Annotated in this window: 106 protein-coding genes and 6 pseudogenes (2 of these 112 running past the window's edge); 59 read left to right on the top strand and 53 right to left on the bottom strand. The window is 70.2% G+C overall.

Annotation, left to right across the window (positions count from 1 at the left end; genetic code table 11):
- The 4 genes from K415_RS0101730 to msrA form a co-directional block, all read right to left on the bottom strand.
- A protein-coding gene (locus K415_RS0101730; RefSeq protein ID WP_024285391.1) for a sensor histidine kinase crosses the window boundary here: on the bottom strand, positions 1-1,321 show its 5' portion. 80 nt of this gene lie to the left of the window's left edge; 1,321 of the gene's 1,401 nt are visible here — the first part of the coding sequence; its start codon is at positions 1,319-1,321; the stop codon falls past the left edge of the window.
- Between the two features lie 160 nt (positions 1,322-1,481).
- The gene (locus K415_RS0101725) at positions 1,482-2,333 is read right to left on the bottom strand and encodes an ABC transporter permease (RefSeq protein ID WP_024285390.1); all 852 of its coding nucleotides are present in this window, start codon (positions 2,331-2,333) and stop codon (positions 1,482-1,484) included.
- The gene (locus K415_RS0101720) at positions 2,330-3,313 is read right to left on the bottom strand and encodes an ABC transporter ATP-binding protein (protein ID WP_024285389.1); all 984 of its coding nucleotides are present in this window, start codon (positions 3,311-3,313) and stop codon (positions 2,330-2,332) included. Before K415_RS0101720 ends, K415_RS0101725 begins: the two co-directional genes overlap by 4 nt.
- A gap of 176 nt (positions 3,314-3,489) precedes the next feature.
- The gene (gene msrA, locus K415_RS0101715) at positions 3,490-4,113 is read right to left on the bottom strand and encodes a peptide-methionine (S)-S-oxide reductase MsrA (RefSeq protein WP_051480732.1); all 624 of its coding nucleotides are present in this window, start codon (positions 4,111-4,113) and stop codon (positions 3,490-3,492) included.
- 114 nt (positions 4,114-4,227) lie between these two features.
- Between msrA and K415_RS0101710 the strand changes: the two genes are divergently transcribed.
- Genes K415_RS0101710 through ilvA form a run of 3 tightly spaced genes read left to right on the top strand, consistent with a single transcriptional unit; the run spans position 4,228 to position 7,900 of the window.
- Positions 4,228-5,442, top strand: a complete 1,215-nt coding sequence (locus K415_RS0101710) for a cystathionine gamma-synthase (protein WP_024285387.1) — start codon at positions 4,228-4,230, stop codon at positions 5,440-5,442.
- On the top strand, positions 5,439-6,671 hold the full coding sequence (locus K415_RS0101705) for an AI-2E family transporter (RefSeq protein WP_024285386.1): 1,233 nt from the start codon (positions 5,439-5,441) through the stop codon (positions 6,669-6,671). Before K415_RS0101710 ends, K415_RS0101705 begins: the two co-directional genes overlap by 4 nt.
- Positions 6,672-6,685: 14 nt before the next feature.
- Complete coding sequence (gene ilvA, locus K415_RS0101700; RefSeq protein ID WP_029662943.1) at positions 6,686-7,900, top strand: threonine ammonia-lyase; 1,215 nt, start codon at positions 6,686-6,688, stop codon at positions 7,898-7,900.
- A gap of 110 nt (positions 7,901-8,010) precedes the next feature.
- Here the strand turns inward: ilvA and greA are convergent, their stop codons facing one another.
- Together greA and K415_RS23755 are read right to left on the bottom strand one after the other, a co-directional pair.
- A complete protein-coding gene (gene greA, locus K415_RS0101695; RefSeq protein WP_024285384.1) occupies positions 8,011-8,499 on the bottom strand; it encodes a transcription elongation factor GreA in 489 nt (162 codons plus the stop codon).
- 289 nt (positions 8,500-8,788) lie between these two features.
- Positions 8,789-9,202 (bottom strand): DUF4307 domain-containing protein, encoded by a 414-nt coding sequence (locus tag K415_RS23755; protein ID WP_024285383.1) that lies wholly within the window; start codon positions 9,200-9,202, stop codon positions 8,789-8,791.
- Between the two features lie 156 nt (positions 9,203-9,358).
- Here K415_RS23755 and mca point away from each other — a divergent pair, with 156 nt between their 5' ends.
- Genes mca through K415_RS0101670 form a run of 3 tightly spaced genes read left to right on the top strand, consistent with a single transcriptional unit; the run spans position 9,359 to position 11,468 of the window.
- On the top strand, positions 9,359-10,273 hold the full coding sequence (gene mca, locus K415_RS0101680) for a mycothiol conjugate amidase Mca (protein ID WP_051480368.1): 915 nt from the start codon (positions 9,359-9,361) through the stop codon (positions 10,271-10,273).
- Positions 10,270-10,647, top strand: a complete 378-nt coding sequence (locus tag K415_RS0101675; protein ID WP_024285381.1) for a hypothetical protein — start codon at positions 10,270-10,272, stop codon at positions 10,645-10,647. The genes mca and K415_RS0101675 overlap by 4 nt, the downstream gene beginning before the upstream one ends.
- The gene (locus tag K415_RS0101670; RefSeq protein ID WP_024285380.1) at positions 10,644-11,468 is read left to right on the top strand and encodes a carbon-nitrogen hydrolase family protein; all 825 of its coding nucleotides are present in this window, start codon (positions 10,644-10,646) and stop codon (positions 11,466-11,468) included. Before K415_RS0101675 ends, K415_RS0101670 begins: the two co-directional genes overlap by 4 nt.
- Positions 11,469-11,615: 147 nt before the next feature.
- On the opposite strand, the gene K415_RS0101665 is transcribed toward K415_RS0101670, so the two are convergent.
- Positions 11,616-12,275, bottom strand: a complete 660-nt coding sequence (locus tag K415_RS0101665; RefSeq protein ID WP_024285379.1) for a hemolysin III family protein — start codon at positions 12,273-12,275, stop codon at positions 11,616-11,618.
- 192 nt (positions 12,276-12,467) lie between these two features.
- On the opposite strand from K415_RS0101665, the gene K415_RS0101660 reads away from it, so the two are divergent.
- The 4 genes from K415_RS0101660 to K415_RS0101645 all read left to right on the top strand — a co-directional run bounded on the left by K415_RS0101660 (position 12,468) and on the right by K415_RS0101645 (position 17,720).
- On the top strand, positions 12,468-13,229 hold the full coding sequence (locus K415_RS0101660) for an isoprenyl transferase (RefSeq protein ID WP_024285378.1): 762 nt from the start codon (positions 12,468-12,470) through the stop codon (positions 13,227-13,229).
- 255 nt (positions 13,230-13,484) lie between these two features.
- A complete protein-coding gene (locus K415_RS0101655; RefSeq protein WP_051480731.1) occupies positions 13,485-14,846 on the top strand; it encodes a PhoH family protein in 1,362 nt (453 codons plus the stop codon).
- A 252-nt stretch (positions 14,847-15,098) separates the two neighbouring features.
- Complete coding sequence (locus tag K415_RS0101650) at positions 15,099-17,198, top strand: methyl-accepting chemotaxis protein (RefSeq protein WP_024285376.1); 2,100 nt, start codon at positions 15,099-15,101, stop codon at positions 17,196-17,198.
- 102 nt (positions 17,199-17,300) lie between these two features.
- Entirely contained in the window at positions 17,301-17,720 is a 420-nt protein-coding gene (locus K415_RS0101645) for a protease inhibitor I42 family protein (protein WP_024285375.1), read from the top strand.
- Positions 17,721-17,798: 78 nt separating this feature from the next.
- Here K415_RS0101645 and K415_RS0101640 read toward each other — a convergent pair whose 3' ends face one another.
- The 6 genes and pseudogenes from K415_RS0101640 to xseA all read right to left on the bottom strand — a co-directional run bounded on the left by K415_RS0101640 (position 17,799) and on the right by xseA (position 23,611).
- Positions 17,799-19,265, bottom strand: a complete 1,467-nt coding sequence (locus tag K415_RS0101640; RefSeq protein ID WP_024285374.1) for an aspartate ammonia-lyase — start codon at positions 19,263-19,265, stop codon at positions 17,799-17,801.
- A 76-nt stretch (positions 19,266-19,341) separates the two neighbouring features.
- Positions 19,342-20,058 (bottom strand): carbonic anhydrase, encoded by a 717-nt coding sequence (locus K415_RS0101635; protein WP_024285373.1) that lies wholly within the window; start codon positions 20,056-20,058, stop codon positions 19,342-19,344.
- A 146-nt stretch (positions 20,059-20,204) separates the two neighbouring features.
- Positions 20,205-20,624 carry a DUF1761 domain-containing protein gene (locus K415_RS0101630; protein WP_024285372.1) on the bottom strand — a complete coding sequence of 140 codons (420 nt, stop codon included), beginning with the start codon at positions 20,622-20,624 and terminating at the stop codon, positions 20,205-20,207.
- Positions 20,625-20,664: 40 nt separating this feature from the next.
- Positions 20,665-21,723 carry a carbohydrate kinase gene (locus K415_RS0101625; protein ID WP_081784835.1) on the bottom strand — a complete coding sequence of 353 codons (1,059 nt, stop codon included), beginning with the start codon at positions 21,721-21,723 and terminating at the stop codon, positions 20,665-20,667.
- A 257-nt stretch (positions 21,724-21,980) separates the two neighbouring features.
- Positions 21,981-22,229: pseudogene (locus K415_RS21270) on the bottom strand (exodeoxyribonuclease VII small subunit); the annotation flags it as partial.
- Entirely contained in the window at positions 22,226-23,611 is a 1,386-nt protein-coding gene (xseA, locus tag K415_RS0101615) for an exodeoxyribonuclease VII large subunit (protein WP_155859553.1), read from the bottom strand. The gene xseA and the pseudogene K415_RS21270, both read right to left, overlap by 4 nt.
- Positions 23,612-24,005: 394 nt before the next feature.
- On the opposite strand from xseA, the pseudogene K415_RS0101610 reads away from it, so the two are divergent.
- Positions 24,006-25,010 (top strand): annotated as a pseudogene (locus K415_RS0101610) (4-hydroxy-3-methylbut-2-enyl diphosphate reductase); the annotation flags it as partial.
- A gap of 159 nt (positions 25,011-25,169) precedes the next feature.
- Here K415_RS0101610 and K415_RS0101605 read toward each other — a convergent pair.
- The 3 genes from K415_RS0101605 to K415_RS0101595 all read right to left on the bottom strand — a co-directional run bounded on the left by K415_RS0101605 (position 25,170) and on the right by K415_RS0101595 (position 29,125).
- Positions 25,170-26,558 carry a DNA recombination protein RmuC gene (locus K415_RS0101605; protein ID WP_024285367.1) on the bottom strand — a complete coding sequence of 463 codons (1,389 nt, stop codon included), beginning with the start codon at positions 26,556-26,558 and terminating at the stop codon, positions 25,170-25,172.
- A gap of 93 nt (positions 26,559-26,651) precedes the next feature.
- The gene (locus K415_RS24975) at positions 26,652-28,088 is read right to left on the bottom strand and encodes an HNH endonuclease signature motif containing protein (protein ID WP_304412749.1); all 1,437 of its coding nucleotides are present in this window, start codon (positions 28,086-28,088) and stop codon (positions 26,652-26,654) included.
- A 98-nt stretch (positions 28,089-28,186) separates the two neighbouring features.
- The gene (locus K415_RS0101595; RefSeq protein ID WP_024285365.1) at positions 28,187-29,125 is read right to left on the bottom strand and encodes an IS1595 family transposase; all 939 of its coding nucleotides are present in this window, start codon (positions 29,123-29,125) and stop codon (positions 28,187-28,189) included.
- Positions 29,126-29,424: 299 nt separating this feature from the next.
- Between K415_RS0101595 and ychF the strand changes: the two genes are divergently transcribed.
- The 3 genes from ychF to K415_RS0101580 are packed head-to-tail and all read left to right on the top strand — an operon-like array spanning position 29,425 to position 32,612.
- Positions 29,425-30,537 carry a redox-regulated ATPase YchF gene (ychF, locus tag K415_RS0101590; protein WP_024285364.1) on the top strand — a complete coding sequence of 371 codons (1,113 nt, stop codon included), beginning with the start codon at positions 29,425-29,427 and terminating at the stop codon, positions 30,535-30,537.
- 9 nt (positions 30,538-30,546) lie between these two features.
- The gene (locus K415_RS0101585) at positions 30,547-31,059 is read left to right on the top strand and encodes a DUF2199 domain-containing protein (RefSeq protein ID WP_155859323.1); all 513 of its coding nucleotides are present in this window, start codon (positions 30,547-30,549) and stop codon (positions 31,057-31,059) included.
- Positions 31,060-31,076: 17 nt separating this feature from the next.
- Entirely contained in the window at positions 31,077-32,612 is a 1,536-nt protein-coding gene (locus tag K415_RS0101580; RefSeq protein WP_231494796.1) for a HEPN domain-containing protein, read from the top strand.
- Between the two features lie 158 nt (positions 32,613-32,770).
- On the opposite strand, the gene K415_RS0101575 is transcribed toward K415_RS0101580, so the two are convergent.
- A complete protein-coding gene (locus K415_RS0101575) occupies positions 32,771-33,340 on the bottom strand; it encodes a hypothetical protein (protein WP_024285361.1) in 570 nt (189 codons plus the stop codon).
- 173 nt (positions 33,341-33,513) lie between these two features.
- Here K415_RS0101575 and K415_RS0101570 point away from each other — a divergent pair, with 173 nt between their 5' ends.
- A complete protein-coding gene (locus tag K415_RS0101570; RefSeq protein WP_024285360.1) occupies positions 33,514-34,896 on the top strand; it encodes an IS1380 family transposase in 1,383 nt (460 codons plus the stop codon).
- Positions 34,897-36,016: 1,120 nt separating this feature from the next.
- Here K415_RS0101570 and K415_RS0101555 read toward each other — a convergent pair.
- Positions 36,017-36,529 (bottom strand): hypothetical protein, encoded by a 513-nt coding sequence (locus K415_RS0101555; protein ID WP_024285359.1) that lies wholly within the window; start codon positions 36,527-36,529, stop codon positions 36,017-36,019.
- A 461-nt stretch (positions 36,530-36,990) separates the two neighbouring features.
- Here K415_RS0101555 and K415_RS0101550 point away from each other — a divergent pair, with 461 nt between their 5' ends.
- From K415_RS0101550 to K415_RS25070, 3 genes are all read left to right on the top strand, one after another.
- A complete protein-coding gene (locus K415_RS0101550) occupies positions 36,991-37,581 on the top strand; it encodes a hypothetical protein (protein WP_024285358.1) in 591 nt (196 codons plus the stop codon).
- Between the two features lie 573 nt (positions 37,582-38,154).
- Positions 38,155-39,318, top strand: a complete 1,164-nt coding sequence (locus K415_RS0101540; protein ID WP_231494959.1) for an IS30 family transposase — start codon at positions 38,155-38,157, stop codon at positions 39,316-39,318.
- Between the two features lie 625 nt (positions 39,319-39,943).
- Positions 39,944-40,570 carry a VanZ family protein gene (locus K415_RS25070; protein ID WP_081784833.1) on the top strand — a complete coding sequence of 209 codons (627 nt, stop codon included), beginning with the start codon at positions 39,944-39,946 and terminating at the stop codon, positions 40,568-40,570.
- Here K415_RS25070 and K415_RS23750 read toward each other — a convergent pair.
- Positions 40,518-40,898 carry a hypothetical protein gene (locus K415_RS23750; RefSeq protein ID WP_155859322.1) on the bottom strand — a complete coding sequence of 127 codons (381 nt, stop codon included), beginning with the start codon at positions 40,896-40,898 and terminating at the stop codon, positions 40,518-40,520. The two genes, K415_RS25070 and K415_RS23750, sit on opposite strands and share 53 nt — an antisense overlap.
- 351 nt (positions 40,899-41,249) lie before the next feature.
- Here K415_RS23750 and K415_RS24460 point away from each other — a divergent pair.
- From K415_RS24460 to K415_RS0101495, 6 genes and pseudogenes are all read left to right on the top strand, one after another.
- Positions 41,250-42,310 (top strand): annotated as a pseudogene (locus K415_RS24460) (DDE-type integrase/transposase/recombinase); the annotation flags it as partial.
- 7 nt (positions 42,311-42,317) lie between these two features.
- Positions 42,318-43,607 carry a DUF4214 domain-containing protein gene (locus K415_RS23225; protein ID WP_081784832.1) on the top strand — a complete coding sequence of 430 codons (1,290 nt, stop codon included), beginning with the start codon at positions 42,318-42,320 and terminating at the stop codon, positions 43,605-43,607.
- Positions 43,608-43,679: 72 nt separating this feature from the next.
- Positions 43,680-43,979, top strand: coding sequence for a hypothetical protein (locus tag K415_RS0101510; protein WP_024285351.1), 300 nt, complete (start codon positions 43,680-43,682; stop codon positions 43,977-43,979).
- Positions 43,976-45,634, top strand: a complete 1,659-nt coding sequence (locus K415_RS0101505; protein ID WP_155859320.1) for an alpha/beta hydrolase — start codon at positions 43,976-43,978, stop codon at positions 45,632-45,634. Before K415_RS0101510 ends, K415_RS0101505 begins: the two co-directional genes overlap by 4 nt.
- 155 nt (positions 45,635-45,789) lie before the next feature.
- Positions 45,790-46,197: a hypothetical protein gene (locus tag K415_RS0101500; protein ID WP_155859319.1), complete on the top strand. Its 408-nt coding sequence runs from the start codon at positions 45,790-45,792 to the stop codon at positions 46,195-46,197.
- A gap of 267 nt (positions 46,198-46,464) precedes the next feature.
- Entirely contained in the window at positions 46,465-46,923 is a 459-nt protein-coding gene (locus K415_RS0101495; protein WP_155859318.1) for a hypothetical protein, read from the top strand.
- A gap of 51 nt (positions 46,924-46,974) precedes the next feature.
- Here K415_RS0101495 and K415_RS0101490 read toward each other — a convergent pair whose 3' ends face one another.
- Positions 46,975-47,178, bottom strand: a complete 204-nt coding sequence (locus K415_RS0101490; RefSeq protein ID WP_024285347.1) for a hypothetical protein — start codon at positions 47,176-47,178, stop codon at positions 46,975-46,977.
- A gap of 116 nt (positions 47,179-47,294) precedes the next feature.
- On the opposite strand from K415_RS0101490, the gene K415_RS22400 reads away from it, so the two are divergent.
- The 4 genes from K415_RS22400 to K415_RS0101465 all read left to right on the top strand — a co-directional run bounded on the left by K415_RS22400 (position 47,295) and on the right by K415_RS0101465 (position 49,929).
- Entirely contained in the window at positions 47,295-48,386 is a 1,092-nt protein-coding gene (locus K415_RS22400) for a hypothetical protein (protein WP_024285346.1), read from the top strand.
- Between the two features lie 182 nt (positions 48,387-48,568).
- The gene (locus K415_RS0101480; protein ID WP_155859317.1) at positions 48,569-48,973 is read left to right on the top strand and encodes a hypothetical protein; all 405 of its coding nucleotides are present in this window, start codon (positions 48,569-48,571) and stop codon (positions 48,971-48,973) included.
- A gap of 242 nt (positions 48,974-49,215) precedes the next feature.
- Positions 49,216-49,527, top strand: a complete 312-nt coding sequence (locus tag K415_RS0101475; protein WP_024285344.1) for a hypothetical protein — start codon at positions 49,216-49,218, stop codon at positions 49,525-49,527.
- Between the two features lie 87 nt (positions 49,528-49,614).
- Positions 49,615-49,929 (top strand): hypothetical protein, encoded by a 315-nt coding sequence (locus K415_RS0101465; protein WP_024285343.1) that lies wholly within the window; start codon positions 49,615-49,617, stop codon positions 49,927-49,929.
- A gap of 66 nt (positions 49,930-49,995) precedes the next feature.
- Here the strand turns inward: K415_RS0101465 and K415_RS23745 are convergent, their stop codons facing one another.
- The 5 genes from K415_RS23745 to K415_RS24970 all read right to left on the bottom strand — a co-directional run bounded on the left by K415_RS23745 (position 49,996) and on the right by K415_RS24970 (position 58,665).
- Positions 49,996-50,172, bottom strand: a complete 177-nt coding sequence (locus tag K415_RS23745; protein ID WP_155859316.1) for a hypothetical protein — start codon at positions 50,170-50,172, stop codon at positions 49,996-49,998.
- A 156-nt stretch (positions 50,173-50,328) separates the two neighbouring features.
- Entirely contained in the window at positions 50,329-50,457 is a 129-nt protein-coding gene (locus K415_RS24860) for a hypothetical protein (RefSeq protein ID WP_255347113.1), read from the bottom strand.
- A gap of 167 nt (positions 50,458-50,624) precedes the next feature.
- On the bottom strand, positions 50,625-51,641 hold the full coding sequence (locus tag K415_RS21265) for a tyrosine-type recombinase/integrase (protein ID WP_024285342.1): 1,017 nt from the start codon (positions 51,639-51,641) through the stop codon (positions 50,625-50,627).
- A 701-nt stretch (positions 51,642-52,342) separates the two neighbouring features.
- Positions 52,343-52,789, bottom strand: coding sequence for a hypothetical protein (locus K415_RS22395; protein ID WP_024285341.1), 447 nt, complete (start codon positions 52,787-52,789; stop codon positions 52,343-52,345).
- Positions 52,790-52,809: 20 nt separating this feature from the next.
- Positions 52,810-58,665, bottom strand: coding sequence for an RHS repeat-associated core domain-containing protein (locus K415_RS24970; RefSeq protein ID WP_304412745.1), 5,856 nt, complete (start codon positions 58,663-58,665; stop codon positions 52,810-52,812).
- Between the two features lie 583 nt (positions 58,666-59,248).
- On the opposite strand from K415_RS24970, the gene K415_RS0101430 reads away from it, so the two are divergent.
- Complete coding sequence (locus K415_RS0101430) at positions 59,249-59,692, top strand: hypothetical protein (protein ID WP_024285339.1); 444 nt, start codon at positions 59,249-59,251, stop codon at positions 59,690-59,692.
- Between the two features lie 322 nt (positions 59,693-60,014).
- Here the strand turns inward: K415_RS0101430 and K415_RS21255 are convergent, their stop codons facing one another.
- Both K415_RS21255 and K415_RS0101420 read right to left on the bottom strand, forming a co-directional pair.
- On the bottom strand, positions 60,015-60,284 hold the full coding sequence (locus tag K415_RS21255; RefSeq protein ID WP_034660966.1) for a hypothetical protein: 270 nt from the start codon (positions 60,282-60,284) through the stop codon (positions 60,015-60,017).
- Positions 60,285-60,497: 213 nt separating this feature from the next.
- On the bottom strand, positions 60,498-61,577 hold the full coding sequence (locus tag K415_RS0101420; protein ID WP_024285337.1) for a GIY-YIG nuclease family protein: 1,080 nt from the start codon (positions 61,575-61,577) through the stop codon (positions 60,498-60,500).
- A 72-nt stretch (positions 61,578-61,649) separates the two neighbouring features.
- Here K415_RS0101420 and K415_RS0101415 point away from each other — a divergent pair, with 72 nt between their 5' ends.
- Positions 61,650-63,008 carry a hypothetical protein gene (locus tag K415_RS0101415; protein ID WP_024285336.1) on the top strand — a complete coding sequence of 453 codons (1,359 nt, stop codon included), beginning with the start codon at positions 61,650-61,652 and terminating at the stop codon, positions 63,006-63,008.
- 82 nt (positions 63,009-63,090) lie between these two features.
- On the opposite strand, the gene K415_RS0101410 is transcribed toward K415_RS0101415, so the two are convergent.
- Positions 63,091-63,717 (bottom strand): hypothetical protein, encoded by a 627-nt coding sequence (locus K415_RS0101410; protein ID WP_024285335.1) that lies wholly within the window; start codon positions 63,715-63,717, stop codon positions 63,091-63,093.
- Positions 63,718-63,752: 35 nt separating this feature from the next.
- Here K415_RS0101410 and K415_RS23740 point away from each other — a divergent pair, with 35 nt between their 5' ends.
- A complete protein-coding gene (locus K415_RS23740) occupies positions 63,753-63,911 on the top strand; it encodes a hypothetical protein (RefSeq protein WP_155859315.1) in 159 nt (52 codons plus the stop codon).
- A gap of 37 nt (positions 63,912-63,948) precedes the next feature.
- On the opposite strand, the gene K415_RS21250 is transcribed toward K415_RS23740, so the two are convergent.
- Complete coding sequence (locus K415_RS21250; RefSeq protein WP_051480366.1) at positions 63,949-64,293, bottom strand: hypothetical protein; 345 nt, start codon at positions 64,291-64,293, stop codon at positions 63,949-63,951.
- A gap of 88 nt (positions 64,294-64,381) precedes the next feature.
- On the opposite strand from K415_RS21250, the gene K415_RS0101395 reads away from it, so the two are divergent.
- The gene (locus K415_RS0101395) at positions 64,382-64,822 is read left to right on the top strand and encodes a hypothetical protein (RefSeq protein WP_024285333.1); all 441 of its coding nucleotides are present in this window, start codon (positions 64,382-64,384) and stop codon (positions 64,820-64,822) included.
- Between the two features lie 350 nt (positions 64,823-65,172).
- A complete protein-coding gene (locus K415_RS0101385) occupies positions 65,173-65,670 on the top strand; it encodes a hypothetical protein (protein ID WP_155859314.1) in 498 nt (165 codons plus the stop codon).
- Between the two features lie 328 nt (positions 65,671-65,998).
- Here K415_RS0101385 and K415_RS0101375 read toward each other — a convergent pair whose 3' ends face one another.
- The 5 genes from K415_RS0101375 to K415_RS0101350 all read right to left on the bottom strand — a co-directional run bounded on the left by K415_RS0101375 (position 65,999) and on the right by K415_RS0101350 (position 70,987).
- Positions 65,999-66,196 (bottom strand): hypothetical protein, encoded by a 198-nt coding sequence (locus tag K415_RS0101375; RefSeq protein WP_024285329.1) that lies wholly within the window; start codon positions 66,194-66,196, stop codon positions 65,999-66,001.
- A 43-nt stretch (positions 66,197-66,239) separates the two neighbouring features.
- Entirely contained in the window at positions 66,240-67,541 is a 1,302-nt protein-coding gene (locus K415_RS22390; RefSeq protein WP_051480365.1) for a M15 family metallopeptidase, read from the bottom strand.
- Position 67,542: 1 nt separating this feature from the next.
- Positions 67,543-69,960, bottom strand: a complete 2,418-nt coding sequence (locus K415_RS0101355) for a hypothetical protein (RefSeq protein WP_024285328.1) — start codon at positions 69,958-69,960, stop codon at positions 67,543-67,545.
- 41 nt (positions 69,961-70,001) lie between these two features.
- Entirely contained in the window at positions 70,002-70,211 is a 210-nt protein-coding gene (locus tag K415_RS23220; RefSeq protein ID WP_197024624.1) for a helix-turn-helix domain-containing protein, read from the bottom strand.
- A gap of 209 nt (positions 70,212-70,420) precedes the next feature.
- Complete coding sequence (locus K415_RS0101350; protein WP_034660962.1) at positions 70,421-70,987, bottom strand: hypothetical protein; 567 nt, start codon at positions 70,985-70,987, stop codon at positions 70,421-70,423.
- Positions 70,988-71,247: 260 nt separating this feature from the next.
- Between K415_RS0101350 and K415_RS0101345 the strand changes: the two genes are divergently transcribed.
- On the top strand, positions 71,248-71,883 hold the full coding sequence (locus K415_RS0101345) for a hypothetical protein (protein ID WP_024285326.1): 636 nt from the start codon (positions 71,248-71,250) through the stop codon (positions 71,881-71,883).
- A gap of 54 nt (positions 71,884-71,937) precedes the next feature.
- Here the strand turns inward: K415_RS0101345 and K415_RS0101340 are convergent, their stop codons facing one another.
- Positions 71,938-74,547, bottom strand: a complete 2,610-nt coding sequence (locus K415_RS0101340; protein WP_024285325.1) for a hypothetical protein — start codon at positions 74,545-74,547, stop codon at positions 71,938-71,940.
- 83 nt (positions 74,548-74,630) lie between these two features.
- Positions 74,631-75,620: a hypothetical protein gene (locus K415_RS0101335; RefSeq protein ID WP_024285324.1), complete on the bottom strand. Its 990-nt coding sequence runs from the start codon at positions 75,618-75,620 to the stop codon at positions 74,631-74,633.
- Between the two features lie 102 nt (positions 75,621-75,722).
- On the opposite strand from K415_RS0101335, the gene K415_RS0101330 reads away from it, so the two are divergent.
- Positions 75,723-76,001 carry an AlpA family transcriptional regulator gene (locus K415_RS0101330; protein WP_024285323.1) on the top strand — a complete coding sequence of 93 codons (279 nt, stop codon included), beginning with the start codon at positions 75,723-75,725 and terminating at the stop codon, positions 75,999-76,001.
- A 416-nt stretch (positions 76,002-76,417) separates the two neighbouring features.
- Here the strand turns inward: K415_RS0101330 and K415_RS0101325 are convergent, their stop codons facing one another.
- A complete protein-coding gene (locus K415_RS0101325; protein WP_024285322.1) occupies positions 76,418-76,786 on the bottom strand; it encodes a hypothetical protein in 369 nt (122 codons plus the stop codon).
- Positions 76,787-78,227: 1,441 nt separating this feature from the next.
- Between K415_RS0101325 and K415_RS0101320 the strand changes: the two genes are divergently transcribed.
- From K415_RS0101320 to K415_RS0101305, 4 genes are all read left to right on the top strand, one after another.
- Entirely contained in the window at positions 78,228-79,562 is a 1,335-nt protein-coding gene (locus K415_RS0101320) for a hypothetical protein (RefSeq protein ID WP_024285321.1), read from the top strand.
- 224 nt (positions 79,563-79,786) lie between these two features.
- Positions 79,787-80,158: a hypothetical protein gene (locus K415_RS0101315; protein ID WP_034660959.1), complete on the top strand. Its 372-nt coding sequence runs from the start codon at positions 79,787-79,789 to the stop codon at positions 80,156-80,158.
- A gap of 535 nt (positions 80,159-80,693) precedes the next feature.
- Positions 80,694-80,948, top strand: a complete 255-nt coding sequence (locus K415_RS0101310) for a hypothetical protein (protein WP_024285319.1) — start codon at positions 80,694-80,696, stop codon at positions 80,946-80,948.
- Between the two features lie 86 nt (positions 80,949-81,034).
- On the top strand, positions 81,035-82,510 hold the full coding sequence (locus K415_RS0101305) for a hypothetical protein (RefSeq protein ID WP_155859313.1): 1,476 nt from the start codon (positions 81,035-81,037) through the stop codon (positions 82,508-82,510).
- A 360-nt stretch (positions 82,511-82,870) separates the two neighbouring features.
- Here the strand turns inward: K415_RS0101305 and K415_RS0101300 are convergent, their stop codons facing one another.
- The 6 genes and pseudogenes from K415_RS0101300 to K415_RS0101280 all read right to left on the bottom strand — a co-directional run bounded on the left by K415_RS0101300 (position 82,871) and on the right by K415_RS0101280 (position 87,322).
- Positions 82,871-83,245, bottom strand: coding sequence for a hypothetical protein (locus tag K415_RS0101300; RefSeq protein WP_197024622.1), 375 nt, complete (start codon positions 83,243-83,245; stop codon positions 82,871-82,873).
- A gap of 1 nt (position 83,246) precedes the next feature.
- Positions 83,247-83,570, bottom strand: a complete 324-nt coding sequence (locus tag K415_RS24445) for a hypothetical protein (protein ID WP_024285316.1) — start codon at positions 83,568-83,570, stop codon at positions 83,247-83,249.
- Between the two features lie 233 nt (positions 83,571-83,803).
- A complete protein-coding gene (locus K415_RS0101290) occupies positions 83,804-84,343 on the bottom strand; it encodes a hypothetical protein (RefSeq protein WP_024285315.1) in 540 nt (179 codons plus the stop codon).
- Positions 84,344-84,769: 426 nt separating this feature from the next.
- Positions 84,770-85,702, bottom strand: a complete 933-nt coding sequence (locus K415_RS24440; RefSeq protein WP_231494795.1) for a recombinase family protein — start codon at positions 85,700-85,702, stop codon at positions 84,770-84,772.
- Positions 85,703-85,783: 81 nt separating this feature from the next.
- A pseudogene (locus tag K415_RS25065) lies at positions 85,784-86,239 on the bottom strand (recombinase family protein); the annotation flags it as partial.
- A 147-nt stretch (positions 86,240-86,386) separates the two neighbouring features.
- Positions 86,387-87,322 carry a YafY family protein gene (locus K415_RS0101280; protein ID WP_231494957.1) on the bottom strand — a complete coding sequence of 312 codons (936 nt, stop codon included), beginning with the start codon at positions 87,320-87,322 and terminating at the stop codon, positions 86,387-86,389.
- Positions 87,323-87,447: 125 nt separating this feature from the next.
- Here K415_RS0101280 and K415_RS0101275 point away from each other — a divergent pair, with 125 nt between their 5' ends.
- The gene (locus tag K415_RS0101275) at positions 87,448-87,813 is read left to right on the top strand and encodes a VOC family protein (RefSeq protein WP_024285312.1); all 366 of its coding nucleotides are present in this window, start codon (positions 87,448-87,450) and stop codon (positions 87,811-87,813) included.
- A 388-nt stretch (positions 87,814-88,201) separates the two neighbouring features.
- Positions 88,202-89,155: a hypothetical protein gene (locus K415_RS0101270; protein ID WP_155859312.1), complete on the top strand. Its 954-nt coding sequence runs from the start codon at positions 88,202-88,204 to the stop codon at positions 89,153-89,155.
- Here K415_RS0101270 and K415_RS23215 read toward each other — a convergent pair.
- The 3 genes and pseudogenes from K415_RS23215 to K415_RS0101260 form a co-directional block, all read right to left on the bottom strand.
- A pseudogene (locus tag K415_RS23215) lies at positions 89,107-89,544 on the bottom strand (GNAT family N-acetyltransferase); the annotation flags it as partial. The gene K415_RS0101270 and the pseudogene K415_RS23215 overlap by 49 nt on opposite strands.
- Positions 89,545-89,687: 143 nt before the next feature.
- A complete protein-coding gene (locus K415_RS0101265) occupies positions 89,688-90,197 on the bottom strand; it encodes a hypothetical protein (protein WP_024285310.1) in 510 nt (169 codons plus the stop codon).
- Positions 90,198-90,321: 124 nt separating this feature from the next.
- Positions 90,322-91,068 (bottom strand): hypothetical protein, encoded by a 747-nt coding sequence (locus K415_RS0101260; protein WP_024285309.1) that lies wholly within the window; start codon positions 91,066-91,068, stop codon positions 90,322-90,324.
- A 166-nt stretch (positions 91,069-91,234) separates the two neighbouring features.
- Between K415_RS0101260 and K415_RS0101255 the strand changes: the two genes are divergently transcribed.
- The 5 genes from K415_RS0101255 (at position 91,235) to K415_RS0101230 (ending at position 95,308) form a co-directional block, all read left to right on the top strand.
- Positions 91,235-92,026, top strand: a complete 792-nt coding sequence (locus K415_RS0101255; RefSeq protein WP_197024618.1) for a GNAT family N-acetyltransferase — start codon at positions 91,235-91,237, stop codon at positions 92,024-92,026.
- 56 nt (positions 92,027-92,082) lie between these two features.
- Positions 92,083-92,721, top strand: coding sequence for a DUF1345 domain-containing protein (locus K415_RS0101250; RefSeq protein WP_024285307.1), 639 nt, complete (start codon positions 92,083-92,085; stop codon positions 92,719-92,721).
- Between the two features lie 286 nt (positions 92,722-93,007).
- Positions 93,008-93,328 (top strand): PadR family transcriptional regulator, encoded by a 321-nt coding sequence (locus tag K415_RS0101240; RefSeq protein ID WP_024285306.1) that lies wholly within the window; start codon positions 93,008-93,010, stop codon positions 93,326-93,328.
- Entirely contained in the window at positions 93,325-94,098 is a 774-nt protein-coding gene (locus K415_RS0101235; RefSeq protein WP_034660955.1) for a hypothetical protein, read from the top strand. Before K415_RS0101240 ends, K415_RS0101235 begins: the two co-directional genes overlap by 4 nt.
- A gap of 391 nt (positions 94,099-94,489) precedes the next feature.
- On the top strand, positions 94,490-95,308 hold the full coding sequence (locus K415_RS0101230; RefSeq protein ID WP_024285304.1) for an oxaloacetate decarboxylase: 819 nt from the start codon (positions 94,490-94,492) through the stop codon (positions 95,306-95,308).
- Positions 95,309-95,609: 301 nt separating this feature from the next.
- Here the strand turns inward: K415_RS0101230 and K415_RS24435 are convergent, their stop codons facing one another.
- Positions 95,610-95,678, bottom strand: a complete 69-nt coding sequence (locus K415_RS24435; RefSeq protein WP_231494956.1) for an excalibur calcium-binding domain-containing protein — start codon at positions 95,676-95,678, stop codon at positions 95,610-95,612.
- A 230-nt stretch (positions 95,679-95,908) separates the two neighbouring features.
- On the opposite strand from K415_RS24435, the gene K415_RS23205 reads away from it, so the two are divergent.
- Positions 95,909-96,154, top strand: a complete 246-nt coding sequence (locus K415_RS23205) for a CPCC family cysteine-rich protein (protein WP_081784825.1) — start codon at positions 95,909-95,911, stop codon at positions 96,152-96,154.
- A gap of 240 nt (positions 96,155-96,394) precedes the next feature.
- Here the strand turns inward: K415_RS23205 and K415_RS0101225 are convergent, their stop codons facing one another.
- The 3 genes from K415_RS0101225 to K415_RS0101215 are packed head-to-tail and all read right to left on the bottom strand — an operon-like array spanning position 96,395 to position 97,911.
- Entirely contained in the window at positions 96,395-97,060 is a 666-nt protein-coding gene (locus tag K415_RS0101225) for a dihydrofolate reductase family protein (protein ID WP_024285303.1), read from the bottom strand.
- On the bottom strand, positions 97,060-97,566 hold the full coding sequence (locus K415_RS0101220; RefSeq protein ID WP_024285302.1) for an SRPBCC family protein: 507 nt from the start codon (positions 97,564-97,566) through the stop codon (positions 97,060-97,062). The genes K415_RS0101225 and K415_RS0101220 overlap by 1 nt, the downstream gene beginning before the upstream one ends.
- Positions 97,567-97,569: 3 nt before the next feature.
- The gene (locus K415_RS0101215; RefSeq protein WP_024285301.1) at positions 97,570-97,911 is read right to left on the bottom strand and encodes a metalloregulator ArsR/SmtB family transcription factor; all 342 of its coding nucleotides are present in this window, start codon (positions 97,909-97,911) and stop codon (positions 97,570-97,572) included.
- Positions 97,912-98,060: 149 nt separating this feature from the next.
- On the opposite strand from K415_RS0101215, the gene K415_RS0101210 reads away from it, so the two are divergent.
- Positions 98,061-98,363, top strand: coding sequence for a putative quinol monooxygenase (locus tag K415_RS0101210; protein WP_024285300.1), 303 nt, complete (start codon positions 98,061-98,063; stop codon positions 98,361-98,363).
- A gap of 150 nt (positions 98,364-98,513) precedes the next feature.
- Here the strand turns inward: K415_RS0101210 and K415_RS0101205 are convergent, their stop codons facing one another.
- Together K415_RS0101205 and K415_RS0101200 are read right to left on the bottom strand one after the other, a co-directional pair.
- Positions 98,514-99,041 (bottom strand): hypothetical protein, encoded by a 528-nt coding sequence (locus K415_RS0101205; protein WP_024285299.1) that lies wholly within the window; start codon positions 99,039-99,041, stop codon positions 98,514-98,516.
- A gap of 102 nt (positions 99,042-99,143) precedes the next feature.
- Entirely contained in the window at positions 99,144-99,824 is a 681-nt protein-coding gene (locus K415_RS0101200; protein ID WP_024285298.1) for a GNAT family N-acetyltransferase, read from the bottom strand.
- A gap of 126 nt (positions 99,825-99,950) precedes the next feature.
- On the opposite strand from K415_RS0101200, the gene K415_RS22385 reads away from it, so the two are divergent.
- From K415_RS22385 to K415_RS0101170, 6 genes and pseudogenes are all read left to right on the top strand, one after another.
- Positions 99,951-100,439, top strand: coding sequence for a nitroreductase/quinone reductase family protein (locus K415_RS22385; protein ID WP_024285297.1), 489 nt, complete (start codon positions 99,951-99,953; stop codon positions 100,437-100,439).
- A 134-nt stretch (positions 100,440-100,573) separates the two neighbouring features.
- Positions 100,574-100,726: pseudogene (locus K415_RS25060) on the top strand (GNAT family N-acetyltransferase); the annotation flags it as partial.
- A gap of 16 nt (positions 100,727-100,742) precedes the next feature.
- Positions 100,743-100,952: a hypothetical protein gene (locus K415_RS24430; RefSeq protein WP_024285296.1), complete on the top strand. Its 210-nt coding sequence runs from the start codon at positions 100,743-100,745 to the stop codon at positions 100,950-100,952.
- 393 nt (positions 100,953-101,345) lie between these two features.
- Entirely contained in the window at positions 101,346-103,178 is a 1,833-nt protein-coding gene (locus tag K415_RS0101180) for an ABC transporter family substrate-binding protein (protein WP_024285295.1), read from the top strand.
- Between the two features lie 182 nt (positions 103,179-103,360).
- Positions 103,361-104,896: an ABC transporter permease gene (locus K415_RS0101175; protein WP_024285294.1), complete on the top strand. Its 1,536-nt coding sequence runs from the start codon at positions 103,361-103,363 to the stop codon at positions 104,894-104,896.
- On the top strand, positions 104,893-105,972 hold the full coding sequence (locus tag K415_RS0101170; RefSeq protein WP_024285293.1) for an ABC transporter permease: 1,080 nt from the start codon (positions 104,893-104,895) through the stop codon (positions 105,970-105,972). Before K415_RS0101175 ends, K415_RS0101170 begins: the two co-directional genes overlap by 4 nt.
- Before the next feature lie 17 nt (positions 105,973-105,989).
- Here the strand turns inward: K415_RS0101170 and K415_RS22375 are convergent, their stop codons facing one another.
- Positions 105,990-106,535, bottom strand: coding sequence for a PH domain-containing protein (locus K415_RS22375; RefSeq protein WP_024285292.1), 546 nt, complete (start codon positions 106,533-106,535; stop codon positions 105,990-105,992).
- 88 nt (positions 106,536-106,623) lie between these two features.
- Here K415_RS22375 and K415_RS0101160 point away from each other — a divergent pair, with 88 nt between their 5' ends.
- The 5 genes from K415_RS0101160 to K415_RS22370 all read left to right on the top strand — a co-directional run.
- Entirely contained in the window at positions 106,624-108,417 is a 1,794-nt protein-coding gene (locus tag K415_RS0101160) for an ABC transporter ATP-binding protein (protein ID WP_024285291.1), read from the top strand.
- A gap of 153 nt (positions 108,418-108,570) precedes the next feature.
- Complete coding sequence (gene typA / locus K415_RS0101155) at positions 108,571-110,481, top strand: translational GTPase TypA (RefSeq protein WP_024285290.1); 1,911 nt, start codon at positions 108,571-108,573, stop codon at positions 110,479-110,481.
- A gap of 55 nt (positions 110,482-110,536) precedes the next feature.
- A complete protein-coding gene (locus tag K415_RS0101150; protein ID WP_024285289.1) occupies positions 110,537-111,484 on the top strand; it encodes a PIG-L family deacetylase in 948 nt (315 codons plus the stop codon).
- A gap of 57 nt (positions 111,485-111,541) precedes the next feature.
- Positions 111,542-111,913 (top strand): hypothetical protein, encoded by a 372-nt coding sequence (locus K415_RS0101145; protein WP_024285288.1) that lies wholly within the window; start codon positions 111,542-111,544, stop codon positions 111,911-111,913.
- 70 nt (positions 111,914-111,983) lie between these two features.
- A protein-coding gene (locus K415_RS22370; protein WP_024285287.1) for a VanW family protein crosses the window boundary here: on the top strand, positions 111,984-112,724 show its 5' portion. Its footprint extends 1,920 nt past the window's final position; only the first 741 of its 2,661 coding nucleotides appear in the window; the start codon lies at positions 111,984-111,986; its stop codon lies off the right edge, out of view.

Here is a 112,724-nt window from a genome sequence, read left to right as displayed (position 1 = left end):
CGTACACCGCGGCACGCTCCCGCATGCCGATCAGTCCCTGCCCGGTGCCACCGGACTCCGGTACCGGCACCGTCGGCCCGTCGTCGACGACCTCGATCTCGATCCGGGACGGGCCACGGCGGATCGAGACGTCGACCCGGCCGGTGCCCGGCGCGTAGCGCAGGGCGTTGGTCAGCGACTCCTGGATGACCCGGTAGACCGCGAGCTGGAGCCCGGCGTCGGCCGGCAGCGGCTCGGCCAGGCCGGTCGTGCGGACCGGCAGCCCGGCGGCGCGGAAGCGCTCGACGAGGTCCCCGAGGCCGGTGCTGCCGGGCTGCGGCTCGAAGGTCGCGTCCGGCTCGTGCAGGACGCCGAGCAGCCGCCGCATGTCGGCCAGCGCGGAGCGGCCGGTCTCGGCGAGCTGGTCGAGGGCGGCGCGCGACCGGTCCGGGGACTTCTCGAGCGCCGCACCGGCACCGTCGGCGAGGGCGATCATCACCGACAGTCCGTGCGCGACGACGTCGTGCATCTCCCGGGCGATCCGCGAACGCTCGGCCGCTCGTGCGATCTGGTCCTGCTGGTCGCGGTCCCGCGCGAGCGCGTTCGCGCGATCGACGAGGTCGGCGACGTGCAGCCGCCGGTTGCGGACGCTGGTCCCGATCGCCACGGCCAGCAGGGCGAGGACCAGCAGGGTGGCGATCTCCATGATGCGGACCTGGCTGTCGGGCAGCACCGGGACGGGCTCCGCGGAGGTGTCGGCGGGGGACCCGGCCACGGTCAGCCCCGTCACCATGGCGCTGGACGTCGTCCACAGCCACACGGCACCGGAGGTTGCGGTCATCGTGGCGGCGAAGGTGACCCAGGTCGTCACCGGCCGGCGGGAGGCCGCGACGGCGTAGAGCGTCAGGGCGATGCCGAGCCCGAAGTCGTTGACCCCGCCCACGACCGCAGTGCAGATGATGGCCAGCACGGCCATCGCGGTGGTGGCGGCGACCGGCCGTCTGCGCCGCCAGAAGAGCACGGCGGTGCCGACGAGCATCAGGATCAGGACCACGAGCAGACGGCGGCTGTCCGCCGGGTCGTCCTGTGCGGTTTCCTGGACGACGAGGCCAGGACTGACCAGGGCGGTGATCAGGGTCGGCAGGACGAACCACGCCATCACCAGCACGTCCATCGCGACCGGGCGCCGGACGAAGAAGCGCCGGACGGGGCCCAGCCTGCGCGTGCTCAGCTCGGTGAAGGGCAGCGTGACGGCGGCGAGCGGCCCCGCCGAAGCGCCGGGGAGCCCGCGGGGCAGGGCATCTGCCGCCGTGCTGCGGGGGTCGCCCGGACCATACGTCATGTGCCCACCCTGTCATCCAGGGGGCCGTCGCCGGGCACACGGAGGGCCGGGAGCTGAGTCTCGGCCGGCTCGCCGGGCTCCCGCGACGTCGTCCGCGGCCCGGCGGCGCACCGGGACGCCGGACCGGCCAGTCCCGGTCCGGCGTCCCCTCCGGTGATCCTCAGGCGTCGCGCCGACGCAGCAGGACAGCACCGGCGGTGAGCAGCACGACGACCCAGGCGACGAGCACGCCGTAGCCCTGCCACGGCGTCAGCGTCGCGCCGGTCGCCGCGGCGTCGAGCATCTCGAGGGTGGCGTCGTCGTACAGGAGGCGGCTGCCGGCTCCCATCGGCAGGAACGGTGCGACGACCTCGAAGAACCGCAGCGGGATCGCCGCGAAGACGTTCTCGACCACGAGCAGCAGACCGAGCACGATCGCCAGGGAGCCGGCCGAGTGCCGGACCAGCGAGCCGATCGCGAAGGCGAACACGGCGATCGTCGCGAGGTACAGCGGCGCCCCGAGCAGCAGGCGCAGGTCCCCGGCGGAGCCGAGGTCGAGCTCCAGCCCGAGCTGGTCGAGGAACGGCAGGGCGGCGACGTACGACAACGCGACAGCGACGAGTGAGACCACCGCGACGGTGACGGCCAGGATCAGTGCCTTGGCCCAGAGGGCGGGCAGTCGGCGCGGCACGGCGGCGAACGTCGACCGGATCATGCCGGTGCCGTACTCGCCGGTGATCGCCAGGATGCCGAGGACGGACACGGCGAGCTGGGCCAGGAACCAGCCACCGGTGACGATCGACGCGGCGCTCGTGGTGAAGAGCTCAGCGGGCTCCAGCTGGGTGGTTCCCCAGGCCTGGAGCACGGCGAGCCCGACCATGAGCACCGCGGTGATCGGCAGCGTCCAGGCGGTCGACCGGACGGAGCGGAACTTGATCCACTCCGAGGTCACCACGTGCGGGAACGTGACGTGCTGCGCCGCACGGCTCGATCGGCCGACGGCCATCGTGGGGTTGGCGGTCATGGTGGTCATCGCAGTGCACCTTCGGTCTGCAGCGCGGGTGCGCCGGTGGTCGGGTTCGTTCCGTGGTCGGTCGGGCCGCCGTTCAGCGGTGTCGAGTGGTACTCGACCTCCTCCGCCGTCAGCTGCATGTAGGCGTCCTCGAGGGAGCCGGTGACGGGGGTGAGCTCGTGCAGGACGATGCCCGCAGCGGACGCCGCCTCGCCGATCAGGGTGGCCGTGCTGCCGGTGATCTCCAGCAGGCCCTGCTCGACCGACGTGACTGTCACGCCCGGTCCGCGCATCAGCTGCTCGAGGGCGCCGACCCGCGGCGAGCGCACCCGGACGGTGGTCCCCGCGGCGCGGGCGACGATGTCGCCGACCGGGGCGTCCGCGATCACCTTGCCGCGACCGACGACGATGATGTGGTCGGCGGTCAGTGCCATCTCGCTCATCAGGTGCGAGGACAGGAAGATCGTGCGGCCCTGGCCGGCCAGGTAGCGGACCAGGTTGCGCACCCAGAGCACCCCCTCGGGGTCGAGGCCGTTGACCGGCTCGTCGAGGATGAGCGTCTGCGGGTCACCGAGCAGGGCCGACGCGATGCCGAGCCGCTGGCCCATGCCGAGGGAGAAGCCGCCGACCCGCTTGCGTGCCACCGACTCCAGCCCGGTCATCTCGATGACCTCCTGCACGCGCGCCTTGCCGATGCCGTGCGTCGCGGCCATCGCCAGCAGGTGGCTGTAGGCGGTCCGGCCGGTGTGCACCGCCTTGGCGTCGAGCAGGGTGCCGACCTCCTGCAGCGGGGCCCGGTGCTCGGCGTAGTGGCGGCCGTTGACCGTCACGGTGCCGGCCGTCGGGCGGTCGAGCCCGACGACCAGACGCATCGTGGTCGACTTGCCGGCCCCGTTGGGGCCGAGGAAGCCGGTGACCTTGCCCGGCTGGACCGAGAAGGTGATGCCGTCGACCGCTGTCTTCTTCCCGTACCGCTTCGTCAGGCCCGTGGCCTCGATCATGGTCTTCTCCTCGTCGTGTGCTGACGAGTCGAACCTAGGAAGCCTGGAGGTCGGCAGGGACCCCCGCAGGTCGGAACTCCCGGCGCCGATCACCTACGCCGCAAGGATGAGCGGGTCATCCCCGCGGCGGCACGCTGTGCGTCGGCCGTTCGGCCGTTCCTCGGCGCACCTGCGGCTCAGGGCAGGGGGCAGGCCACGCCGGTCGAGTGCACCGGGCAGTACCCGTTCGGCACCTTGTGCAGGTACTGCTGGTGGTGGTCCTCCGCGTAGTAGAACGGTCCGGCCTGGTCCACCGGGCGGATCTCGGTCGTGATGTCGCCGTAGCCGTTGCGGCGCAGCTCCGGCGAGTACAGGTCGCGCGTCGCCTCCGCGGCCTCGGCCTGCTCCGGCGTCGTCGTGAAGATCGCCGATCGGTACTGGGTGCCGCGGTCGTTGCCCTGCCGGAATCCCTGCGTCGGGTCGTGCAGGGTCCAGAAGGTGCGCAGCAGCTCGGTGTGGCTCAGGACCGCCGGGTCGTAGGCGACCAGGACCGTCTCGGTGTGCCCGGTCAACCCCGTGCAGGTCTCCTCATAGGTCGGGAACGGCGTGAACCCGCCCTGGTAGCCGGCCGCTGTCGTCACGACGCCCGGCAGCTGCCACAGCTCCTTCTCCGCACCCCAGAAGCAGCCGAGCGCGAGGTGGATCACCGCCGTGCCCTCAGGCCATGGCCCGGCGAGCGGGGTCCCCAGCACGGCGTGCGTCGCGGGGACCGGGTAGGCGTACCCGACCCGACCCGGCAGGGCTCGTTCGGGTGTGACCATCGTCGTGCGCAGCGCAGATCCGAACACGATGCCTCCTTCGGCGTTGCCGTCCTGCCGTCTCAACACCGCCCCACCGGGGGGTGTTCCCCGGCGGTGACCATCTAGCCTGGGGCCGTGACCACCGACGAACCCTCGCGCCACGACTGGACCAGGGCCGGCTTCGCCACCCGCGCCATCCACGCCGGGCAGGACCCGGACCCGACGACCGGGGCCGTCGTGCCGCCGATCTACCAGGTCTCGACGTTCAAGCAGGACGGCGTCGGTGGCCTGCGCAACGGCTACGAGTACTCGAGGTCGGCCAACCCCACCCGAGCAGCCCTCGAGGAGGCGCTCGAGGCGGTCGAGAGCGGCGCGCGCGGGTTCGCGTTCTCCTCGGGTCTCGCTGCGGAGGACACCCTGCTGCGCGCGACCCTGCGCCCGGGTGATCACGTGGTGGTGCCCGACGACGCGTACGGCGGCACCTACCGCCTGATCGCGCGGGTCTTCGGTCCGTGGGGGATCGAGCACACAGCGGTGGACCTGAGCGACGTCGACGCCGTCGCGGCGGCGATCGACCAGGGCCGCACGAAGGCCGTGTGGGTCGAGACGCCGACGAACCCGCTGCTCGGGATCGCTGACATCGCCGCCCTGTCCGCCCTCGCGCGCGCTGCCGGTGCTGTGCTCGCGGTCGACAACACGTTCGGTACGCCCTACCTCCAGCAACCGCTCGCGCTGGGCGCTGACGTCGTCGTGCACTCGACCACCAAGTACATCGGCGGGCACAGCGACGTCGTCGGTGGCGCGCTGGTCGTGGCCGACGGCGCCCAGCTGCCGGTCGGACTGATGGGACCGACCGGTACGACGTCGCTGGCCGACGCGATCGGCTTCCACCAGAACTCCTCGGGTGCCGTTGCCGGGCCCTTCGACTCCTGGCTGACGCTGCGCGGGCTGAAGACGCTCGCGCTCCGGATGGACCGGCACTGCTCGAACGCCCTGACGGTCGCCACGTTCCTGCGCGACCACCCGGCCGTGACGCAGGTGATCTACCCGGGGCTGCCCGAGCACCCCGGTCACGAGGTCGCGAGCCGCCAGATGAGCGGCTTCGGCGGGATGGTCGCGTTCCGCGTGGGGAGCGTGGAGAAGGCCCTCGACGTGTGCGCGCGCACCCGGGTGTTCACCCTCGCCGAGTCCCTCGGCGGTGTGGAGTCCCTCATCGAGCACCCCGGCCGGATGACGCACGCCTCGGTCGCCGGCTCGGCCCTCGAGGTGCCCGACGACCTCGTCCGGCTCTCGGTCGGGATCGAGGACGTCGCTGATCTCGTCGCCGACCTCGGCCAGGCACTCGCGTGAGCGGGCCGGCTCCGGTCCTCGAGGCCGTCCCGCGGTCGATCCAGGTCGCGGCGGCGTGGGCCTGGCGGGTTCTGGTCGTCGCGCTGGCGATCGGCGCTGTCGTCGTGGTGATGGCGTACTCGAAGGTCATCTGGGTGCCGGTGGTCGTCGCGCTGCTCCTGACCGTCCTCCTGTCGCCCTTCGTCGAGCTGCTGCAGCGCAGGCTCCGCTTCGGTCGCGGTCTGGCCTCGGCCGCAGCAGTGATCGGCCTGCTGGCCGTGGTCTCGGGTCTGCTCACCGTCGCCGGGCGGGAGATCGCCCGGGGCCTCGGTGAGCTCTGGCGCCAGGCCGCCGCCGGCCTCGAGGAGCTCATCGGCGGCCTGGCCGCGAGCCCGCTCGGTCTCGACCGGGCTCAGATCGACGCCTACATCAAGCAGGCCGAGAGCCAGCTGAGCAGCAGCAGCGACACCCTGCTCACCGGGGCGCTGTCGGTGACGACCACGGTCGGGCACGTGCTCGCCGGCACGGTCGTCGCGCTCTTCTGCCTGCTCTTCTTCCTCAAGGACGGCGCGACGATCTGGGCCTGGTTGATCCGCCTGCTGCCGGCCCCGGTCCGGATGCGCGCTTACGAGGCGTCCCGCCGCGGTGTGGTCACGCTCGGTGCCTTCACCCGGATCCAGATCCTGGTCGCCCTGATCGACGCCGTCGGCATCGGCGTCGGGGCAGCGATCCTCGGCATCCCGCTCGCGCTGCCGCTCGGTGTCCTGGTCTTCCTCGCGTCGTTCATCCCGTTCGTCGGTGCGATCGCGACCGGTTCGATCGCGGTGCTCGTCGCACTCGTCGACCAGGGCGGCGTCTCGGCGCTGATCATGCTCGCGATCGTCCTGGCCGTGCAGCAGATCGAGAGTCACGTGCTCCAGCCTCTCCTGCTCGGTCATGCCGTGTCCCTGCACCCGGTGGCGGTGCTGCTGTCGGTCGCGGCCGGGTCGCTCGGGGCCGGCATCGTCGGGGCCCTGTTCGCCGTGCCGTTCGTCGCGACCCTCAACACCGTCGTGCTCTACCTGCACGGCCGCGACAAGTTCCCGTCGCTCGGTCTGGCTCCGGAGGCTCTCCTCGCCCGGTTACGACAGCTCGACGGCCGACGGGTCGAACCGCCGACGTCGGGTGCCGAGCCGTCGGGTGCCGAGCCGGCGGGTGCCGAGCCGGCGGGTGCCGAGCCGGCGGGTGCCGCGCCTGCGGGCCAGCAGTGAGCACCGATCCGGCCGTGCGCACCGAAGCGGTCGGCCCGGCCGACGTCGCGGCGGCGGCCCGCGTGCTCGAGGGCGTCGCGCTGCGCACACCGGTCGAGACCAGCCGGGCGCTGTCCGCGCTCGCGGGCGGACCGGTCCTGCTCAAGTGCGAGAACCTGCAGCGCGCCGGCTCGTTCAAGATCCGGGGCGCCTACGTCCGGATGTCGCGGCTGAGCGCCGAGGAGAAGACCCGCGGCGTCGTCGCGGCCAGCGCAGGCAATCACGCTCAGGGCGTCGCTCTCGCCGCGCGCCTGCTCGGCCTGCAGGCCACGGTGTACATGCCGCAGGGGGCGGCCCTGCCGAAGGTCGCCGCGACCCGGGAGTACGGGGCGCAGGTCGTGCACGTCGGCACCACCGTCGACGAGGCGCTGGTCGCCGCGCGCGAGCACGCCGAGCGCACCGGAGCGGTGCTCATCCACCCGTTCGACCATCGCGACGTGGTCGCGGGTCAGGGCACGATCGCCCTCGAGATCCTCGACCAGGTGCCGGACGTCCGCACGATCATCGTCCCGGTCGGTGGTGGTGGGCTGGCAGCGGGAGTCGTCGCGGCCCTCGGCGACGACCACCCCGAGGTCCAGGTGATCGGGGTGCAGGCCGCAGGTGCCGCGGCATACCCCGCATCCCTCGCCGCCGGCCACCCGATCCCGGTCGCCTCGATGAGCACCATGGCCGACGGCATCGCCGTCGGGCGACCGGGTGACGTCCCGTTCAGCCTGCTGCACGCACACCACGTACCGGTCAGGACGGTCTCGGAGGAGGACCTGTCGCGCGCGCTGCTGCTGGTCGCCGAGCGCGCCAAGATGCTGGTCGAGCCCTCCGGGGCGGCCGGCGTCGCGGTGCTGCTCGCCGGTGGTGAGCCGGTCGCCGCACCCGTCGTCGTGATCCTGTCCGGTGGCAACATCGACCCGATCGTCCTGCTCCGGGTGGTGCGGCACGGGCTCGCGTCGGCGGGCCGCTACCTGCAGCTGCGGGTCCGGATCGACGACCGGCCCGGCGCGCTCGCGGCCCTGCTCGCCGCCCTCGCCGCCACCGGCGGCAACGTGATGCACGTCGGCCACACCTGGACCGGGACCGACCTGAACGTCGACGAGGTGGAGATCGGCGTACTGGTCGAGACGCGCGGTCCGACCCACTGCGCGCAGGTCCTCGCGCACCTGCGCGACGCCGGCTACCGCGTCATCGAGGGCTGAGCGGCTGGGCGTGTCGCCAGTGCACGACGGCGTCGCCAGGCGCACGACAGCCCGGCCGGTCGCCCGGCCGGGCTGTCGCGCAGGGTCCTCGGCGCCCCGGGCGCCGGTGATCAGAGCCGGAAAGGCGTCGCGTCGTGGATGACGACCGCGATCTCGGTGCCGTTCGGCGCGGTGTAGGACGTCTCCTCGCCGCGTGAGCGACCGATGATCGCGGCGCCGAGGGGTGACCGGTCGCTGTAGACGTCCATCCCGGTACCCTCCCCGACCTCGCGCGAGCCGACCAGGAAGACCATCTTGTCCCCGCCGACGGTCGCGGTCACGACCATGCCGGGCTCGACCACGCCGTCGTCCGGCGGGGCCTCGCCGACCACGGCGGTGCGCAGCAGCTCCTGCAGCTGGCGGATGCGGGCCTCCTGCTTCGCCTGCTCCTCGCGGGCCGCGTGGTAGCCGCCGTTCTCCTTGAGGTCGCCCTCGGAACGGGCGTCATCGATCTTGTCGGTGATCTCCGCGCGCGCAACACCGGTCAGGTGGGCGAGCTCGGCGCTCAGGCGGTCGTGCGCCTCCTGGGTCAGCCAGGTGACAGTCGTGGTGTCGGTCACGGTCGCTCCTTCCGAGCTCCTCGTCGTCCTGCTGATGGCCGGTCGGCGCAGTGCAGTGGGACGTGATGTGCAGTGGGACCTGATGTCCCAGGGGATGTCACGCCTGCGTGCGTCGGCCCGGTGGGGCACGTCGCTGTGCCGACCCTGCCGCAGCTGAGCATGCCAGAGGCATGTCGGGAGGCGGCCGTCACGGCGTGGAAACGACCAGGATAGCAAAGGGTCGGCCAGGTATGGCCGCAACCCCGCCGTCAGCCGAGAGATCACCCGTCGCGACGACCGACGGGACGGCTCAGTCCACCGCCGCCCAGCACGACTCGACGATCCCGGTCACCGCGGCCTCCGACGTCGCGACGGTGCTGCTCAACCGGACGACGCGTTCGGTGCCCGGCGGGACGTCCACCGTGAGCACGCCCACCTGGGCGTACTGCTCGTTGAGCGCCTGGAGCGTGCACCGGGCCGGTACCGCGGGGTCGGTGCGGATGACGTCGAAGTCGACCTCGACCCGCTCGGCGCCGTGCAGGGTGAATCCGACGTCCTGCCAGGCGACCGGCGTGTCGCCGACGCCGATGCCCAGCCACACCGCGAGAGCCAGTCCGCCGGCGCCGAGCGCCCACAGCAGGACGACGCGACGTCGTCGCACAGCGGCGTCCGGCTCGGGTCCGTACCGGCCCGCCGGGGGACTCGTCGGCGTCGGCGCGCTCATCGGTGCTCCTCGCGGGTCTGTGCGGTGTCGGGCCGGGTGCGTACAGTGCGACCCTGCCCCCGGGTGCGAGACCATTGTCGCCGGTGCGCGTCGAACGGTGCGCGTTCCGGGCGGTGCACTGCACCCGAGGACCGGATCGGGCCGGACACGAGGAGGATGTCGGTGGGCGAGACCCTGCAGACGAGGGGCCGGCGCAGCGGGTTGCGCCTGATGGCCGTGCATGCCCATCCCGACGACGAGTCGAGCAAGGGTGCGGCGACCACAGCGCGGTACGCGGCCGAGGGCGTCGACGTCCTGGTCGTGACCTGCACGGGCGGCGAGCGCGGCAGCATCCTGAACCCGCGCTACGCCGGTGCCCACGGGTCCCCGGCGGAGATGGCGCTGGTCCGCCAGGCCGAGATGGCTGCGGCCGCGAACGCCCTCGGTGTCCGCCAGCACTGGCTGGGCTTCGTCGACTCGGGTCTGCCGGAGGGCGACCCGCTGCCGCCGCTGCCCGAGGGGTGCTTCGCGCGGGTGCCGCTCGAGGAGGCCGCCGCGCCGCTCGTCGAGCTCGTGCGCAGCTTCCGTCCGCACGTGATCACGACCTATGACCCGACCGGGGGCTACCCGCACCCCGACCACATCATGTGCCACAACGTGGCGTTCGAGGCCTTTCATGCTGCGGCCGCCGCGGAGCACTACCGCGGACGTGGCGAGCCGTGGGCGCCGCTCAAGCTCTACTACAACCACGACTTCTCGCTGCACCGGATCCAGACCGTGCACGAGGCGGTCGTGGCCGCCGGGCTCGAGTCGCCGTTCGGTGACTGGGTCTCGTCGCGTGCCATGCGGGAGATCCCGGCACGCGAGGTGACCACCCGGATCGCCTGTTCGGAGTACTTCCCCGCCCGGGACGCCGCACTCGTGGCACATGCCACCCAGATCGACCCCGACGGCTTCTTCTTCGCGATCCCCCGTGAGCTCGAGATCGACGTCTGGCCGGTCGAGGAGTTCGAGCTCGCGGAGTCACGGGTCCCGGTGACCCTGCCGGAGGACGACCTCTTCGCCGGCATCCACCCGGAGGACTTCCGATGAGCGCGGCAGCGCTGGACACCCTCAGCCTGCACGGCGTCGGGTGGAGCCTTGAGCACGTCGCTGAGCACGGCCTCGCCGAGCACGGCCTCGCCGCCGGCTGGACGGCCACCACGGCGGCGGACCCCGACGAGCCGACCCTGCGCGAAGGCGTCGACCCGGAGGACGTGTCGCCCGGGGTGCTCGGCTTCCTGGTCATCTTCGCCGTGGTGCTCGCCTGCATCCCGCTCTTCCGTTCGATGACGTCCAAGCTGCGAGGCGTCGAGCACCGGGCACGACGCGAGGCATCGACCGACGACCTGCCGACGAACGACCTGCCGACCAACGACCTGCCGACCGACGCGCTGCCCGGCAGCCACGACGCGCCGGGGGCATGACGGTGCGCGTCCACGTCGCGGCGCAGACCACCGGCCTCGATCCGGCAGGCAACCGGGCGCTGGCCGTCGCGGCCGTCCGTGGTGCCGCCGACGACGGCGCGTCCCTCGTGGTGCTGCCCGAGTACGCCGCACGATTCGATCCGCGCGGCCCCGGCCCGGACCATGCCGAGCCGGTCGACGGTCCGTTCGTCACCGCACTGCAGGACGTCACGCGGTCCACCGGGGTGGTCGTGGTGGCCGGGACGCTGCTGCCGGGCAACCGCGCGGACCGCGCGGTGAACGCCGTGGTCGTCGTGGGCCCGGACGGTCTGGCCGGGCTGTACCGCAAGGTGCACCTGTACGACGCCTTCGGGCGGCGCGAGTCCGACCGCCTCGAGGCGGGGCCGGCGGACGTCCCGCCGGTCGTCGTGACGGTCGGGGATCTGCACGTCGGTGTGATGACCTGCTACGACCTGCGGTTCCCGGAGTCGGCACGCCGGCTGGTCGACGGCGGCGCGACTGTGCTCGTCGTGCCCGCCGCGTGGGCGGCCGGCGAGCACAAGGCCGACCACTGGCGCACCCTGCTGCGTGCCCGCGCGATCGAGAACACGGCCTACGTGCTCGGCGCGGCCCAGCAGGGCGCCGGCGTCGTGGGGGACTCGCTGGTCGTCGACCCGCTGGGCCAGGTGCTGGCCGAGAGCAGCGGCCCGTCACCGGCGGTGGCTGAGCTCGATCCGGCGTGGGTCGCGGCGGTCCGCGAGCGCAACCCCTCGCTCGCCAACCGGCGGTACGGCGTCGTCCCGCTGGACGGGCCGGTCGACACGGTGTGGCCGCACCCCTGAGGCCGCACCCCTGAGCGCCGCCCGGGCCGCAGCGGTCGGTCGGCTCGCACCGGCGTGGCGGTGGTGCATGGGGCGGGTCGCCGACGGGTCGCGGGTCGGTCGGGTCGCGTGCCGGTCAGGTCGCGTGCCGGTCAGGTCGCGTGCCGGTCAGGTCGCGGAGTACGTGGCGATACTGACCGCGATGTAGTGGCACCAGAAGCCCACGACGGTCAGCACGTGGAAGATCTCGTGGAAGCCGAACCACTGCGGGCTGGGGTTGGGCCGCTTGGTCCCGTAGACGACGGCGCCGACGATGTAGGCGATGCCGCCCGCGATGATCAGCCAGACGATCACCGGGCCGCCGGACGACCAGAACTCAGGCAGGAACCCGAGTGCGACCGAGCCGAGTGCGACGTAGACCGGCACGTAGACCCAGCGTGGTGCGCCGAGCCAGAACACCCGGGCGAGGGTCCCGAGCGCCGCCCCGGCCCAGACGACGACGAGCAGGTTGCGCTTGGTCGGCCAGTCGAGCAGGAGGACGGCGAGCGGCGTGTACGTGCCGGCGATGATCAGGAAGATGTTCGTGTGGTCCAGGCGGCGGAGCACCCCGGCGACCTTCGGTGACCAGGTGCCTCGGTGGTACACCGCGCTCAGGCCGAAGAGCATGATCGCGCTCAGGCCGAAGATCGCGTTGGACGCCTTGCCCGCGGTGGTCGGGGCCAGCGCGACGAGCACGATCGCGGCAGCCAGGACCAGGGGTGCCGTACCGGCGTGGATCCAGCCGCGGAGCCGGGGCTTGACCGCTGCAGCGAACGCTTCCGTTCCCATGACTTCCTCTCACCGCGCCAACTTACGCTTGCGTAGGTTAGCCCACCGGAGGGTGGGTCGGCAGCCATCTGCGGGCCGAGATCGACCGTCGCCACCGTCGCTGGCTGTACGGTGACGACGACGCCACGCCGTCGTCGCCTCGACGGCCGCGCGGAGCCACGACCGACCCACGCGAAGCCGGAGGAGTGCTGGATGCGACTGCCGCACCCGCTCTACGGCCTGTACGAGCGGCGTCTCGCTGCGTCCTTGCCGCGCGAGGCCGTCCCGCGTCACATCGGTGTGATCCTCGACGGCAACCGTCGCTGGGCACGCAGCCTCGGTGCCACCGCGTCGACCGGCCATCGTCGAGGTGCCGACAAGATCCATGAGCTGCTCGGCTGGTCGGAGGAGGTGGGGGTCGAGGTCGTCACCCTGTGGATGCTCTCGACCGACAACCTCTCCCGTACACCCCAGGAGGTCGCCGAGCTGCTCGGCATCATCCAGGACGCGGTCGGCGACCTGGCCGCGACCGGGCGCTGGCACCTGCAGGTGATGGGAGCGCTCGAGCTCCTGCCGCAGAGCGCGGTCGACGTGCTGCTCGTGGCCCAGGACCGCACCGCGGGCGTGGTCGGGCTGCACGTGAACGTCGCCGTCGGCTACGGCGGACGACGTGAGATCGCCGACGCCGTGCGCTCGATCCTGCGTGAGCACGCCGGCAGCGGGACCTCGCTCGAGGAGCTCGCCGAGTCCTTCGACGTCGAGCACATCGCCGAGCACCTCTACACGAAGGGTCAGCCCGACCCCGAGCTGGTCATCCGGACCTCGGGCGAGCAGCGCCTCGGCGGATTCCTGCTGTGGCAGAGCGCGCACAGCGAGTTCTACTTCTGCGAGGCCTACTGGCCGGACTTCCGCCGCGTCGACTTCCTCCGGGCCCTCCGGGCCTACGCGGCCCGTGAACGGCGCCTCGGTCGCTGAACGGGTCACCGCGCCTCGGTCGCTGAACGGGCCACCAACGCCTCAGCGACGCGTCTCACCCGTCTGCGTGAACATCAGGTTTCCTGGCGCGTGTCGCGCCGGGCGCCGCCGTGGCCGGGCGTAGCGTCCCGCGATAACGGACGACGTCCGTCGTCCCTCGGGAAGGCCAGCCCATGGAGCAGCTGCTCCGGGAGGAGGGCCGGTGCCCGGCCCTCCGGCCGGTCGACCGGACCCGTCTCGCCTGGCGCCGGCGGTCTGCCGGCGACGGGCCACCTGAGCGGCGCTGACGCGCCGGAGGGAGCCACCGTGGCCCGCACCTACGTGCTCGACACCTCCGTCCTCCTGTCGGACCCCCGCGCGATCCTGCGCTTCGCCGAGCACTCCGTGGTGCTCCCGGTCGTGGTGATCACCGAGCTCGAGGGGAAGCGTCACCACGCCGAGCTCGGCTACTTCGCCCGCGCGGCCCTGCGCATGCTCGACGACCTCCGGGTGATCAACGGGCGGCTGGACCAGGCGGTGCCGGTCGGCGATGCCGGTGGCACGCTCCGGGTCGAGCTCAACCACGTCGACCCGCAGGTGCTGCCTGCCGGCTTCCGGCTCGGCGACAACGACACGAGGATCCTCGCCGTCGCCAAGAACCTTGCGGACGAGGGGCACGACGTCACGCTGGTGTCCAAGGACCTGCCCATGCGGGTCAAGGCGTCCGCCGTCGGGCTGGCCGCGGAGGAGTATCGGGCCGAGCTCGCGGTCGACTCCGGCTGGACCGGCATGACCGAGCTGCAGGTCGCCGAGCAGCAGATGGCGAGCCTGTGGGAGTCCGAGCACATCGACCTGGCGGACGTGGACCTGACCGGGCAGGACCCTGGCCCGCTGCTGTGCCACACCGGCGTCGTCGTGCACTCGCCACGCGGCTCGGCGCTCGCGCGGGTCACCGCCGACAAGCAGGTCCAGCTGATCCGCGGCGACCAGGACGTCTTCGGTCTGCACGGTCGCAGTGCGGAGCAGCGCATCGCGATCGACCTGCTGCTCGACGACGAGATCGGCATCGTCTCCCTGGGTGGGCGAGCCGGTACGGGCAAGTCGGCCCTGGCCCTGTGCGCGGGCCTCGAGGCGGTCCTCGAACGTCGGCAGCACCGCAAGGTGATGGTCTTCCGGCCGCTGTACGCCGTCGGTGGCCAGGAGCTGGGGTACCTGCCCGGCGGTGAGTCGGAGAAGATGAACCCGTGGGCCCAGGCGGTGTTCGACACCCTCGGTGCGGTCGTCGCCCCCGAGGTCGTCGAGGAGGTCCTCGCCCGCGGGATGCTCGAGGTGCTGCCCCTGACGCACATCCGAGGGCGTTCGCTGCACGACGCCTTCGTGATCGTCGACGAGGCTCAGTCCCTCGAGCGCAACGTGCTGCTCACGGTGCTGTCCCGGATCGGCCAGGGCTCCCGCGTCGTGCTCACCCACGACGTCGCCCAGCGCGACAACCTCAGGGTCGGACGGCACGACGGCGTCGCGGCCGTGATCGAGGCGCTCAAGGGGCACCCCCTCTTCGCCCACGTGACGCTCACGCGGTCCGAGCGGTCGGCGGTCGCAGCCCTGGTCACCGAGATGCTCGAGGGCATCGAGGTCTGACCCGGACGGCTGGGCGGCCGGACGCCGGACGACCGGGGAGCTGGGGAGCTGGGGAGCCGGGCAGCCGGAGAGCCGGGTACTCCACCCGGGGGTCCGGGGACTCCACCCGGGGGTCCGGGGACTCCACCCGGGGGTCCGGGGACTTCACCCGGGGGGTCTGTCGGGGTTGTGCTCATGGTCGGCACCGCCGCGACGATGGTGCGGGTGCAGGGGGGAACGACGGCACGTCCGTCACGCCCAGAGGAGTCCCCCATGTTCTCGCTGCGGAGCAGCCTCCGGCTCCAGCTCGTCGCCACCGGCGCGGGCGCGGTGCTCGTCACGGCCGTCGTGCTCACGGTCATCGGCGGTGTCCGGTCAGCGAGCCTCGCCGACCGGACGGGCGAGGACGTCGCCGAGCTCAACGATGCCTCGATGCACGCGACCGTCGAGCAGTCCAGGGCGCTCGTCGCGACGCAGGTCGCGACCGTGACCGACCGGATGGCTGCCGAGCTGCACGTCGCTCAGCGTGTCCTCGAGCTCGCCGGACCGCTGACCTTCGGTCCGCCCGTGGCCTGGACCGCGAAGAACCAGGTCTCCGGCGAGACCGTGCCGGTGGACCTGCCGACGATGCTGGTCGGCGGCCGGTGGCTCGGCCAGAACCTCGACCTGGCCGTCGCGACCCCGGTGGTGGACGACGTGACCGGGATGCTCGGTTCGGCCGCCACGGTGTTCCAGCGCATCAACGACGAGGGCGACATGCTGCGCGTCGCGACGAGCGTCCCGACCGCGGACGGCACCCGCGCGATCGGCACCTACATCCCCGCGACGGCGGCGGACGGCTCGCCCAACGCCGTCGTGGCCACCCTGCTGGCCGGGGACACCTTCTACGGCACGGCCCAGGTGGTCGGCACGCCGTACGTCACGGCCTACGCGCCGATCGTGCAGGACGGGGAGGTCGTCGGCGCGATCTTCGTCGGGACGCCGCAGGCAGCCGTCGACGCCCCGCTGCGCGCGGCGATCGCGGAGGTCGTCGTCGGCGGGTCGGGCTACCTCACTGTGATGTCCGACGCCGGGGAGTGGGTCGTCCCACCGCCGGACGGCGCCGAGGGCTCAGCGCTCGAGGTGACCGACGCCGCCGGGCAGCCGTACGCCCAGGGCCTGATCGACACCGGCGCAGCCCTCGCGGACGGTGAGCAGGCGGAGGCCGACGTGGCCCTGGCAGCCGGCGAGATGACCGTCTACCTGACCCGTTACGGGCCGTGGGGCTGGACGATCGCAGCGTGGGGCGTGGACGACGAGCTGCAGGCCGCTCCGGCCCGGCTCGCCGCCGGCTCGCGCTCCCTGGTGACGACGCTGATCCTCGCCGGGCTGGTCGTGGCCGGGCTCGCCGGCGCGGTCGTCGTGGTGATCTCCGGGCGCATCGTGGGGCGGGTCGGACGGTTGACGGCCGCGCTGCGCCGGGTCGCCGCCCGCGACCTGTCCGCCGAGGTCCACGGCGAGGGCCACGACGAGATCGGGGTCATGGGTGACGCCCTGGGCGAGGCCATCGAAGGCATGCGTGACGCGGTGGGCCGGATGCAGGCCGGCGCCGTGGCCGTGCGGAACACCGCCGACCGGCTCGAGATGTCGAGCGGGACCCTCGAACAGGTCGCGGCGGAGTCGTCGGAGCGTGCCGACGAGGCCTCCCGCAGTGCCTCGGTCGTCAGCACCGAGGTGGGTGCGGTGACGGCCGCGATGACGCAGATGCGGGCCTCGATCGAGTCGGTGTCCCATGACGTGAACGCCGCGACGTCCCAGGCCGCACAGGCGGTCGGTGTCACGGGCGAGGCCGCTGCCGCTGCGACCCGCCTGGGTGAGTCGTCGTCGCACATCGCCGCCGTGCTCAAGACGATCACCACGATCGCCTCGCAGACGAACCTCCTCGCCCTCAACGCGACCATCGAGGCGGCGCGCGCGGGTGAGGCCGGACGTGGCTTCGCGGTCGTCGCCGGTGAGGTCAAGGACCTGGCGCAGCAGACCTCCGCGGCGATCGAGACCATCACACCGGTGCTCGAGGCGGTGACCCGGGACGCCCTGGACGTGCACGTCGCCGTCGGGCGCATCGCGGAGGCGATCACCACTGTCGACGAGCACCAGTCCTCGATGGCCGCCATCGTCGAGGAGCAGGCCACGACCACCTCGGAGGTCGAGCGCAACCTGCTGGTTGCGGCGGGCAGCTCGACGGACATCGCCGGTGCCGTCTCGGAGGTCGCGCGGACGGCTGCCCTGACCCGATCGGGTTCGCTCGAGGTGGGGCAGGCTGTGTTCGCGCTGGCCGGCGTCGCATCGGAGCTCTCGGCCGGCGTCGCGGAGTTCGTGCTGGTCGACGCCTGACCCGGTGGCCCGGGCCCGGATCTCAGGGGTGCGGGCCGTCGGGGCACGCCGGACGCGGCGACGTCTCGCCTGTCGGGCTGGTTGACTGCCCCCGTGTCCACCATGCGCCGAGCCGTCGTCCTGATCGCCCCGCTGCTGCTCGTCATCGCGGGCACCGCCGGCTGCTCGGACGGGTCCGACGGACGCACCGTCACTGTGGACTTCGCCGCGCAGGCTGTCGCCCTCGAGGTCGGCGACCTGCTGGTGGTGGACCTCGGCACGGTCAACGCCTCGGTCGGGGACGGCTGGGACCTCGTCGTCGAAGCTGATCCGGCCGTTCTCGGCGCCGCCGAGGTTCGTTCGGAGTACCTCGGGGACGAGGGCGAGGTGGGCGGGCCCAGCACGCTCGCCTACGCCTTCGAGGCGGTCGGCCCGGGGACGACGACGATCGAGCTCCAGTACGCGTACCGGGGGTCGACGGCCGAGGCCGACACCGGCCGGGTCGATCCGGCCCACACCAGTCTGCGTGTGACGGTCGGCTGACGCCGCCGGGTCGCTGCGGTCAGGCTCAGACCCGCGGCGAGTGACACCCCGCGGCGAGGCGCAGACCTGCGGTCAGGCTCAGACCCGCGGTGGCCTCGTCATCGACAGGACGTCGAGAGCCTCGTCGAGCTGAGCCTCGCTGACCTCCCCGCGCTGCACGAAGCCGAGGTCGACGACCGCCTGCCGAACCGTCACGCCGTGCGCGACGGCGTGCTTGGCGACTGTGGCGGCAGCCTCGTAGCCGATCACCCGGTTGAGCGGGGTGACGATCGACGGCGACGACTCGGCGTAGGCGCGAGCCCGCTCGACGTTGGCGACGATGCCCTCGACGGTCCGGTCGGCCAGCAGCCGGGAGGCGTTGGCGAGCAGGCGGATCGACTCCAGGACACCCTGGGCGATCACCGGGATCTGGACGTTGAGCTCGAACGAGCCGCTCGCGCCGGCCCAGGCGACGGTCGCATCGTTGCCGACCACCCGCGCCGCGACCATGAGCACGGCCTCGGGGATCACGGGGTTGACCTTGCCCGGCATGATCGACGAACCCGGCTGCAGGTCAGGCAGGGAGATCTCGCCGAGGCCCGTGTTGGGCCCCGAGCCCATCCAGCGCAGGTCGTTGCAGATCTTGGTCAGCGAGACGGCGATGGTGCGCAACGCGCCGGACAGCTCGACCAGCCCGTCGCGCGCACCCTGGGCCTCGAAGTGGTCGCGGGCCTCACGCAGGGGAAGGCCGGTGTCAGCCCGCAGCAGCTCGATCACACGGTGGGGGAACCCGGCCGGGGTGTTGATCCCGGTGCCGACCGCGGTCCCGCCGAGCGGCACCTCGGCGGCGCGCGGGAGGGTCGCGATGAGGCGCTCGACGCCGTAGCGCACGGCAGCCGCGTAGCCGCCGAACTCCTGGCCGAGGGTGACCGGGGTGGCGTCCATCAGGTGTGTCCGGCCCGACTTCACGACGCCGGAGAACTCGCTCGCCTTCGCCTCGAGGGTCGTGGCGAGGTGCTGGAGGGCCGGCACCAGGTCGCGCACGATGCCGGCGGTCGCCGCGACGTGGACCGACGTCGGGAAGACGTCGTTGGAGGACTGCGAGGCGTTGACGTGGTCGTTGGGGTGGACCGGACGGCCGAGGTGCCGCGTGGCGAGGGTCGCGATGACCTCGTTGGCGTTCATGTTCGACGACGTCCCCGAGCCGGTCTGGTAGATGTCGACCGGGAACTGCGCGTCGTGCGCGCCACCGGCGACCTCGTCCGCGGCAGCGGCGATCGCCCGGGCCACGTCGTCGGGCAGCACGCCGAGTGCCGCGTTGGCCAGCGCCGCGGCCTTCTTGATCCGCGCGAGGGCCTCGATGTGGCTCCGCTCGAGGCGCGTGCCGGAGATCGGGAAGTTCTCCACGGCTCGCTGGGTCTGCGCGCGGTACAGCGCGTCGACCGGCACGAGGACGTCGCCCATCGTGTCGTGCTCGATGCGGAAGCCGGCAGGCGCTGCGGCTGCCGTGGGTGCTGCGACTGCCGTGGGTGCAGCGGGTGCGGGTGTCGTCGCGTCGTCGGTCATGTCCTCAGTCTCCCATCGGTCGGACACCGGCCGCGGTCCGGCCGCGCCGGGTGGCCGCGCTCCGGCCGGGTGCAGGTCACAGGGCCAGGGGGCCCGACGACTCGACGAGGCGGACGCGGCCGTCGGCAAGCGTGTACTCGAGCCCGACGATCGCGCACCGGCCCTGCGCGACGGCGTCGGACAGGCCGGCCGAGTAGCTCTGCAGCATCCGCACGGTGTGCCGGACGTGCTCCCGACCGAGGATCTCCGCCGTGGGCACCAGCATCGGCCGACCGGCGTCCACCGGATCGCCCCCGGCACTGTCGGCACTGTCGGCATTGTCGGCCCGGTCGGCACTGTCGGCACTGTCGGCCCCGGCCTGCCGGGGCAGGTGGACGATGCTCGGGATCACGCGGTCGACGATCGCGCGGACGAAGCCGGCGGGCATCCGACCTGTGGTCAGGGCCTCCGCCGCGGCGCCGACAGCACCGCACGAGTCGTGTCCGAGCACGATCACGAGAGGTGCGTTCAGGATGTTCACGCCGTACTCGATCGAGCCGATCACCGTCGTGTCGACCACGTGCCCCGCGGTCCGCACGACGAAGAGGTCGCCGAGGCCCTGGTCGAAGATGATCTCGGCGGCGACCCGTGAGTCCGAGCAGCCGAACACCACGGCGAACGGGTTCTGCTCGGTGCTCAGCTCGGCTCGGTGGTCGACGCCCTGGGACGGGTGTTCCATCTCGCCGCGTACGAAGCGGGCATTGCCCTCGATCAGCGCGGACCAGGCCTGGGCGGGTGTGGGGCGGTTCGGCATGGGCTCATCCTGACAGCGCCCGGCTGCGTCGCCTGCGCGCCGCGCACGGGCCGGCCGGTGGTCGGCTGCTCAGACGACGCCCATCACGCTGAACACCACGGCCATCAGGCCGATCACAGCACCCATCACGCTGAGCACCACGGACGTCAGACGCCCATCACGCCGATCACCACGGACATCACGAGCACCGTCACGAGCTCGTGGGCCACGTTGAGCAGGGTCAGGGCCGGTGGCCGGCCCTCGAAGGCGTCGTGGGTGATCATGCGGGCCGCGGTGAAGCCGGCCCACAGGAAGAGACCGGTCACCAGCGCGTCGACCAGGAACGTCCCGTCGTAGAACTCGTGCGCGATCGACGTTGCCCCGGCCAGGACCCACGCCGTCACGAAGCTGACGACCACCGTGACGAGGATCGGCGTGATCCCGCGCGCGGCGGCCTGCTCCTCGTCGACCCGGGCGGCCTTGATCCAGAACCTGCCGAAGACGGCCTTGGTGTACCACACGGAGCCGACGACCAAGGTCGAGAGCGTGGCGATGACGACGGCCCAGATGTTGACCTCAGGAAACATGGTCCAACCCCTTCCCGTTCGACAGTCGCGCAGGACGGTCCTACGCGTCGAGCTCGGCCCGCGTCGGCGGGTTCGCACCCGCCCGGCTGACCGTGATGGCGGCGATCCGCGCACACCGCTCGAGGACGGTGCGCCACGTCGCGTCGCTGCCGGCCCGCAGGGCCTGACGACGATCGCCGCCGAGCAGGTCGGCTGACCACAGGCCGTCGATCAGTCCGCCCATGAAGGAGTCCCCGGCGCCGACCGTGTCCGCGACGGTCACCTTCGGGGCGACGACGTCGATCTGCTTGCCGTCGGCCGTCACTGCGGTCGCCCCGTTCCCGCCCATCGTCACGATGACGACGGCGGGGCCGGTGGTCGTCCAGCGCCGCGCGACGTGGAGCGGATCGGAGCCGGGCTCGAGCCACGCGAGATCCTCGTCGCTGACCTTGACGACGTCCGAGAGGGCGACGAGCCCTTCGATCACCGGGCGGGTGACCTCGGCGGGCGGCATGAGGGAGGGGCGCAGGTTCGGGTCGTACGTGATCGTCGCGGAGTCCCGGTGCGCAGCGAGGATCCTGGCGACGTCCGGGCCCCCCGGCTCGAGGACGGCAGCGATCGAGCCGGTGTGCACGACGATCGGGGCCACCGGTGGCGACGCCCAGCGCTCCGGCACGTGCCAGGACAGGTCGAAGACGTAGCTGGCGACGCCGTCGGCGTCGATGTCGGCGGTCGCGACCGAGGTGCGCTCGGCGGTGGCGCTGCCGGGCACGATCGTCACCCCCGACGCCTCCAGGTGGTCGGTCAGGGCGCGGCCGTGCGTGTCCTGGCCGAACCAGGTCAGCAGGTCGACCCCACGCCCCAGGCGGCACAGCCCCAGCGCGACGTTGGCCGGGCTGCCGCCAGGATGCTCGGCCACGCTCCCGTCAGCGCGGCGCACGACGTCGATCAGCGCCTCGCCGATGACCAGCGCACGTCGTTCGATCACGTCCGGCGAGATCTCGGGCGAACCCTCGGGCGCCGGCTCGAACGTGCGCTCGACGACGTCCAGGTCAGGACCGACGGGCGTGGCCCCGGTACCTGCGGCGTCGTCCGGACGGGGGGCGGTCGATTCGGTCATCAGGCGTCCTGGTCCTCGGTGTTGTCAGCCCGGTCGACGTCGTCGTGGGCTCGCGCTGGGCGCTCGGGCTGTGCGGTGCGTGGCTGCGTGGGTTCCGACGGGTCGGACTCCGATGGTGCGGGATCCGATGGTGCGGGATCCGATGGTGCGGGATCCGATGGTGCGGGATCCGACGGTGCGGGATCCGACGGTGCGGGATCCGCCTGGGTGAGTCGAGGCTGCGCCCGGTCGGCCCGCGCACTGTCGGGCTCCGTGCCAGCGGCCGCTGCCGACGACGGCGCCGTGTGCGACCGGGCTGCGTCGAGCCGGGCACGGGCACCGTCCAGCCACTGCTGACACCGCGCCGCGAGGGCCTCCCCGCGCTCCCACAGGCCGAGCGAGCCCTCGAGGGTCTCGTCCCCGGCCTCCAGACGGCTGACCACTGTCACGAGCTCGTCACGGGCCTGTTCATAGCTCATCTCGTCCACGGCTGGCATGGGCACAAGTAAACCGTGCCCCACCGTCATCGGGGACCGACCTCGTCCCGCGGGGCAGGCACTGCCGTGCCCTTCGCCACGACCGGGGATCCGGCGACTGTGGCCTTCGCCTTCGGCTGTGCCTTCGACGGTGCCTTGGCCTTCGGCCCCGCTCCGGTGACCTTCGGCCCTGCCCCGGTGGCCTTCGGTCCTGCTCCGGTGACCGCGGCCGGGACCACCCCGCGCGCGACCCGCAGCCGCAAGGCGGTGCCCACCGTGACGTCGTCGGGTGAGCGGACGACGGCACCGTCGTCGGCTCGCAGCACGACGGCGTAGCCGCGCTCCAGCGTCGCGGCCGGCGACAGGGCAGCCACCTGGGCGGACAGCCGGTCGACCTGCGCTGCACCTGCCCGGACCGTCCGGTCCAGCGCCCGGCCGGCGGCGTCACGCAGGTGGTCGATCTCGCTGCGGCGGCCCTCAAGCATGGTCTCGGGCCGGGCCAGCACCGGTCGGGAGCGCAGCGCGAGCAGTCGCTCGGCCTCCCGCCGGAGGCGCTGCGTCACCGCCGCCCCCATCCGGGTGCGCGCCTGGACGAGCCGGGTGCGTTCCTCGCTCACGTCGGGCACGATCCGCTTGGCCGCGGCGGTCGGGGTCGAGGCGCGGTAGTCGGCCACGAGGTCGAGCAACGGGGTGTCCTGCTCGTGGCCGATCGCACTGACCAGGGGGGTCCGGCACGCGGCCGCGGCACGCACGAGCGTCTCGTTGCTGAAGGCGAGGAGGTCCTCGAACGATCCGCCGCCACGTGCCACGACGATCACCTCGACCCGTGGGTCGGCGTCGAGCTCGGCGATGGCTGCGGTGACAGCGGGGACTGCCTGCACGCCCTGGACCGTGACCCGACGGATCTCGAAGGCGACCTCCGGCCAGCGCAGACGCGCGTTGGTCACGACGTCGTGCTCGGCGGCCCCCTGCTGTGCGCAGACCAGCCCGACGACGGCGGGCAGGAACGGCAGCGGGCGCTTGCGCTCGGCGTCGAACAGGCCCTCGGCCGCGAGCACGCCCTTGAGGTGCTCGATCCGCGCGAGCAGCTCGCCGACGCCGACGAGCCGCACCTGGTCACCGGTGAGGCCGAGCGCACCGGACTTGAGATGGAAGCTCGGCCTGGCGTGCACGACGAGGTGCGCGCCGTCCCGGACGACCCCGTCGCCACCGACTGCCGCGAGCGCCGAGGCGGGCAGGGTGACCGACAGCGACATGTCGACGTCGGTGTCACGCAAGGTCAGGAAGTACATCTGGTTCCAGCGCTTGAGGTTCAGCACCTGGCCCTCGACCCAGACCGGAGCCATCTTCGCGACGTACTCGGCGATCTTGGGGGAGAGGTGGCGCACCGGCCACGGCCGATCAGCTGTCGTCTCGAGGGCTCGGCCGGGCAGACCCGCGACCGATGCCGCGCGTCCGGTGACGGGGCGTGTCGGTCCGGTCCCGGCGCTGGTCGGCCCGGTCCCGCTGGTCGGCGCTGTACCGGTGCCGGGGTTGGTCGGCCCGGTGCCCACGACAGGCACGGTCCTGGCCGGACGGGTCGTCTCGCTCACCGGCCAAGACTGCCACGGACCGGTGACGGTCCCACCGTCCGTGCATCCATACGTCCGACGACGGTCGTCCGACGACCGTTGCCCCGACGACCGCTGGGCCGACGGCCGTCCGACGATCGTTGCGCGACGGCCGTTGCGCGGACGGCCGTCCGACGACCGTTGCGCCGTCGGCGCAGCCGGAGCCCGGTGGCGTGGCCGTTTCGTAGACTGAGGCGGTGATCCCCTCGCCCCCGCCCTCAAGCGTGTCCTGCTCGCGGCGCCTCGCGGCTACTGCGCAGGTGTCGACCGTGCTGTCATCGCCGTGGAGAAGGCGCTCGAGCACTACGGTCCGCCGGTCTACGTGCGCAAGGAGATCGTGCACAACAAGTACGTCGTCGAGACGCTGACCGAACGCGGCGCCGTCTTCGTCGACGAGACGGACGAGGTGCCCGAGGGCGCCCGGGTGGTCTTCTCAGCGCACGGCGTCTCGCCTGCCGTGCACGCTGCGGCCGCGGTCCGGTCACTGCAGACCATCGATGCGACCTGTCCGCTGGTCACCAAGGTGCACAAGGAGGCCGTCCGCTTCGCCGGTGACGACTTCGACATCCTGCTGATCGGTCACGCCGGTCACGAGGAGGTCGAGGGCACGGCCGGCGAGGCGCCCGAGCACATCCAGGTGATCAACTCACCGGACGAGGTCGACCTGGTCACCGTGCGTGACCCCGAGAAGGTCGTGTGGCTCTCGCAGACGACGCTGTCGGTCGACGAGACGATGGAGACCGTCCGGAGGCTGCGTGAGCGCTTCCCGAGCCTGCAGGACCCGCCGAGCGACGACATCTGCTACGCGACGCAGAACCGGCAGGTTGCCGTCAAGAAGCTTGCACCGGAGTGTGACCTGGTGATCGTGGTCGGCTCGGCCAACTCGTCGAACTCGGTGCGTCTGGTCGAGGTCGCCCTCGACGCCGGAGCCCGCTCCTCGTACCGCATCGACCGCGCCACGGAGATCGACCCGGCCTGGCTCGACGGTGTCACGACGGTGGGGGTCACCTCGGGCGCCTCCGTACCGGAGCTGCTGGTGCGCGACGTCCTGGAGCGGCTCGCCCAGGACGGCTTCGCGACGGTCGAGGAGGTCCGGACGGCCACCGAGGACCTCATGTTCTCGTTGCCCAAGGAGCTCAGGGCGGACCTCAAGGCAGCAGGTCAAGCCCCGTCGCGTCCCGAGCGGGGTCGCCGCCGTCCGCTGACCGTCGGGCCCGTCTGAGCCCCACGCGCTCCGGGACCGTCATCGGCTGCGTCTTCGCACCAACGCCGGTCATCGGTCGCACCGACGCACCGGCGACCGTCATCAGCTGCGCCTTCGCACCAGCGACCGGTGGTCCGGTCCTCGACCGGCGTAGCCGGCGTCTCCGACGGTCGCGCGTCATGTGCCGGTGCGTACCCCGTTGCCGGGCCCGTCCGCGCCGATGTCCTCGAGGCTGTCGAACGCCTCCCGGCCGCTGACCTCCTCGCGCGTGGCGATGTCCTCGAGGGCGACGACCCGCTGGCTCTGGGATGCGACGAGCTCGGGCGCCTGGAGCTGGCGTGCCACCCGGTCGACCTGGGCCGGCGTCTCGAGCTCCGCGTCGGTCACCTGCAGCTCCGCCATCCGCCGCGCACTGACAAGGACCCGAGACTCGAGCGAGCTGACCGACTCGTTGTAGGCCCGCACGGCACCGTCGAGCTGCCGGCCGAGTCGGCCGACGTGACCACCGAGCGTGGCGAGCCGGCCGTGCAGCTCACGCCCGAGTGTGAGCACCAGCTGGGCGTTCGCTGCGAGGGCCTCCTGACGCCACGCGTAGGCGACGGTGCGCAGGAGTGCGACAAGCGTCATCGGCGTGGCCAGCACGACGTTGCGCTCCATCGCATACTCGTAGAGGCCCGCGTCGACGTCGATGGCGGCGTGCAGGAAGGCCTCGGCCGGCACGAACATCACGACGAACTCGGGGGCAGGGGAGAACTGCTCCCAGTACTGCTTGGCGGCGAGGTCGTCGATGTGCTTGCGCAGGTGGCGTGCGTGCGCCGCCATGCGCTGCGCCCGAATGGTGTCGTCGGTGGCCTGCACGGCCTCGAGGTAGCCGAGGAACGCGACCTTGGCGTCGATCACGACCTGCTTGCCCCCACCGAGCTGCACGACCATGTCCGGACGCTGGATGCCGTCATCCGTGCGAGCGCTGCTCTGCTCGACGAAGTCGACGTGGTCGACCATCCCGGCCGCCTCGACGACGCGGCGCAGCTGGAGCTCGCCCCAGCGCCCTCGCACCTGGGACGAACGCAGCGCGGTCACGAGCTGCCCGGTCTCGGTGCGCAGCATGTCCGACGTCTCGCGCATGGCACGGACCTGCTCGCCGAGCGCGGCGTGACTCGATGCTCGAGCCTGTTCGGCGCTCGTCATCTCGGCCTTGACCTGGTCGAGCACCTTGGCGATCGGCTCGACGAGCGCGCGGACGGCCTGCTCGCGCTGCGTGAGCTCGCTGACCTGCGTCTGGTGGCTCGCCGCGAGTCGTTGGTCGGCCAGTGCGAGGAACTGCTCGTTGTTGCTGGCCAGCGCATCGGCTGCCACGGCGCGGAACTGCTCGCTGAGCCGCCGCTGGTCACCCTCGCGGGCCGCGACCCGCTCGGCTGCGAGCCGACGCTCCGCGGCCAGCTCGGCACGCGCCTGCGCCGCATCCACCTGGGCCTGACGCAGCTGTGAGGATCCTCGCTGGGCCGCCACGGCAGCACCGATGCCACAACCGACGACCAGAGCGATGAGGGCAATCACGATGTCCATGCGGCCAGGCTCCCAGCACGCTCTGACATCGAGGTGAGCCATCGAGCGGTGCCACCGGGCGCCTCCCGAGCGGTCAGTCGGGCCACCGGCACGTCAGTCAGGCCCGACCGGCGCGACCGGCCCGACCGGCCCGACCGGCGCGACCGGCCCGACCGGCGCGACCGGCGCGACCACCTGACCGCCCGGGGCGGCGAACGTGTAGCGCGCCCGGGCGACGTCGCCGTCGTCGCGGTCCGGTGCTGTCCGCGTGATCGTCAGGTCGCGTCGATGGACCTCGTGATGGTGGAACGAGCACAGGAGCGCGCCGTTCTCCACCGAGGTACGGCTGCCGTCGCGGTCCCACCAGCGGATGTGGTGCACCTCGCACCAGCGTGCGGGTGCCCCGCAGGTCGGCCAGCCGCACGACCGGTCTCGGGCGACGACGGCGCGTCGCTGTGCCCCGGTGTACGTGCGCTGCGTCCTGCCGAGGTCGACCGCAGCGCCGTCCGCGTCCAGCACGATCCGGGTGAGCTCGCAGTCGCAGAGCGCCCGTGCCACCTCGTTCATCGGTACCGGTGTGCCGTCGTCCAGCGTGACCGGCTCGAACGGCCTGGCCTCCCCGGCGTCCGTCTGCTGCGTCCCTCCGCCCCCGATCACCCGTGCCTGACGGTCGCGGAGACCGGCCCACGTCTCGACGTCCATCACGAACGACACGTGGGGACGCGCGGCCGCGCCGCTGCGCGTCTCGGGGAGGGCCAGCAAGGTGTCGGCCAGGACGGCGAGCGCATCGGCGCGGCGTTGCTCGGCGGTGCGTTCGTCGTCCACGGCGGGTCGCGGTGAGACGGACTCGAGGGCGAGTCGCAGACGGTGACCGGTCATCGCGTCGAGGAGTGCGTTGACCCTGGTCCCGTCGGGCGTCTCGGTCAGGTGCAGGTAGCGGGCCGCCCGCTGCGCCTGGTGCCCGCGCTCGTGCGCCTCGGCGTCGACCCTGGCCGCCCAGCGTGCCGCGGCGCGGCCGAAGGCGCCGGCGTCGACCCTGCGAGCGATCCCGAGCAGCTCGGCCTGGCCGGCGTCTGACGTCATCACCTGGCGCACCGGTTCCGGTACCCCGGCCGCGACCCGGGCCAGGACGTCGACGTGCTCGAGCGTGATCGCTCCCTCGACGGCGGCCGACCGGACGTGCGGCAGCTCGGCGAGGGCCTCTGCCTGGCGCACCTGAGCCGCTGCAGCACGGACCCCGGTGCGGGCCGTCCTGCCTCGCCACGCCTCGAACGACGGGTCTCCCGAGCCCCGCCAGCCACCGCCGACCTGCTCCGCGACCAGGAGCTCACCACGCATGGAGGTCAGCTCGGCGATCACCAGGTCCACCTGCTTGAGCAGTGCGCCACGCTCGTCGGCGCGAAGTGCCTGGACGGCAGGCGCGGCGTCGCGAAGGGTCGCGGCCGCCGCGCGCAGACGCTCGACGGCCGAGCCGACCGACGACGCTCGCGTCGTCACCGCCGGGGTCTGCGCCGTGCGGGGCACGGAGGAGAGATAGCGCGTCGACGGCATCGACACCTGGCCACCCCCTCAACCCCTGCTGTACTCGTGATCGGCAGACGATCGTTCGAACATATGTATTGGGTATCTGCTTGAGTCAAGTGTGCAGGTCAGACGCTGTTTTCGGTGCCGCCGATGAGGCTAGTCAGGGGGTGGGGGTCGGTGGCGACGGCTTGTTGGAGCAGGCGGTAGAACAGCAGGCCGCGTGAGCGTGAGGAGCGACGGTTGAACCGGAAGGTGAACTCGTCGAGGTAGTAGTCCAGCTGGCGCTTGGAGATCCCGTGGTGCAGGGTCCCGGCGACCCAGCGTTTGAGCAGCGAGGCAACCAGGTGGACCCCGGGCAGGTACTCGTGGGCCGGCTCGACCGAGGAGATCAGGACCCGGTACTCGTGGGTGAAGCCCTGCTCGCCGAGCTGGCGCAGGTTGCGGGCGCCGTCGGTGCGGATGTGCGCGCCGGGGGCTATCACCCGGTGGGCGAAGTCCACGAGCTGGTTGGAGTTGCGTGCATCGGCCCTGGCCAGACGGATCCGGCCGATCTTGCGGCCCCCGGGGGTCTCGACCGCGACCATCACCGGGACCTTGGTGATCACCACGCTCGACGCCTTCTTCGCGCGCCCACCGACCATCGTCTCGTCCAGCTCGACGACCCCGGCCAGCAGCTCACGCTCGGGGCGGACCATCGCCCGGCGCAGCTTGTGCATCCACGCCCAGGCGGTCTCATAGGACCCGAACCCCAGGACCTGCTGCAACGTGCTGGCCGAGACCCCGTTCTTCGACGCGCAGACGAACCAGATCGCCGCGAACCACGTCGTCAACGGTGTGTGGGACCGGTGGAAGATCGTGCCCGCCGTGACCGACGTCTGACGCCCGCACCCCGAGCACATCCACATCCCCCGCCGGGCGGTGCGCCACGCCCGGTCCGACCCGCACCCCGGACACACGAACCCGCCCGGCCAGCGCAACCGGGCCAGGTACGCCAGGCAGTCCGCCTCCGTGGAGAACCACGCCACCAACTGCTGATGGGTGCGCGGGTAGTCCACCCCTGCCACCGGAATCCGCTCGTCCATACCCCAGAATCTACTGGACTCAAGCAGATACCCAATACGTATGTTCGAATCCCACCGTACCGGGACGAACCGGACAAGGCCTGCGTCGCACGACAACCCGAACGACCACCCGCCGACAGCCCGCACGACAGCCCGCACGACCACCCGCACGACCACCCGCACGACAACCCGCACGACCACCCGCACGACCACCCGCACGACCACCCGCACGACCACCCGCACGACCACCCGCACGACCACCCGGACGGGCCCCGTGCACGTGGACCGTAGACTCGTCGCCCGTGGCACTCACCATCGGCATCGTCGGCCTGCCCAACGTCGGCAAGTCCACCCTCTTCAACGCACTGACCTGCAACCAGGTGCTCGCCGCGAACTATCCGTTCGCGACGATCGAGCCCAACATCGGCGTCGTGCCCCTTCCGGACCCCCGCCTCCAGATCCTCGGGAACCTCTTCAGCTCGGAGCGGCTCGTGCCCGCCGTGGTCTCCTTCGTCGACATCGCCGGCATCGTGCGCGGTGCGAGCGAGGGGGAGGGGCTCGGCAACAAGTTCCTCGCTAACATCCGTGAGGCAGACGCGATCTGCCAGGTCATCCGGTCTTTCGTGGACGACGACGTCGTGCACGTCGAGGGCCGCGTCGACCCGGCGGACGACATCGAGACGGTCAACACCGAGCTCGTCCTGGCTGACCTGCAGACGGTCGAGAAGGCCCTGCCGCGGATCGAGAAGGAGGTCCGCGGCAAGAAGACCGACGCGGCCGTCCTGGTAGCCGCGCAGCAGGCGCAGATCGTCCTTGCCGAGGGCTCGACCCTCTTCGCGGCGCAGGACCGTCTGGCCAAGGCGGGTGTCGAGCCGGCCGCCCTGCGAGAGCTCCAGCTCCTGACGACCAAGCCGTTCATCTACGTCTTCAACACCGACGACGCGGGCCTGGCCGACGAGGCGATGAAGACGCAGATGCGCGACCTGGTGGCTCCTGCCGATGCGATCTTCCTCGACGCCAAGCTCGAGGCGGAGCTCACCGAGCTCGAGCCGGAGGACGCTGCGGAGATGCTCGCCGAGTCGGGCCAGACCGAGCCCGGGCTCGCGCAGCTCGCGCACGTCGGCTTCCACACCCTGGGTCTGCAGACCTACCTCACGGCCGGCCCGAAGGAGGCCCGCGCGTGGACCATCCGCCAGGGCTGGACCGCACCCCAGGCCGCGGGCGTGATCCACACCGACTTCGAGCGCGGCTTCATCAAGGCCGAGGTGATCAGCTTCGAGGACCTCGTCGAGACCGGCTCGATCGCCGCAGCCCGTGCGGCAGGCAAGGCGCGCATCGAGGGCAAGGACTACGTCATGGCCGACGGCGACGTCGTGGAGTTCCGGTTCCAAGTAACATCTGGCAACCAGAAGTAGTTTCGGCCGATGAGGCTCTGGTCGCGGGGGCGGCGGCGGTGCCCGTGCTGCGGCGCCGCGCTCCATGTCGCGGACCGGCACGAGCGCTTCACGCTGCCCGATCCGGCCCTCGAACCCGGACCGTGGCATGACGCCGAAGACTGGTGGATGAACGACGGGGACGCCCGTACTTCCGTCTTCATGCAGGTGCCGGGCTTAGGTTCTTTCGTTCGAGCGCTCCTCCCAGTGCAGTTGGGACGCTCGCACAAGCTGACGTTCGGCGTATGGATAGGTGTCACGCCCGACGACCTGAAGCGCGCTTCCGAGGTGTGGTGGGAGCCGGAGTACGCCGAGCTGGTCATCGATGGGAGGCTCGCCAATGCACTGCCGCCGGACATAGAGGTCGGGGCACCGGTCCGCCTGGTCGTGCGCGATCCCGAGCACACTCCCTACTGCGACTCAAGCACAGACCCACGCTTGCAGTCGCTGCTGACCTCGACCTGGGCCGCGGTTGACGGGGATCCGGTGCGTCCGGTCGGGTAAGCGCCGATGGAGGTGCGGTGGAGTCCGCTGGCGAAATGCAGCTGTCCTACGGTGCAAGGGCGAAAACCATGGCGAATGATCCGCTGAACCTCGACGAGGCCGCCGAGTGGGCCGGCATCTGGTGGCTGCCGGACGATCCTGACGAGCGGATCGCAGGCGTGCTCCGCTACGAGCCGGAGACCGGCTTGGCGCTTTCGCTGATCGGCGCGTTCGAGGACCGCATCATGTCGAGCCTTTCGCCTGGCGTCGTCGCGGTCCACGAAGGGACCCTGACGTGGGAGGTGATCCACGGTGCGGCGGAGCAGCGCGAGATCACCCTCCTCGGCTGCGTACCAACTCGCACCAGGCGAACCATCGGTGCGCGAGTAAAGAGCCCGGACAGACAGATCGTGAAGGCGACGACGGCGTTGATCGGGGCGCACGTCAGGGGGCAGGGCGAGGCAGCGTTCTCCGCAGCCGAGGTGTCCGTGGAAGACCTTGAGCTCTGGGCGGCCTCATCGGTCTTCGAGGGCTCGTGGGGAACCACCGGAGGCAAGCCGGACGGAAGCGGACGCATCTCCGTGAAGCCGGTGGGCTCCGAGTCAGTCACGGTCGACGGCACCGAGTTCCGCCTCACGCACCGACGCACGCTGCCGTTTCTCGATCAACTCAAGGGCGGCACGGTAGGGCGCATGCGCGACACCGTGTTCGTGAGGGTTGTCCCCTCACAGCCGTTCTCGTTGACGGTCGCACTGGAGGCCGCAGGGTCCGTACAGGACCTGATCGCGCTGGCCACACACCAGGCCGCCGGCGTGATCTGGCTTCGACTCGAGCTGGCGGAGATCGGCGCAGCGTCGCCCGCCGACCGTCCTGCCCTGCACCGGAGCGTTGACGTGCTCTACGCGCCCCCAGCGCTCGGCAAGCACGATGCCAAGGCCGTCGAGCACCACCGTGTCTTCTTCACGTGCGAATCAATACCGTTCGAGACGATCGTCCCCCGCTGGGGCGAAGCGCGTGGGCGGTTGCGGGCGGCAACTAACATGATCATGGGTCTCCGATACGCACCCGCGCGCTACATCGAGAGCAATCTTCTGACCGCCGTCGGTGCCGCCGAGGTACTACATCGCGGGCTCGGCATCGATGAAGGGCCGTTTCCCCCGGACGTCTTCGATACCATGCGTGGCGCGATGCTTGCGCAGGTCCCTGAAGAGCACCGGGACAGGCTTAAGGGATCAATCCGCAATGAACCGACGCTTCGGGACCGGCTCCTCGCGCTTGCCGCCCGTCCCGACCAGGAGGCCATCGGTTTGCTCATGCCGGATGTGGACAGGTGGGCGCGACGCACGACACGAGCGCGCAATGACCTCGCGCATGAGGGCACGACGCCTGGTCACTCCTTCGAAGAGCTGTTCGCCGTCGTGGAGGTGACCACAGCCGTCGTCATCCTCAACGTCATGCAGGAGCTCGGGCTACCCGCAGAGCGACAGCGCGCCATCGTGCAGGAGCATCCTCAACTCAGGGCAACGGCCCGGGCCGCGCGCGAGTGGCTGGTCTCTCCTGGGTCCGGGGCTTAGGGCGCACGTGCACTGGTCAACCTCCGGTTCCTAGTGACATCTGGCAATCAGGGGCAGCCGCTACGCGCGGCGATTCTGAGCCCCCTCGCCGACCGAAGGCCCCGGCCGCCGCGCTGCGCCGGGTTGCGAGACGTCGCGCGTGTTGCAGGGTTGCCGATTCAGCGCTCCTGAACCGTGCTCCCGCTAGCCCAGGTCGTCTTGCGCGGCGTCCTGGGCAACGGCTCGACGCCTAGGTCGGCGCGCATCGCTTCGAGCGCCAGGTGGCACTCCCACTCGGCGCCGTCGAAGCTCGGGTCTTCGTCGTCCCGCAGCGCATGGTGTGCGAAGCCGTTCGCGAGCGCCAGGAGGTGGTTGGTCTCGTTCGTGGCGTCCCAGATCGCCTGCCGCACCGACTCGGGCGCGAGCATGTCGATCTCGGCCAGGACCTCCTGGTAGCGGCTCCAGGCCGCCTCCGAGTCCTTCTGGCGAGCTTCGTGGCCGTCCTCGGTCGGGTCGTGCATCGTGAGGTTGGCGACGGCGTACAGGCGGTCGTGAAGCACTCGCTGCATCTCTACGTAGATCAGGCGCTTCTCCTGCACCCATCGCTTCTCGCGGTCAGCCGCGCGTTCGCCATGAGCACGGACCTCCTCGCGTTCGTGCTCGCGGCGCTCGTTGCGGAAGTAGGTGAACCCGCTCCACACGAAGCCGAGGCCACCGAGCACGAGCGCGACGGCGGTGCCTGGGTCCATGCTCGGAACCTATCGAGAACATCAGCCCGCCGTGCGCAGTTCGTCGGCGCCTAGCCTCGCGCTTTCATGGCAGGGGGCGTTGGGGTCGTGGCGTGACGTGAAAAGTGCTCCTGACCTGGGATGATGTGGCTTGTCGAGGGCCGTGTCAGTCCAGTTCGAGGAGCACCTTTCAGGTGAAGCAGACTACCGGGTTCTATCCGCGGCTGACGGTCGACACGAGCGGGCGGACAGCGGTGGGCCAGGCCGGTGGGGTGCTGTTGTGCTCCACGGTCCGGGCTGCGGGTCTGGACGTGGCCCTGTCGGGCGAGCTGGCCAGGTGGCGGCGGCCGACGGCCAGGCATGACCCGGCCAAGGTCCTGCTGGACCTGGCGATCACCTTGGCCCTGGGTGGGGACACCTGCTCAGACCTGGCGGTGGTCCGCGCCGAGCCGGCGGTCTTCGGGGCGGTGGCCTCCGACCCGACGCTCTCGCGCACGATCGCGACCCTTGCCGGCGACGCCGACCGGGCGCTGGCCGCGATCGACCGGGCCAGGGCCACGGCCCGAGCGCGGGTCTGGGAGCGGGCCGGGGCCGGCGCCCCGGACCATGACGTCAGCGCCGACGCCCCGCTGGTCGTGGATGTCGACGCGACCCTGGTGATCGCGCACTCGGAGAAGGAGAACGCCCGCCCGACGTTCAAGAAGGGCTTCGGGTTCCACCCGTTGTGCGCGTTCGTCGACCACGGGCCCGCCGGGACCGGTGAACCGTTGGCCATCATGCTGCGGCCCGGGAACGCCGGGTCGAACACCGCCGCCGACCACATCACCGTGATCAGCGCCGCGTTGCGTCAACTGCCCGGAGCCCGGCGCGGGAAGTCGGTGCTGGTGCGCATCGACGGGGCGGGGTCCACCCACAAGGTCATCGACTGGCTCACCGGTCGCCGGTTGTCCTACTCGGTCGGGTTCACCCTGCCCGAGAACACCCCTGACCTGCTACGACTCATCCCCGAGCACGTGTGGACCGAGGCGTGTGACGCCCACGACGCCGTCCGGGACGGGGCATGGGTCGCCGAGCTTACGCACCTGCTGGACCTGACCGGCTGGCCGCCCGGGATGCGCGTGATCGCCCGCAAGGAACGGCCCCACCCCGGAGCCCAGCTGCGGTTCGACGACGTTGAGGGGATGCGGATCACCGCGTTCGCGACCAACACCGTCCGCGGCCAGCTGCCCGACCTGGAGCTGCGCCACCGGCGCCGGGCCCGCTGCGAAGACCGGATCCGCATCGCCAAGGACACCGGCCTGGCCAACCTGCCCCTGGCCTCCTTCGCCGCCAACCGGATCTGGTGCGCCGTCGTCGCGTTGGCCGCCGACATCACCGCCTGGATGCAGATGCTCGCGTTCGCCGACACCGCGGCCCGCCGCTGGGAACCCAAGAAGCTGCGCTACCGGATCTTCACCATCCCCGCGACACTGGCCCGCACCGGACGACGCGTCCGGCTGCACCTGTCGGCCCGATCCCCCTGGGCCCACCCGACCCTGACCGGCCTGAGCCGCCTGGCCGAACTCGCCCCGGGCTGAACCCCGCGAACTCGTCCCCACGACCCCGCCCGACCCCCGGCCATGGAACCGGCGCCCACCCGAGGCGAGACCCGGGAACCTGTCACACCCAACCGCAACAATCAGACCCCAGCGACGCCACCGACGGCCGCCCCACCGACCTCAGCCGCACCGCGAAAGATCGAGGCTAGCGGTTTGATCGCCGCTCGCCGATGACGATGAAGGCCCACACCAGCAGACCCGCCGCGCGGCGGAGGGACCGTGGGAGGCGTCACATACCGTCGACAGCACGACGGTGCCCCCACAGGAAGGCTCGATCATGTGCAACGGGAAGCCCGGACTGTGCTGCCCTACACGGGTGCGGAAGGCCGCTGCGGCGCGCGAGGCGCAGTACGAGGACACATTCCCCGCCGGCCCGCCGCTGCTCCCGCTCGCGACCTTCGACACGGATGAGCTGGCCGACGCAGCCTGACCCCCTACCGACGTGAAGGCCCCCACCGGGTTCGAGGGTGGGGGCCTTCTCCATGCGGTCGGGGGGTCGTACGCTCGCCCGATGGATACCCCTGAGCCTCCCGCTCTCGCCGCCGGGGGGAGTGTCGAAGCTTGGCTCGACGGCCTGGACCCGGGGGCCACCCCAGCCCGCAACGGGCGCTACCTTCGCGCCGTCGCCGAAGCCCAAGACGCTGCCGACGCTGCCGACCAGCGCCTCCGGGACGCCGTTGCCGAAGCTCGCGCGGCCGGCGAGTCGTGGGCTTCGATCTCCGTTGCTCTGGGCACCTCCGGGCTGACCGCCCGCCGGCAGTTCGGGCGTGGACCACACGTGACCGGTGATGTCGACGTCGCCCTTCCGGATGATGAGCTTTCCGCCTGGGAGGGCGCGGGTGACGGCGGGCGGGAGCGGCCGGTGGCTCGGGGTCACCATCCCGGAGCTTGACGGCCACACCCGGGCGGCGGCGCTCGCAACCGTGCCCCAGGCGGTGCAGGAGTAGGCGGGAGCCACTCTCGGGATCGCCCCGGACCTGGTCGACTTCGACGTGCGGGACGGCAACCCCACCGACACAGGCGTCGACTCTGAGAGCCGAGCCATGCCGCCCGGGCCGTCAGCGCGTACGGCGAGATGAGCTCGGCCCAGAAGCGGAGATCAACGGACACCCAATGAGGGGCGGGGCCTCGCCCGTTCCCGCTGGGCGTCGGGTTCGGGGTCCGCCGCCGCGAGCAGGACCTGCTCGAGCAGTTCCCGGGTGTGCGCTCGCTGCACCCGGAGGAGTCCGAGCATCGTGGTGGCATGCCGCAACTGCTGCTGCACGTCGGCCAGTGCGAGGCGCAGGTCGGTCACCTGAGGGCCCTCCGGCGACTCCGCAGTGTCCTCCCGGTCGTCGTACGAAGTAACCACGCCGCCCTCCCGGTGGACGACCGCGACCGGCCGCGATGCCGAGACCACGGACGCCGGGACGTGGTCGGCCGGGACGTCCTTGGGTACCCACCGCTCCAAGGTCTTGCGCACCGGTGAGCGACCGCCCTCCCGTGACGCCGCGGCCTCCAACTCCGCGGCGACCTCGGAGATGGCATCGGCACGAGGAAGGGGCGGGTCGGCACTCATGAGCTCGCGGATCTGGGCGACGACCGCCTCGTGAACCGCGTCATACCTGGACATCCGAACCTCCCATGCCTCATGCCGCTGCTCTCGACGCCTGAGGTTCGCCCCCCTTCCGTGGCGCTCGTGGGACGAAAGGCCCGGCTGCTGATCGCGTGCAGATTGCGGCGTGCCCTAACGCGAAGACGTTCTCGCAGCGCCCAGGGCCGGTGACCGGCGGCCTCAGCCGGCGGGACCTCGCGCCGCGCTAGACGCCCGGCTGAGAAATGCGTCTGGTCGAATCTGCACGGCCGGGTGGACTCACGACCTTCTGCGAAGAGTTCCATGATCGTCGGGTTGTCCAGCTACGGACTTGATCTTGCATGCAGGCGTGCTACCTGCGGAATCACCGGGACTCGGGATCCTCACCTACGTCCCCGATCCGCCGGTCGTGGTCGACCAGTCTCCCTACGGGTTGCCTGCGCGGCGTGGACGATGTGCCACGCTGATGGTCTGCGGACTGTGAGCACAGGGAGTTGGCCATGACCGGAGACCCATCGCCTGGCGACTTCCACTTCGGGTCCGTCCCGTTGACGCCGGAGATGGTTCGCGACTGGGACGTCGAGAACCGGAGCAGGTGGGCTCGGCGCCGGTCGTTTCGTTCGCTGGATGACGCGTTCGACGCCTACGGGTTGCAGTCGACGGCGGCCCGGGAGCTCGTCCGGGCATGGGGGTCAGCGTTCGTGGCGGACCCGGCGTACCGATGGATGTTCTACGTGACGAAGCCGTTCGTGGACGACGCAGTGCGCGAGTTGGACCAACTGCTCGCCTCTCCCGGTGGATTCGTGCGCATCTGGATGCCACCCACTGCGGGGTACCTTGCGATCGGTGGGTTGGTCCCCACAGCCAGCGATGACCCTGTGGACGGCGAGCGGATCGCTGCGCAGATCTACAAGACCCATCTGGAGGTCCTGCATCTCGCGGTGGCGGGTCAAGTCGTGGACGCTCAGACGATTTGGTACCCCGGCGAGCGACCTCACCCACGCGCCCCGGCTGCGCGCCGCCTGAGCGAGACGTGCCCGACGTGCGGGTTGCTACTCCCCGCTACCGGGACCTGCGACGACTGCGGGTGACGTCCAGCCGCTCCCCACAGGTCCCACCGCGGGGCGGAACGGAGAAGGCGCCGCGTCGTGCGCAGGGGCCGCGAACGCTCAGGAAAGGGCTCAGCCATCCTCGCCCCGGTCGCACGCGTCTTCGGCCGTGGCCGGTGGGGACGGAGGGCTCCCGCGGCGTGCTGGCGTGGCCGACGCCGGGTTCGTCGGCGGGGGCCCACCGGTGTGGGGGTGGCCGCCGACTGCGGAGTACCCCCCGCTCCGGGGTGCGATCCACGGCCGAGAACGATCGCGCCCACGTTCGCCACGGTCCATCCACTGATCGTGTCACCTGGAGGATGCCAACTACACCCCCGGGACCTCGTCGCCGATCGCCGCGCCAACGTCGCCCGTGACTCGGCCGTCAGGTCCGAAGCGAGCGAGTACGTTGACGGCCATGTCGACCTTCGGGCGCGATGGTGCGCCCGGTGGACTGGGGGCCAATCGTGGAGTTGGCGGATTCCAGCGAACGACGCAACACCTTGAGGTGATTGAGGTGTCGAAGTGGCTGGTCGAGGCAAGCCTGGTCGGGAGCCGGACGGGGCGAAGCGGGAGATGTTCGCGGCGCTGATTGCCAGGGGTGAGTCCTCGGCGCAGGCGTCGAGGATCGTGGGGATCAACCCGCGCACGGGCAAGCGGTGGCGCAACGGACGCAAGGTCGTCTCTTCCAGCGGGCGGGTGCTGGAGTATGCGCCGGTGATCGCAACACGCTCCCGGCCTGAGCCCTCGGTCCGCTGCTTGTCCCAGGACGAACGGATCAGGATCGCCGACCTGCGCCGCGAGGGGCTCTCGGTCCGGCAGGTCGCGGCACGGCTGGGTCGGGCGCCTTCGACGGTCAGCCGCGAGCTGCGCCGCCACGCCCGAGAGGACGGGTCCTACCGGCCGTTCGAGGCGCACCGGCAGGCGCTCAAGGCACTGGCTCGCCCGCGCCGCTCGCGTCTGGCCGGCGATGAGCAGCTGTGCGAGTACGTGACCTGCAAGCTCAAGGCGCACTGGAGCCCGGAGCAGATCGCGCACGAGCTGCGCGTGGTCTTCCCCGACGACCCGTCGCGGTGGGTGTGCACCGAGACGATCTACCAGGCCGTCTACCGCCCCGACCTCGGCGGCCTGCCGCGTGAGCTGCCCGGGCGGGTGCTGCGCCGCCGACGCCGTCAGCGTGTCGCACGCCGCCATGCTCAGGCCCGCCGACCGCGGTCGATGGGGCGGATGGTCTCGATCAGTCATCGGCCCGCGACGGTGCTCGAGCGGGTCGAGCCCGGCCATTGGGAAGGTGACCTGATCGTCGGGTCCGCCAACAAGTCAGCGATCGTCACGCTCGTCGAGCGCACCACCCGGTTCACGCTCCTGGGTCACCTGCCGGGCCGGTTCCACGGCGCCGAACCGGTGCGTGAGGCCGTCGTCGCGGCACTCGCCCAGCTGCCGGCGCACCTGCGCCGGACCCTGACGTGGGACCAGGGCAGCGAGATGGCGTTGCACGAGAAGATCACCACGGTCCTGGACCTGCCGGTCTACTTCGCTGACCCGCACTCCCCGTGGCAGAGACCAACGAACGAGAACACCAACGGGCTGCTGCGCGACTGGTTCCCCAAGGGCTCCGACCTGTCCGTGCACCCCGCCTCGCATCTGGAACTCGTGGCCGCCGAGCTCAACACCCGACCACGCAAGACACTCGGCTGGGACACCCCCACCGCCCGCCTCGCTACGCTCATCTCGACATAGGCCGTGTTGCGTCGACCGCTGGAATCCGCCCCGGCGCCAGGGGGTCAGTTTTCACGCAGCGTCGACACCACCAACCCGCCGACCCGATGGCCCTGCTCGCCGTCGTGCTGCTGGCCCTCGGGTCGGCCGGCCCACGGTCGCCGACGCTTCTCAAGCTCGCCTGCGCCGCGCACCTGCGCGAGACCGGGCACACCATCGCGGACATCGTCGCCAAGACCGGGATCACTCGGCCAGCTTGGACCGGCACCTGCCGCCTCGGCCGTCGAGGAGCTGACCGCAGCGCCGAGGTCGGGCAACCCTGGCCTATGTAGGGCCCGCGTCGGCCCGCTGATCGGTGTGGACCTGGCTCGTACCGGTGTCGCTGCCCACCCAACCTCCCGCCGTGCTGCCTTGCCCCATTGTGTTGTGGGTTCGGCGTCACCCGATCGGAGGAGTCCCCGGACCCAGCAACCAGCCGTTGAGTCACATCCCCCCGTGACGTGGGAGTCTGCGCAGACAGGCAGTTCAACGCTTCCTTGAGCGTTCGCCCGGCCGACACTCCGGCCAACAGCGCACGCTGGGTCCGCCGCAGGGATTACGGTACTCGGGCACAGCAGACACGGCAGGGTCCACCAGGGGGAGCCAAATGCAGTACTTTCGAATGATCTACGCAGCGCCTCTCTTCGCGGTTGCGCTTGTCGCTGGCGTGTTTGCAGTCGCTGGCACCCGATGGGGCATCGCGCGAGGTCACGAGCGGCGCGTCGCGGCAAGCACCGCGATGATCGCTGCGGGAATGTCGGCCGCCGCAGTGATCACAGCTGCGATCACCTTGCCCAGCGCGGGCGCGGCGGCACCGGACCGGTATCTCAGTCTCAATGTTCTGACCGAAATCGGCCAACAGGCCGCGGACGCCGCTCATTCGTCCACGGCGGCCGCCCAGCTGCTCATCAATCTCTTGCTCCTAAGTTGGCTTGGCGCTCTTTTACCGCTCCTTATCCCGCGCCTGAAGGTACCTTCCACCACAGCAATCGTCGTGGCTGCGTCATTGTTTATCGAGTCCATGCAGTACTGGATGAATGACGGTCGCGCTGCAACGCTCTCTGACGTCGTCTTGAACAGCCTTGGTGGCCTGGCCAGTGCCGTCGTAGGAGTGAACGTCCTGCGCCCTCGGCTGGCGCGTTGGCGCGAACCCGAGGGCGCAGGCGAGGAGCGATCAGTGCCTACCAGTAGTACACAGTCCCGTTCACGGTCTTCCAGTTCTCATCAAAACTGACGGGCCCGCTCCGATCGAAGTACATGCGATAAGTCCCTGCGGGCGCGGACGGATAAGTGAACGTGTACACGCCGCTCGCGCAGTACACGTTCTTCCTCGTCCCGTAATCGGCCCAACTCGCGAGCTGGCCCTGCTTCTGGAGCTGGAACCGGATGTAATCGTAGCCGGGTGTGCAGTTTCCGGCGTCGACGGTGATCTTGATCTCACCGCCGGCGTTGCTGAAGGTTCCCGACTGGAGACTGGCTTTGAATTCTCCGCTGTAGGTCCAGGTTCGCGTATACGCCGATGCGGACGAGGCGTTCATGACGAGGGCAAAGACCATTGCCATAACAGCGAGTGCGCGAGCACGAGCGTGTGGGTGTGCGGCAACCACAGCAGATTCCATTGAAGTATCCCGTCCCCTTGATGGCCTCGCTCAAGCGGCGAGGCGGCACGTGAGTCTCTCGGTCGCGCGCTCATCGTGTCAACAGCGCTGATACCGGCGGTCACAGCCCAGGTCAGATCCAACGCTCGGGTGTCTCCTCGGCTGACGCGGAGGGGCCAGCTGAGGGGCGTGGCCCTACGGGTCAGGGTGAGTTGAGGCCGGTGGTTCATAGCAAGTCCGCTGTTGGCGTGGGGCGAGAACCAGGAAGTCTTCATCATGAGTTCGTCTTTGATCGCGGTGCGCGACGATGGTCGTATGAGTAGCCCTGGGCCTCGCTCGGGGGGTCCGACCTCGAGGAGGTCGTTCTCCTCGGCGCAGAAGGTTGAGCATCTGGCCGCGTACGAGGTGGCCCTGGAGAACGGCCAGGGTGGGGCGTATCTGCGTGAGCACGGGTTGTACTCGTCGCTGATCAGCGAGTGGCGCCGATTGCGGGACGCGGGGGTCCTGGCGGGCAAGCAACCCGGGGAGCGGATCGGCAAGCTGACCGCTGAGCAGGCGGAGATCGCCCGGTTGCGGCGCCAGCTCGATAAGGCCGAGCGGAGGTTGGCGACCACGGAAGTGGCGCTTGCGATCATGGGAAAAGCACACGAGCTCTTGGAGGAGATATCCAAGAGCTCGCGGGACGAGCACGGGCCCAGCGCACGCTGATGGCCACCTACCGTGAACTGTCCAGCCACGGGGTCCCGACCAGGGCCGCGGCGGTCCTGGTCGAGGTGGCGCGGGCGACCGCGACCCGCCGGCCCCGCACCCCGGTGGTGACCAGATCGAGGGTGCCGGTGAACAGGCTGACCGGCGACGAGCGGGCCGAGATCTTGGCGGTCGTGAACTCGGCCCGGTTCGTGGATCTGCCCCCGATCCAGATCTACGCGCACCTGCTCGACGAGGGCGTGTATCTGGGGTCGATCTCCACGATCTACCGCGTCCTGACGGCGAACGCGCAGGTCAAAGAGCGCCGCCGCCTGGCCCGGCACCCCGCCAGGGCGATCCCCGAGCTCGTCGCCACCGCCCCCGGGCAGGTCTACACGTGGGACATCACCAAGCTCGCGGGGCCGGTCAAGGGCAAGTACTTCGACGCGTACGTGATGATCGACATCTACTCCCGCTACATCGTCGGCGCGCACGTGCACGCCCACGAGTCCGCCGTCCTAGCGACGGAGATGATGCGGGAGATCTTCGCTGTCCACGGCGTCCCGCACGTCGTGCACGCCGACCGCGGCACGTCCATGACGAGTAAGACCGTCGCGACGCTGCTGGCCGATCTCGAGGTCACCAAGTCTCACAGCCGGCCCCGGGTGAGCAACGACAACCCCTACAGCGTTCAACATGCGTCTGCGTCGCTGCGCGTTCCTGACCGTGGTTGCCTTCGTCGCGGGTGGTGCGGTGGCGATCGCCCCGCCGGCGGTCGCGGTGAGCTCGTCGGTCGCCGACCTGCTGCGGGCGGTGCCGGTCGAGGCTGAGAACACCACCACCTACGACCGCGCCTACTTCGAGCACTGGATCGACGCCGACGGCAACGGGTGCGATACCCGCCAGGAGGTGCTGGTCGCCGAGTCCACGGTGCCGGTCGTCCGCTCGGGCACCTGCACGGTGACCTCGGGCCGTTGGGAGTCCTGGTACGACGGTGGAGTGTGGACGGTTCCAGGCGATGTCGACATCGACCACATGGTGCCGTTGTCGGAGGCGTGGGACTCCGGTGCGAACGCCTGGACCGCCGAGCAGCGGCGCGACTACGCCAACGACCTGACCATCGGCGCCTCGCTGGTGGCGGTCACCGACAACATCAACCAATCCAAGGGCGAGAAGGACCCGGCCCAGTGGCTGCCCCCGAGCAGCGGAGCCACGTGCCGGTACATCAGCGACTGGGTCGTGGTGAAGTACCGGTGGAACCTGACCGCCGACCAGGCCGAGGTCGACGCCCTCAACACCCTGCTTGCTGGCCCGTGTGCTGGTGCGACCGCCGAGGTGCCGCCGCGGGCGAGCACACCGTCGAGTACCGCGGCGATCGCCGCGTACGTGACCAAGGTCTACCGCGACCTGTTCGACCGTGACCCCGACCCGGCCGGCCTGGCGGGCTGGACCACGGCCCTGGCCCAGGGCACGGCCTACGGTGAGGTCGCCAACGGGATCACCTACAGCCGCGAGTTCCGCGCCAGCCTGATCCGGTCCTCCTACCAGCGGTACCTCGGCCGTGAACCCGACGCCGCCGGCCTCGAAGGCTGGCTGCAGGAGATGGACCGTGGCCTGCACATCGAACAGATGCAGGCCGGGTTCATCGCCTCCCCGGAGTTCTACGCCAAGGCCGGCTCCGATCCGCGCCAGTGGGTCATCGACCTGTATGCGACCGTCCTGGACCGCGCGCCTGCGGAAGCCGAGATCACCTACTGGGTGGAGCGGCTGGCCAACGGTGCGAACCGCTGGACCGTCGCGATCGGGTTCCTGTACTCCACCGAGCACCTGACCAGCGTCGTGGACGGGTACTACCTCGACCTGCTCCGCCGCAACATCGACCCGTCGGGGACTATCACCTGGGTCGGGGCCATCCAGAGCGGCGCACGCGACGAGCAGATCATCGCCAGCATCGTCTCCAGCGCCGAGTACCGGGGCAACGTCTAGCCCCAGCCGTCCTGTGGACTGCCCACCGGCGCGGCGGTCCACATGGAAGGATGCGCACAAAGGGGGCATGTGATGCGGGTTGACCTGGCACGGCTGCGCACCGCAGGTGTGGACGCGACCGACACCGGTGCGCGTCTTCGCCAGCTCGACGCCGAGACCCCGCTGACGTCTGCTGCGGGTGCGACCAGTGGTGGCGACCTTGCCGTGGCTCTGGCCGAGATCCGCGCCCAGGTCTCCGACCGGCTCAACGCGGCTGCGACCGCTGTTGCCTCCTGGGGTGAGGCCGCTGACGCGTCCGCCAGGTCGTACACCGAGACCGACACCCATGCCAGCGACCAGGTCGGCCGGCCGGGGCGACCAGCGTGGCGATGACCGCGCCGCTGTTGCGCTCGTGGCGGCCTGGTGCGTTGGAGGTGTCCTCCGGGGACATTGAGGCGATCCGCCGCACGGTGGACACCGCCACCGGTGAGTTCACTGACGTGACGGCCCTGACCCGCAACGGTGTCTGGGAAGGTGACGCGGCCGACGCGGCCGCAGCGAACGCCCGCACGACCCTGCGCCGGCTCGATGTGCTCAACGAAGCCCTCGGGATGCTGCGCCGGTCACTGGTGGCCGCCGCCGACGCACTGACCGCGGCCAAAGCTCTGCTTGATCGGGCCGACGACCTCGCCGGTCAGTACGGGATGCGTGTCAGCACCCAGGGGTACGTCACCTTCCGTGGTGACCGCGCCCAGGAACCAGACGCCTACCGGGCAGCGAAGGACGCTGAACGGTTCGCCCAGGAGGCGATCCGGGCCGCGTGGGAGGCCGACCGGGACGCCGCCCACGCCGTTCGTTCGATCTTCACCGCCGCCGCCGACGGGAGCACCTCCGACCCCACCGACCGGGCCTTGGTCACCGAGATCGCCCTGCGGGACATCCCTGCGGCTGACGCCCACCCGCGTTTCGTCGCAGCATGGTGGACGAGCCTGTCCGCAACCGCCCGGGCCTTGCTCATCGCTCGTCACCCCGAACGGATCGGCAACCTCGACGGGGTGCCCGTTGCCGCCCGGGACCGCGCGAACCGGTCGGTACTGACCACGACGATCAGCGGGCTCGCCGCCACCCTCACGGGCCTGCAAGCCCGCCTCGACGCCCTGGGGCCGATCACCGGGCGCGCCGGCCCGTCGTCACCCCACGTCCAGATCGCCCAGCAGATGGCGGACGCCCGCGAGCAGTTGACGATGCTCGAAGCAGTCCGCGACGAGCTCGGCAACGGCGCAGGTGACTACCACCTGATGCTGCTCGACACCGAGCTGCCGGGCAGAGCCGCAATTGCGATCGGGGACGTCGCCACCGCCGACCACATCGCGGTCCTTGTCCCAGGCATGGGCTCCCACGTGACCAACTACATGCACACCATCACTGAGAACGCGGCACGCGTTGAGCACACAGCCAGTGCCATCAGCGCTGCGGGCGGCGGCTCGGGCACCGTTGCGACGATCGCATGGATCGGGTACCACGCCCCCATGGACATTGACGTGCTCTCGGACCACGCCGCGCGTCAGGGCGCCCCGGCACTCGCCTCGACCCTGTGGGGCATCCGTGAGTCACGCGTGGTCAGCGGGGACGCGCCACACGTGACCGCGGTGACCCATTCCTACGGCTCTCTGGTCGGAGGGCTCACCGCACGAACAGACGCACCGATGGACGACTGGGTGCTCATCGGCTCACCAGGGGTCGGTGCGGAGACGGTCGGCGAGATGGGCCGGAGCGAGGACCACGTCTTCGTCGGCACGGCTGACGGTGACCTCGTCGGGTTGTCCGGGAACTTCAGCCGCCGGCCGGACAGTGACTACTTCGGGGCAACTCAGTTCCAGACTGACGGCGGCAGCCACCCCCTGGCGGAGGCGGTCACCCTCGAAGCGGAGGGGCACTCGGAGTACTACGGGCAGAACACTGAGAGCTTGTGGAACATCTCATCGGTCATCACAGGGCATCCTGAGGCTGTGACCGTCGAACCGAACGCCGGAGAGGATCAGCCGTGATCGACAACGCCACCGATCAGACCGCGGCGGGTCCACCGCCAGGTCCAAAGGACCGGAGGCGACGGGTACTGACCTGGGTTGTCGTCGGTGTGGTCGCTGTTGCTGGTGTGGCGGGGATCGTCGCGGTCAACGAGCGGAACGAGAGGAATGATCGCGTGCAGGCTGAGCGTGACGCTCTGGAGTCATCGGCGTGGGAGAACCGCCTGGCCATGGACGAGGTCATCGTGGAGAGCGCCACGCTGGCGGGCATCAGCAGCGAGCTGTTGGCCGAACGTGAGGCACCCCTGTCCTGTCGTCGCAACGACGGCCGAGACGGCGTGAGCTACTTCCTGCACTCTGTCGAAGACGGACCGGTCGCAGACCCAACAGCCACCCTGGACACGGTCGAGCAGCTCTGGCGTGACAAGGGCTACACCATCACCCGTGGAACTGCCGGTGGTGCCGAGGCCCTGGCCGCAACCACACCCGACGGTGCCACCCTGCAGATGTTCGCCGGCCCCGGAGGCACCGGAATCATCGGCGAAACAGGCTGCGCCCTGATCGACGGCGGACCCGACTCCTGACTAGCCGTCACCCGTCGAAGGCGACGCGTGCGTCGAAGATGCTCGGTGCGGGTGTGCGAGCTGGAGCGGGTAGCGCGCTAGCGTGCTGACCTGCGGAAACGCAGATGTCGGGCCTTGCGGACCGTCCCGTCGGGTGCCAGTCTCAGCGGCATGGACGAGGGCGGCGGCGGCGGGGACGCGGAGATCGCGGTGTCAGCACACGATGGCGTCCGAACAGTCTTCGGTTCTGCGGTGCCCACCGCAGCAGTGCTCCCTACGGGTGGCACGGTGAGCTTGCGCCTGCTGACCTCGGCACTGCCGGTCGTCCTGCCCCCCGAGCTTGTGGTCGAGCTCTTCGCGCTTGGGCTGGCGACTCCCGAGCCCGACCGGTCGGGATGGGTTCCGATCGGCGAGCTCGACGTCGAGGTGCCCGCCGCGGAGGTCGCCGCAACGCCGGGCAGCGACCTCGCGCTCCAGGCGGTGCGGCGTGGCGTCGAGCGGGCGCTTCACGAGGCGCTCACCCGGGCCCGTGAGGACCCCGACGAACCCGCCCACCGGGTGCGGGTCACCGCCAACGTGAGCCGCCCAGGCGGTACCCGGTGGCTCGAGGTCAGCATCCCCGAGATGGACGGCCACACCCAGGCAGCGACACGCGCAACGGTGCCACAGGCGGTGCGGGAGTACGTGGCCGTGACTCTCGGGATCGACCCGGATCTGGTCGACGTCGACGTGCACCCCGGCACCTAAGCGGTTTCGAACCAGCCGACCGCGAGGGCGTCGAGCATCGCGTCCACGGCTTCACTGGCACTGAGGCGGGCGGGGGTCGATCCGGGCCGCCCATGCGAGCCGCTGTTCGATGCTCACCGCACCCCGCACCAGTTCGGCAGCGGCCTGCTGCTCGTAGTGCTCCCAGACGTTCAGCGGCTGGCCGTCGTCGGCTGGTTCGGGAGGGCGGCCCCACCGCGCCGCAGCCCGGTCACGGGCACTCAGGGGGGTGGTCATGCCTCACGGTAGCGGCGGGGTACGAGATGCGCCCCACCGCGTCGGGTAGCACCCTAGCGTGCTGACCTGCGGAAACATCCTCGCTGAATGTCGGGTGCCGGTGCGACGATGAGAGCGTGACGAGCGACAACGAGGGAAAGCGGCGGTTCGGGCGGGGGCCGCACGTGCCCGGCGACGCCGACGCCCCCCTGCCGGCGGAGGAGCTTGCCGCCTGGGAGGGGGACGACGTCGCCCAGGCCCAGCGGGACGCGCTCCACACGGTCGCCCACGCCGGGCACCTGGACGACCTCCGCGCGCTGACAGCGGGCCGGAAGCTCCGCGAGGCGCTCGCCCGCGTCGGGCCGTTGGACCCCGACATCGAGGCGGACATCGCCGCTGCTCTCTCGCTGCTGCGGCAGCCCCCGCAGCCGACTGTGGCCGGCTGGACTCGCGATCAACGCCGGAGCTGGTGGCTAGCGGCTGCGGTGGCTGGGCGGATCGCGGCCGACCCTGTGCGTGCGCGCGTGGTTGCCCGCCGCAACCTGACGACGATGCGCTCTACGGGCGGCACGCACGGCCCAACGGCCGGCCTTGACGCCTGGGCAGCCCTGCTGGACGGGCCGCTCGAGGAACTCATCGCGATGCTCACTGGCACTACGGAGAGGTGCCGCGATCTGCGCCAGCTGAGCCCGTTCGCGGGCCTCCTGAGCGAGGACGAGCGCCGCGTCGTGCTCGCACAGTTCCGTGCTGCCGCCGCCGGCGAACTGCCGCTCCCTGACCCGCTAGATGCTGACCTCGAGGGGGAAGAGCCGCCGGACCCGCTTGCCGCGCTCGTGGCGGCGGGGCTGGTCGCACCTTCCCAGGCACCGCGTCGCGCACCTAAGCGTGACCGGCCGCTCGGCGGGGAGGCCGAGGTCGACGCCTACCGGGCGTGGGAGCGAGAGTCCGCCGAGGACGGGCTGCCACTGCCGCCCCGGTCCCTGCCGGACCCCCGCCGGGCGACGGAGCTCGCCGCAGCTTTCTGTGTCCCTGACGGGCCGGGGCGGACGGTGGTGGTCACCCCCGCCGACGACACCGCGATCGCGGCCGTCGAGCGCCGGTTGGCCGAACTCGAGGCGGCAGCGGCGAGGGACGATGCGCGGGCGGCGCTTTTCGATCTCCACGGTCTGGGCGAGCTAACGGCCGCCATCCGTGAGCTTATCGAGATCCTGCGCCGGCCCCAGCCCTGACCCCGACGCGGAGTGGACCCGAGTAGGTCCACCTTCCAGACACCTGAGAGGTGTCTGGAAGGTGAACCCGGCCCGGTGCGGAGCATCGACCGGGCGGTGCGGTGATGTCGGTTAGCACGCACGCGTAATAGGCCGCTGACCAGGGCGGACGCATGTCCGCGGCTCGTGGGAGGGTGCCACACATGAGCACCCCCGCCCCCACTCCTGCCCCTGTCACCGAGTTGGACCTCGCCGACGCGACGGGCGTCTGGGCGATCCGCAGCGAGAGCGTGACCGTGTACTACATCGACGCCGACCATGACTTGCTGCTGCGGCAGCCCGGCTCCGGCTCGACCCGCGGAGCGTGGGACGGGTGCTGGGTGCCGATGGTGCACCTGACTCGCGACGACGGGGCCGTGGGGGTTGTCGGTGTCGGTCACCGGCATCACTGGAGGACCGACCCCGAGCCCGCAACCTCGACCAACCATCGCTGCTGGGTTCAGCGGCGCTGCACCGCGATCGAACCGGTGCCGGCCGATGCGGTGCCTGTGGGCCGGGAGCCGGACCCGAACGAGTCGTGGAAGGTCTACCGCCGCCCCGGCGGCTGAGTCAGGCACCTCGATGAGCGCCGGCAGCCACCAACGCGTCGGCGGCCCTCACCACCACCTCTCAGGGCAACGCCTAGCACACCTGTGTGCTGAAACCCGCAGTTGTATAGACTGCCTTGCGGGACTTCTTGGAAGCCGGCGCCCTCTCCGCACCCGAATCGGGACCTAAGTCCTGAAGAGAGTGTCTATACAGCGGGTAGAGTGAGAGCAACGGAACGACCGAATCGATCAAGGAGCAAGACGTGATCAGCACGCAGATCCCCCCCTGTACCGGGTTCCCGGTCACCGACAGCGATGTACTGGCGCACGCCAGAGCGATCGCCCGCGACCTCGAGCGGCGCGGACACCCGATCAGGGTCCCCTCCGAGAACATCGAGCTTCCCGCGGTTGACGCCCGGTTCGTTCAGTCCGCGCACCGCATGCCCCCACGGATGCTGATGCGTGCGCGCCTTCGAGCGAACATGGAGGGCAGGGAGGTCACCGACGTGATCGTGGCTGCACTGACCGCCTACGCCGCCGGCCCCGTCGGTGACGCCACGACCTTCGAGCGCTAACTCCCTTCGGGCGCCCACACCACACCGGCCCTGACAGCCACCACCAGGAGGCACTCCCAGCCGCAGGACACGAAAGGACGCACGCCAATGAGCACCCCCGTTGCACCGCTGACTCCCGCGGACCGCCTCGCCGCCGACGGCGCACACGATCAGGCTGAGCGTGCCGCACTTGCGATCGTCGTCGCTGCTGACGCCGCCTACCGGGACGGGATGGCCGTTGGTGAGCTCCGCAGGGCACCCCGCACCCCTGAGCGGGCTCGGCGCCGCCAGGTCTACTACCAGGCGATCCACGAAGCGGTTCACGGGGCCGGGGTGAAGCCGGCTCGGGTCGCAAGAATCCTCGGGCTCCCACGGTCGCAAGTGACCGCCATCGCCGGCCCGGGCCAGCTCACGCTGCCCTGACTGGGGCGACATCTCCAGCGCACCCGTGCACGGCCATCGAACGGGTCCCAGCGAATCGTGGCGGGTCTACGCCGGACCGGGGACGTCCTCGGTGGTGAGGGCTCGCCCGAGCTGGACGTGCATGCGCGCCTGGATCACAACGAGCCGCTCGGCGCGGGCCTGGGCTTCCGCCGCTCGCAGCGACGCCTCACGAATGGACCGGTCCTCGTCGTCGAAGGCGAACCCAACGGTCTTGGCATCCACGGGGCGATCGTAGCTCGCCGGCCCTCCCGCTCCGTGGTGGGCTATCCCCCCAGGAGGGCCAGCGCGACACCGAGCGCGTGCGCGGCCCGACGCCTGAGTCAGTCGAGCCCGAACATGCCAAGGACGGCCCCTCCGATTGGCGCGTTTCACACGTTCCTAGGGCAGTTCGACCGGTGCCCATGTCTCGAGCTCGGCCACGACGGCAGCAGCCTCGAGCACCCCGATGGGGCCGACCACCAACGCTGTGGTGCTCCCCGGCGCGGCGGGGGCCGGGTCAGAGCTCATCGAGTTCTCCCAGCGCCCGCAGGATCGCGAGCTCATCCGTGCGGCCCCATCCCGCACGGACTGGTGGGCGATCCCATGGCGAGGGTGTGGCGGGTGCGGGCCGTGGGGTGGCGGGCGCGGCGGTCACAGGTTCCAGGCCCAGATGCTGCGCAAGGGTCAACACGGGATCACAGCCCGAGGTCGTTCGCGGTGGAGTCGTGCAGCACCTCAGCGGGCCTGATGTAGCCGGCGAGGGTTTCCAGGCGGACGTGGCGGGTGGTGCGCGCGAGGCGGACCACGTCGACCTTCGCTTCGGCGGCCTGGGTCGCGTGACCCGCGCGCAGAGAGTGGCCCGTGACATGGAGGGCTTCGTCTTCCAGGCCGGCTGCTCGTGCCCGCTCGATGAGGATCTCCGAGATCGCCGCCCCGGACAGCCCCTGGTCCATGACTTTCGTGGCCCGGCGCCCGATCCGCTGGAACAGCGGGTCGGCACCTTCGATGCTCGCGGCCGCGATCCACGCGCGTAGGGCACCGACCGGGTCAGTCTCGGGGTGCTGACCGCGGGGCAAGCCCACGGGCACCCCAGCGCCTTCCTGGTCAGCCTTGGACTTGCGCAGGGTGACGACGGCACCACGAGCCTTGAAGTCGAGGTCGCCGACAGTCAGCGCCGCGAGCTCGGAGCGGCGCATCGCACCAGCGAAGCCCGTGAGGATGATCGCCGCGTCACGCTTCCCGCGCAGGGTTGACCGGTCGATCTGCGCCAGCACCCGGCGAATCTCCGCAGTAGTGAGGGCGTGCGCGCGACGCTTGGGAGCGATGCCGTACTTCTGCCTGGCACCCTTCATGACCTGGCGGACCCCGCGCGCGGCCGTCGGGTCGGATTGGCCCGCGTCGAGGTGCTCCTTGGACACCGCGGCGAGGTCCTTGGTGATCGTGGACATCGCGATGCCGCTCCCTGCCCGCTCCTTGATCCACACCCCGAGGACGGCCGCATGCTCCGGCGTGGTGCACCACGGCTCGTGCCCACGTGCGGTGCACCACGCCGTCCAGGTCCGCCAGCTCGAGGCGTAAGCGCGCTTCGTGCCATCGGAGACAGCCCTCGCAGCAAGCTCGAGAATCTCGTCGGCCTCCTCGCGGCTGATCGTCGGAGTGCCGAGCAGCACGACGTCGGCCGGGTCGACCGCGATGAGCTCTGTGCTGGTCATCGTTCCCTCTGCCTTCTCGGAGCGGCGGGTCGCTCCATCTGCTCTTGAACCTAGCCGGCAACACCGACACAGCCAACGAGTACACAGCCAATGAGAAGGAGCATTTTCGAGGGGTGAGGGTCTCCGACGCGCAACTGTCCGACGGGCCACGCAACCGCAAGGGACGGCACCGTTCACCGCTCTCGACGGCTCTGGGTGAACCGGAGGTCACTCTGACCCTCCCGAAACGGCCCGGATCGAGACGTCACTCCTCCCACGGGTTTTGGTCCCAGTGGGGGTCGTGCCACTTGTCCTCAGGATGGAAACGCCACTCCCCGCCCTCAGGGTCCCATCAGGAGCGCGGAACGTTCGCTTGCGAACCCTCTCGCCACTCCCAGGTCTCGGGGTTGAAGCCAGGCGGCCTCGCCGACTCGCGCGCGGCCCTGGGCAGGTTGGCGAGGGCCCCCTCTGCCGCGGTGGCCTCCGCTCCCGTGTTTGCGGCAACACCGGTAGCCACCACCGATCCGGCCCGCGCAGGGTCGTTCCCTAGCCGCTGACCTGCGGCGATGTCGGTCGCGGGCCTGACGGTGTTGATCAAGATCGGCGTTGAGGCCCGGCGCGGTTTCCGGCTGCGGGCGGGACAGCCGCAACGGTGATGCCGGCCAAGACCACGGCGAGTCCGAGGAAGGCAGCGAGCAGCAAAACGAGGTGGCGGCGGCGGCTCACGGAGACAACAGTCGGGTTTCGTACGATGCCGGGATATCGCCGGAAGCCAGATGTGAGCCAAATAGCTCGCAGACCTCGCCAAAGTCCAGGACCTCGTTCTGCCGAACAGTCGTCTTGTTCTCCGCCCAATCGATGGTTTCAGTCCGAACGGTCGACGTTTCGTCACGTGTCGGCCGCCCGATGACCTCTTGTCTGGGACTGCCGTCGGCGCTGAGTCGACGAACCTCACAGGTGAAGCGACCGGCGACGCCCCCTGCGCACTGGATGTACTCCCCGGGTCCCGAATCAAGGTCTAGTAGGTCAAACGGCACCCCGTCGGGTAGTCGCCAGAGCAGGAGCGCGAACCTGCTCTTGCCGTCGAGCAGGGCTAGGCGCGCGCTGAGCTCTTCTTGGATTGACCTACCCGACATGGGCTTCAGCACGGTCGTGATCCGGCCGTTCATGGTGACTGCATGAGCCGCTGTCATGGGACACGCACCAAGTCCGTGGAGGTGATCTCAATGGGTTGCCCGTCTAGCGTCGCACGCGCTACTGCGCCTCCGTTGACGGTGCTATCGAACGCCCGCTGGCTGGCGCTGAGCGAGGCGCCTCCGCTCTTGACCTCTATACCGGCATACGTTCCGTCGGCGTTCCTGACGAGACCGTCGTAGTAGCGGCCCGGACCACCTTCAGACAAGGTCGCCCTGACCTGGTTTCGGATGACAGTCTGCCCTGTGGCGAGTTCGTACTCCGACAGTCCGATCGCCTCCGCCTCGGCACCGTAGCCTCCCGCACCGGTGAAGCGACCGAGAGCATCGCGCCCTGCGACCGACCCTCCGGACTCTGCGGCAACCGCTGAGGAGTCGGCCCTCGCAGTCTTCGCTGCAGCACCAGCCGCCGCCGCGGCGTCGGCGGCGCACGCCCGGCCCAACAGCGAGACGAACACCATCCCAGCGGCCTGCCCTGCAGCATAAGTGGCGAGCAACTTCCCGCCGCGCGCTAGCTGACACGCCTGGTATCCCTTGTCGGGACATGGTGGCAGGCACCCCTCTTGTTCTGAGCAGACCTGCATGTGCTGTTGCCGGTTGACCGCCTCGATGTTGATGCGGCTCATCTCGTCGTAGCCGATCTCGGCCCTTTGATCGTGCGTCAAGCTGCCGTGGAGCGCGAGGTACCCGGTGTCGTCCAACGCCCTGGCCATGCCATTGAGCAGGGGGATCAAGTTGCGGCCGTTGCAGTCGCCGCTGTCCATCGGGCCGCATGCGACCAGTCCGGTGGGGTCGATGAAGGCGAGTGGGTTGTTGTTGCCGTACTGGTACGGCTGCCGGGTCTGGTTGACCAGCGGGTCGATCGAGAGGAACTGGCCGGTGACGGGGTTGTAGTCGCGGGCGCGCATGTCATACAGGCCCGACGCACTGTCCTTGTACTGGCCGGCGAAGCCGATCGCTCCGATGGGTGTCGCCGTGCTTAGGGGGTTGCCGAACGCGTCAACGGCTTGAGTCTTGGCGCCCGTCGTCGAACCCGTGGTGGCGATCGAGGCCACGGTGTTGCTGAAGGGGTCGGTGAGAAGCCAGCTGGAGTCGTTGCCGGCGGTGACGGCGTAGGGAGACCCCGTGGTGGAGGTGGGGTCGGGGAGCCAGCTGGTGGTCATGGCGTCGGCGGCGTTGTACTCCCCGATGCGCGTGGGGAGGCCGGTGAGGTCGTCCCAGGCCCAGGTGGTGTCGATCGCGTTGTTGGTGGTGCGGGCGGTGCGGTTGCCGATCGGGTCGTAGGAGTAGCCGATGGTGCGGTTGTCCTCGAGCTTGATGGTCTTGATCTCGTCGGCGAGGTCGGTGGTGTAGGTGCGGGTTCCGGCCGTCGTGGTGGTGGTGGCGATGGCGCCGTCGCGGGTCCAGGTGTTGGTCGTGTTGGTGGTGGTGCCGACCTTGAGGGTGAGGAGCTGGTCGGCGGCGTCGTAGCCGTAGGTGGTGGTGGTGGTCTGCGGCGTCGTGCCGGACAGGCGGGTCACGGCGGTGGACTTGCGGACCCCGGCGGTGTCGTAGGTGTAGGCAGTCTTGGATGAGGTGCTGGTGCAGGTCGTGCCGGTAGTCGGGCTGCACTCGGCCGTGAGCCACCCGTTGGCGTCGTAGGTGTAAAGGTTCGTCGTTGCCGGGGTTGTGCCGGTCGCGGGGTTGAGGAACGTGCTGGTGACCTGCGTTGGATACCCGCGGGGGTCCCGGGCGAGCTGGTAGTCGGCGACGAGAGTGGACCCGGCCTTGTGGTTCAAGGCCGATAGCTGTCCGGCTCGGTCGTAGGTGTAGGTGCTGACCGTGGGTGCTGCCCCGGCGCGGGTGACGCTGGTGGTGTTGCCGGCAGGGTCGTAGCCCAGAGTGATCGCCGGGACGGCGGGAGTGCCGGCGGGGTTAACGGTCGTCAGCTGTCCGGCGGTGTTGTAGGCGTAGGCGACGGTCTGTCCGGTCGACCAGGTGGCGCCTGCGATCCGCCCGGAAGGGGTGTAGGTGTAGGTCGCTGTCGTCGGGCGAGGGCCAGTCCGCGCCAGCGCGGTGGGTCGTCCGGCGTCGTCGTAGGTGTACTCAATGGTGGCCGCGCCAAGGGCGTCGGCCGCGCGGGTCAGGACGTCAGGTCGCCCGGCTGGCGTGTAGGTGTACGTCAAGTCGGGGGTGGTGTCGCTGTAGTCGACACCGGTGAGCCGGCCAGCGCGGTCGTAGCGGTAGGTCAGCATGGAATCGCCGACCGTCGTGGTGGCCGTGCCGGAGGGCTTGGTGGACGTCGCCAGTGCCCCCGACGCGTCGTAGGTCATCGCGGTGACTCGTCCGAGCGGGTTCGTCGTGGTCAGCGTGTTGCCCGCGGCGTCGTAGGTGTACTTGGTGAGCCGGCCGCGCGGGTCGGTCACCTGGGTGAGGTCGTTGTTCGCGTTGTAGGTGTACTTGGTGATGGCCCCGGACGGACCGGTGACCTGCGTAGCCCGCCCGATCTTGTCGTAGGCGGTGGTCGTCACCTTCCCCGCAGGGTCGGTCACGGTCAGTGGCCGGCCGAGAGTGTCGTAGGTGGTGCTGATGATGCGCCCAAGCTGGTCGGTGCTGGTGACGGGTCGACCGTTCGCGTCGTAGGTGACTGTCGACGTGTAGTTGGCCGGGACGGCGCCGGGCACGTTGCCGCGAGGGTCGGTCGTGGTGGTGTGGTTGCCGTCGGCGTCGTAGGTGAAGGTGGTGCGGTCTTCGGTGTAGCCGGGGACTGGCGTCGTGGTCGAGCGGTCGACGGCCACGCTGGCGAGCTGTCCCGCAAGGTCATAGGAGTAGCGGGTGCTCACGCCGTCACTGTCGAGCGCCTTCAGGACGTGACTCATCGCGTCGTACGTCGTGGTGTGGGTGCCGCCGGCCCCGTTGATGGTGGCGGTGACATTGCCCAGCGGGTCGTAGGTGGTGGTCTCCGTGATGCCGTCGGGGTCGGTGACGCTGATCAGCTGCCCCAGGGGGTCGTAGGTGTACTGGGTGATCGCATCGAGGGAATCCCTCACAGCGACGAGCTGGCCCAGGGAGTCGTAGGTGTTGGCCGTGAGGCGGCCCAGTGGGTCGGTGGTGGTGAACAGTCGGCCGCTGTCGTCGTAGCGGAAGGTGGTGACCTTCCCCCGCGCGTCGGTCGACGTGGCAACGCGGCCGGCCGTGTCGTAACTCTGCTTGATGACCCGCCCCGAGGAGTACGTGGTCTGCAGCAGGCGGTCGGCCATGTCGTAGGTGTAGGACTCCCACCGCGCCGCCGCGTCGGTCGTCTTCGTCAGCCGACCAGCGGCGTCGTAGACGTTGGTCGTGACACCGCCCAGCGGGTCAGTGGTCGTCAGGAGCCGTCCGGCGGCGTCATAGGTGTATGACGTGACCTCCCCCTTGGGAGTTGTCGACGTCAGGACGCGGTGGGCCGCGTCGTACGTGTAGGACGTGACTCGGCCCAGTGGGCTGGTGCTCGACGTCAGGTCGCCCTTGGCGTTGTATGCGTACGCCGTGACTCGCCCGAGGGGGTCGGTGAGGCTGGCAAGCAGATCTGCCGGCACTCCGCCGGCGCCGGTCGTGTACGCGTATCGCGTCACCCCGCCGTCGGCCGCCGTCACCGTCTGCAGCAGGCCACTGACCGTGTACGTGTAGGACGTGAGGTTGCCGGCGGGGTCGGTGTAGGTCGTGATGTGGTTGGCATCGTCGTACGTCCACGTCTCGACGTAGTCCAAAGGTGATGGCGCGGTGCGCCTGATGAGGTTGTCGCGGGCGTCGTACTCGCTCGCGAACACCTGCCCGAGCGGGTCCACGGTCATGGCCGGAGCGTTGTCCGCCGAGTAGAAGACCTCGCTGGCGTTCCCCTCACCGTCGACCTGCTTGACGAGGTTGTGGCCGCTGTAGACGTACTGCCGCGAGCGACCGCTCGGGTCGGTGACCGTCGTCGCTGTGGTCTGAGCTCCCGTGTGGTACGCGAAGGTGGTCTTCGCACCCATCTCGTCGAGCTGGCTGATCACCCGGCCGGAGGTGTCGAACTCACTGCGCGCACTGACGTAGCCCAGCGGGTCGGTGATCTGGGAGAGAAGCCCCGCCGCGGTGTACGCGAACGTCGTGATCTTGCCGTCAACGCCGGTGACACCGGTCAGGAGCTTGGTGCCGCCGGTCACCGTGTAGACGTAGGACACCGAGCGCTCGTCCGAGCTCTTGACGGATGCGATCCGCGCGTCAGCGCCGGTGCCCGCGTCCCACGTGATGCTCAAGGTCTGGCCAAGGCTGTCGGTGATCGAGGTCAAAACCGCCCCCGCGTACCCGAGGGCCAACCCGCGACCGCGCTCGTCCGCGAGAGCGACCAGGCGCCCCGTGCCGTCGAACGTCATGGTGGAGCCAGACAGCGCACGCGCTACGTGCGTGCCGCCGGCACCGGCTGAGAGCGTCGCGGAGACAGCCGGGTCCACCGGCGTGTACCCGCCTTCGACCGCAGCGAAGCGGGTCTGGGTACCTGAACCATCGCGCAGCACCAGCTCACCGGCTGCGTTCGGTGTCAGGCTGGCGCCATACGCGAACGACCATCCCGGCCCGAACGGACCGGTAGAAGTGTCCAGCGAGTTGTACGTCCGCGACCAGTCCACCGGCGCCCCGACCGAGACGACAGACAGGTCGGAGAAGCGCTCGACGAGCCCCCCGGTGGCGGTGTTCACCGGGTCAGCCGCAAGAACCTGGTTCCCGCTCGAGTGTCCTGCGAAGCAGTCGCACCCAAAGGTCTGACCTAGCGACAGCGCCTGAGGAGCTGGCCAACCGGCGATAACAGCAAGCCCGACATCACCCGAGATGGAGCTCACTTCCCCGACCCCGGTCACCTGGACCGGCGTACCGGAGCTCTCGACGCTCCCGTTGCCGAGAGCACCATGCGCGCCCTCACCCCAAGTCCACACCGTCCCGTCGGCAAGCAGAGCTTGCGCGTTCTGGTTTCCGATGGTCGCCCCGATGGCTGTGGCGGCGCCGAGCCCGATCACCTGGGACGGAACGAGGCTGCTCGCGCCGCTGCCGCCGCCCACGGATCCGTTGCCGAGGGCGCCCGCCTCGCTATACCCCCACGCCCACACCGTGCCGTCACTACGCAATGCGTAAGCGGTCAGGTAGGCGGCCGCGATCGCCGTCACGTCCGTCAAGCCGGTGACCTGGGTCGGGACCAGGACCGTTCCGTCTTCCCAGGTCCCGTGCCCGCCCTGGCCCATGCTGTTCTCGCCCCACGCCCACACGGTGCCATCCGACCGCAACGCGTACGACGTTCCGCCAGTCGTCGCGATCGCTGTCACGTCGGTCACGCCAGCCACCTGGACCGGGACATTGCTCTGGGGCATCGTCGTGTAGTCGACGCCCAACTGCCCGCTCGAATTCCATCCCCAGGCCCACACGGTGCCGTCAGAACGCAGCGCCAGCGCCGACTCGTACCCCCCAGCGATCGCAACGACATCCGCCAGGGAAGTGATCAGTTGAGGCGACGCCTCGCGGTAGCCGTGGCCGAGCCCGAGTTGCCCGTGGTAGTTGTAGCCCCACGACCACACTCGCCCATCCGAGGTCAGCGCGTATCCCGAGGTGGAAGCGGCAGCTACAGCGACAACGCCGCTGAGCCCACCGATCTGAACGGGTGCCGTCTTGTTGACTTCGTTCCCGATTCCCAGCTGACCCTGCCCGTTGTACCCCCATGCCCAAGCCGTGCCATCGGAGCGCGCAGCGTACGTGGAGTAGTACCCCTTGGCGACACTGGTCACGCCGGTCATCCCCGGCACCTCGGCGGGAGTCAGTCTGTCGACGGTCGTGCCGTCCCCGACCTGCCCTAATACGTTGTACCCCCACATCACCAGCTGACCACTGCGTGGAGGCGCGGCAGCTGTCGCCACAGACATGGCGCGCGGTGCGACCAACGGCACCACACTCGGCGGTACCGGCACGGGGCTGGCCAGAGACGAGAGCGTCGGCACGGTAGCCGACTGGACGGCGTCGCCGCGCGGCGACGCCGACGCCGGCGCGAGCCCGACCAGAACAAGAGCAGAGCTGAGCAGGTAGACAAGAACACCACGGCGCGCGCGCAAGACGATCCCCCATCGTCAGGGAAGCCGTGCCGGCCACCTCATCGCTGATCGTAGGGACTGAGCGGGTACCGCGAAGGGGAAACGGCTCACCCATCACCCAACCGGACGAATAGAGCTGTACCTGTGTGCGGAACGCAAGGGCGCAATGAAGGGTGCGACCCCTCGAAGAGGCAGCGCATCGGCAAGGACGCATCGTGTGCAGCGGGCGATCCTGACGCGCGCGGGCCCCCGCTCTGAGTTGAGGCGTGCGACAGCCACCCGTCAGCGCTGGCCTCGCCTTCGACCTGCCGTCGCCAGCAGCGGCGAGGCAGACTCTGAGTACACGCGCCGCTCGTGGCACGCTGAGCCGATGGAGCCCCTGAGCATCGACGACCTGGTGGCCGCTGGTCGGCTCGAAGCACCAGCCCCCGCAACCCTGGCGCGCCTGAGCGTCGAGGTCGCACGGCAGCACATCCGCGCGGTCAGCCTCCTTGAGCATCCCGTGCCCGCTCTGGCGATGTGCGCGGTTGCGGGCCGGCGGGCACTCGTCGCAGCCGCAGCCCATCGCGGTTTCGCGGTGGTCGTCCGCGAGCCCGTCCGGGAGAGCGAGCTCGAGGAGGCGCTCCTGGTGGCGGCGACCGGGGCATCGCCTGCGCTCGATGAGCTCATCCCGGTCTGGCAGCAGCTCGTGCTCGACGCGGAAGCGGCCGGCATCACCAAGGAGGTCACCGAGGACGACGTGGCGGCCGCCACCGCGCTGGCGGAGTCCATGATCGACATCGCGATCGCCATGGTGGACGGAGACACCCCGTGACCGTGGCCGTCGTGATCGAGGCGCGCCTTGCCCCCCGCCGCCGGCCCCTGACACCGGCTCAGATCGCCAGGGTGCGCGCCATGCAGGACCGGATCGACCGAGAAGTGCGCGAGAGCCTCGCGCGGGGCCGTTCCCATGACGGAGGCTCCGCAGGTGCACCCGCGGAGCCCTCGCCCTAGCCAAACGCGGAGACCTGCCCGCGCCTTCAACTGCCCACCGTAGCCGTGGGCGTCCCGGACCTGTGGTCGACGGGGCCAACGTGGTCACGCGGCGAGTCCGGCGGCCATGATCGAGGGCTCACCCGGGCTGCAAGAGGGACGGTTCAGTCGTTGCTTGCGTTCGGCCCCCACGACGCCTGGCGGTGCAGGACCGCCACGTGTCGACCGTCCTGGTCGAACCACCCTGTGTAGACCAAGCCGCGCGCAGTCAGTAATGGCGCGACGAAATCCAGGCCCCGGAGCTCGAAGCTGCCGGTGCCGTCCCAAGCCGTAGTGAGTCGCTCCACCACTTCACCCGTTGAGGACTCAAGGGCAAGCATCCAGACCCCGTCATGCTCGTAGACGCTGGCACCTGTGGTTGCAGCGTGGTCCATGCAGCGGAGGTTAGCCCTACCGAGCGAACGAACCTACACAGGCATGGCGGTGGTTCCCCATCTGCCAGCGCTGAGGCCCCCTCCGGCGCGAAGCAGACCCTGCGGACGCTGCACGCGGACATCACGACCCGCTTCGGGACGGCTCCTGTCGCACCCCGAGATGTCCCATCCCTCGATGAGACGCGGTCCGTCTCGAGTCTGTCGAGCTGGTTGTCAGGGCAACAGCAGTCGGCAGCCTGAGATGTGGTTCGCGAGAGCCTGCACGCCGGTGCGCGCCTCTCGATCCTCGACGAGGCAGCGGCCGAGCGCCGGATGGTCGAGCAAGGGCTGCCCGAGCGGGAATCCCCACCGGTTCATGTCGGGGAAGTACTCGACCTTGGCGGTCCTGTCGATCTCCCACGCGTATCGCACGGTGGTACCGCCGCTGCCGGGTATCGCCAACAGAAGGTCGGTAGGCATCGTGTCCGGGTCGTCGAGCCACTTGCGGACGGTGGACCGCGCGAACGGCCAGTAGCGTGCGGCCCGTTCGCGGGCTTCGTGGTCCGACCACGGCTGGTCGGGGTCGTACCCGCGCCGGGTGAACTCGGACTCGGGCAGGACGTCGGAACCCAAGAGAGTGATCCGGTCAGCCACATCGACCAGGCCGCTGGGCATGCTGCTGGCCGGCAGGTGGGGGTGGCTGCCTCCGGGCAGGGTGTCGGAGCTGCCCTTGACGAGGACCGTCGGGCGGGGGATGACACCGCCGGCGCGCCAGTCAACCCGCACGGACGTCGACGCCTGCAGCGCCCGCGCGACGGACCGGATCTCGTACGCAGGTTCGTCCTTGACAGGCGCGGGCGTGACCGTGGCGGGTTCCGGACCGCCCAGGGACTGCGGCATGCCGGTCACCGCCATGCCCGCGCTCTGACCGTGTCCGGGGGTCGCGTTCGTCAGCGGGTCGAGACCGTGCGCCGAAAGGAGGCGTCCGATCAGCTCCATCGCGAGGGTTTCTGTCTTATAGGCGTCGTCCTCGTTCACGAGCCCGGACACGAGCGTGATCGCGGGGATTGTCTCGCCGGAGCCAAGTAGCCACTGAATCCGCTCGGACTTCGACCCCGACATCGGGATTGCCGTGAGTGTGTGCTTGAGTGCGTTCCGTTCGTCGTTGACGTGCTGGTCGGCGCGGTCCTTGGTGCCCTTGCCGACGTAGATGACGCTCAGCAGCTGGCTGCCTGTCTGCCGGTAGGTTGCCGGGTCGATCAGCGCATAGACGTACCAGCGCCCGCCGTCGTAGGAGACCGCCGCATTGCCCATGATCGGATCATCTCAGGTCCAAGGTCGCGAGATGGCGCGGCTACGGCGTGTTGCGGGGGTACCGTCGCCAGCGTGAGCGAAGCACCGCACCCGCGTGTCTTGTTCGAGGACGTGCCCGACGACGTGTTCAGCGAACTTGCTCCGCTCGTCGGGACGGCGATCCAGATCGGGAACGACGACCCGATCCATGCATCGGACTGGGACCTGCTCGTCACGTTCTCGTGGGACGCAGGGAGCCGCGAAGGCGCGCTGCACATCCTGAGTTTCGGTGCCGAGCATCTCGACCTCGTCTACAAGGGCAGTCACGGAAGCGCCCTGCGGAAGGCGAACACGACTCACGCGCGCGGCGGCGACGTCGCGCATGGCGTCGCGCCAGACCTCGCAGGACTGGTGCGTCGCACGGTCGTCGAGCGAATCAGTCCGGACGAGAGGACCACTTGGATGGTCTCGTGGGGCGATCCGTTCTCGGGCCCCGACGACATTGACATGACGGACGACCTTGACGGTGCGTGCGAGCCGCTGGTCCACGTCGGCGAGGAGCGGTTCGTGTACGCCCTGCATCGCCCGCGCGACCCCCGGCGGGAGCACCCGACGCTGTGCTGGGCGCTACCCGCCGAGACGGCGGGTCATCGCGAGTGGCTCCTGTACGTGCTCGACCAGTTGCGCGTCTACGACCCTGACAAGTTCCCATCCGACCCGTCATGGCAGACCCGCGAGACGTGGGCACCACCGCCGCTCGGCGTGGTCATGCGACGCCGCGCGGACCTCGAAGTCGACTGGGCCGCTGCACAAACGGTGTTCGAAGAGAAGCGGCGTGAGCTCGCCGAAGAGGTCGAGTCGCAAGTTCGCGTGGCAGCTGCCGGTGTGTGGCGACTGCTGACGGCGCAGGGCGACGACCTGATCGCGGCCGTGACGGATGCCCTCAGGGACCTCGGGTTCGATGTCCGAGACATGGATGGCCACCACGATGCCAAGACCGGCGCGAAGCTCGAAGACCTTCGAGTCAGCGACTCCGACGACCATGCCTGGGAGTGCCTCGTCGAGGTCAAGGGCTACACCAAGGGTGCGAAGGTCAACGACGTCCAGCAGATCACCGGACGCCCGTCAGTCCACTACGCCGCCGAAGAGGGGCGCCCGCCGAGCAGCGTGTGGCACGTGGTGAACAGCTTCCTCGGCACGGACCCCTCAAGCAGGCCACCCGCGATTCCCTCGGACCTTGACCTCAACCCCCTCACCACGGCAGACGGGGCACTGATCGACACCCGCGACCTCTACCTGGCGTGGCGAGATGTAGCCACCGGAACGGTCACCGCCGCGGAGGTGCGGGAGTCACTGCGACAGGCCGTGACCCGATGGCGACGGCCCGTGGCTGGGTCGGACGCGAACCCCGCCGCCCCAGCAGGCGACGAGGATGCTGGCACCGATGCGTGAACTCGCATGGGACTCGACGTGCTCAGGAACGGCGGTCGAGCGAGGGCACGCGCCCGGGGATAGGTCGTGGCAGCGGGGGTTCCTACATGTACTCGTCCGGGTCGGGCATGGCGTCGTACCCTGCCTCGATGGGATCTAGGACCACTCTGAGCAAGTCGAACTGGTCGTCAAGATGCTCGCGCAAGTGGTGGAAGTCGACCCGCTCCTGGGTGTCTGGTAGGTAGCCGGTGTAGCGGAACGCCATCCCGCTCTTGTCGGCCTCGTGAAACGCGAGGATCAGTCTCTCGACGCTCTCGGGGAACGGCTGCGAGGGTTCGATCGCGGAGTAGTGCTTCTGTAGTTCGTTCAGGACCTTGTGGAGCACGTGTCCATGGCTGGCCTTCAGTCGCTCCTCTACGGAGGCGGCGTTGACCTCCACGCCATACTCGCGCTCGTAGTAGCGCCGCCAAGCAGCGAGCTGGCGGACCATCGACTTCAACTGCAACTCGAACGCATGCCGATACAGCATCAGGTACGGGATGAGGATCGTGTCGTCGATCGCTTCGCCCCGGAAGCTCGCGGCGAGCCTCTTGGCCGCCTCGTGGTACGCGAACGCGTAGTCCGAGTCCGTCCGGTACGGGTACCGGATGATCAGCCGGTTGTAGTCCGTCGCTGGGTGCTCATCCAACAGGCGGATCGGCTTCGGCTCATCCGCCCTCGGCTTCCTCACGCGACGACCCTAGCGACGCCCGCCTTGGGATGTCAGTGGCGCTTGAGACCCTGGCAGTGACGCCCGCAGAGGAGGCGATCATGATGGGCAAACCTTCGAAGACAGCACTCTCCAAGGCTGGTGCGACGCTCGCGTCCGACGGCTCGAGCAAAGCCGCGAAGTCCAAGGCCGGCGCGACACTCGGCAAGGGCTGAGAACGCTGCGGTGCCCCGCCCAGAGACCCGTGCGGCGCTAGGCCGAGCGAACCTGGTTGTTCACCTTCGCGGCAAACTCCCGCGCCTTGGCCTGCTCCTTCCGATCCACCTCGAGCGTCCAGAAGAAGTCCGGGCCCTCGACTGTCAGGTAGGACTCGCCCCCGGACTTCTTCTTGGCGGCCAACGCGAAGATGCCGATGGCCAGCAGCCGGGTGGCCGTGACTCGCTGCTGGATCTCAGAGCCCGCCTCGACGCGAGCGGACACGCCGGTCAGGGGGAACTCATCCTTGCCGTGCTGTACCCGATCTCGGTAGAGGACGATCTGGTCCTTGAACCCGAAGGTCGCCATCGGCGCTTTGGCTGCCCACTCCTTGAGACCCATGGGTCGGAGCGTAGCCCGGTCCCCAACTGGCCGAGTGCGCGGCAACGAGAGCTCCCCGGTCGCGCGCCGCTCGTGGCACGCTTAGCTGATGGAGCCTCTGAGCGTCGACGCCCTGGTGGCTGCTGGGCGGCTCGAAGCACCAGCCCCCGCAGGCATGGCGCGCCGTTCGCTGGTCCTTGCGCGCGAGGGCATCCGCGCCGTGAGCCTCCTTGAGAGCCCCGTCCCGGCCCTGTGGGCGTGCGCGTCCGCGGGCCGGCGGGCACTCGTCGCGGTCGCGGCGCACCAGGGCTATGCCGTGGTGGTCAGCGAGACAGCACGGGAGGCAAAGCTTGACGACGTGCTCCTGGCGGCGACCGGGGCATCGCCTGAGCTCGATGGGCTGGTCCCTGCCTGGCAGCAGTTGGTAGTCGATGCGGAAGAGGCCGGCATCACCGTGGAGGTCGCCTGGGACGACGTGGAGGCCGCCGTCCAGCTCGCGGAGTCCATGATCGACCTCGCGATCGCTCTGGTGGACGGAGCCGCACAGTGACCGTCGTCATTAAGGTGCGCCTTGCCCGCCCCCGCCGCCGGCCGCTGACCCCGGCGCAGGTCGCGCGGGTGCGGGCCCTACAGGTCCGCATCGACCGGGAGGTCGCCGCCGCCCTCGCCGCGAAGGGGGAGCAGCGGGGCCCCAGCCGGTGCTGCTATTGCAAAGGCAGCCGGTAGCACGCCAGAGTGCTATTCCCAAGAGTGCGCTAGCACGCTCGTGTGCTATTTCTGTGCGGCTCTGACCTGCACATTCACTCATTCGAGTGAGATTGTGAGAATGTGGGCCCCGATCCCTTATGTGCGAGAAATCGCGCCGATAGGATGGATGTATAGACAGGCAGCATCCGATCCATGAAGGGCAGTCCAATGAGTGCACCCGCGGCCGTCAAGATCATCACCGTCACCAACGACGAGGGCGAGATCATCGCCCGCACCCTCACCATCGAGACCTCGACGGAAACCGTCGCCGAGATTGCACTCCCCACGGTCGAGGCCGACAGCACCGACGCCCTGGCGGCCCTCGCCGACCCCTATGCCGAGTACTCGGGTTACACCATCGGCGAGGAGCTCTCCGACCACACCGGCGACGGGGTCACGTGGACCACGTGGGAGGCATACGTCACGGACAGCGGTCAGGGCGAGGTCCACCAGGACCGCGGGCAGGTCGTGGACGGCCTGCGGACCATGGCCGGTGACTACGCCGAGAGCTTCGACTACGACGAGATCGTCAACGACTGCTTCGAGGTCCGGTACGACCAGTCGGGTAGCGCCCGCTGGGTGCAGATCGTCACGGCCGACGAGCTCAGCGCCGCGATGGAGCGGCACGACCTCACCGCCGAGAACGACTGATGACCACCCCGGCGGTCACAGCGGCGCGCCGCGATCTCGCCCACGCTGAGCTCGTCGCAGCGGCATGGGTGGAGTACACGGCCGCTGCGGGTGGACGGCGACCTACTCGGTGGACCCCATCCGCCGCGCGTGACCAGTGGGTCGCGACCGTTCACCAGGTCCACACCGAACGTGGCGGGGGGTGGGGTGCGCGGGCGTTCATCGCTCGTGCTGCCGGCGTCCACCACGAAACGATCGCCCGCGCACTCAAGCACGACACACCCTGACCCTTTACAACGAAGCCCCGCCGGCTGAGCAGCGGGGCTTCGGGTCGACCAGGGGCGGAGGGTCAGATCAGGGCGACGGCCGCCACGTAGGCAGCGAGGGCGGCGGCGGCGTACTGCCCCCACCTGACCCACCGGCCCACCACGGCGACCTGGACGGCGGTCAGGCCCTCGGCCGGGACCGGGGCACCCGTGAGGATGCACCAGGCGACCGTCTGGGTGGCAGACGGTTCGGTCATGGTTGCGGTTGCGGTCATGGTCATGATCGGTCTCCTTCGGGTGCGATTCCAGCGGTGGAGCGGGCGACTACGGGGTGGGGGCGACGACCGGTGGCGGCTCGGGTGAGCCCATGAACTCCCAGTGCCACGGCTCGTCTGGGCCCTGGACGCCCGGCAACGTCCACGGGGGCGAAACCCACCCGAAGGCGGGGGCGTTGGCCATCATCCACAGGTAGTTCGGCTTGGTGTAGTCGCCGACCCCACCGAACCCGATGAGGTCTAGGGCCATGCCCAGGCCGTGGTTCGACTTGCCGGCCTCGGCGGCGAGGTATCCCAGCTGCCGCTTGAGCTCGACCTGCCGGTCAAAGTTCCGGTAGGACGAACTGATTCCCAGGGGCTGGCCGCCGTGGTCGGCCTTGTACAGCTCGTTGAGCTGGGTCAGGGCGGTGACCGCGTCGCAGCGCGCCAGGTGCGTCGGTGCCCACGGGATGATGCACATGGCGGCCGGTGGAATATGCCCGTTGGCGTACCCGCCCCACTCGACAGGCTTCCGGTAGACCCCGTCCCAGGTGGTTGTGGGGGCGTCGACCCCGACGAGCTCGCACCCGGCGTCACCGCCCCGGATCTCCAAGGTCACCGGCCGGAGGATCGCCGTGGTCGCGTCACCCAGGTCGGGGCGGTCCAAGGCTGGGTGGACCCCGGCGAGCGGGGTGGTCGCCCACAGCTCGTCGACCACGTCCTGGGCGAAGCCCTGCCATTGCGCATATGCGGCCGGGTACCCGGACCTTTGGACGGCCTGGGCTGCGATCGTCAGCGAGAGGGTCGGCCAGCCGGGCACATCGACGAGGCCGGGGTTGGTGGTCGCGCCGTAGAGGAATGCCGTCGTGGCGTAGATCGGATCGCCGAGCTGTTCCGTCGTCCCCCACCCCATTGAGGGGCGCTGCTGGAACAGACCGAGGGAGTCCTGGTCGCCGCCGCCCAGGTTCGTCAGGCGGGACTCCTGCATGGATGCCGCGATCGCCACGACCGCCGCCTGCCGGGCGGTCAGATCGTCAGCCCCACCGGGCACGACCGTCGCAGACCGCACGACCCCGACGATTGTGGTCGCAGCTTCCTGCTGGGCGACGGTCAGGTCCGCCCAGAGTGTCGCGTCCTGCTCGGTTGCGACCGGGTCAGCGAAGCACCGGCCCGTGATCGCTTCCTCCTCCTGGATGGCGAGGGTCGAGGCATCCTGTGCGGCGGCCGTGCTGATCGTCGCCACCCCGAGGATCAGGGCGAGCGGGAGCAGCAACACCAGGGCGGCGGCCCCGGCGATCACCGCCCGCCCCTTCTTGGTCTGCAGCGCTTGGGCGGCGAGCTGGAGCGCCAGCCGCCCGAGGATGGCGCCCACGTCAGTAGTCCGATGGGTAGGCCATGCGGAGCTCGAACCTTCGCGCGTCCTCGAAGCCCCGAAGGGCAACCCTGGCGTCACCGTCCAGGCCGTGGCGGGCTGCGACCTCGTCAGCGGACTGACCGGCGACGATCGCGTCCCGGACCGCTTCCGCCAGGGCTGTACCGTCACCCTGCTCCGCGGCAGCAACCCGCACGTTCGCGGCACCGACTCGCTCCTGGGCGGCGGCCACCAGCTGGATGGTCGGTGCGAGGCGCTCGCTCAGCTCGGCGTCCGCCTGCCAGGCCGCCGCAGCAGGTTCGACGCCCTGCGCGACGAGCTGCTCAACGCGGGCCGTCGCAGCGACCTGACCTGCGTCACGGGCGGCAACCTGTCGGGCCTCCGCGACCGTGAGCTCGGCCTTCGCCGCGGCGAGTTGGGCTGCCGCCGCCCGCAGGGACGCCGCACGCGCCTCCGCCAGCTGCGGGACCTCCATGACCTTCGCCCACGCGTCGCTGGTCCGACGGCCAGCATCGACGTGTCCTTGAGGGTCCTGGTCGAACGCCTCCCCGCCGGGTGCCCGGCTGAAGCCGCCGCTATCGCCGCTGTCCCCGGCGTCGCCGGGGGTTGCCTTGGCGACCGGGCCACGGGAAGCACCACGACCCGCGTGTACTCCGGTCCTGACCGCCGACCGGAGGGAGTGCCCGCCGCCGTTGTGCAGGAGGGCCTTCCCCGCCCCGGCAAAGTGCGCACCCTTACCCGCAGTCGCCGCACCAACACCAGCGGCGACCGCGCCCAGGCCGAGCTGCTTGGCTGCGCCCGTCGCCTTGTCGCCGTGACCGTCACCCTCAGGGAGACCCGCAGCGGACAGTGCCATATCCCGGACCTGCCCGGCGAGCTTGAACCCCGCGATCGCGACCACGACACCGAGCAGACCGACCGCCAACGGCCGGAGCAGCACTGGCACGACCGGGGCACCGGCGGGCGCACCGACCAGGGTGCCGGCGACCAGCTGCTGCAGGGCGGCGAGCATGAAGATGACGAGGCCCAGGACCACGCCGGTGGTGATCCTCCTGATGATCGTCGCCACGACCTTCTCGGCCCACCGCCGGCCAGTGGCGACGTCCTTGAGGGCGAACAGCGCGACGACTGGCGAGATGACGATGAGCAGGATCAGTTCGATCTCGGCCATCAAGACGGCGATGCCGAGGGCCGCGACGCCGACCATCGCGGGGATCAGCCCGAGCGCGGTAAGGGAGGCCGTCATGCCCGAGCTGGTCGCTCCGCGGGCGTCCTGGTAGCTGTCGGGGAAGCTGGTCGCCAGCTCGGAAAGCATCGCCGTACGGACGACCCACTTGTAGCTGCAGAGCTCCCCCTTCTCGAGGTCGGCAAAGTCGGGGTTCGAAATGTCGATGGTCTCCGGCGAGCTCCCGGAGATTGAGCACCGCGCGTCCGGGGCGGACAAGATCCTCGAGGACTCAGCGGCGGTGTACGCCCCGGTCCACCGCCACACCTCACCCCAAGTGGGCTGGTTCTCGACCCGCGCCGGGATCGCCTGGACCGGGACTGTCACATCCCACGCCTGGGAAATATCCGGCACGCCCCCGTCGGCGGTGAAGTGCAGGCTCGACGGTGCTGGCTGCGCGCCGAGCTCACCAAGAACCCCCGCGGCCCACGTGTCGCCGACCAACACCTCCAGGACGGAGTCGGAGATTGACCCGGATTCGCACCCGCCCGAGGGTGCGAGGGCGGCACAGCGGGTCAGCTGTGCGGTCGCGCGGTTCGCGGTCTGAGCGAGCCCGATCCCCGTGGGGGTGGCGAAAATGCCCGCGATCGCGATGACGATCAGCATCCACGCCAGATCACCCCAGCCCTTCTGTCCTCGGCCGCGGGCGATCCCGAGGATGACCGTGATCAGCGCGAGGGTGATCACCAGCGGCGCCCAGGCGACGAAAACGTGCTGCTGGAGGGCCGTCACCAGGCCCTGCGCGAAGCCCAAGAGCGTTTCAGCGAGCGACCCGCCGAGTGAGAAATCGAGGATCAGACCAAGGAAGCGCAACGGGAGGAGGGCGAAAACATCCCACAAGACCTTGGCGGTGCCGACCGCCCCACTCTGCAAAGCATCCCCGCACGGGGTCAGGCCGAACGAGCTGAAAGTCAGCCCCAGGCCAGCGGGGTAGCCCTCGCGCCCACCAGCAGAAGTGACGACCGCGTACCCATCCACATCCAGGAGCTGGTTGGTCACCCCGGCGGTGCCCGTGCCCGCGATCGGCGCCAAGGTCTGGTTCGGGTCGCACGGCCCGGCGGCGGCCGGCTGAGCACCAGCGAGGGCGCCGACGATCAGTGCGCTGCCGACGAGGACTGCCGTGAGCGACGCGGTGATCGCTCGCCGCTGCCACCACCGGCGAGCGGGGGCTGGGGCCTGGGCGGGTGCGGTCATGGTTGCCACGTCCTTCCGTGCGCTGGTCGTGCGGGGCCGGGTCATCGGGCTGAGGGAGTGTCGAGCCATGCGCTCAGGTCGGCAGGGCGGATGAGCACACGCCTGGGGGTGGGCCGGCTCGCGGGCAGGTGCCCGGCCTGGATCGCCCGGCGAAGGGTGCGCGTCGATAGGGAGGTCAGCCGTGCTGCCCCGGCCACCGACAGGCGCTCCGGGTCGTTGGTGTCCGCTGGTGTCCGCTCGTGGCTGCTCATGCTCCCAGTCTGCCCGCAAACGTCTAGACAGTGGCGGCTCAAACAGGCGCCAAAAATACTGTCGTGTAGCACACACGCGGAGGTCAGCGGTATCTGCGCGCCGACCATCGAGGAACGGGCCGCCTGGTGACGTAAAGACACCCGCCCCCGTGGTGGAGGCGGGTGTCGTGACGGTCATCCCAGCGGGTCAGCGAAGCCCTAGGCAGGGCTCACGGTCGTGCGTGGCGAGCGGCGGTGACCAGGACGGTGAGGCCCTGACGCGTCATGCCGGCTTCGGCTGCGAGGGCGGTCAGGGGTTCGCCGGCCTCGAGACGGGCAAGCCACGCCGCACCAGCGGTCGCGCGCTGTGCTGCCTGGGCTGCTCTTGCGGCCGCACGGGTGGCGCGGCGTTCTGCTTGCCGGGCGGCGGCTGCTGCCTGCCGGGCTGGGAGCGCGGCGAGACGGCGAGCTTCGGCCGCGTCCGCACGGGCCTGGCGGGCGACGGGGGTCAATGCGTCGTCACGGTGGACCAGAAGGTGCACCTTCGGCTTCGCGATGCCGTCAGCCGCTGCGATCTGAGTGAGTGTCTCGCCAGCTTCGAGGCGCCCGCGCAGGGTGACGCTGAGGCTGGTACGGAGCGCGAGCATGATCCCGGCGCTGGGACCGGTCAGCCGGCGCAGGATGTGCTCGAGGACCAAGGACCGTTCGCGGGCATCGGGGATGCTTGTGGCCCGGGCGACCAGCTCGGCGAGAGCTCGGTCCGCGGCGGGGATGTCGAATGTCAGGTCCGGGTCCATGAGCACCATCGTACGCGTACGCCCGGACGGGTTACCAGACCTGTAACCGGCGCGGCGGCGGGCGGCGGGGGCGAGGGGGCTCACTGCGTGCGGCTGGGATGCCGATGAGAGGGCCGTGGGGCGCTCCGGGGGCCTTCTGAGCACGCGGACTGTCCAAACATCGGCCGCACGGTTCTAGGTCTGGTAACCGTATGGGCGTACGCGTACGATAGTAGTAGAAGGTCGAACACATGTTCGGCTCACAAGACAGGGAGAACGCCATGAACACCAGCCGCACCGCACGGTTCGCCGCAGCTCTCGCGCTCGGTGCCGGCCTCGCGCTCGCCCTGACCGGGTGCTCGCCGACCGAGGCCGAGGCACCCACCCCGCGCGCCGAGGCGACCGCCCTCGAGCCGGCCCCCGTCGAGGCGACCGTCGCCCCCGAGGTGCCGGTCGTTGCCGCACCGGCTGTCGGCGCGGTCATCACCGACGCTGAGGTCGCCGCAGCTGAGGCAGCCGGCCTGGGCGTCTACACCACGGCCACTGGTGAGCTGGTCGTCATCGACCCGGCCGCACCGGCCCCGCAGGTCATCCTCGACGAGGCAGCGGCGAGTGGCTATGGAGCAACAGCTGCTCCGGACGACGCCACCCGGGAGGCGCGGACGGCCTCCCTCTTGGGCACCGGCGAGCGGGCCGCAGAAGCGGGCAAGCGCCTGGTGTTCGTCGTGGCCGGTGGTCAGTACGGGCAGGACGGAACCATCGAGAAGGTTCTGTATGCGGTCGTCACGAGCGCGACCGAGCTGCGCGCCCCAGGGGGCAACGCGGACACCATCGAGGGCGCCACTGCCATCGCACAGGCCCGCATCGACGCGCAGCCCGACCCGGCGATCTACGAGATCGTGGTCCTCGCCAGCTGAGCGACATAGGGAAGGCCCCGGAGCGTGTGCTCCGGGGCCTTCTCTATGGGCGGGTCAGACTCCGACCTGCCCCTCGCACGTCCAGATCCCGCCAGTCCAGTCGGGCTGGCTGTCTACCTTCTTCTCAGCGTTGATCCCCCAGGAGGCGCTGATCGGCTTGCCGTCACCGTCGTAGGAGTTGACCTTGTAGTTGAGGATGAACGGTGACGGCTTGAAGTAGTTCGCGGAGAAGTTGCTCAGCCACGTGCCTTCCAGGGAGCCGGGGCTGACCGTTCCGCCGCCGGTGCATCCGGAGGGGAACGTGGTCGTGTACCCGGCCGGGATCACCGGGGGTGGCGGTGGGGTGACAGTCACGGACCCGCAGCCCACCCAGCCGGAGTAGACGGTGTTCCAACCGTCAGTGTTCCGGGTCCGCGCCGACCCGGTGTACGTACCGGCGTTCAGGCCGGTGCGGTAGTGGGCGGGGGAGTATTCGTAGTCCCCGGTGCCACCGGAGGCGTTGATCGTGGCCCAGCCACCCGGTGCTTCCCCGCCGCCAGAGAGCGAGCAGCTGGGTGCCGCCGCCGTCAAGGTCTGCGTGGACGCTGAAATCTGCACGGCCACGTCGTTCCACCCGTCAGAGTTGCGGGCGGTCACCAGGAAGTCGGTTCCGTGCGTGAGTGGGTCCCACGTGGAGGTTGTGACGTTGGCGTCGGACCGGACGAACTCGAGGGTCAGGGATGACGCGTTCCCATTCGCGGTAGCCATGGACGCGGTGATCGACCGGGTCGTTGAGGACGCCGAGGTGATTCCAACCCCCAAGGTCAGGGTTGTGCCTGCGCACGTGGCCGGGTCGGACCACCCGGTCGTGTTCTCGGTCTTGACCGTGAACGTGTTCCCGGTCCCGTGGGTGAGCTGGTCGATGACGAACGGCGCCGCCGCCTGAACCCCGGTACCGGTCGGTGCACCCACCCCACCAGTGGTCGAGAACGCGTTCGTGCCCGCGTCAGTGGCGGCGGGGTTGACGGTCACGGTCATCCCGCGGGTGCTGATCGCCCCAGTAGTGCACGTGGGGGTCGCTGGGCGTTGCAGGGCGAACGACGTACCAGACCACGGTGAGCAGCCCGACGCGTTGCATGCCTGCGCCTGGTAGTAGGCGTACCGGCCACCGGGGCGTGACGTGTGCGTCTGGGTGGCCGCAGCCGTCTCACCCCACAGGGCGCTGAACGTCCCCGCGAGGGTTCGGCCCTCGGTGACCCACCCGCGATCCCGGCTGACACCAGCCTTCGAGGTTGGCCCGGCACCAACCCATGGGGCGTACGTGCGGGTCACGACGTTCTGCCAGGAGTCGTTCGGGGTCGCAGTCAGGGTGAGTGCGGCTGGTGCGGTGAACGCCCCCGCGGAGACCATCGCGGCGGACAGGATACGGGCCCCACCAACGAACGTGGACGCCGCGGTGACCCCTGAGCCGATCGGGATGCGACCGTCTTCGCTACCGGTGCTCAGCTTCTGCTCGAACCGGTTGACAGCCACCACCCGGTAGGTGTGGGAGTGCCCGTACGTCAGGGGGTCCGTCCAGGTCAGGACGTCACCGAGGGTCGCAACGAGGGCGTCGTCGCGGTAGACGTCGTAGGAGGTCGCACCGATCACATCCGACCAGGTCACGGCGATCGTTGTGGGTGCACCGGTTGCGGTCACTGTGGTCGGTGCGGCGGGGCGCTTGCCGGCCACGACTACGTTCGACTCCGGACCCGACTGGTTGTGGATCGTCCGCACCGCCACGAGATAGATCGCGACGTACCCGTCCGGGACTCCGAGGTCCGTCCAGGTGTAGATGTCGGAGTTGGGGTCCTTGGGGACGTTCATGATCGGAGTCCACGGGGCGATCGGAGTCCACGCGGGGATCGCCAAGTCGCCAGCAACTTCAGGCTGCATCGCGCGGTAGACCGTCCACATGGTCGTGGCGGTCGGTGACAAGTCGGTCCACCTCAGGACCGGGTGGTCCCGGCCGGGCACGACCGTGACGATCTCAAGCAGAGGTGCGGTGGCGTGAACGAACGGCTCGTCGGTCCCGGGTGTCTCCCCGACCCCGTCGAAGGCCGCAGCGGTGGACATTTCGAGAGGAAGGGCGTCGGTCCGGGTCGAGTACGGGTCGGCGACCAGCGACCATCGGACGAGTGCGATAGCCCGGAAATCCGTGATCGGAAGATCGATCGTCCGGAGCGTTTCCGCCAGGTAGGAGAACGTTGCCGTCTGGGTGTACCGGGCGGAGACGAGGACCTTCTCGGAGCGCTCAGAGGGCCCCTCGCACGCTTCCTGCGCGAAGAAGACCGTGGCGACGGTCAGGGTGCCAGCGACCGGGTCGGCGACGTACTCGCGGAGGTTGCAGACCCCGAGCCTGACCACTGCGACCGTCAGCCTCTGAGGTTCAGCAATCCGGATGCTGACGGCCTCGTCGACGTCGCGGGTGAGCTGACCGGATGCGTTCCGCAGGCCGGCCCACTGCTCGACCCGTTCCGTGTGCTCGACCATCGTCCGGTTGATGAGGTTCATCGCCCCCACGCCGATTGCGCCGAGGAGCACCGCCAGACCCATCGCGACGAGGAGCTCAACGAGCGAGTTTCCCCCGTCGCGGGGTTCGGCGCGGTAGCGGCTGCGGAGGCCGGTGCGAATCTTGCTGATCATGATGCTTCTCCCACCTTTGAGGACCGATCGTACGTTGATGTCTAGACGTGCCCCCAGGGTGGTGGGTGGGGCGGTGAAGCGGTTCAGGCGGCGGCGACCTCCCCCGTAGCGGTGCGGTCGGCGAGGATCCTGTGGACCCGTGACTTCCCGAGCCCGAGACGCTCGGCGATCGCCCGCTCGGACAGGCCCTCGGCACGGAGCTCAGCAACCGCGGCCTCTTCGGCAGAAGCCCCTACGGCGACCGGGGCGACCACAGGGGTGCGAGCCACCAGAGGGAGAACGGGGGCGGCAGGGGTGGCCGGGCGGGCTGTGGTGGCCTGCGCGGGGGCATCCACTGCCACGCCAGCCTCGCGGAGGGCTGCCTCGGCGGCGGTGCGGCGGCCGGCGACCTTCGCTTCGGCTTCGAGGCGAGCGAGGCCCCGAGCGGCAACGGTTTCGGCTTCGAGGCGGGCGACCTCGGCGGCCACCTGGGCGGCCCGACGGGCGGCGTCGATCTGCCCGGCAGCGACGTCCTGGCGTTCCTGGGCGGCGCGGGAGCGGTCCGCAGCACGGCGTTCCTTCGCCCGGTGGGCGTGCTCGACGTGCTGGGCTTCAACGGCTGCGGCGTGGGCGGCTTCCTGGGCGGCGATCTCGGCAGGCGTCGACGTCGCGACCCACGCGAGCAGGTGCGTGGCCCACCACACGAGAAGCGGGGGGATCGCGGCGTAGGCAGCGCCGACGATCTCCTGCCAGCCCGCAGCGGGGCCGTCAAGGGCGTGCGCGGCGTTCAGGACGGCGGAGATCAGGGTCAGGCTGGCGACGGCGACCCACAGGGCACGGACCCGGCCGACGGTCCCGCGCTGCCGCTCGTGCAGGGCCATCGCGGTCCCGATGAGGATGCCTGCGTCGACTGTCACGGCCATGAGCCACTCGAGGCCGGGGTGGACGTTCGCCCAGCCGGCGACGTCGACCAGCGCGGAGGCCGAGAGAGCGAACGCCGAGGCGAACAGGCTTGCGACCAGCGCGACGACAACGAGCCGGTAGGCGGGGGCCTCGGGGTTGATCCCCCAGGCGGGCCGGGCGGTGCTGGTCACGTCGCCCCTAAGTGTCGTTCGCTGGTGCAGTAGCCCTAGTCTAGACGGTACTCCAGACAACTTCTACGCCAATGCGTCTGTAGATGCACGTAGACTTGGGCCATGAGCGAACCAGCACCGACCTCGCCGCCGCCGAGCGCCTACACCGACGCCGCCACCCTCGCCGCGCGGTTGGGGATCTCGCGGCGGACCCTCTACCAGCACCTCTCCCACGAGCGCCCCTACGTGCCCAAGCCGACGAAGCTCGCCGGCAGGTGGGTCTGGCTCACCTCCGACCTCGAGGGAATCGAGGCCGTTCCCCGCCCCCTGGGCAACCCCAACTTCGGGCCGGGGTACCGGCCGGAGCGGAAGCCGCCGACGCCGGAGGACGCTCCCGAGTGACCCCCACTGGTACGCACACGGCCCCTCACCTTCCCGGTGGGGGGCCGTTGCTGTGCCCGGTTCGGCCGGGGCGGTTCGCGGACCGGTTCGCGGTTCAGCGGCGCGGTTCGACCAGACCGGTTCACTGCGAACCACCAGGGCGGTTCAGGTGGTTCGGCCGGACCGGTTCACCGCGAACCAGGACCGGTTCAGCGGGGCGGTTCATGGACCGGTTCGTGGGGCAGCGGGGCAGCTCTGTGGGGTGGTTCACTGCGAACCACCCCGGTTCGTGGGGCAGCTCGGTGCGAACCGGGGTGGCGGTTCAGCGGGGCGGTTCGCGGCGAACAGGGGCGGCACGAACCACGGACCAACCTGCGACCCCGCCCCACCACCGCCGAGGACCGTTTCGGTGTCCCCGACGGTGGTGGGCATCCGGCCTAAGACCGGCCGGCGAAGGCCCCCGCGAGCGCGGACATCGGAGCCACAGCTTCGGGGATGACCTTGGCGGGCTGGTCGGCCTCGACAGCCTCGACGACGACCCGCCGGGGGCGACCAGGCCGGGGGCGCACGATCCCAGCGACCGCCTCAGGGAGCCAAAAACCGGTCCTCCCGGCGATGTAGTCGGGGGCGGGCACCCACGGCCTAGGCCCACGTGTGGCGGCCCTAATGGTCGACTGCGCGCACCCGAAGCGTCCGGCGAGGTCGGCGACGGTGACCAGCCGGGCAAAGGGCTCCCGGAGGTCAGCTCTGGCCTGCTCGGAGGTGGGGTCGGAGGCGGGGGTGGTCGCGCTGGTGTCAAGGTCCATGTCTAGACGATACCCTGTCGTTGGCACCATCGACAGGGTTTCCGAGGGGGTTGCCGCCGGCCCCGCCCCGGCCGGGGATCGGAGCGCACGGCGAGCGGGAGCGGCAGGGTGGACAACCCCCGCCCACCGGTGGCCCCCCAGCCCCACCGAACCGTGGTTCGCCGCGGATCGGAACGGCCCGAACCGCCGCCGCCGGGAGGGTGCCCACCTCCCGTTCCGGTTCTCGTTCTTCGGCGGAAGACCAAGTACCTCATCGGGTGCTGCCCGCCGGTGACCGGATCGGACGCAGCGCAACGAACCCATCCACCACCCCGTGCTCTCTTGGTCCTTCGGCAGCTGACCAGCCCACCCCGCGCGAAGCTGTCGCCGCATTGGTGTGGTCCCGGCCAAGGCTAAGGGTGGTCACCAGCGCGAGTTTCGCTCGCCCGATCTGGCCCCTGGGGGGCCAGTCGTTCGCGCTCATCTCGCTCGTAGGCCGAGTGACCCCGTGCTGTGGCCCACCCTCCTTGGTCTTCTTGGTGCGGTCGCGGGCGTCGCCCGTTGGCTACGCGCCGGGGCGCGTGCCCCCGGTCGTCTGCCCTGCTCGTAGAGGGTGGGTCGCAACCACATGGCTGGTTCTTCGCGGTGACGTGTGCTGCCGCTTCGGTAGGGCGGGTAGTGCGGCGCGCAATGCCAACCCCGTCGCGTGGCTCAGCCATGCGTGAACGCACCGAATCGCACTCGGCCGGCCACAGCGCACCCACCCTCGGGTCACCGCCCCGTCCGGCCCGGCCACGACCGTGTGCGCCCCCGACCGGACCGACCAAACTGGTCCGCTCCGTGACGGCACGACAGCGGTCACCCCAGCCACGGTTACGGACTGTTGCTCTACCCCAGCCAGCGCTATCTACCGCCCAACCCGACCACCCCCAAGTAGGGAGCTGGCGGGCGCGGCCAGTGGACCGAGCGCAGCGAGGGCCAGTGGTTCGACCGTCGGCGACCGGACCACCCAGCAGAAGGGAGCCCACGGCTGCGGCCAGTGACGGAGCGCAGCGACGGCAGTGGTCCCGCCGTGGGCGACCGACCCGGACCGACCAGCCGGACAGCACAGTGCGGCACAGCACGTTCGGGAAGCACGGACCGGGACAGAGAGACAGATCGCACTGACCGAGGCCGAAGGTCACCCCCCACGTCAACACCACCAAGACGCCACCACCCAGCACGGTCCAGACATCCCCGCCCCTAACCACCAATAAAGGGGGTGTGCGGGACGAGGCCGCATGGGGGACAAATCGGGTGTTCGCGCAGGTCAGGATGCTGGGACGAAGGTCTGGCACCAGGCGGGGGCTACGAAATGTTGAGGTTGGCGCCGCAGTTGCCCTTTCGGCGGTGGTCGCGACCACGTAGATTCGTGTCTAGACGCCGGGCACGCCGACGTGGTTCAAGCTCGGAGGTAGTGACCATGTCAACCAAGCCGCCCCCCTACTGCCCGATCGCTCTCGACGTGGCGATCATGGCCTTCCTCCTCAACGCCGGGCATGCGCGCGCCCACCAGATCGTCGCGTGGACGGCCGCATCTGGGCCGCACGTCGCGAAGCGCCTCGGGGTCATGGGCCGGGCCGGGGTGATCCGGAAATACCCCGCGGTGCCCCGGCTGACGGTCGAGGGGTCGGCGCTGCCGGTGCCGTCACCGACCATCGTGTACGGCCTGACCGGCCGGGCACGGGCGCACCTGGGACCGGTGGAGGTTGCCGGGTCCGGGGCGGTCGTCCAGCTCGGCTTGATGACCGGCCCGCCGAAGGGTGGGACCCTCGACCACAGCCTCGCAATGGTCGACTTGGCGATCTGGTACCGCATGTACGGCGCGCAGATCGCCTGGGAACGGCAGATCATCGCCTCGGAGCGGGAGTCGACGTTCACCCCGTCCAGCGAGCCGTACTGGACGGCCGTGGTCACCCGGGATGTGATGAGCATGGACCTGTGGGTCCGGCTCACCGGGGGGCGGCGGCAGACCCTCGCCCACCAGCCAGACCTGGGCGTCGTCCTGCCGGGCGGGCAGGAGGTCGTCGTCGAAGCGGAAATCAGCCCGAAGTCCGCGGAGCGGATCCAGATGGCCATCCGGGCCAACAACGGCCGGCGCGACTCTTCCCGGTGGCAGGCGTGGCATATCTACCACACGACGACCCGCAAGCGGATGAGGGTGGCCCTCAGGGGAAGGGAAGCCCAGTACCCCGGCGATCCGGGCGTCCTGCCAGGGATGTTCTACCGGTTCATGCCTGACCTGGTCGACGGCGTCGGGATCACCGCGGACCTGCGCTTCCGGACGTCGGCGGCCCAGCCCGGCCCGGCAGTTGCCCCCGAGCTCTCCACTCTGACCGTCGAAGCCGCGTGGGCGATGTGGCCGAACCACCACCCGATGGGCCTCGGCCAGACCGAGCAGCGCGGACAGACGGACTGGTCCGCGGAGTGGCGCACCGGTCCGAACAGGACAGCCGAGGTTCGGGCGGCAATGGCCGCGAAGGTCAAGGCGACCCTCGCCCGCCGGGTGTGGGTCGAACCGCTCGCCGAGCAGATCATCGACGGATGGTCCGAGGCGCTGGGTGCCTGGGCAACAAGGGAAGGGATCACCACGGCGAAGGCAGCGATGCGGATCGCCCTGCAGGTCGACGCTCGCGCCGAGCGGTACCTCGAGGACAACGGGTCGCGGCCAACGAGGGCGCTGATGGTCAAGGCGATCAGCAAGACCATCCGGGAAGAGACCGCGAAGACCGCCCGGAAGGTCCCCAAGGCCGCCTGACCGACCCGGCGCCACCGAAGGGGACCAGACACTGCGTCTGGTCCCCTTCCTTATGCCCCACCACGGCCCGCCCGGCGTCCGCTGCGGGCCGTAGCGCGCACCACGGCCCCACCGGTGCCCCCAAGCCGTCCTGGGGGCTCTACGGGGCTGGCGGCGTCTAGGCGCATATGGCCGCCCACCTGGGAATCTATCGCCCGCGCGTCTACACGTTGTACGCTTCCGGCATGTCGGCCACCGCACCCCCACCCGAGGACGACACCGGCGCTCTCTTCAGCCCGGAGCGCCGGGCGAGCGGCAGGCCGATCAGCGACCATGAAGCACTGGCGCACGCCCGCCGGGTCGGCCGTATCCAGCAGGGCCACGGCCGCAAGCTCTCATCTCTCGCACCGCCCGACGAACTACCGGCGCCCGATTTGCGTGTCATGACGGCGATGCGGCTACCGGCGAGGCTATTGATGCGCGTTCGGGCAAAAGCCGCGCTGGAGGGGGGCCGGACGGTCACGGACGTTGTCGAGGAGGCAATGCGCGGCTATGTCGACAGCGCCCCGGACGCCCAGGTCCGCTACGTCACGCACCGCCGGCCACCAGGCACCTGAGGCCCGAGGGTGGGTAGGGGGTGGGCCACAGGATCTGTTGCCCCCCTCTGCGTTGAGCGCAGACAGGGGGTGTCACCGGTGACACCCCCTCCGGTGAGGCAATGTATCCCTGAGCATACATCAATGTATCCCTGGGCATACATCTATGTATGCCCAGGGATACCCGTAAGTATGTTGCAGTGAAGGTAACCAGTACGGAGGTGAGTGAGTGTTCCCGGCGGCGCTGCGCTTCGCCGGCGCGCGGGCAGCCAGCTGATGCCATTTCATCCTTGCTCGCTCTTGAGCGTGAGGAAGACCAAGCCGAGCGGCACTGCTCTTAAGGCACGCTAGGCCAATGTATCCCTGGGCATACATTGGCTGTTCGCCAGGATCGGGACGGGTTGCGGCGCTGCGCCCGCCGTTCAGCCGGGGGTTTTCCTCGCTCGACTGCCAGTGTGACGCACGTCACAATAACCGGACTGCTACCTCGCCGTAGAAGTTGTCGGAGCTGTGACGTAGTGTCTATACGACAGCCCGAACCGATCAAGGAGCCATCATGGCGAAGCAGCAGGTCGTCACGGACGACCACATCACCGAGCTCGAGGCTGCGCTCGACGGGCGCGTAGACGCTGAGGCGGCCCTGACGGCCGCGCGAGCCGCGTACGCCCTGACCGTCGAGCGGGTCTACCGCACCGGCGGGTACAGCACCTACGCCCTCGGTGCGGCCCTCGAAACGTCGCACCAGCGCGTCTACGCCCTGATCCGCGAGGGTCGCGCCCACGCCGGCGCCCACCAGACCACAAGCCACTGACATACGACGACACCCCCGCTGGTTCACGACTCGCGAAAGTCGTGGCGGGGGCGTCGTCATCCAAGCTCCAACAGAAGGGTACCACGATGGGAAAGCACCTAGTGCGCTACGCGCGGCAGCAGCGCGCGATCAAGGGCAGCGTCGTCGCCTCTCTCCCCAAGGCCGCCTACCTGCTCTACGAGCGCATTTGTGATGAGATCAACGAGTTCGAAACCGAGTGGACCGGCGTCACCAACGACCGTTCCGCCGAGAATGTCCTCGCGATCCACGAGACGCGGCTCACTCGCCAGTTCAGCCTCGAGGTGATGGGCGGGTGGTTCGAGATCAACCGTGACGCCGTCACGAAGCGCCTCCGCCCCCTGCTGGTCGTTCCTCTGCTCGAGCGGACCGTTCCGGGCGGCTACGGGCCCTCCCTGACTCGCGTCGTTCTGCCCCACCGGGCCGACCCGATGCTGCAGCACACCCGCCGGGCGGCGATCGTGCACCTGCACGGCCACCGGGCGCAGTGGCCCGCGACAGCCGGCGACCTGACGGTCACGGCCGAGACGACCGCCGCTCAGGTCGTCGACGCCCTGGTCGAGCTGTGGCGCCGCGAAACCCCGACGATCATGCGTGGCTGGCAGGCCCAGGCCACCGCGCCCGCCGACACGGTGGCGATGGCGATCCCCGCGATGCTGGGCGCGTGGTTCAGCGACACCAAGGGTGCACCTGCCCGCGTCCTGGTGGTCAGCGTCAGCCCTGCACTACCGGCCGGCATGACCGATGCCGGGTGGGGGGAGCCTGAGGTGGCACCCGTGCCGGCCGAGTCGGACACCGATCTGGCGCTCGAGGCGCTCCGGACGTACTGGGCGGGCCGTGGACAGGCGCAGAACCGGATCGTTGCCAAGGCGTGCTTCAAGGTCCTGACCGATGCCGGGTGGACACCCGCAGAGGTCACCGCCGGTGTCTTCGGCGGATGGCTCGACGCGGTGGCGATCACCCGCCCCTCAGACGTGAAGAAGCTGCTCATCCCCGACGAGCTGTGCTCTCCCGCCGACCACCTCAAGAAGGAGACGCGCACGGCCAAGCGCGCCGCGGCGATCGCGGAGAAGGAAGCTGTGGCCGCGTACGACGCCGCTCGCGGCACCGCCGATGAGGGTGCCGCCCTGGACGCGCTCATTGACGCCTCCCTCTCGCCGGACCCGGCCCCGTACCAGCCCGGCCCGGAGCACCCTGCGGGCTACGCCGAGGCGATGGGCAAGATCCACGCACGGGCGACCGCCGCGTCCGCAGCAGCCCGCGCAGAGACACCCACGCCCGCTCCTGCTCCTACGGTCGGGGCGTTCCAGGACGGCAACCAGGCCCCGTGGGCCGAGTACACCAAGGACCCGGCGGCCGAGTACACCAAGGACCCGGAGGCCGAGTACACCGAGGACCCGGAGGACGACATCCAGGACGCCGAGTTCGACGAGGACACCCCCCTTACCGGGCCTTCGCAGGCCCGCCTAACCGCCCAGGAGGCGCGCCTGCAGGCAAGCTATCGCGAGATGGCGGAGATGTTCGGTGAGGAGTACGTCGCGTAAGGCGCAACAAGACCCCGGCGCGCGCGCCACGGGCCTCCTGGGCGGGCAGTGACCCCTGCCCCCTCGGATTCCGAACCCCCTCACGTTAAGGGGGTCCGGAATCCGAACCCCCCTGACTCTGAGGGGGTCCGGATTCCGAGCCCCCACGCTCGCACGTGACGGACCCCCACGGCCCGGCTCCGGACGTTTCGCCTAGGCGCAAGATGCCGTGCGTCAATGCGAAACGTCGGCGGGGAGCGCGCGTGCTCCCCACGGCCCACGCCGGCACCCCCGGACAGCCCCGTACGACCCCCTGGGAGCCCACGACAGGCCGAGTGGCAGGCCGCCACCGTGGGTGCCCCACGGTGGCGGGGAGGGGTGTCAGGCGGATGGGGGTGCCGGTTGGCGGACGCGCGGTTCCGCCGATGACTCGGTGACCCGGCGTCCCTTCCTTTCCTGGATGTGCCGGCCCAACCTGCCCTCGGAGACCCGTGTGTACTTCTGCCGTGCGGCTTCCCCGGTGGTGCCGATGGCGGCGCCGATCTGCTGCCACGCGAGCGACTGTTTCCGGGCGCGCTCGACGACGTAGGCGAGCTCTCGTTCAGCTTCTGCGCGTCGTAGGGCGGCGAGGCGGAGCGCGGTGACTGGATCAACCGTGCCGAGGTCACCGGCCGTCGGCTCGTACGCCTCGAAGCGGGCGGCGAGGTCATCGGCCTGGTTGAGCAGGTCGTCAAGGGATCGCGGCATGGTGGTCACCTCACCTCAGGAAGCTTAGGAACTGCGTGCGGGCTGGCATGGCGTGGACGATGGCGAGGTCGCCGTGCCAGACCACGATGCCCACCTCGAGGAGCTGGGCATTCGAAGCTTGGCCGAGGACCATCGTCATCCCTTCACCGGCGTCGAAGAGTTTCAGGTAGTGCGTGACGGCGTGGATCATGTCGTCGTCTCCCACTCGGTGCCGGTAGGCACTCGGAAGGATCAGGAACCGCCACGGGTCACCGCCCCCACCGAGCACAAGGTACCTTGTGATGCGCTCCTGGGGCGAGAGTCCGGCCTGGTCCGGATCGGACCGGTCATCCATCAGCGGCGCGACGTCCGGGGCTCACGGGTGGAGCGTACCGAGGCGGTCTGACCCGCGCGGGGACGTCACATTGCGACGCGCTTGGGTTTGGTCGCGGTCAGAGACCCACCTGCTCTGCACCCCGGCCGGCTGTCGTTCGCGTGGTCGGCGCGGTGCCCCCCGCCCCCGTACAGCCCCGTACAACCCACCGGGGGAGTGGTGGCCCGGGAGGCTCCGCTCGGCCGGCGCATGCCCTACTCGCGGTCGAGTGCGGCCTTCGCTGGGTCGAGTAGGTCATCGCCGGGCAGCGGGCAGACGGCCACGTCGGTTCCGTCGACGTTGAGGGCTCCGCGCCACTCGATGGTCCCCGTCTCGAGGCCGGGGAGCGCCTCCCACGGCACGACCACGGCCGCCCCACCGTCCGTGATCTCGGGGGACGCGGTCAGGTTCTCCTGGGTGTAGTCGAGCTGGTCGAAGACGAAGGCGGTGGTCGCACCGCCGGTGACCTTCACGCCGATCTGGTACGCGGCTTCGTAGGCCGCGTCCTGGACGACGACAGACCACAGGACGGTCTCCCGACTGGCAGTGCCAGCGGTGGCCCAAGCGATTGCCAGGCCGTCAGCGTCGTCGGTGAGGGTCACGGCCGTCAGCACTGCCGGGTCGGTGGACGGCCCGCACTCGCTCGACACCACGGCCGTATCTGTGTCCCCCTCAGCGCTCGTGGGTGCGTCGGCTGCGCACCCCGTGAGTGCCCCGACGAGGACGAGCAGGACGGGAACCACGATCCGGGGCATGCCCTGACCGTAGCGGGGGAGGGCCGGTTGGGCGGGGTGGTTCACGCTCGACGCGCTCGAGGCCGAGGCGGACTGACGCGACCGGCCTCCGGGGGAGTCGCCGCCCTTTCGGGGTCGTCTAGTCAGCCGTGCTGGGTGATGCTCGTCACATTCCACCCTCGGAGCAGTACGTCTACGTGCTAGCGGTGTCCAATTCGAGTCGACTTGACCGATCAGCCCTGCTCGCGGCCACCAGGAGCGTATAGACGGGATGCCATCGTAGTGACATGACCTCCTGCAGCCCCGATGAGCGGACCGCGGCCCTCGCCGTCGTCGTGCCTGCAGACCCCATCGCCGAGTACATCGCGCGGATGGTCGCCGACGCTCCACCGCTCACCGTCGAGCAAGGCCGGCAGTTGCAGGCTCTGCTCTCTCCGAGCGTCGCGGTTAGGAAGCCGGTACGACGCTCAGACGTGGCCGCGTAGCCACCTCGCTGCGACGCCACGTCGGAATGACGCTCTCTGGCCTGAACGTTCGCGAGCCTCTCGGCTGACGCACCAGCAGGATCTCGACCAGAGCGTCGATCACAGCCCTCTGGACCATGAGTGTCTCGCCGAGGAACGCCGCTGCGGGGTCGCCATGACGGAGGAGGTGGGACGCGGCACTGTTGCCCGCGAGCGCCAGCCGCTGGCGTTCGACTTCCTGGAGTTCGGCGACCCTCTTCCCCTTCTTGGACTTGTAGCGGGGTAGGTCGATCTCGTCGTCGTCGAACTGGGCTTCGATCACGGCGATCTTGTCTCGCAGGACGCGGGCCTGATAGTCGAGGGTGCGAACCGTGTCCTCGTCGATGGTGGGTGCGAGGAGCTCGACGATGTCAGGTTGTGCGAGACGAGCTGCGACCAGTCCGAGGACCAACTGGTCGATGGGACCGGCGGAGCGGGCCATCGAGCAGGGAACGCACCGGTACCGGTCACCAGACCACGCCTGGATGGGCCGCAAGCACTCGGCACACAGGTACAGGCCCGACCCGATGTGCTTCCGATCGGTACCAGCACGGTTCGACTTCCGGCGAGGGTCATCGAGGGTGTTCTGCACGAGGTGCCACGCGTCCTCGGTCACCAGCGGTGTCCACGTGCCCCGCGTCCCGGTGAGCTTCCCTTGGTAGACGACGAGGCCGGCGTACCTGGGGTTGCGGAGGATGGAGACCACCGAGGAAACGTTCCACCGTCCCGGCCCGACCGTCACTCGCTCCCCTCCTTCTCCTTCTTCTTTGAGGGCTGCACGTTGCGCAGTTCGCGTGGGAACGTCGCTCGCTGTCAGGAGGGCAGCGATGGAGCGGAGGGAGTCACCACGGGCGAACCGTTCGAAGATCAGCTGCACGATCTCAGCCTCACCGGGAACGACAGTCCCGTCCGGCAGGTACGCGGTCAGGCGTGGGCCGAGTGGTGGGCGCCCCCGTTCGGCTCGTTGCTGAGCGGCACGGGTCTGTCGGCGGGACTTCGCCGCGACCTCCGCCCGAGCCACGGACGCCTTGATCCGAGCGAAGAGCTGACCGCCGTCGGTCGCGAGGTCGGCCTCACCGTTCGCGGTGACGAGGGTGACACCACGGCCCTCAGCAAGGTCGATCCAGTCTTCGAGCTGGCGGGGCTGCCGGGTGAGGCGGTCCAGGTCGTAGCAGATCACGTGCTCGAAGCGCCCCGCCTTCGCATCAGCTACGAGGCGGTTGTAGTCAGGACGAACCTTCCGCCGGTCCGACGCGGAGATCGAAGAGTCCTCGTACACGTCGTACAGGACCCACTTGCGGTCGGCGAGGATCTTCATGCAATCCTCGCGCTGCCGGGTGATAGCGAGGCCCTCACCGGTCGCATCGAGGCTGATCCGCAGGTAGATCGCCGCCTGGGCGGGCGTCAGAGGCACGGGTGGGAGCACGCTCCATTCTCCCACGTCGGTACTACGAACGGACGCGGTTCAACACCTGGACAGGGGATCGTGGTGTTGTTCGAGCGCGGAACGTGGTGGAGTTCCGCTTCAACGTCTAGCTCCCGACGGCGCGCGACGGCGCTGTCAGCTGTGGGCGAGTGCCACTTCTCGCGCGAGGCGTCGGATGAGCTCGCGGGCCGCGATCGGTGCGATGACCTCGATGTGGTCAGCGAACTGGAGCAGCTGTCGGACGCCCTCGATCTGGTCGTAGCCGATGGTGAGGGTCGCCCGTCGTGGCTGTCGCGTCTGGTCGATCGACCTGAGTCTGCCGCCGAGGACTCTGCGGGCGAGATCGACGCGGTCGGCGTCGAGGAGTGCAGTGACCGTGACCTCGTTGCGTCCTTCGAGCGCCTGGCCGAGGTGATGGGCGACACCCTCGAGCGTGGCGCCGGTCCGCAGTCGCCGTGACTCGTCGAGCACGGCCCATTCTTCAAGTCGGGTCATGGCGAACATCCGCGGCTCAGCGTCGAGGTCGGCGATGAGGTACCAACGGTCGACTCGGAGCAGCAACCCATAGGGGTCGACGACCAGAGTCCGGGGTTCGGGGGCATCGCTTCTCCGGTAGCGGATGCGCAGTCGCCGGGCCCGCCGGAGGTCATGGGCGAGGCCGGCGACGTCCACGGTTTCCTCCGTGCCGAACCAGCCGCGGTTGTCGACCGTGACGACCTCGGCGAGGGACAGCGGCATGGCCTCGTGCCGCGGCGGTGGTGTCCGACGCCGGGTGGCCAGCTTGCTGAGCGCACCTCGGGCAGCAACCTCCGCGCCGAGCTGCCGAGCCCGGTCCAGGTCGACACCGACCGCACGGAAGACGTCGGCTTCCGAGGCGGTCAGCTTGGAGAGATCTACCTGATCGCCCGGGAGCAGGCTGATTCCGCCGTACCTCCCTCGTTCGGTGAGTATCGGGATCTCAACGTCCACAAGTGACCGGATGTCTCGGAGGATCGTCCGGGTCGAGACGCCGAACTCCGCTGCGAGCGCGTCCGCAGTCGTGTGCCGCCGGGTCTGGAGCGCGGCAAGGATGCCGATGACTCTCTGCGGTCGACTCGTGGTCCAGCCTCCTCGTGAAACATGACAGCTCTTGTCCGATTATCGGGTCATCGTGGTCTTGCAGTCGATCCGCGCCTGCCCTTCGTCAGGAGATCCCCATGTCCGCGCCCAATCTCTTCCTCGTCTACGTGACCGACATCGAGCGCGCCACGACGTTCTATCGTGATCTGTTCGAGATCGAACCCGTCGCCCTCACACCCCGCTACGTGCCCTTCCAGGTCGCCCCCGGCGTGCTGTTCGCGCTCTGGAACGGCCGCAGCGAGCAGGTCACGTCCGAGACGCCGCGCGCGTTCGAGGTCGGGCTCATGGTGCCCGGATCGGCGGCGGCGGTCGACGACATCTATGCCACGTGGGCGGCGAAGGGCGTGACCGTCGTCGAGGAACCCCACGACGACGTCTTCGGCCGCACCTTCGTCATCGCCGACCCTGACGGCAACCTCATCCGCGTCTCACCCGTCGATTGACGCGATCGCGTGTCGGTCCTTCGCCACGGTTGCCGTGCACGTGGCTCGGTGCCGAGACGTTGCTCGGTGGCGGAGCCTGGTGGAGTTCCGCTTCAATGTCTAGCGGCCAAGGACCGGCCTCGAGGTAGTCCGTCTGCGTCGAGATGGTCCGTTCAGAAGGACCATCTCGACCCTGCAGGACTTTCAGAGCACTATCCCCCGCAGGGGTGGCTCGAGCTTGGCGAGGCCGAGCAGGGCGAGGGCGCGGCTCAACTCGCATCGGATCGGTGCCGATAGGTGCTCCACGGCTGGTCAGGATGCACGCATAGACAGCTCCACGGCTCGACTGGCGGCGGCCTACCTCGCGGCGGGTTTGGCGCCGATCCGGCCGCCGGAGGACATCGACGCCGTGCTCGACGAGATCCGCGCCGAGATCCTCCCACTGCGGATGCCGGCGGAGCTCGAGAGGTTCTGGCGGCTCGTCGACCCTGGCTCGATCACTCTCGCCCCGTACCCGCATCCGATGACGGCCGCGTTCGCGCTCCAGTCCTGGCGGATGCATCGCGACGAGGCCCCGGGCATGACACCGAGCGCATTGTTCCCGTTCGCGTACGAGAGCCACGGCTTCCTGTTCGTCGAGCTTGAGGACGGGCGGGGCCATGGTGACCTCGTCGTCGAATGGGGCTACGGCGGCAGCCCGTTCGTCGTCCGATTCCCGGCGTTGTCGGCATATGTGGACCTCCTCGCCACGATGATCGAACGCGGGGAGTTCGCTCATCACGAACGGTACGGGCACTCGTGGACCGAGTTCGACCCGGCCCGCCGGTGGCAGGGTGAACAGATCGATCGCCTCGGGACGCTCGGACTGCTGCCCGGCACCGGGCTGGTGCGCGAGATCGACGAGGACGCCCGCGCATGGCCGGAGCACTGGCTCCTCTCCAACGGGCTGACGGTTGAGGCACGCACGCCACGCGGCGCGACGACGACTGTGGCCGCGCTGCTGCGCGCAGCCGCCGAGGGCGATGCGGCGAGCGGGACGATCCGAGCCACCGTGGCGCGACTCGTGGGGTCAGGCGGAGGCCGCCGCATCGACGTCGACGACGGGTCCGGGGTGCTCGACGTCTGGTGCCCCACTGACGTCTGTGCCTACGGCCCAGTCATCGGGCGCGAGTTCGAGCTCGACGTAGTCCTCAGGCCCGCCGCGCCCGCCGCGCCTGACTGGAGTTCCGAGCAGCGCGAGATCCAGCAGCAGGCGCTCGAGCAGAACCTTGAGAGTGCTCAGGAAGCGATCGTGCGCCTGTACGCGAAGGCGTTTCAGACACCAGCCACAGCGGAGGCCACGGGCGTCCGGCCGGTCGACTGAACTGCGTGGCGCGGCCGCACCAGGGGCCGCTCGCGCCGAGCCCGTGAGATTGTTCGGCACGGCGACGTCGTGGAGTTCCGCTTCAACGTGTAGCCATCGTCCGTTCCACGTCTGCCGATCGTGTCGGTGCGAAGGCGCGCGTGAACGTGCATGTCGTGCCAACCGTCGGTGTGGAGCCCTGACGCCCGCAACGTCCCCTCGGGTACGAAGCCGGTGGCCGCGGCGACTCGGCACGACGCGGTGTTCCGCACCGAGTGCTGGAGCTCCAGGCGATGAAGGCCGACCGCGTCGAACGCCCACCGGCTGAGCGTCGTCACCGAGTCGGCTGCGACCCCGCGACGGCGTGCAGACGGAAGCACCCAGTAGCTCCTCGTCGCGGTGGTCGGCGGACCCCTGGGCTTCTGGAGCGGCTACGGGGTGCTTGCCACGGGTCTGGTGGGAGAGCTGGTCGCGAAGAAGCGTGTCCGCAGACGAGTAGGTGGCAGGTACTGGCCGGCCGCGAGGAACTGAGGTCTGCCCGCCCCTCGCGAGGTCATAGGCGCGGAGCGCGTCGACGGCGGTCCCGCCACGCGCGCCAGCCACCCGTCGACCACAGTGCCCACAGGACGAGCAGCGGCTGGAAGGCCAGCCGGATGGCGCGGGCGGCGTCGGTGTCGAGCCCGAAGCCGTCGGTGCCGGTCAGGTACTGCGAGACGTTGCCGGGGAAGACCCCTACGAAGAACGCGGCGACCACCCAGCCGACCAGCCAGCGGTGGCGGCGGGGTGTTGCGAGCAACGCGGCCCCGAGGGCGATCTCCACGACACCCGAGCCGAGCACGACGACGTCGGGGTCGAGCGGGATCCACGACGGCACCTGTGCCTGGAACTCGTGGCGGCTGACAGTCAGGTGGGCGGTGCCGGTGAAGGCGAGGAAGCCGCCGAGCGCGATGCGGCCGACGGTGCGCGCGGGCGAGGTCGCGGCGTCCGGCGTGGTCGGCTCGGCAGGCCCGACCGCGTCGGTGGGCTCGGTCGGCGACGGGCCGGACGAACGGGCGGCGTGCACGGCGGCTCCCGGGGTGGACGGACCAGGTCGTCAACGTTACGCACCGCCGCGTCAGGCGCGTCCGCGAGCGGGCGCGGCCCGGGGAGTCCGTGACGGCCCGCCCCGCCCGAAGAGCTTCGTCGGGTCACTCCGAGGGCTGGAGCCGCCAGGTCCCGCACTCGAGGGAGACGAACTGCTGGCCGGTCTGGAGAGTGACCTCACCAGGGCCGGGTCCGGCGAACTCGACCGCGAGGACCTCGCTGTCCCAGTCGGTCCAGGTGCTGTCGACCTCCCACCCGCAGAACGCACCCTCGACGTACTCGCCGGTGAACTCGTGCTCTGTGCGGTAGGTGCCGGGTCGCAGGTCTTCGCCGACGAGCCACATGCCGTCCGTCACCGTGGTGGGTGCGACGTCGGGGGCGTCGAAGAGGTCTGCCTCGTCGACGAGCTCCCAGGCCCCGCACCGCTGCGTGCGGAAGAGCTGGCCGTCGCCCAGCGTGACCGTGGGGTGGCCGCCGTCCGCGGTGCCCCCCGCGATGAGCGCGTCGAGACCGCCGTCGGAGTCGCTGTACTGGCCGAACGTGCACGAACGGTCGAACAGGATGCCGCCGTCCATGCCGTCGGGCACCCGCTCGTCGACCGTGCGATAGACACCGGGGACGACGTCGACGCCGACGACGACGCGGAGCTCGGCCCTGGCGTCGTCGCCGGCTGGGTCCGCGGCGCCGAAGGTCGCCGTCGGCGACTCCACCTTCGCCGATGACGTCGGGGTGGTCGACGGGCCTGGGGTGGGCGGATCGTCGGCCGTCGGGGTGCACGCGGTCAGCAGCATCAGCGCGACCAGCGCCGACGAGGCGACCGCCGACCCGCGCCTGGCCCCGTCACCGCGCACGGCTGCTCCTCCCGTTGGTGTTCCTGCGTCCCTATCGGCCGCGGCGGGGCGGCCCATGAGCGCATCGATCTCGTGTGTCTGCATCGGGACAGCCGACGCGTGTGACGCACGCGCAAATGTCGTGCGGAGCGAGGGGCCGGACCACCACACTCCTCGCATGATGATCATGAGACGAGAAGAGCCGGCCGACCACGGTGCGGTCGAGGACCTGACCCGCGAGGCGTTCTGGGGGATGAGCGGCCCCAGGTGCGACGAGCACCTGCTCGCCCATCGGCTCCGGGATTCCGGAGCCTTCGTGCCGGAGCTGGACGTCGTGGCGGAGGTCGACGGCGCTCTCGTCGGGAACATCATGTTCTCCCGCGCCCAGGTGGTCGGGGAGGGCGGTCCTCGGGACGTGCTGACGTTCGGGCCGCTGAGCGTGCTGCCGGAGTACCAGGGCAGCGGCGTCGGGGGCGCCCTCATGCGGTACACGCTCGCGGAGGCGACTCGGCTCGGGCACCGCGTCGTCGTGGTCTACGGGCACCCCGACTACTACCCGAAGTTCGGGTTCCGCCGTGGCTCGGAGGTCGGCATCACGGCGCCCGGCGGGATGACGTTCGACGCCCTGATGGCGCTCGAGCTGGTCGACGGCGGGCTCGACGGTGTGCGCGGCGAGTTCCACATGGACCCCGCATTCCACCTCGACCCGGAGGACGCCGAGGCGTTCGACGCCACGTTCCCGGCGAAGGAGCCGGCGGTTCTCACACCCGTCGACGTGCTCGACGGCCACGTGCCGGTGTCGGTCCTCGAGGCGCTGCGCTCGCACGAGGTCGGCGACGTGGAGACCGTGCGGCGCTTCAGCTACGCCGAGGTGACCGCATGGGACGGCATCGGCGTCGTCGGCGGCGATGCGCTCCGGGCGTTCATGGCCGCGCGCGGTCTCCCGTGGGGTCCGCCGCAGGGCGGCGGCTCCCGCTGACGCGCTGACGGCGGGGCGCCGCCCGTCGGTGGCACGGGGGGCGGTTCACTGGGGGCATGGTCCGACTCGCCCGCTCCGACCGTCGGCTCGACGTCGCCCCGCTCGTCCGGCTCGCCTGCGGTGCCGCCGCGGGGCTGGTGCTCGGGTTCGCGGTCGCCTGGCCGTCGGTCCTCTCCTCGGTGCTCGCGGCGTGGGCGGGCACGGCGGCGGTGTTCGTGGCGTGGACGTGGGCAGCCATCGGCACGATGGGCGCCGAGGAGACCCGCGCGCACGCGACACGGGAGGAGCCCACGCTCCCCGGCTCCGAGGCGGTCCTTGTCGTCGCGGCCCTCCTCAGCCTCGGCGGGGTGGCGGGCATCCTGTTCGGCGGGCACTCGCACGAGGCCCTGCCGATGATCGCGACGCTCGCGGCGGTCCTGACGTCGTGGGCGGCGATCCACAGCGTGTTCGCCCTGCGGTATGCGCGGCTGTTCTTCGCCGACGACGGCGGCGGGATCGACTTCCATCAGGCCGAGGCGCCGCGCTACAGCGACTTCGCGTACCTCGCGTTCACCGTCGGGATGAGCTTCGCGATCTCGGACACCGACCTGGCCTCGTGGCGGATGCGGCGCCACGCGCTGCGGCATGCGCTGCTGGCGTACCTGTTCGGCACGGTGATCATCGCGCTGATCATCAACATCACCGCCGGCGCGTAGGTGGAAGACCCGGACAGACCGGCACCCCACTGCGCCCGAGTCAGAAACGACGCCGCTCAGACCCGATCAGACCCCCACCGAATGCGGACGGTGGGATCAAGGCTGAGCCACGCGCTCGTCGGCAACCTGCCTGTGCTCGTGGACAAGCAGGCCCCGGTCACAGTGGATGCCGGCCGGCTCCCCGGGGTCTGACTCGAGGTTCGCCAGCGAAGGGATCGCCCCGTCTGCGCCATGACCGTGCGCCCGAGGGTTGACCTTCCCGCGTTTGTTCTACACAGTGGTAGACATGAGGATGCCAGGGGGTTTGGAGCTTGACGTGCTGGTCGCTGTCGCGCGGCACGACGGCGACGCCTATGGGCTGCTCGTGCGCAAGGAGGTCAGCAGCGCGCGGGGTCGAGAGCTGTCGGTCGGTGCGGCGTACACCACGTTGTCGCGGCTCGAGACCAAGGGCTTGCTGACGTCGCACTGCACCGATCCGTTGCCGGTGCGCGGCGGCCGCTCGCGCCGGGAGTACCGGCTTACCACCGCTGGGCGCGAGCTGCTGGCCGCTGAGCGGGAGCGCGCGGACCGACGGTGGGGCGCGACGCCGCTGTGGGGTCAGGCGTGAGCGCCGCACCGCGGGAAGCGGGAAGCACGACCGACCCGACGACCACCGTCTGCCGCGCCGGGGGGATCGAGCGCGCGCTCGAGCTGGTGCTCGCTGGGCTCGCCCGGGACGAGGACGAACTGCTCGGCGACCTCGCAGAGGGTCGCGCCGAGGTCGCGAGTGCGCAGGGGGAGCGCGCGGCACGGCGCTGGTGGCTGGCCCAAGCACTGAGAGCAGCGCCCAGTCTGGCGTGGCACGAGCTGGTGCACCGACCGGCGATGCTGCTGCTGGGCCTGGCGGGATTCGTCCTGTGGGTCTGGATGGTGTCCCTGGCCTACGCCCCTTCCGACGAGCAGGCCTACGACTTCGCGCACCCGGTGATTCCGTCGGTGAGCCGCGTGATCAGGGACACCGTCGTGGTCGGAACCGGCAACCTCCTCGCGGCCGCCATCGTCGGCGCCGCGGTCGCCGCACTGGCGCGCCGGGTACGGCTCGTCCCCGCGCTCGTCCCGGCGGCACTCATGGCGCTCATCTCGAGCCGACACGCCTTCTACATCGCGTACCGCCCCGGCACGTGCACGATCTCCAACAACGGCTCGCTCAAGGAGTGCTCCCTCGAGCTCGGCGCGTGGTCCAGGGATGTCGTGGTCCCGGTCCTCTGGCAGCTCCCGACCATGATGATCCTGCTTCCCCTAGCGACGGCTCTAGGCGGACTGGCGGTGATCGCCTGGTCCCGGCGGCGCCAAGCCAAGTCATCGGTGCGGCCTCCCGCCGAACCGGGACCCGCCTGAGCCTTCGAGCTCGTGACGGAGGCACGACGATCGTCAGCGGGGGCCAGATCGGATCCACCGCGCTGGCCGCCGAGCCGTCCAGCCGCAACCGTGCCACCGCCTACGTCCGCACATGCCGCTCATCGGCACGAGCGCCGACAGCGGCACGACCGTGCGAACGGTGCCGCCATGCCGGCCAGCGGCATGTGCGGGCGTAACCGCCGTCACAGGCCGCGGCGGCGAAGCCAGCGCGAGTGTTGCTCGGGCCGCCCCGTCTGACGATCGTCGGTACGTCCGTGGTCGCGGTGAGCGTCCTGAGCTTCGTCGCCGTGGTGGTGCCCGCCCTTGACGATCCCCGCATTCAGGAGTCGCATGATCAGGTGGATTCGGCGCCTACCCGACGAGGTGTGTCATGAGTACTCAGGACGAACGGGTCGCGGCGTTCCGTCACCTGCACTCCGCCGGCTGCTTCGTCATGCCGAACCCGTGGGACGTCGGCAGCGCACGGGCACTGGAGCAGCTCGGCTTCAGGGCGCTGGCAACCACGAGTGCGGGGCTCGCCTGGACGCTGGGTCGTGCCGACGGCCACGTGACCCTTGATCAGACGCTCGAGCACCTCCGTGCCGTCGTGGACGCCGTGGGCGTGCCCGTCAACGCAGACTTCGAAGGCGGTTTCGCGGTCGATCCGCAGGACGTGCATGCGAACGTGAGGCTCGCCGCGGCCACGGGGGTCGCCGGGCTCTCGATCGAGGACTCCACGGGCGACGGAGCATCTCCGCTCCACGACTTCGAGCTGGCCGTCGAGCGCATCCGGGCCGCCCGCGAGGCGATCGACGAGAGCGGTACGGGGATCGTTCTGACTGGCCGGTCGGAGGGCTTCCTCGTCGGGCGGCCCGACATCGACGAGACGACTCGAAGGCTGCGCGCGTATGCCGAGGCCGGAGCCGACTGCCTCTACGCCCCGCGGATCGGGACCCTCGAGCAGGTCGCGGCGATCGTCGCCGCCGTATCACCGAAGCCGGTGAACCTGCTCATCAATGCGCCGTTCATCACCGTCGCGGAGGCGGCCGCACAGGGAGTGCGGCGGATCAGCGTCGGCGGGACGCTCGCGCGCACCGCGTGGGCCGGCTTTCTGCAGGCGGCACAAGAGGTCGCGGAAACCGGGACGTTCTCCCGGTTCGAGGGGTTGCCGAACGTCGACGCACTGCTCAGCCCGCAGCCCGACGGATGAGGCCCGAAGACACTCGCGACCGCGCGTCCTGAGGGCTCGAGCGGGCATCAGTGCCGGGAGGCCAACCCCGCGACACCACAGCGGCGTCCCAGGCGTTGGCAAGGGTCCGGTTCACGGCCGTGGCGGTGCGCTCGCGGTGGCCGTCCACCAGAGCGGGGCGGCGTGACGTGGCCCGGTGTGGTCGCGGCACATTCGACGTCATGACGAGCACCCATGAGGCACGTAGCGAACAGCGCCGAGACCGGTGGGAGGCCGCCGCAAACTGGCCGCTCACCGGCGCGACTCAGAGAACGCGTCAGCGCTACTCGCAGGCGATGCCGTCCCCGTCGCGATCGAGTCCCGATAGGTATCCAGGATCGCCCGAGTGCAGGGGGTCACGCCTGCCGCGCGAGCCTCGGTGCAGCTGTTGAAGTAGACGACTGCGCGCGGCGCGACGGGTGGCCCAGTGGCTGTCTCGACGGGCGCCGGGACCACTGGGACGGGCTCAGGGGTGACCGTCGGGGTCGGGGTGACGGTCCCGGTCGGCTTCTCGACTCCGAGGGCGACTCCAGTTGCGTCGCCGGAACCGCCTGGTTCGAGGCATACGCGGCGCAGGCAAACGTGCTCGCCTCAAAGTCGGGCGGGCCTTACTCCTGCCCCTGCTGTGGGCACGTCACGCTCGCGGAGCGCGGGGGATACGAGACTTGCGGGGAGTGCGGTTGGGAGGACGACGGCCAGGACAACCACGACGCGCACGTCGTTCGCGGTGGTCCGAACCGCCATCTCAGTCTTGAGGATGCCCGCGCCGCCTACGTACAGGAGGGCGGCACTCCGCTTCCGCATCTGCCGCCGCCTGAATCGGCCTGAGCTCGTCGGCAGAAGCCCCTTCGGCGGCAGATCCGGGCGAGCGCAGCCGCCCGTTTGATGAGCTTGAACGCCACCGCGACACCGGCGGCGCGGGAGCCGGGGCCCTTGGTGACTCGCTGGCGAAGCCTGAGCTGGCGAGGGATTTCCACGCCATCGGCGTGAGGTCCCTCCCGGAGGAGCGCACGGCCGAGATCGCGGCCCGAACGCTCGCCCTTCCCGACGCTCGGAGCGTCGAGGATCTCACGCGCTGCTGACCTCGGCGGGGGAGCGCTGAGGTCGAGACAGTTGCCGCTCCCGGACTGTGTAGGTCAGGTGCGTCACCCTTGGGGAGGGCTCCGCGCGGACCGGCTCCAGGGCCACGCGGCCCGCGTCCACGCCCTCGAACAGGCGGATTCCGGAGCCGAACAGCACGGGTGAGAGCGCGATCGAGAACTCGTCGATCAGGCCGGCGTTCACGTACTCCAGGATCGTCGCGCCGCCGCCCGCGATGCGGACGTCTCGGTCGCCGGCGGCCTCGCGGGCCTGGTCGAGCGCGGACTCGATGCCGTCGTTGACGAAGTGGAACGTGGTCCCGCCCGACCGCTCCCAGGGGTCACGCTTCTCGTGCGTCACGACGAAGACCGGCGTGTGGAACGGCGCCTCCTCCGGCCACGCCTGCTCGCCGGCGTCGAACATGCGCTTACCCATCACGCTCGCGCCGGTGCGCTCGAACGTCTCCCGCACGATGTCGTTGTCGCGCCCCTCCTCGCCGCCCTCGCCCAGCTTCAGGTTCTCCCGCAAGAACCGCTGCGGGAGGATCCACTGCTGCAGTTCCATCCACTGCTGCCCCATCAAGTCCTCGAGGGACTCGGGCGCGATGAACCCGTCCAGCGACATCGACACGCTGAAGAACACCTTTCCGGCCATCAGTCCTCCGCTCCCTTCCGAACGATCTCGGTGACGTAAGCAGCCAGGTTGCTCAGGGTCTGCTGGCCGCCCACGATCGCGTGGTGCTTCTCGACCGCCTCGTCGCGCAGCTCCTTGGTGGGGAACACCGTGCGCATCTCGATCCGGGTCGCCGCGCCGTCGGGCGCGAACGTGAGGACCGACTCGAAGGCGTTCGGGTCGCCGCGGGACTCACCGTGCAGTAGCGCGATCCGCTCCGGCGGGGCGATCTCGGTCCAGGAGATCCACTCCTGGTAGTCCGTCCCGTCCGGTCCGTGCATCACGAAGTCCCACTCCCCGCCGACGCGGAACTCGAACGCCCGCGTGGTGGTGGTGAACCCCTCCGGTCCCCACCACCGCGACAGGTGCCGCACCTCGGTGAACGCCTCGAACACCAGCTCCCGTGGGGCACTGATGACCCGGGAGATCACGATCTCGCGGTCGGCCGTCGCTGACTGCGCCGAAGCGTCCCGTGCTTTCTCTGCCATCGGTCACTCCTCCTGCCTTGCCTGCTTGAGGTCCTGCACGTGCGCGTCCAGCCGGTCGAAGCTCTCGTTCCAGAACCGCTCGAACCCGCCGGTCCACTCGTGGACCGGTCGCAGCCCGCGGGCGTCAAGGCCGTACAGCCGCTGCTTGCCTGCCTTGCGGTCCCGCACCAGCCCGACCTCCCGGAGCACCCGCAGGTGTTTGGACGCCCCCGGCTGGGTCATCCCCAGCTCCTGGGCCAACTCGGTCACCGGCCGCTCACCCGCCCGCAGCAGCACCAGGATCTCCCGGCGCTGCGGCTCGGCGATCGCGTTGAAGACGTCCGACGTCGTCGCTGCTCGTGCCATGGGTGCCATCGTATGCCGTTATCGGCATGCGGCAGGCCGGAGGTACGCCGCGATGCCGACCAGCGGCATGTGCGGATGTCCGCACCGCCCTCATCCATCTGCGGCATGGTGGCATCGGGTTGCCTCCTTGCGCCTCTACGGTGACATGCATGACGTACGCCAACGTGGGAACCCTGGGATCGTTACCTGGCGAGCGCGACCGACTCGTTGAGATCCTGACGCGCCGCAGTGCTGATCTTGAGCAGGCCGGTTGTCTGCTGTACGAGGTCGGAGTCAACGACGAGCGGCCGGACACGGTGTTTGTGGCGGAGTTGTGGACTTCAGCCGCAGCGCATCAGAGCTCGCTGGAGTTGGACAGCGTGCAAGCGGCTATCCAGGAAGCTCGTTCGCTCCTGTCCGGGGAGATGGGCGGGTTCCGTTTCGAGGTCATGGGTTCCCCGCTACGAGACTGACTCCGTCACGCTGATGCTCGAGGCCCGTCCCGTCCCGGACGGGATCGTTTCCGGTCGGCCGCGGCGAGCGGATCGCGGGCATGATCGGACACTCGATCGGGAGCTATGTAGAGGCGACGCTGGGCGACGACACGCCGCGGCGTGCCCTGGTCAGTCACCGAGCCCGGCGACGACCGCCTCGCCACCAGTCCAGTTCGCCACGAGCGCCGGACCAGTAGTTGCGTCGCCTAGGTTGCGGACGATCCGCACGGTCGCGCTGTCCGCCGATGCCCCCGCCCTTGCGATCAGCCGCACTGTCGGCTCCCGGGTCCCGACCATCCGGCCGTCCTCCCACAGCTCGAGGACCGCCTGGTTCTGCTCACCCAGGACCGCCCGGCGGAAGCAATCGACCGCGACCGGGTCGGTGGTGCCGTCGTACACCCAACGCTGGCCCAGCTCGGAGTGCTCCATCGTGCTCACCAGCCGCGCCTCGCCAACCTTGAGTGGAGCGCCGCGGTAGGTGAACACCACGTGTTGCAGCTGCGCGCCGCGTCGTACCACGAACGCCTCGACGCCGACCTCGCCCGCGGGGTCGTCAAACCGGTAGCTGCCGAGCACCTCGACCGGCCCGCCGAGCACCGCCTCTAGCAACTCGGGCTTGGTCGGCCGGATCGTCGCAGAGGAGTGCACGATGGCCATGCTGCAAGACCATACAGATGGCTGGTCGCCGGATGCGGCGACCAGCCCCCCGATAGCACGCTCATCGGCATGACCGAGCGACCGCTTCGATGGCCGGATCGCTCAGTCTCGCCCGCGGGTGCGTCCGAGATCTTCGATGAGTCCGAACGGCGACGTCGTGGAGTTCCGCTTCAACGTGTAGCCATCGTCCGTTCCACGTCTGCCGATCGTGTCGGTGCGAAGGCGCGCGTGAACATGCATGTCGTGCCAACCGTCGGTGTGGAGCCCTGACGCCCGCAACGTCCCCTCGGGTACGAAGCCGGTGGCCGCGGCGACTCGGCACGACGCGGTGTTCCGCACCGAGTGCTGGAGCTCCAGGCGATGAAGGCCGACCGCGTCGAACGCCCACCGGCTGAGCGTCGTCACCGAGTCGGCTGCGACCCCGCGACGGCGTGCAGACGGAAGCACCCAGTAGCCCACCTCGGCGAACCCATCGGCGAGATCCAGCTCCCTGAACGCGACGCGGCCGATGGCGCTGCCGCCGTCGAGGCCGGTCACTGCCCACGACGCACCGGTCTCGGCAGCCCAGGAGCTGTGCCACTGGTGGATCGTTGCGGCCGCCTCGTCGTCGTCCAGAGAACGGCAGTGCCATCGCTGGATGTCATGGTCGGCGTAGGCCAGGACGAGGGTCGGTATGTCTGCATCGATCCAGGGCCGAAGCGCGATGGTCGAGCCCGTGAGGTGCGGTTGAGGTTGTGCGGAGAACGTGCCGACGGGGAGGTGCGGCGCTACGAGGAGAGGCACGTCACCATGATGGTCGTTGGGCTGCGCCGCTTCGCGCCGAACGCCGGCGACCGAACCGACCGCGCCCAGACGCCGACGTGACCGAAGTCCCTGGTGGCTCACGCAGCCGGCGCGCCACGGTGGACCATGACCACCGGACGTTCGTCCCGCGCACCGCTGATCTGGCGAGGGATGCGCAGGATCAACCGGGCTCCCGCGCGGATGATCGGACGAGGCCGCGGTCCGCGCGGCGTCGTGCTCCTGCTCACCACGACCGGTCGGCGATCGGGCCTTGAGCGGACGACGCCCCTGCAGTTCGAGGAGGCCGACGGCGTGATCTACGTGGCCTCCGCGCGGGGGTCGCAGGCCGACTGGTTCCTCAACGCCCAGGCAGATCCGCACGTCAGGGTGCAGATCGGGGACCGGCAGCTCGAGGGCGTGGCCGAGCCGGTCGTCGCGCCGGAACGGATCGCGGACTTCTTCCGGCTCCGCCTCGCCCGGCACCCGGCCATGGTGCGGCTGATGATGGCGGCCGAAGGGGTGCCGCCGTGGGCGAGCCCCGCGGCACTTGAACGGTTCGCCGGGAAGAAGGCCCTGCTGATCATCCGACCGCTCGCGGGCTCAGGGCGGCCCTGACCGAGCCCGAGTCCGGTTGTGCCCGGGACCCGGGGCCAGCACGCTTCGAGGTGTGACGACGTCGATCGGGGGCCTCGGGGCCGCGGGCGCCGGTCCGGCGATCCGGATCGAACCGGGCCGGGACCGATTCGCTCATGGACTACGTCGAGGCTGCCGACCGCCTCCCCGGCTGCCTGGCGTACGCGGCCGACGAGGTGGTCGGCGTCCTCCTCGTCGCGCAGCACTTCCCCGAGTCGGCCGAGATCCACCTCGTCGCGGTCGACCCCCGGTACCACCGGTGCGGCATCGGGCGGGCCCTGCTCGATGCGGCCGAGCGGGACCTCGCTGCACGGACTGTCCGCTTCCTGCAGGTCAAAGACCCTCGGGGCGTCCGACCCGAGCGAGGAGTACGCCCGTACGCGCCGGTTCTACCAGGCGCGCGGCTTCACGCCCCTCGAGGAGCTGGACGGGATCTGGCCCGGCAACCCGTGCCTGCTGATGGTCGAGGCACTGGGCCGGGCTGCGGTGCGGTGAGGGGCCGATTCGTCCCGTTCGGCTCGCGGACCACGGCCGGAGCCACCGATCGGACCGGCCGGGACGCGGACCTGGTACGCACCGTCCAGGCGGCACCTGGCCGACCGAAACGGGGCCGAAACCCCAGGTGTCAACGGATTCTGCTGCCGACCACCACGATGTCACCGCTGACCTGCGGGTCCTCCCGGTGGCCCGGTCTCAGATGCTGATACGTACCGCCCAGTATCGAATGTGTAACGATCCAAGATCATCAGAGCTGCTGTCCGTTTCGTGCCTTCCGCGGTGTGTAACCTCCCAATCACTTGTGACGAATCGTCGTGCACGCGAGGCCCGGTCGGTGATGCCGGCCCGGCCCCGGTTGCCGTGGTGCGTCTTACCCTTTCAGGAGGAACCTTGAAGATCAGGCGATTCGGCGCGGTTGGCGCCGCAGTTGCGGTGGCGGCCCTGGCCCTCACGGCGTGCACCGCTGCTGACCCCGGCGAGGGTGACACCCCCACCACCACCGAGACGGAGTCGGCCGAGGCCGACGTCACCAATGTGACGGTCGGCTGGAACCAGCCGATGTACTCCTACAACGAAGACAGCGACCACGGCAACGCCACGGCGAACGCGGTCATCCAGTACCTGACGCAGGCCGAGTTCGCGTACTACGACGCGAACCTCGAGCTCGTCCAGGACACCTCCTTCGGCACGTACGAGAAGACCTCGGACGACCCGCTGACGGTGACCTACACGGTCAATGACGGCATCAAGTGGTCCGACGGCACCCCCGTCGACGCCTCTGACCTGCTGCTCCAGTGGGCCGCCATCTCGGCGAACCTGAACGACGAGGTCACCTTCGACGAGGAGACCGGCGAGGCGATCGTCGCGGAGAACCAGGTGTTCTTCGCCTCGGGCACCCCGGGCATGGCGCTCGTGTCCCAGACGCCGGAGATCAGCGAGGACGGCATGTCGCTGACCCTCGTCTACGACAAGCCGTTCGCCGACTGGGAGAGCAACTTCGACACCGGCCTCCCGGCGCACGCGACCGCGAAGCTCGGCCTCGGCATCGAGGACCCGCAGGAGGGCAAGGACGCACTCGTCGCTGCCATCCAGGACAACGACCGTGCGGCGCTGGCCTCCATCGCCAACGCGTGGCGGACCGGCTTCGACTTCACGTCGACGCCCAGCGACCCGATCATGTACCTGTCCACCGGCCCGTACGTGCTCAGCGAGTACGTCGAGAACCAGTACCTGACCGTCGTGAAGAACCCGGAGTACACCGGGGACCACGAGGGCAAGGTCGACCAGATCACCGTGCGCTACAACGAGGACCCGCAGGCCCTCGTCCAGGCGCTGCAGAACGGTGAGATCGACATGCTGGCCCCGCAGGCCACGGCCGACACCCTCGCCGCCCTCGAGGCGATCGACGGGATCACGGTCAAGACGGGCATCGACAGCACCTATGAGCACGTCGACATGCAGATGACCAACGGTGGCCCGTTCGACGCGGCCACCTACGGTGGCGACGCCGAGAAGGCGCGCAAGGTCCGCGAGGCGTTCATCAAGACCATCCCGCGTCAGGCGATCATCGACTCGCTGATCAAGCCGCTCAACCCGGACGCCGAGGTGCGCAACTCGTTCATCCTCACGCCCGGTGCCCCCGGCTACGACGACATGGTGGCGCAGAACGGCTCCGACGCGTATGCCGAGGTCGACATCGAGGGTGCCAAGGCACTCCTCGCCGAGGTCGGCGTCACCGCGGTCGACGTGCGCTTCCTGTACGGCGCATCGAACGTCCGTCGCCAGAACGAGTACACCCTGATCCAGGAGTCCGCCGCGCAGGCCGGCTTCAACGTGATCAACGGTGGCAACGACGACTGGGGCTCGATGCTCGACCAGGCGACCGACCAGTACGACGCGGCCCTGTTCGGCTGGCAGTCCACGTCGACCGCGGTGACCGAGTCGGACGCGAACTTCCGCACCGGTGGGATGAACAACTTCTACGGCTACTCCAACCCGGCGATCGACGCGCTGTTCGACGAGCTGCAGGTCGAGACGGACCCGGCCGAGCAGATCCGGATCCAGATCGAGGTCGAGAAGCTCCTCTGGGCCGACGCGTTCGGCACCACGATCTTCCAGTTCCCCGGCGTCAACGCCTGGAACTCGGAGATCTCCGGTGTCGAGCCCATCGCCCTGAGCCCGACGATCTTCTACGGGTTCTGGAACTGGGAGAAGACCGCCTGATCTGATCGCCCTGGTGGCGCCCTGATCATCGGGCTGCACGGCACGGGGGGTGCTGGAGCGTTCGTGCTCCAGCACCCCCCGCTGCACGCGCGTTCGTTGGCAGGCGCCTTCGGTCGCTAGGCTCTCCCGGTCAAGCACTTGTGCGACCGGGGCCCCCAGTCCACTGCCTAAGAGGTCAAGCCATGCTCAACTTCGTCATCAGACGCTTCGCCTCGTCTGTTGCGGTACTGCTCGTCGCGACGTTCCTCATCTACGTCCTGGCCGACTTCGCGATGGACCCGCTCCAGGACCTGCGCGTCAGCACCGCCCCCAACAAGGCGGCCCTGATCGCCCAGCGCATCGCGGACCTGCAGCTCGACGTCCCCTCGCCCCTGCGCTACCTGGACTGGCTCCAGGGCGTCGGTGGGTGCCTCGTCGGTCAGTGCGACCTCGGCGAGGCGTGGCGGACCAACCAGGCCGTCAGCGCGGTGCTCGCCTCGGCCCTGATCGTGACGCTCAAGCTCGTCACGGTCGCCGTGATCACGGCCATGGCCCTCGGTGTGGCTGTCGGCGTCGTGAGCGCGCTGCGGCAGTACAGCGGCTTCGACTACGGCATCATCTTCCTGTCCTTCCTGCTGTACTCGCTGCCGACGTTCTGGGTCGCGGTGCTGCTCAAGCAGTGGGTGGCCATCGGGTTCAACGACTTCCTCGCCGATCCGAGCCTCAGCCCCTGGGTGATCCTTGCCATCGGTGCGGTGATCGGTGCGGTCTTCGCCGCCGCGATCGGTGGCGACCTGCGGCGACGGCTGACCACCTTCGGGATCGCCGCCGGGGCGAGCGGCGCGGTGGTCCTGTACATCTCGGCGACACAGTGGCTCAACGACCCCGGCTTCGGCCCCGTCGTGATCGCCGTCACCGGGGTCGGGATCGCCTACGCCGTGACGCTCGTGTCGACCGGTCTGCGCAACAAGCGCGCGCTGTACTCGGCGATCACGACCGCGCTGGTGGGGGCTGTGCTGTGGTTCCCGCTGCAGTTCCTCTTCCGCAGTGCGAGCTCGCCGATGATGGTCGGTCTCATGGTGCTCACCGTCGGCATCGGGATCGGGATCGGGCTGGCCTTCGGCGGCCCCGACCGTGGCCAGTCGGCACGGACGGCCGGCATCGTCGCCGTGCTCGTCGGACTCCTGATCTTCGCCGACCGCATCCTGCAGGCCTGGCGGCCGTACGCGGAGTCCTCCGTGATCAACGGGCGGCCGGTCCCGACGATCGGCTCGCAGACGCCCGGCCTGGCCGGCAGCTACTGGTCGGTGCAGCTGGACAGCCTGACGCACCTGATGCTGCCGACCATGGCGCTCATCCTGATCTCCTTCGCGAGCTACACCCGGTACTCGCGGGCGAGCATGCTCGAGGTGATGAACCAGGACTACGTGCGCACCGCGCGGGCCAAGGGCCTCACCGAACGCACCGTGATCATGCGGCACGCGTTCCGCAACTCGCTCATCCCGCTGGCCACGATCATCCCGCTGGACCTCGCGGCGCTCCTGGGTGGCGCGATCATCACCGAACGGATCTTCGGCTGGTCGGGCATGGGCACGCTGTTCCTCAAGTCCCTCAGCAACTCGGAGATCGACCCCCTGATGATCTATGTGCTGATCATCGGGTCGGTGACGGTCCTCGCCAACTTCGCGGCCGACCTGCTGTACGCGGCCCTCGACCCACGGATCCGGGTGAACGCATGAGCAACATCGAGTTGATGCTCCCGCCCGAGGGCGAGGACCGCCTGGAGAACGCGATCGAGCTCAAGGACGTCGAGGGCCTGTCCCAGGGCCAGGTCGTCTTCCGCCGGTTCGTCCGCCACAAGGGCGCGATGATCGGCATGGTCGTGCTGACGGCCATCGTCGTGCTGGCCACGACGTCGATCGGCTGGGGCCCGATCCCGGGCTGGTGGAAGGGCGGCGGATTCGGCGGTACGGGTCCCGTCGAGCTGCCCGGTGGCCACCCGACGCTTCAGCTGTGGGGCGAGAACGGTTTCTCCCTGGGCAACTTCCCGTTCGGCCAGGACGAGCTCGGCCGCGACATGTTCGCGCAGACGATGCGCGGGACCCAGCAGTCCCTCATGGTGATGGTCGTCATCGGGCTCATCTCGACGATCATCGGCATCTGCATCGGCGCGGTCGCCGGCTTCTTCCGGGGCCGCACCGACCAGCTGCTCATGCGCCTCACCGATGTCTTCCTGGTGCTGCCGACGATCGTCATCGGCGCGGTACTCGGCAGGCTGGTCGGCGCGGTCAGCGCCTTCCTGCTGGCCTTCACCCTGGGCCTGATCTCCTGGACGGGTCTGGCCCGGCTGGTCCGTGGCGACTTCCTGGCCCTGCGCGAGCGGGAGTTCGTCGACGCCGCGCGGGTCGCCGGCGCGTCCAACGTGCGGATCATCTTCAAGCACATGATCCCCAACGCCATGGGCGTGATCATCGTCAACACGACCCTGCTGATGAGCGCGGCGATCCTGCTCGAGACCGCGCTGAGCTACCTCGGCTTCGGCATCGTGTTCCCGGACATCTCGCTCGGTCAGCTGATCAACCTCTACCAGACGTCGTTCAGCACCCGGCCGTGGTTGTTCTGGTGGCCGGGCATGCTCATCGTCACGATCGCCCTGAGCATCAACTTCATCGGGGACGGTCTGCGCGACGCGTTCGACCCCCGTCAGCGGCGCATCCCGACCGCGCGCAGCCTCAAGCGCACGGCGCGTCGCGACGCACGGGCGCTCCGGTCGACGCAGATCGGCACCGTCGACGCCTCGGGTGTGAAGCGCTGATGGCTGCTGGTGTCAGGTCAGGGTGCCGGGACGGCGAGAGCCAGTGCGCTGAGCACGACGAGCGCGGCCAGCGCCACCAGGGTGCGCACGTGGGTGCGCACCTGGACCGGAGCCCCCTCCGGTCTGACCTCGTCGAGGTAGCCCGCCGCGGTCAGCCGGTCGCGGCGCGCCTCGACGGCGCCGACAGCCTCGCCCGACAGCCCGACCCGGTCGCCACCCGCGGCACCCGGCGCGGGCGCGGCGAACGCGGAGAAGGTCCGACCGTCGGTGGTGCGGACCGTCAGCGCCCACCGGGCGCTGACGTCGTCGAGGGCCGGCCACGGGACGTGCACGGTGCGCCACGGGTTCACCAGCAGCACGCCACCGTCGGACACCTCGACGAGCGGACGCCACAGGACGGTCCACGTCAGCAGCGCGAGCCCGCCGCACGGCCCCGCCACGCGCAGGGCCGCCACCGGGCCGGCGTCGATCGCCACGATGCCCAGCGTGAGCAGGCAGCACAGCGCGACCAGGGCGGCCAGCACACGGCTGAAGGTCGGACGGATCGTCTGGCTGGGTCCCATGCAGGGATTCTCGCAGTGCCGACGTCCTCGGCCCGTACGGCGGGCCATGTCGCCCGGCCGTCCACGATCGGAAGGAACGTGATCTTCGGTGACCAGTGAGACGGTGGCCACGACGACGGCGCGCACGGGCGAGCCGATCCTCGAGGTCCAGGCCCTCGGGGTCGAGTTCTGGGTCGACGGCGTGTGGTACCCCGCCGCGATCGACATGAGCTACGAGGTGTACCCCGGCGAGGTCGTCGCGATCGTCGGTGAGTCCGGCTCGGGCAAGACGCAGTCGTCGATGTCCCTGATCGGTCTGCTGCCGCCCAACGGTCGGGCCACCGGCAGCGCCAAGCTCGACGGCCGCGAGCTCATCGGTCTGAGCCACTCGAAGCTGCGGCACGTGCGCGGCAACGACGTCGCGGTGATCTTCCAGGAGCCGATGACGGCTCTGAACCCGGTCTACACGGTCGGCTTCCAGATCGTCGAGACCCTGCGCAGCCACCTCACCGTTGGCCCGAAGGAAGCGCGTGCCCGGGCGATCGAGCTGCTGCGCCTGGTGGAGATCCCCGAGCCCGAGAAGTCGGTCGACAAGTATCCGCACCAGCTCTCCGGTGGCCAGCGGCAGCGCGCGATGATCGCGCAGGCGCTCGCCCTCGACCCGAAGCTGCTGATCGCCGACGAGCCCACCACGGCCCTCGACGTGACGGTCCAGGCGGAGATCCTCAAGCTCATGCGGGACCTGCGGCACCGGATCGACTCCGGCATCATCCTGATCACCCATGACATGGGTGTCGTCGCCGACATGGCCGACCGGATCCTGGTCATGAAGGACGGCCGGGTCGTCGAGACCGGCGATGCCGAGCAGATCTTCGGGCGCCCGGAGCACCCGTACACCCGCGAGCTGCTCGCCGCCGTCCCGCACCTCGGTGCGCACACGGCCAAGGAGTCGGTCGAGGCGAAGGCGCACGCCGTCGCCCTGAGCGCGGGCACCCCGGTGCTCGAGGCCCGCGGCCTGGTCGTCGAGTACCCCAAGCGTGGGCGGATCCCGGCGTTCCGGGCCGTCGACGGCATCGACCTGAGCATCAACGCCGGCGAGGTCGTCGGACTGGTGGGGGAGTCGGGCTCCGGCAAGACGACCGTCGGACGGGCCATCGTCGGTCTGCTGCCGGCCGTCGGAGGAACCCTCGACGTCGCCGGTCACAGCATGGTGGGCATCTCACACAAGGAGCTGCGGGAGGTCCGTCAGCACGTGTCGATCGTGTTCCAGGACCCGGGTTCGTCGCTCAACCCGCGGCTGCCGATCGGCGAGTCCATCGGCGAACCCCTCCGGCTGCACAAGGTCGCCAAGGGCGCCGAGCTGCAGCGCCGGATCGAGGCGCTCCTCGACCAGGTGCACCTGCCACGCTCGATGCGCAACCGGTACCCGCACGAGCTGTCCGGCGGGCAGCGGCAGCGGGTCGGGATTGCGCGGGCGCTCGCCCTGAGCCCCAAGGTGCTGGTGGCGGACGAGCCGACGTCGGCGCTCGACGTCTCGGTGCAGGCGCGCGTGCTCGAGCTCTTCCTGGAGCTCCAGCGCGAGCACGGCTTCGCCTGCCTGTTCATCAGCCACGACCTCGCGGTCGTCGAGCTGCTCGCGAGCCGGATCGCCGTCATGCACCAGGGCAAGCTCGTCGAGTTCGGCTCCCGCGAGCAGGTCCTGACCGACCCGCAGGACGACTACACCAAGCGGCTGCTCGCTGCCGTGCCGGTGCCCGACCCGGCGGAGCAGCGGGTGCGCCGCGAGGCTCGCGACCGCATCCTCGAGGACGAGGCGATCAAGGCCGGCGTGCACCGGGCGCCCTCCGAGAGCTCGTACGTCGAGATCGAGGAAGAAGACCAGGGCTTCGGACCGCCTCGCTAGTCCAGCCGGTCCGTCGTCGCAGGTCAGGCACCCTTCCGGGTCACCCGGAGGGGTGCCTGACGGTGCTGGGGGGCAGCCGCGGCCAGTTGCCGGTAGAATCGGACGGCGCCTCATGATGCGGCGCGCTCCCCACCTTCTGAGATGAGTACCCGCATGCCTGTGCGCTCCGACCTGCGCAACGTCGCGATCGTCGCCCACGTCGACCACGGCAAGACCACCCTGGTGGACGCCATGCTGTGGCAGTCCGGTTCCTTCGGTGCGCACGCGCACGTGGATGTGCGGGCCATGGACTCGGGCGACCTGGAGCGTGAGAAGGGCATCACGATCCTGGCCAAGAACACGGCCATCAGGTACCGGGGCCCGGCTGCTGCCGCGGCCGGTCAGCCGGACGGGGTCACGATCAACGTCATCGACACCCCGGGGCACGCCGACTTCGGTGGCGAGGTCGAGCGCGGCCTGTCCATGGTCGACGGTGTCGTGCTCCTGGTCGACGCGAGCGAGGGTCCGCTGCCCCAGACCCGCTTCGTGCTGCGCAAGGCCCTCGAGGCCAAGCTGCCGGTGATCCTGCTCGTGAACAAGGTCGACCGGCCGGACTCGCGCATCTCGGAGGTCGTGGCGGAGTCCACCGACCTGCTGCTCGGCCTGGCCAGCGACCTGCACGACGACGTCCCCGACCTCGACCTGGACGCGATCCTCGACGTCCCCGTGGTGTACGCCGCAGCCAAGGCCGGTCGCGCGTCACGGACCCAGCCCGCCGACGGCACCATGCCCGACAGCCCCGACCTCGAGCCGCTGTTCGCGATGATCCTCGAGAAGATCCCGGCACCGTCCTACGAGGAGGGTGCCCCGCTGCAGGCGCACGTCACCAACCTCGACGCCTCGCCGTTCCTCGGCCGCCTCGCCCTCCTCCGCGTCTTCAACGGGACGATCCGCAAGGGTCAGCAGGTCGCCTGGGCCCGGGCCGACGGGACGCTGCAGACCGTCAAGATCACCGAGCTGCTCACGACCAAGGCGCTCGAGCGGGTCCCGACCGACCAGGCCGGCCCCGGTGACATCGTGGCTGTCGCAGGCATCGCGGACATCACCATCGGCGAGACGCTCACCGACATCGACGACCCGCGCCCGCTGCCGCTGATCAAGGTCGACGACCCCGCGATCTCCATGACGATCGGGATCAACACCGCGCCGCTGGCCGGCAAGGGCGGCAAGAACCACAAGGTCACCGCCCGTCAGGTCAAGGACCGTCTCGACAGCGAGCTGGTCGGCAACGTGTCGCTCCGCGTGCTGCCGACCGAGCGTCCCGACGCGTGGGAGGTCCAGGGCCGCGGTGAGCTCGCACTCGCCATCCTCGTCGAGCAGATGCGCCGCGAGGGCTTCGAGCTGACGGTGGGCAAGCCCCAGGTGGTCACCAGGGTCATCGACGGCAAGATCAACGAGCCGATGGAGCACATGACCATCGACGTGCCGGAGGAGTACCTCGGAGCGGTCACCCAGCTGCTGGCCCAGCGCAAGGGCCGGATGGAGACGATGTCGAACCACGGCACCGGCTGGGTCCGGATGGAGTTCGTCGTGCCGGCACGCGGGCTGATCGGCTTCCGCACCCAGTTCCTCACGGACACCCGCGGCACCGGGATCGCCTCGTCGATCGCGCACGGCTACGAGCCGTGGGTCGGCGCGATCGAGACCCGCACCAACGGCTCGCTCGTCGCGGACCGCCCGGGCAAGGTCACCCCCTTCGCCATGGTCAACCTGCAGGAGCGCGGGTCGTTCTTCGTCGACCCCACGCAGGAGGTCTACGAGGGCATGATCGTCGGCGAGAACTCGCGTAACGAGGACATGGACGTCAACATCACCAAGGAGAAGAAGCTCACGAACATGCGCGCCGCCGCCAGCGACACGTTCGAGAACCTCACTCCGCCGCGTCACCTGACGCTCGAGGAGTCCCTCGAGTTCGCCCGGGAGGACGAGTGCGTCGAGGTCACGCCGGACGTCGTCCGCCTGCGCAAGGTGGTCCTCGACCAGACCGACCGTGGCCGCCTCACGGCGCGCGCCAAGCGCGCCTGACGTCGCTGAGGTGCCCACCGGTGACGGTGGACACCCTGACCTGACGGGAGGGCCGTTGCCGGCTGAGGGATGCCTGCTTGCCGTCCACGCCCACCCCGACGACGAGACCCTGAGCACCGGGGCGCTGCTGGCGACCTGGTCGCAGGCCGGTCGGCCGGTGACTGTCGTCACGTGCACCCGCGGTGAGCGGGGCGAGGTCATCGGCGACGAGCTCGCCCACCTGGAGGGCGACGGGCCCGCACTCGCGGCGCACCGCGAGGGCGAGCTGGCCGACGCCTTGCGCGCCCTGGGGGTGAGCGACCACCTGTTCCTCGACCAGGTGGCGTCGTCCGACGTCGAGACGTCAGCGGCCCGGTACACGGACTCGGGCATGGCCTGGGCGGGCGTCGGTCGTGCTGGCCCGGCCGCTGCGCTGCCGGCCGGGGCCTTCGTCGCAGCCGACCTCGACGCCGCCGCGGTGCGGCTCGCCGCGGTGATCCGCGACCGGCGGCCCGATGTCGTCGTGGGGTACGAACCCGGTGGTGGCTACGGTCACCCGGACCACATCACGGCCCACCGCGTGGTGCAGCGCGCGGTCGTGCTCGCCGAGCTCGGCGAGCTCGCAGGCGCCGAGCCGTTCCGGGTCCCCGTCGTGCTCTGGGCCGTCCTCGACGCACAGCTCCTCCGGGCCGGTTACGCGGCCCTGGCTCCCCTTGCGCACGACCGTCTCGTCGGGCCCGACCCCACCGGCCCCCTGCCGGCCGGCGCGGTCGAGCCCGAGGTCGTCGACGTGCGCGTCGACGTCCGGCCGGTGGTCGATCGGGTGCTCGGTGCGCTGCGCGCCCACCGGACACAGGTCCATGCGGTTCGCGCGCACGGTGCCGGCCCGCTGCTCGGCAGTCTCGCGCTGAGCAACGACGTCCTAGCTCCGCTCCTGGCCGTGGAGACGTACCGGTACGCGGTGGGCCGCGAGCACGGGCCGGTCAGCTGGCCGGTGGGTGTGGCCGCGCGCGAGGGGTCCTGACCTGCGTCCCTGGGCGGTCCCGGCCGCCGTCCACGGCGACTGTGTAGCCTTGCGGCCGTGGAGATGCTGACCGGGCGCGTGCTCGCCCGCTGTACCGGAGCCGTCCTGGTGGGCGCCGTCATCGGGCTCGTGGGGACCGGCATCCATCGGTCGGCACAGCCGTTCGGCCTGGGCCTGGCGCTGCTGATCGTCCTCGTCGCGGCGGTGCTCGCTCGGGCCTGGGCGGGTTGGCTCGGGATGCTGTCCCTCGGCCTCGGCCTGGTGACCGTCATCGGCCTGCTCGGTCTGCGTGGACCCGGTGGCGACGTCCTGATCGCGGCGCAACCCATCGGGTACGCCTGGTACGCCAGCGCGTTGGTGATCGGGCTGGCCCGCCTGGCGCCGGCAGGATGGTTCAGCGAACGACCCGTCGGCGGCGCGCCCGAGTGACAGACGGCAGACATAGAATCGCGCGGGCGGGCGTCGGGCTCGCCGAGATGTGCAGGGGAGAACAGAGCCGATGACCGACGGACGACAGAACGACGTCGTTGACGACGACGCCCAGGTCGCTCCGCGCGAGGCCGGGACGGTCGAGAACCGACCCGACGAGGCCGTGGCTGACGACGCCGCGACTGACGGGGTCGTCGAGGTACCGACTGAGGCGGTGGGCCAGGAGCACGAGGACGCGCCGGCGCCAGACGTCGCGCGGGACTCGTCCGAGGATGGCGTGCCCGCGGCCGCCGAACCCGCTGTCGTGCCCACGGGAGCGAACGAGCCGGAGGTCTCGACCGAGCCGGCGGCGGCGCCCGAACCCACGCCCGCGGCCGAGCCCGAGTCGGCACCGGAGCCCGAGGCGATCGCCGCATCGGAGCCCGAGCCCGAGCACGCGGCGCAGCCGGAAGCTGCGGCCGCACCGGAGTCGGAGTCGGCACCGGAGCCCGTACCCGAGCCGGAGGCCGCACCGGAGCCCGTACCCGAGCTGGAAGCTGCACCGGAGCCGGAGCCGGAGCCGGAGCCCGCGCCCGCACCCGTGCCCGCGCCGGAGCTCGCGCCCGCACCCGTGCCCGCGCCGGAGCTCGCGCCCGAGCCCACGCCCGCACCCGAGCCGACACCCGCGCCCGCGGCCGCTGACGCCTTCGAGCCTGACGGTGCGACCGACCGGTGGAGCCCGCGGCCGTGGGACGCGCCGACCATGGTCATGCCCCCGATCGCTCCTGCACCCACCCCGGCTGTCGGGTCCCCGGCCGCGACGCCACCTCCA

Source organism: Cellulomonas sp. KRMCY2, assembly GCF_000526515.1.
Taxonomy (GTDB): domain Bacteria; phylum Actinomycetota; class Actinomycetes; order Actinomycetales; family Cellulomonadaceae; genus Actinotalea.
This window is presented reverse-complemented; position numbering and strand designations above follow the sequence as displayed.

Coding starts and splice junctions, on each gene's coding strand:
- K415_RS0101725 (WP_024285390.1), bottom strand. CDS start 2,333: ATGACCACCATGACCGCCAACCCCACGATGGCCGTCGGCCGATCGAGC.
- K415_RS0101720 (WP_024285389.1), bottom strand. CDS start 3,313: ATGATCGAGGCCACGGGCCTGACGAAGCGGTACGGGAAGAAGACAGCG.
- msrA (WP_051480732.1), bottom strand. CDS start 4,113: ATGGTCACACCCGAACGAGCCCTGCCGGGTCGGGTCGGGTACGCCTAC.
- K415_RS23755 (WP_024285383.1), bottom strand. CDS start 9,202: ATGAGCGCGCCGACGCCGACGAGTCCCCCGGCGGGCCGGTACGGACCC.
- mca (WP_051480368.1), top strand. CDS start 9,359: ATGTCGGTGGGCGAGACCCTGCAGACGAGGGGCCGGCGCAGCGGGTTG.
- K415_RS0101675 (WP_024285381.1), top strand. CDS start 10,270: ATGAGCGCGGCAGCGCTGGACACCCTCAGCCTGCACGGCGTCGGGTGG.
- K415_RS0101670 (WP_024285380.1), top strand. CDS start 10,644: ATGACGGTGCGCGTCCACGTCGCGGCGCAGACCACCGGCCTCGATCCG.
- K415_RS0101665 (WP_024285379.1), bottom strand. CDS start 12,275: ATGGGAACGGAAGCGTTCGCTGCAGCGGTCAAGCCCCGGCTCCGCGGC.
- K415_RS0101660 (WP_024285378.1), top strand. CDS start 12,468: ATGCGACTGCCGCACCCGCTCTACGGCCTGTACGAGCGGCGTCTCGCT.
- K415_RS0101650 (WP_024285376.1), top strand. CDS start 15,099: ATGTTCTCGCTGCGGAGCAGCCTCCGGCTCCAGCTCGTCGCCACCGGC.
- K415_RS0101645 (WP_024285375.1), top strand. CDS start 17,301: ATGCGCCGAGCCGTCGTCCTGATCGCCCCGCTGCTGCTCGTCATCGCG.
- K415_RS0101640 (WP_024285374.1), bottom strand. CDS start 19,265: ATGACCGACGACGCGACGACACCCGCACCCGCTGCACCCACGGCAGTC.
- K415_RS0101635 (WP_024285373.1), bottom strand. CDS start 20,058: ATGCCGAACCGCCCCACACCCGCCCAGGCCTGGTCCGCGCTGATCGAG.
- K415_RS0101630 (WP_024285372.1), bottom strand. CDS start 20,624: ATGTTTCCTGAGGTCAACATCTGGGCCGTCGTCATCGCCACGCTCTCG.
- K415_RS0101625 (WP_081784835.1), bottom strand. CDS start 21,723: ATGACCGAATCGACCGCCCCCCGTCCGGACGACGCCGCAGGTACCGGG.
- K415_RS0101605 (WP_024285367.1), bottom strand. CDS start 26,558: ATGGACATCGTGATTGCCCTCATCGCTCTGGTCGTCGGTTGTGGCATC.
- K415_RS24975 (WP_304412749.1), bottom strand. CDS start 28,088: ATGCCGTCGACGCGCTATCTCTCCTCCGTGCCCCGCACGGCGCAGACC.
- K415_RS0101585 (WP_155859323.1), top strand. CDS start 30,547: ATGAGGCTCTGGTCGCGGGGGCGGCGGCGGTGCCCGTGCTGCGGCGCC.
- K415_RS0101575 (WP_024285361.1), bottom strand. CDS start 33,340: ATGGACCCAGGCACCGCCGTCGCGCTCGTGCTCGGTGGCCTCGGCTTC.
- K415_RS0101555 (WP_024285359.1), bottom strand. CDS start 36,529: ATGTCCAGGTATGACGCGGTTCACGAGGCGGTCGTCGCCCAGATCCGC.
- K415_RS0101550 (WP_024285358.1), top strand. CDS start 36,991: ATGACCGGAGACCCATCGCCTGGCGACTTCCACTTCGGGTCCGTCCCG.
- K415_RS0101540 (WP_231494959.1), top strand. CDS start 38,155: ATGTTCGCGGCGCTGATTGCCAGGGGTGAGTCCTCGGCGCAGGCGTCG.
- K415_RS25070 (WP_081784833.1), top strand. CDS start 39,944: ATGCAGTACTTTCGAATGATCTACGCAGCGCCTCTCTTCGCGGTTGCG.
- K415_RS23750 (WP_155859322.1), bottom strand. CDS start 40,898: ATGGCAATGGTCTTTGCCCTCGTCATGAACGCCTCGTCCGCATCGGCG.
- K415_RS23225 (WP_081784832.1), top strand. CDS start 42,318: ATGCGTCTGCGTCGCTGCGCGTTCCTGACCGTGGTTGCCTTCGTCGCG.
- K415_RS0101510 (WP_024285351.1), top strand. CDS start 43,680: ATGCGGGTTGACCTGGCACGGCTGCGCACCGCAGGTGTGGACGCGACC.
- K415_RS0101505 (WP_155859320.1), top strand. CDS start 43,976: ATGACCGCGCCGCTGTTGCGCTCGTGGCGGCCTGGTGCGTTGGAGGTG.
- K415_RS0101490 (WP_024285347.1), bottom strand. CDS start 47,178: ATGACCACCCCCCTGAGTGCCCGTGACCGGGCTGCGGCGCGGTGGGGC.
- K415_RS0101480 (WP_155859317.1), top strand. CDS start 48,569: ATGAGCACCCCCGCCCCCACTCCTGCCCCTGTCACCGAGTTGGACCTC.
- K415_RS0101465 (WP_024285343.1), top strand. CDS start 49,615: ATGAGCACCCCCGTTGCACCGCTGACTCCCGCGGACCGCCTCGCCGCC.
- K415_RS24860 (WP_255347113.1), bottom strand. CDS start 50,457: ATGAGCTCTGACCCGGCCCCCGCCGCGCCGGGGAGCACCACAGCGTTG.
- K415_RS21265 (WP_024285342.1), bottom strand. CDS start 51,641: ATGACCAGCACAGAGCTCATCGCGGTCGACCCGGCCGACGTCGTGCTG.
- K415_RS22395 (WP_024285341.1), bottom strand. CDS start 52,789: ATGAACGGCCGGATCACGACCGTGCTGAAGCCCATGTCGGGTAGGTCA.
- K415_RS24970 (WP_304412745.1), bottom strand. CDS start 58,665: ATGTGGGGGTACAACGTATTAGGGCAGGTCGGGGACGGCACGACCGTC.
- K415_RS0101430 (WP_024285339.1), top strand. CDS start 59,249: ATGGAGCCCCTGAGCATCGACGACCTGGTGGCCGCTGGTCGGCTCGAA.
- K415_RS21255 (WP_034660966.1), bottom strand. CDS start 60,284: ATGGACCACGCTGCAACCACAGGTGCCAGCGTCTACGAGCATGACGGG.
- K415_RS0101420 (WP_024285337.1), bottom strand. CDS start 61,577: ATGGGCAATGCGGCGGTCTCCTACGACGGCGGGCGCTGGTACGTCTAT.
- K415_RS21250 (WP_051480366.1), bottom strand. CDS start 64,293: ATGGGTCTCAAGGAGTGGGCAGCCAAAGCGCCGATGGCGACCTTCGGG.
- K415_RS0101395 (WP_024285333.1), top strand. CDS start 64,382: ATGGAGCCTCTGAGCGTCGACGCCCTGGTGGCTGCTGGGCGGCTCGAA.
- K415_RS0101385 (WP_155859314.1), top strand. CDS start 65,173: ATGAAGGGCAGTCCAATGAGTGCACCCGCGGCCGTCAAGATCATCACC.
- K415_RS0101375 (WP_024285329.1), bottom strand. CDS start 66,196: ATGACCATGACCGCAACCGCAACCATGACCGAACCGTCTGCCACCCAG.
- K415_RS0101355 (WP_024285328.1), bottom strand. CDS start 69,960: ATGACCGCACCCGCCCAGGCCCCAGCCCCCGCTCGCCGGTGGTGGCAG.
- K415_RS23220 (WP_197024624.1), bottom strand. CDS start 70,211: ATGAGCAGCCACGAGCGGACACCAGCGGACACCAACGACCCGGAGCGC.
- K415_RS0101350 (WP_034660962.1), bottom strand. CDS start 70,987: ATGGACCCGGACCTGACATTCGACATCCCCGCCGCGGACCGAGCTCTC.
- K415_RS0101345 (WP_024285326.1), top strand. CDS start 71,248: ATGAACACCAGCCGCACCGCACGGTTCGCCGCAGCTCTCGCGCTCGGT.
- K415_RS0101340 (WP_024285325.1), bottom strand. CDS start 74,547: ATGATCAGCAAGATTCGCACCGGCCTCCGCAGCCGCTACCGCGCCGAA.
- K415_RS0101330 (WP_024285323.1), top strand. CDS start 75,723: ATGAGCGAACCAGCACCGACCTCGCCGCCGCCGAGCGCCTACACCGAC.
- K415_RS0101325 (WP_024285322.1), bottom strand. CDS start 76,786: ATGGACCTTGACACCAGCGCGACCACCCCCGCCTCCGACCCCACCTCC.
- K415_RS0101320 (WP_024285321.1), top strand. CDS start 78,228: ATGTCAACCAAGCCGCCCCCCTACTGCCCGATCGCTCTCGACGTGGCG.
- K415_RS0101315 (WP_034660959.1), top strand. CDS start 79,787: ATGTCGGCCACCGCACCCCCACCCGAGGACGACACCGGCGCTCTCTTC.
- K415_RS0101310 (WP_024285319.1), top strand. CDS start 80,694: ATGGCGAAGCAGCAGGTCGTCACGGACGACCACATCACCGAGCTCGAG.
- K415_RS0101305 (WP_155859313.1), top strand. CDS start 81,035: ATGGGAAAGCACCTAGTGCGCTACGCGCGGCAGCAGCGCGCGATCAAG.
- K415_RS24445 (WP_024285316.1), bottom strand. CDS start 83,570: ATGGATGACCGGTCCGATCCGGACCAGGCCGGACTCTCGCCCCAGGAG.
- K415_RS0101290 (WP_024285315.1), bottom strand. CDS start 84,343: ATGCCCCGGATCGTGGTTCCCGTCCTGCTCGTCCTCGTCGGGGCACTC.
- K415_RS0101275 (WP_024285312.1), top strand. CDS start 87,448: ATGTCCGCGCCCAATCTCTTCCTCGTCTACGTGACCGACATCGAGCGC.
- K415_RS0101255 (WP_197024618.1), top strand. CDS start 91,235: ATGAGACGAGAAGAGCCGGCCGACCACGGTGCGGTCGAGGACCTGACC.
- K415_RS0101250 (WP_024285307.1), top strand. CDS start 92,083: ATGGTCCGACTCGCCCGCTCCGACCGTCGGCTCGACGTCGCCCCGCTC.
- K415_RS0101240 (WP_024285306.1), top strand. CDS start 93,008: ATGAGGATGCCAGGGGGTTTGGAGCTTGACGTGCTGGTCGCTGTCGCG.
- K415_RS0101230 (WP_024285304.1), top strand. CDS start 94,490: ATGAGTACTCAGGACGAACGGGTCGCGGCGTTCCGTCACCTGCACTCC.
- K415_RS0101225 (WP_024285303.1), bottom strand. CDS start 97,060: ATGGCCGGAAAGGTGTTCTTCAGCGTGTCGATGTCGCTGGACGGGTTC.
- K415_RS0101220 (WP_024285302.1), bottom strand. CDS start 97,566: ATGGCAGAGAAAGCACGGGACGCTTCGGCGCAGTCAGCGACGGCCGAC.
- K415_RS0101215 (WP_024285301.1), bottom strand. CDS start 97,911: ATGGCACGAGCAGCGACGACGTCGGACGTCTTCAACGCGATCGCCGAG.
- K415_RS0101210 (WP_024285300.1), top strand. CDS start 98,061: ATGACGTACGCCAACGTGGGAACCCTGGGATCGTTACCTGGCGAGCGC.
- K415_RS0101205 (WP_024285299.1), bottom strand. CDS start 99,041: ATGGCCATCGTGCACTCCTCTGCGACGATCCGGCCGACCAAGCCCGAG.
- K415_RS22385 (WP_024285297.1), top strand. CDS start 99,951: ATGACCACCGGACGTTCGTCCCGCGCACCGCTGATCTGGCGAGGGATG.
- K415_RS24430 (WP_024285296.1), top strand. CDS start 100,743: ATGCGGCCGAGCGGGACCTCGCTGCACGGACTGTCCGCTTCCTGCAGG.
- K415_RS0101175 (WP_024285294.1), top strand. CDS start 103,361: ATGCTCAACTTCGTCATCAGACGCTTCGCCTCGTCTGTTGCGGTACTG.
- K415_RS0101170 (WP_024285293.1), top strand. CDS start 104,893: ATGAGCAACATCGAGTTGATGCTCCCGCCCGAGGGCGAGGACCGCCTG.
- K415_RS22375 (WP_024285292.1), bottom strand. CDS start 106,535: ATGGGACCCAGCCAGACGATCCGTCCGACCTTCAGCCGTGTGCTGGCC.
- typA (WP_024285290.1), top strand. CDS start 108,571: ATGCCTGTGCGCTCCGACCTGCGCAACGTCGCGATCGTCGCCCACGTC.